Consider the following 115,343-nt stretch of genomic DNA (forward strand, 5'->3'; position numbering starts at 1 on the left):
CGATTAAAGCGGTACGCGAGCTGGGTTTAAAACGTCGTGAGACAGTTTGGTCCCTATCTGCCGTGGGCGTAGGACACTTGAGAGGAGCTGCCCATAGTACGAGAGGACCTGGGTGGACGTACCTCTGGTGTTCCGGTTGTCCTGCCAAGGGCATAGCCGGGTAGCCATGTACGGAACGGATAACCGCTGAAAGCATCTAAGCGGGAAGCCGGCCTCAAGACTAGGTGTCCCGGGCCGAAAGGCCCCTAAAGACCCCTCGTAGACCACGAGGTTGATAGGCCGGGTGTGGAAGCCGAGCAATCGGCGGAGCTAACCGGTACTAATAGGTCGTGCGGCTTGACCATACTCCATGGAACGTGACGAGCCTCGTGCCCGGTGCTCGGGTGTGAGCAGCGCGTCGCAGCGTGCGAGAGACGCTTCAGAAGAGAGCCTGCATGGCGGACGTCATGCGGGCTTTTCTGCTTTTGTCTTCGCCTCGCGGGGCTGGGCCTCGCTGGGCCGGCCGGCCGGGGCGCCCGAGGGGGCCTCGTTCTTCGCGCCGCGAGGGAGGCCCTCGGTGGGCTGACCGGCCCGAGGAGACCGTGTTCGCTGCCCGACGAGACGGGGCTTCCCCGGCCCGGGGGACGGGGGCCCGGGTCCGATGCGGGCCACGGCGCCGAACGCGGCCGCCCACCGCTTCGTGCTGCGCGGGGCAAGTTTTCCACGCCGGTTCCGGATGTACGGCGCGCTGCGGGTGCGACTATGGTCGGCGCATGCGACCTCTGAGGCAGTGGCCCACGCAGACGGCGCAACGCGTCGATCTGCAAAGGGAACCCGAGCGCCGCGAGCCTTCCGACGGCGCTCGCCTCGGCGACGCGAACCCTCCGGCGGAAGCAGGGCTTCCGGCCGGAACCATGTAGTCGAGGGCGCGAAGCACGATGACGACGCACGTAGAAACCACGCTGCCGGAGGAGCAGCGAGCTGAACCGTCCGCGGATGCATCGGCAGGGCAGGGGTCGGCGGAGGACGCCGCGGAGCGCTCTCCGTCGCTGCCACGTGAGGCGGTGCGCAGGCTCGCCTCGGTCTGCTTCTGGATCACGATGGCGCTCTGCCTCGCGCTGCTGGCGTGCAAGACGGTGGTGCGCTTCGACCTGACGACGCTCTGGGACGACGCGTACATGTTCCAGCGGTACGCGCGCAACATCATCACCGACCACAGCATCGCGTGGAACCCGAAGGGGCCGCCGTCCTACGGGCTCACCTCGCTCGCCTTCATCGTCGCCGCGGTGCCGTTCCACCTCATCGCCGGCGGCAACACGAGCCTCGCGGCGATGCTCCAGAGCCTCGTCTGGGGGCCAGTCCTGCTCGTCCTGCTCGCCCTGCTCGTGCTGCGGGCGGCCGGCGACGGCAAGGTCGCGCGCCTGTCCTGCTTCGCCCTCGTCGCGTTCTGCGCCGCACGGTCCACGCTGACCGACCACTTCGTGAGCGGCATGGACACGTCGTTCGGCCTCTGCTTCCTCACCGCGTACCTGCTCCTCACGCTGCGGCTGCTCGGCCCGGCCCGGCTCGCCGGCGGGGTGGCGCTCGGCGCGTTCGGCGGGCTCGCCTTCTCGGTGCGGCCAGAACTCACGGCCTTCGCCGTCCTCGTCCCGCTCGCGCTCGTCGCGCTCGAGCGGGATCGCGACCGCCGGCGCTTCGGGCTCGCCGCCCTCGCCACGACGGCGGGCGTCCTCGCCCTCCACCTCGCGGCCGCCAAGCTGTACTTCGGCTCGCCCCTCCCGCTCCCGTTCTATGCCAAGTCGACGAACCTCTACGGATCAGGGATCCTCCGGGCCTACCGCGGCCGGCCGACCATCGATCTCGTCGACTGGCTCGAGTTCTTCTGGCCGCTCGTCACCGTCATCGCGCTCGACGTGCTCGTGGGCCTCGGCGCGCGGCAGGCGAGAACCGGCACGCCGGCAGGCGAGGGGCGGAGGGGCGGCCCCAGGGCCTTCTGGGCGGAGTCCTCGGCGTTCGACAAAGGGGTCCTCGCCGCGACGCTCCTGTGCCTCGCGTACTCGTGGATGTTCGTCGTGCCGATCATGGGGTTCTCGCAGCGGTTCTATTACGCGCCGCTGCCGGGCCTCATCTACCTCGCTTGCCGGAGCGCCGCCCGGCTCGCGCGGACGCTCTCCGACGCGATCGGCCAGCCCGCGACGGCCGCCCTGCCCCTGGCCGGCGTGGCCGCGCTGGCGATCCTCTGGCTCGAGCTGTCGACTCCCCTCGCCGCGGCAGGCAGGGACCTCGCCGGCGCCGTCGCGGCGAAGCGGCTCGGACATTTCAACATCGTCAAGCACGGCAGCACCTCGGGACCGCAGAAATACTGGTTCGCGATCGATCGCGTCTCGAAGCTCCCCGACGACCTCGTCATCGCCACGACCGAGGTCGGGATGCTCGGCGCGATGAACCTCAACAAGACGATCATCGACATGGCCGGCCTCAACGACACGCGCTTCGCGCTCGAGCCGTTCTCCGCGGACAGGTTCTTCGAGGCCTACAAGCCCGATCTCATCTATATGCCACACCCTCATTACGTGCAGATGACCGAGGATCTGACGGCCCACCGCGAGATGTCCGGCTATGTCGTCTACTCGAAGTCGAAGCTCGGGACATCCCAGTTCGGGATCGCCGTCCGGCGCGACAGCCCCTACTTCGATCGGTTGCAGCAGATCGTCAAAGAGAAGATGGCCTCGAAGTGACGTCGCGCGCCGCGCGGTGCGCGCGGTGGGGGACAGCCCGCCCGCCGGCTGGCGACCGCGCATGCTGCCGACCGCCTCCGGCGAGGCGATCGACGCTCTTCCCGCGATCCGGGGCGTCTGATACCATCGCTCCCGACAGCGGCGGACGCCGCACTGGAGCATGACGTGAACTGTCCGAAATGCACGGCCTCGATGGATATCGTCACCTTCGGCGGGATCGATGTCGACCGGTGTACGGCGTGCGGCGGGATCTGGTTCGACAGCCGCGAGAAGGAGTCCCTCAAGGCCATGGACGGCTCCCAGCAGATCGACACCGGCGACCCTTCGGTCGGGCGGAAGAACAACCAGATCCGGCGGGTGCCGTGCCCCCGCTGCTCGACGCCGATGGTGCGCATGGTCGACCCGCAGCAGTCGCACATCTGGTACGAGAACTGCAGCGTCTGCGGCGGCGTTTACTTCGATGCCGGCGAGTTCCGCGATTACAAGGAGCACACGCTGAGCGACTTCTTCCGGGACCTGTTCGCGCGCCCGCGCAGCTAGAGCGGCGGTCACCCGCTTCGGATACGGGCCCATCTCGTCGTTTTCGGTGCTCAGCGCACAGGAGTGCGCTTCCGCGCCGAAAACGCCGATCTGGACCCGTCTCCTGTGCGGGAGACCGCCGCTCTGCGGCGCGTGCACCAGAGGCGGGGGCGGGAACCGCTCTAAGGAGCCCGTCCGAGACCGCCGCTCTGCGGCGCGTGCACCAGGGGCGGGGGCGGGAACCGCTCTAAGGAGCTCGTCCGTCCGCTCCCGGGAGCGTGCTCGGCCCGGGGAGCTCGGGGCCGGAGCCCTCGCGGGCCTCGGGGAACGTCGCCAGGAGCTCGCCGGCGCGGAAGACCCACAGCGTACCGGGCGTCGCCTTGCGCCAGAGCTCGTCGCGCGTGAGCGGCTCCGTGGCCACGACCGCCATCCGCGCGTCGGGGCCGACGCCGTGGAGGTCGTTGAAATTCACCTTGAGATCCGCGTCCACGAGCGTGGCCTCGCCGAACGGGGCCTGGCGCAGGATGCAGGACAGGTGGTCGCCGCACCGGGCGAAGAGGTGCTCGCCGTCCGCGAACAGGAAGTTGAAGACGCCATCGGCGCCGAGCTCGTTCCCGAGCTCGTACAAAAGGCGCCCCAGCTCCCGCGCGTCGCCCGGGTACCTCTCGCCGAACGCGCTCCGGATCGCCTCGAGGAGGATGCAGAAGGCGTGCTCGCTGTCGGTGTCGCCGACCGGCGTCTCGACGTGGAGCTTCCGATCCCTGACCGTGGGCAAGGTGCCGTTGTGCGCGAACACGACGTGCCGGCGGTGGAGGACCCGCATGAAAGGGTGCGTGTTCTTCAGGGCCGCTCCCCCGCGCGTCATCTTGCGCACGTGCGCGATGGCGAGGGCCGTGTGGATCGGGTTCTCGCGGATGAACCGCGCGAGCGGGCTCGAGAAGGCCGGGTGATGCTCGAGGAACGTGCGCGCGAACAGCCCATCGTACAGCGAGACGCCCCAGCCGTCCGCGTGCGGCCCCGTCTGCCCGCCGCGGAGCGCGAGCCCCGTGAACGAGAACACGATGTCCGTCGGTACGTTCGAGACCATGCCAAGCAGCTCACACATGACGGGCACCCTCCCGCGGCGCGCGCGCGCCTTCGACGATCACGAGCCCCGTGACCCCGCCTCCGGCGGAGACGTTGCTGACCTCCGAGGCGGAGAGCCGGACCATGGCGCCCTCCATGCGCGTGGTGAAGGTGGGCAGCTGGCCCTCCACGCCGCGGGCGAAGACGAAGGGGCAAAGGTCGAAATAGACCTGCTCTTCCTCCAGGGCGCCGCCGCGGAACGTCGGCATGCGCGCGGTGCGCGGGCGGCGCCGCTCCTGCGCGATCCAGGGCTGATCCGCGGCGGCCCGGACTGCCTCTCTCCAGGCCGCCGGGGTCGCCGTCCACCCGAGCAGCACGCCTTTGCCGCCGTACTCGTCGTTCGGCTTCAGCACGAAGCTCTCCTGCTCTCCGAGGAGGAGCTCGACGAGATCCACCTCGCGGCCCCGCCACGCGGCGCGGCCGGCGGTCACGCGGCGCGTCCAGGGGACGTGCTCCGCGATGGCCGCGCGCTGCTCGGGCGAGAACAGGCCGGAGAACATGGGGTTGCTCAGCACGGCGAACGCCGCCTTCTTGTTGAGGGGCCTGATCCGGAACGAGTTCGCCACGTACGCCGCGCGATCGCAGTAGGCGCGGATCAGGGGGTGATTGAGGCCGCGCCGCGCGACGAGCTCCTGCGTGATCACGCGCCGGTAGACGAGATCGATCCGCTCCCCGCCCGCTCCGAGGCGGCGGCCGTCGTACGTGAGCTCGTCCGGATCGACGACCCTGGTCCGGTGCCCCTCGGCCGAGAACAGGTCGGCGAGCACCCTGAGCTCGGCCGAGGTGTCGACCGTGGCCCAGTCGACGATGGCTATCGCGGGCCGCGCCTCGCGCCCGCCCCACGCGGCGTAGCCCTCGCGCAGGGCGCCGAGGAGCGCCCGGTGCGGCGCCGGCGTGCGCAGGCCATGCGCGTCCCGGAGCGGCGCGAGGTGGGGGAGCGCCATCAGCGTCCGCTCGACGAGGATCTGGTCGGTGAGGCCGGCGGGGGAGTCGGCGTTGTACTCGATGAAGGAGAAGCCGCCGTCGGTGATCAGCATGTCGAGGCGCCCGACCGTGTGGAGCGGCCCCGGACCCGGCACGATCGCGGCGAGGGCGCGCTCGTCCGCGGAGAGCCCGACCTCCTCGGCCAGGAAGTCGTCCCGGATCGCGCGCTGCGCGACCCTCTCCAGCGCGGAGGCGATCTGCTCGGCCACGCGGGCGATCGCGGCGAGGTCCTGCTCGGCGATGAGGTAGGGCCGCAGATAGCGGCACAGCGGGCGCGCGCCGTGGACGAGCCCGAGCCGTCGCTGGGCCTCGAGGAACGCCTCGAACCGCGCGGCGTCCATCGCCCCGGGCGCGGCGAGCCGGGCGTCGAGCTGCTCCGCGAGGGATCTCGTGGCGTCCTGGCTCATCGGGGACCTCATGTCGCGCCCGCGCGCGGGGTCCCCCAGGCGTGCACGGGCGCGCCGGAGTCGACCTCGGCCATGTAGCGCTCCAGCATCTTCCTCAGCGCCTCCTCGCGTGACGCGGAGCCCGTCTCCAGCGCCGAGAGCGCGCGGAGCTGCCATGTGGCGCCGGTGATGCCCTTGGCGACCCGCGCCTCGAAGATCCGGAGATAATGGCGGGCCTCGTCCCCGTCGACCCCCGCGGTCACGAGCCCCTCCTCGACCCGCGGCAAGAGCGAGAGGAGGAGATCGCGCGCCCGGACGCACCTCGGCGCGGCCCCCGGTGCGGCCGGCCAGACGAGCTCGGCGTCGAGGCCGTAGTGCGCCGCATGGTAGAAGTTCCTCACGGCGAGCTCGAACGGGAACGACGGCAGGAGCTCTGCGATGGAGGGCGCGAGGGCGAGGATGCCTCCGAGCAGGAAGCTCCCGTTCGCGAGCATGTCATCGAGCGTGGGCCCGGACGGCAGGGCGCGAAGCTCGATCCGCAAGTGGCCGTCGCCGGCCGGATCGTACACCGGTCGATTCCAGTTCCAGACGGTGCCGTGGTGCAGGCGGAGCTCGTGGAGCTGCGGTATCCCCCCGGCCCGCGCGCAGCCCACGACGTCCTCGTCGCCGCACACGGGGAGGATGGGCTCGTGCAGCGCGACGCTCTCCATGAAGAGCTCCGCCGCGCCGTCGCGCACCCAGCCGGTCCCGAAGCCGATGCGGGCCGGCATCTTCCAGTCCGCGCCGGGCGCCGGCGGGCGATCGTCGCCTGCCTGCTTGAACACCGCCACCCGCGTCTCGTGCCACAGCCGGTGGCCGAGGAAGGTGGGCGAGTTGCACGAGGCCGCGAGCGCGGGCGCGGTCATCATCATGGCGGCGTTGAACAGCCGCGCGAAGGCGTCGGGCGTGGCCCGGAGGTGGATCTGAAAGGCGGTGTTCGCCGCCTCCATCGCGGGGTCGTCCGACGTGAGCTCCAGCGGCTCGGCGCCGTCGATCTGGATATGGAAGGGCGCCCTGCGCAGCCTGCAGAGCCCCGCGGCGAGCGCCCGGTACCGGGGCAGGTTCGTGATCGTCGCAGGGCTGAAGTCGCGCCGCTGGAAGGTCGGCAGGATGCTGACAGGGACCACGCGCGCGCCCAGCGCCGCCGCGCGCTCGCGGATCGCCTCGACGGTCGCGCGCATCTGCTCGCGCAGCGCCGAGAGCGGCCTGCCGGCGAGCGGCACCGGCTGCGTGCTGAGCTCGATGTCGAACGCGCCCATCTCCGGCGTGATCATCGGGCTCGCCGCGGCGCGCGCGATCTCCGCCCCGATCGGCACGGGGCGCGCCTCGCGATCGACGAGGAACATCTCGAGCTCGGCGCCGATCGTCGCTTCCCCGTGGCCGAACCCCGGTCGGGCGAGCACCATCTCCAGCGCCGCGAGGTTCTGCTGCAGCCGCGTCTTGAAGAGCCGATAATCGACGGTCTTGAAGTGGTCTTGCTGGATCTCGATGCCCAAGGGACCTCCCGCTGCGATCCCGGCGAGGGTCCGTCCTCCAGCACGGCGAGCGCCGTGGGCTCCAGGAGAGCTCGCCGCCGGGATCGCGATGTTCCGCCCTACGCGCCGCGCAATGCAAGCGCAGGGCCACGGACGGCGGTCTCGACATGAAGGAGGCCGGAGACCGCCCCCCGCTGGGGTAGAGCTCGATCGGTGTGGCGCGGATGCAGCCTGTGGCAAAACGCGCCGTGGGCGCTGGATGAAGGTATCCCCTGTGTTTCGCGTGGATGTCGGGGAGGTTTCATCCCGGGCGTCGGCTCATCGGTCGACGTGCGGGACGCGCTCGACAACACACGCGCCCGCCTTGCAGCGAGCGACCGAGTCCTCCTTCGGCGCCATGCACTTGGCGACCGGGCAGCTCTCGGCGGCGCAGCTCGCGGCGCGCCACTTCTGGAGCTCCGCGAGCGCGTCGCGGTGGAACGCCTGGTCGCACGGCGGGCACAGCTGGTCGCAGCACTGCCCGGCCCGCGCGCAGGACGCCACGCAGTCGGCGTCGGCCTCGCACCGAGCTTCCGACGCCGCGGCGCGCGGCTCGCCGCCGGCAGCCGGCGGGGGCTGCGCCGCAGGCGCGCCGTCGGCCCCCGGCGGGGTCTGTGACGCCGGCGGAGCCTCGACTCCCGGGGCCTGCGGCGCGGGTTCCTTGGTACAGCCGGCGAGGCAGGCGAGGCCAGCGAGCACGAGCGAGCGAGAGAGCAGCAATGTCTTCATGCCGGCCATAATGGCACGGGGAGAGCCCGCGGCGCGCGGGGAGATGGCCGATCCAACTGTTCTTTTGCGCCTTTGCGCCTTTGCGCCTTTGCGTTGAAATCTCCCTCCGGATCCCCGGCCGGACTCCCGCTAGCAGAACGAGAGCGGCTGCCCCGTGGCCTCCACGACGGCCATCCACAGGTCGTCCGTCGGGTCGACCTGCTTGCGCATGCGGACGGCCAGGGGCATCGGCACGTGCACGAAGCGACCGTGCCACCGGCCGATCAGCATCTCGGTGTTGCCCGCCATGGCCGCGTGGACCGCGTTCCGGGCCATGTTCCAGCAATACACGCTGTCCGACGGGGACGCGGGGACGCTGCGGATATGATAGCTCGGGTCCAGGTACTTCAGCGTCGCCTCGACGCCGCGCGCCCGGAAGTGCGCGTTGATGCGGTCGCGCAGGAAGAGGCCGATGTCCTTCAGCTTGAGGTTGCCGCTGAGGTCCGTCGCCATGGGCTCCGCGCTGGAGGTGCAGTGCTCTTGCATGGCGCCCTCGGCGACGACGATCACGGCGTTGCCGTGGCGGGCGAGCCGGCGCTCGAGGTGCGCGAGCAGCCCGCTCGGGCCGTCGAGCTCCGCGTGGACCTCGGGGATGAGGACCACGTCCACGTCCGCCGACGCGAGCGCCGCCGCGCACGCGATGAAGCCCGAGTGGCGGCCCATCAGCTTGACGAGCCCGATGCCGTTCTTCGCCCCCGAGGCCTCCACGTGCGCGCTGCGGATGACGTCGACGGCGGCGGCGAAGGCGCTCTCGAAGCCGAAGCTGCGGTCGATGAACTTGATGTCGTTGTCGATGGTCTTGGGCACGCCGACGACCCCGATCGACAGGCGGCGCTCCTCGATGGCCCGGACGAGCGACATCGCGCCGCGGATGGTGCCGTCGCCGCCGACGACGAAGAGGACGTTGATGCCGAGGGCCTCGAGCGTGTCCACCATCTGGTGCGGGTCCTGGTTGCCGCGGGAGGTGCCGAGCACGGTGCCGCCCATGCGGTGGATCTCCTCGACGCTCCGGGGATCCAGGCGCATCGGGGCGTGCCCGAAGCGGGCGACGAGCCCCTCGTAGCCGTAGCGGAAGCCGAAGATCTCCGGCACGCCGTAGCTCTGCGCCATCGTGAGCACGAGGCCGCGGATGACGTTGTTGACGCCGGGGCAGAGCCCGCCGCACGTCACGATGCCGGCGCGCACCTCCTTCGGATCCCAGAAGACGCGGTTGCGCGGCCCGGCCAGCTCGAACGCCGGCGGCCGCGCGCCGGAGGCGTCCGCGAGGACGGCGGACAGGCGATCGTTGAACAGCACCTTGTCGGCCTCGCCGACGTACACCGTGGCCTTCTCGCCGAGCTTCTCGGCGACGGGCGAGGGGTGCCGGCAAGGGCCGAGATCCTTGATGGCGAGGTCGGCAGGGGTCACCACGCGCAATGCCTCCAGGTGGGGAGAACAGCGCCCCTACGGCGAGCACCGCCGCGGGGACCCTGCCATGTTCGGACGGCGCGTGTTTCGGCCGCTTTTCAGGAGCGATAAGCTATCGTAACGCCGCGCGGTTCCGTTCCCACGCGAGGCGCAGCGCGCCACGCGCAGCTCCCGCTCCTCGTGAACCAGGCGCCCCCCTCGATGAGCTGAAGTCGATGGGCGTGAAGCTCCGCGTCGCCCACCGCTCCAGCGACAAGGCCGAGAGGGCGAAGACGGCGGGGCACGACGCCGTGATCCTCGACTTCGCGAAGCCGGAGACGCTGCGGCCGGCGCTCGACGGCGTCGACGCCGTGTTTCTGCTGGGGTCCGGCGGCGCCGGGCAGATCGAAGATGTGGCGGCGTCCGACGAGGCGGCGAAGGCCGGTATGGTCGCCGGCGGGATCCCCGAACTCTATGCCGATGCGATGATCGACCTCAACCGGCTCTACCGGAGCGGCGCCGGCGCCGGCGTGACCTCGGCGGTGAAGGACGTCACCGGGCGCGAGCCGATCGGCTTCGAGCGGTTCGCGCAGGACCACGCGGCCGCGCTTCGCTGAGGGGACGCGCGTCGCGCGGCAGGCCGGCTATCACAGGCGTCCAGGCGGGCGGGTCGCTGGCAGGAAAGGATTGCTGACAGGCCTCTTCCACGACATCGCCGACAGGCGCGGCCGGGGCGACGCTCGCCGCGGCTCGCACCGCGCGCAGCTCCCTGGCCGGGCGCGCCTCGTCGCCTGGCTCTCTCGAGCCACTCCGGGTCGTCCGCGCCTGCGCGTGTCCCATGCTGCGTCCTCCGCCGGCGGACATTGCGCCTCGCCGCCGCCGTGGCAAGGTCCTGCGCGGCGCTGACGATCTCGGACGACCGAGCAGGTCGCAGCTGGCGGAGGGCCGCGCTCGACGCGACGTGACGGCGCGGCGATCGAGCGGAGGCGCCCGCGGGAGGAGCCCACGATGGACAAGGCGAACCGACCGTTCCGAATCGGGATTTCAGGGTCCTACGGCGGCATGAACCTCGGCGACGAGGCCATCCTCGATGGCATCGTCACGCAGCTCCGGGAGTCGATGCCAGCGGAGATCACCGTGTTCTCGCTGTGCCCGGAGGACACGAAGATGCGCCATCAGGTGGAGCGCGTCGTCCCCGTTCGTGACCTCACACGAGTGGAATCGACCGCCGAGATCGAGCGCCTGGATCTCTTCGTCCTCGGCGGGGGAGGCATCCTGTACGATCGGGACGCGCCGGTCTATCTGAGAGAGGCGCTCATCGCGGAGGAGCGCGGCGTCCCCGTCGTGATCTACGCCGTGAGCGCCGGGCCGCTGTCGGACCCGAGCGCGAAGCAAGCCGTACGGGCGGCGCTGAACGCGGCGGACATCGTCACCGTACGAGACAAGCAGGGGCGTCGCCTGCTCGAGGAGGTGGGGGTGAATCGCGAGATCCGCCTCACGGCCGATCCGGCCCTGCTGCTGCGCGAGGAGGCGCTGCCCATCGAGGCCATCCGGGCCGAAGGGGTCGAGTTCGAGCGGCACCTCGTCGGCTTCTCCGTCAGGGAGCCGGGCCCGGCGGCGCCCGACATCGACCCTGACGAGTACTATGGCCTGCTCGCCAACGCCGCCGACTTCGTCGTCGAGCGCCTCGACGCGGACGTCGTGTTCGTGTCCATGGAACGGACGGACGTGCAGCACAGCCACGCGGTCGTCGCCCACATGAAGAACGCCGAGCGGGCAGAGGTCTTGAGGCGCCGGTACACGCCGCAGCAGATCCTCAGCCTCGTCGGGCACCTCGAGTTCGTGGTGGGCATGCGCCTCCACTTCCTGATCTTCTCGGCGCTCCGCGAGACCCCGTTCGTCGCGCTGCCCTACGCGTCCAAGGTCGCGGGGTTCATCGAGGACCTCGAGATGGAGACCCCGCCCCTCGGGAGCATCAGCTCCGGGCAGCTCATCGCCAGGCTCGATCGCTCGTGGGACACGCGTCACGAGATCCGCGCGAAGATCCGCCGGCTGCTCCCCGGCCTGAAGGCCAGGGCGAGGGAGACCAACCAGCTCGTCACCGAGCTCCTCGCGCGGCGAGCTCCGGCGGCGCAGCCCGTGCGGAAGAGCGCGTGAGCGCGGGGAGCTTGTGATGGACGTGATCCGGACCGACGTCGCCGTCATCGGCGGAGAGCTCGGCGGCTGCGCGGCTGCGCTCGCGGCGGCGCGGACGGGCCGCCGCGTCGTCCTGACGGAGGCGACTCGCTGGCTCGGGGGCCAGCTGACGAACCAGGCGGTCCCTCCGGACGAGCACCCATGGATCGAGGACATGGGGGCGACCCGGAGCTACCGCGCGCTGCGCCAGGGGATCCGGGAGTATTACCGCAGGCATCTGCCGCTCACCGCGTCGGCCAGGGCGCTCCGCGAGCTCAACCCCGGCAACGGCTGGGTCAGCCGCCTGTGCCACGATCCGCGGATCGCGGTGGCGGTCCTGCACGAGATGATCGCGCCGTATCGGCTCAACGGGCGCCTCCTCGCGCTCCATGCTCACCGGCCCATCTCGGCGTCGACGCACGGTGATCGGGTGACCGGCGTCGTGGTCCGAGGGCTGGAATCGGGGCGCGATGTGCTCCTCGTGGCCGACCTCTTCATCGATGCAACGCCTCACGGCGAGCTCCTCTCGCTCGCGGGCGTGGAGCACGCGCTCGGGGCGGAGTCTCGCGCGGAGACCAGCGAGCCGCACGCCCCCGAGCGCGCCGATCCGGGGGCCCAGCAGGCGATCACCGTCTGCTTCGCGATCGAGCACCACCCTGGAGAGGACCATACGATCGACAGGCCCTCTCAGTACGAGCGCTGGCGCTCCCTCGAGCCGCCCGGCTGGCCGGGCCGACTGCTGGACTGGACGGCGGTTCGACCCGATACACTCGAGCCCCTGACGCGAGGTCTGTTCGCCGCGGAAGACAGGCATCCCTGGTGGAGCTTCCGGCGGATCCTCGACAGGACGGTGTTCGAAGCGGGGTTCGCGCCGAGCGACATCACCATCGTGAACTGGCCACAGAACGACTACTGGTTCGGGCCCGTCTGCGGCGTCGACGAGGCGGAGGCCGCGCGGAACCTGGACGCAGCGCGGAACCTCAGCCTGAGCCTTCTGTACTGGATGCAGACCGAGGCGCCTCGTCCAGACGGCGGGGTCGGATATCCAGGCTTGCGCCTCCGCGGGGACGTGGTCGGCGGTACGGCCGACGGCCTCGCGCCAGCGCCCTACATCCGCGAGTCCCGCCGGATCCGGGCCGAGCTCACGGTGCTCGAGCAGCACATCGCGTATCCGCTCCGGCCCGACGGCCCCGCGACGTTCGAGGAGAGCGTCGGGATCGGGTGTTATCGCATCGATCTGCACCCGCGCGTCGGGGGCGCCGGGTACATCGATCTCGGCTGCTGGCCGTTCCAGATACCGCTGGGGGCGCTCATCCCGGTGCGGGTGGAGAACCTGTTGCCGGGCGGGAAGAACCTTGGCGTCACGCACATCACGAACGGCGCCTACCGGGTCCACCCCGTGGAGTGGAGCGTCGGCGAGGCGGCGGGGCTGCTCGCGACGTTCTGCCTGGAGCGCCGCGTGCTGCCGCGGCAGGTGCGCGCCCGGAGCGCGCTCCGCGAAGAGCTCCAGGCGCTCCTGGTCCGCGAGGGCATCGAGCTGGCCTGGCCGGCGCTGAGGCCGGTCTGAGCCAGCGCCGCGCCAGGGCGGGTGTCGGCGAAACAACCGCGCTACGACGAACGGGGGAGCTTGACACGGAACGTGGTGCCCTCCTCCAGCGTGCTCGTGACCTGGATGGAGCCTGCGTGCGCGTCGACGATCGATTTGACGATGAAGAGCCCGAGCCCGAGCCCTTTCGAGCGTTGCACGACCCGCTGGCTCTGCTCGCCGCGGCGAAACGGATCGAAGAGGACGGGCAGCAGCTCGGGCGGGATCGGGGTCCCGCGGTTCATCACCTCGATCACGACGCCATTCTTGTGCCCGCGCAGCTCCACCTGCACCGGCTCCTCCGGCGGGCTGTAGTCGACGGCGTTGCCGATCAGGTTCGACAGGAGCTGGCCCATCCGGCCTGGATCCCACGTGCCCCGCCCGTCGCCGTGGGCCGTGAAGCGGATGGTGTGCTCCGGGTGGGCGAGCTCGAGCTCCTCGACCACGCGCTGGCAAATCGCGCGGAGGTCGACGGGCTCCGGTTCCACCGGGAGACCCTGGTGGGAGCGGATGCGCGTCAGGTCGAGCAGCTCCTCGACCATCCGCACCGCCCTGTCCGTGCTCGCGGCGATGCGCTGGGCGAGCCTCGCCACGGCGGTCGTGACGTCCTCGCGCTTGAGCAGGGCGGCGGTGGCGAACCGGATGGCCGAGAGCGGGTTGCGCAGGTCATGCCCGAGGACCGCGATGAACAGCTCGTGGAGCGCGACGTCACGGCGGAGATCAGCCGAGCTCGTGCGCTCGTATTCGACTGCCGCGGTGATCATCACCTCGTCGAGCGCCGAGTGCACGAGCTGGGCCTCCTCGCCGCCAAGCACCACCCCTTCGCGCGCGCACAGGTCCACGATCACGGCGCGAAGGAGGCCGAGCTCGCGCAGCTCCTCCGCGAGGGAGTAGCCCTCGGCGATGCGATGCGAGACGTGCACCTTGGCGGCCTCCGAGCTGCCGATCTCCGGGCCGCTGGCTCCGTCCGGCGCGCCCGGCTGTGCGAGCTGCGCGAGTGAGTCGATGAGGTCGTCGAGGAGCTTCGGCGTGTAATCTCTCAAGTTCTCATCGGTGAGCTCGCGGGTCCGTGGGATCTTCGGTTCACTCCGCAGGTGCTCTATCCACCGGCGTACGATCTCCTCGCTTCGCTCACGGAGCAGGATCGTGATGCGCGACAACGTGTGGCTCACGTGCGTTCTCCCCACATCGACGTCGATGCGCCTCGTCATCCGGCGCGGCGCAGCTGGCCATTGTCATGGATCCCGCAAGGCCCCCCAGGAGAAACACGAGCCGGACGGGGCCAGGTAGCCGAAATGGGAGTCGTCGGCGAACGACGGCCTCGGCGGCGCTGGGGCTGCCCGCGTCGGTGGGCTCGAAGGCAGGAAGATTCCAGGCAAGGAGGCAGAGGACGCTGCGTCGGTCCTGGCCGCGCGCTCCGCCCTGGCACGCGCGGCGCGCGTGCCCGATACTCCGCGCATGCGCCCCGGGGACCTGTTCGCAGGTCGCTTCGAGCTCGATCGCGCCGCGGGATCCGGGGGAATGGGCGCGGTCTATCGGGCCATCGACCGCGAGACCGGGGAGCCGGTCGCCCTCAAGGTGGGGCTGCACGCGGAACATGCGGAAGCCGATCAGGCCGAGCGGTTCCGCCGGGAGGCGCGGGTCCTCGCTGGGCTCTACCACCCCGCCATCGCGCGGCACGTCGCCCACGGCGTCACCGCCGAGGGCCGGCAGTACCTGGCCATGGAGTGGCTCGACGGCGAGGATCTCGCGGCGCGGCTCCGGCGGGGGCCGCTGGGCCTCGACGAGAGCCTCGCGCTCGCCGCGCGCGCCGCCGAGGCGCTCGGCGCCGTGCACCTGCGCGGGGTGGTCCACCGGGACGTCAAGCCGGCGAACCTCTTCCTGCCGGGCGGCGACGTCGCGGCGGTGAAGATCCTCGACTTCGGGATCGCGCGGGCCCCCGACGTCACGCACACGCTGACCAACCCCGACGCCCCCGTGGGGACGCCCGCCTACATGGCGCCGGAGCAGGTCCGCGGCGAGCCCGACATCGACGCGCGCGCCGACCTGTACGCGCTCGGGTGCGTGCTGTTCGAGTGCCTCACCGGGCGGCCGCCGTTCGGGGGGGTGCACGTCGTCGCGCTGCTCACCAAGGTGCTCTTCGAGCAGGCGCCCCGCCTCCGCGACCTGTGGCCCGGCGCGCCCCCGGCGCTCGACGCGCTGCTCTCGCGCCTCCTGGGCAAGGATCGGCGGCTGCGGCCCGGGGACGCGCTCGCGGTCGCGGCGGAGCTGCGCGCACCGGAGATCCGCGAGGCGAGCGCGGCGCCCCTCGCGCCGTCGGTCGGCCTCACGACCGCCGAGCGGCGGCTGGTCAGCGTGGTGCTGGCGGCGCACCGGGCCGAGCCGGCGCGCCCGCCGCAGCCGGCGCAGGCCGTGTCCAGCGAGGCGAGCACGGCGCCGGCGCGCGGCCTGACCCGTCCGTGCCGCTGGCCGCTCGCCCTCCTCCAGGAGATCCGGAGGACCGTCGACCTGCACGGCGCGCGCGTGGAGCTGCTCCGGGACGGATCGATCGCGGCCCTGCTCACGGGGGCCGAGGCGCCCACGGATCTCGCGGCGAGCGCGGCCCGGTGCGCCCTCTCGCTCAAGGCGCTGCTGCAGGGCGCCGACGTGGCGCTCGCGACGGGCTGGGAGGTCGTGGACGGGACCCAGCCGCTCGGGCCCGTGATCGACCGCGCCGTCGCGAACCTCACGGCCGCGGAGCGGGGCGCGGAGGACGCGCTCCGGCCGATCGCGATCGACGCGATGACCGCGTCCCTCCTCGGTCCGCGCTTCGAGGTGGCGCGCGGCGAGCGCGGGGCGGCGCTGCTCGGCGAGCAGGAGCCGCTGGAGGAGGCGCGCGCGCTGCTCGGCAAGCCGACGCCGTTCGTGGGGCGGAGCAGCGAGCTGCGCTGGCTCGAGCTCCTCGTCGACCAGTGCGCCTCGGAGCCGTGCGCCCAGGCGGCGCTCGTGATCGGCGCGGCCGGCGTGGGCAAGTCGCGGCTCCGCATCGAGCTCGCGCGCAGGATGCGCGGCCGCGAGGCGCCGCCCCAGATCTGGACGGCGCAGGGCGACGCGGTGCGGGCCGGGGCGCCGCTCGGGCTGCTCGCCCAGGTGGTGCGGCGCGCGGCCCAGATCGCGGAGGGCGAGCCCCGGGAGCGCGGCCGGGAGAAGCTCGCCGCGCGCGTCGCGCGATCCGTGGAGCCCGCGGAGCAGGCGCGGGTGGCGGAGTTTCTGGGCGAGGTGATCGGCGCGCCGTTCCCGGACGCGGATCGGTGCGAGCTGCGCGCCGCGCGGCAGAACCCGATGCTCATGGCCGACCAGGTGCGGCGCGCCTGGCTCACCTTCGTTGAGGCGGAGTGCCGGGCGGGGCCGGTGCTCCTGGTGCTCGAGGACCTGCACTGGGGCGACCTGCCGACCGTGCAGCTCGTGGACGCGGCGCTCGGGCAGCTCCGGTCGAGCCCGCTGCTGGTGCTGGGGCTCGGGCGGCCCGACGTGGACGAGGTGTTCCCGGGGCTGTGGGCCGAGCGGGGCGCGACCGCGATGCGGCTCGGGGCGCTGCCGGCCCTCGCCTGCGAGCGGCTGGTGCGCGCGGCGCTCGGGGAGCAGGCGCCCGCGGAGCAGGTGGATCGGCTCGTCCGGCGCGCGGCGGGGCACGCGTTCCTGCTGGAGGAGATGCTGCGCGCGGCGGTCGAGGGCGCCGAGGGCGCCGAGGGCCGCGACGCGGGCGAGGCGCCCGAGACCGCGCTCGCGATGGTGCAGGCGCGCCTCGAGGGGCTCGATCTGGAGGCGCGCCGGGCGCTGCGCGCCGGGAGCGTGCTGGGCGAGGTGTTCTGGTGGGGCGCGCTCGCCCGGCTGCTCGGGGTGGACCGGGACGACGCCGCATTCGCGGGCTGCCTCCTCGCGCTGGAGCAGCAGGAGTGGATCGCGCGGCGGCCCGCGTCCCGGTTCCCGGGCGAGGCGGAGTACGCGTTCCGGCACGGGCTCGTGCGCGACGCGGCGTACAGGATGCTCACCGAGGCGGATCAGCGGCTCGGGCACAGGCTCGCCGCCGCGTGGCTGGAGCACGCCGGGGAGCGGGACGCGCTGGTCCTGGCCGGGCACTGCGAGCGCGGCGGCGAGCCCGAGCGGGCCGTGCGGTGGCTCTGCGCCGCGGCGGAGGAGGCGATCCGCGGCAACGACCTCGCGGCCGCGCTCGCGCGCGCGGAGCGGGGCGTGGCCTCCGGGGCCAGCGGGAGGGATCTCGGCGCGCTCCGCCTGGTCCAGGCCGAGGCGCACCTGTGGCGCGGCGAGCTGTCGGCCACCGAGGCGCGCGCGACGGAGGCGGTCGCGCTGCTCGATCCGGGGTCGAGCGCATGGTACCGCGCGCTCACCGCGGCCCTGATCGGCGCGAGCAAGCTGGGCGCCGTCGAGCGCGCCGGGGCGTGGGCCGCGCGGCTCGCGGCGACGGCGCCCGACGAGGGGGCGCTGAGCGCGGTGGTGCTCTGCCTCTCCTGGTGCGCGGCGGAGCTCATGCTCGCCAACCAGCACGCGACCGCCGACGCGCTGCTCGAGCAGAGCCTGCGCCTCGCGGGGGATCCTCCGGCCGTCGACGACGCGGCGGTCGGCGGGCTGCACCAGACCGTCGCGTTCCGCGCCGCCCTCGCGGGCGATCAAGCCGCCGCGGTGGACGCCCTGGAGGTGGCGGTCGGGGCGTTCGGGCGCGCCGGCGACCGCCGGCAGGCCTGCTCTGTCCAGCTGAACATGGGCTTCATGCTCACCGAGCTCGGCGCGCTCGAGCGCGCCGAGCAGCTGCTGCGCGCGGCCGTCGTCCAGGCGACGCGGATGGACCTGCACGAGGTGCTCGCGACCGCGCGGCAGAACCTGGGGAACGCCCTCCTCCAGGCGGGCCAGATCGACGAGGCCCGCGCGCTGCTCGAGCAGGCCATCGACGCGTCGCGCCGGCAGGGCAACCGGCGCATGGAGGGGCTCTCGCGCGCGTACCTCGCCCGGGCGGCGCTGCTCTCGGGCGACGGCGAGGCCGCCGCGCGCGAGGCCGCCGCGGCGGCGGCGCTGCTCGACGTGGCGCCGCTCCTGCGCGCGGTGGCGCTGGCCGTCCTCGCGCGCGCCCGGATGGAAAGGGGGCCCGAGGGGGCGGCCGAGGCGCTCATCCACGCGCAGGAGGCGTTCCGCCTCATCGAGGACGCGGGGATGGCCGAGGAGGGAGAGTCGCTGATCCGCCTGACCTACGCCGAGGCCCTGCGCGCCGCCGGCGAGCGCGAGCGCGCCGCGCAGATCATCGAGGCGGCGCGCTCGCGGCTCCTCGAGCGCGCCGCGAAGATCGGCAGGCCGGCGCTGCGACGGAGCTTCCTGGAGGGCATCCCCGAGAACGCCCGGGCGCTCGCGCTCGCCGAGGCGTGGGCTCTGGAGCGCCAGGGGGCTGTCGCCTGATCTCGGGGACGCTCATGCGCTGGTGGGGCGGCTAAGCGAGCTCCGAGAGCTCGACCTGGCGCACCGCGGGCGCCGCCGTCCTGGAGGTCTCTTCCCTGCGGCGCGGGCTCATCAGGGCGTCGAGCTGCTCGATGAAGCAGGTGTTCTCCGCCGGAAGGCCGACCGTCACGCGGAAGTAGTCGTCGTATCGCTCGTCGCCGAACGGCTCGAAGGCCTTCACCTTCACGCCTCGGGCGAGCAGCGCGTCGTGGATCTTCGCCCCGGACCACGCCCCGCGCGCGCGGCAAAGGATGAAATTGGTCTGTGATGGATAGGCCTCCAGCGCGCGATGAGCTCCGATGGCCGCCATCAGCCTGGCTCGCTCCCTCGCTGTCTGATGCCGGACGAATCCGAGGTGTCCGCTGTCCTGGAGCGACGCCATCGCGAGCTCTGCGGCCAGCTGCCCGACGCGGTGCGGCGTCATCTTGGCCTCCATCTGCGCCACCACCTTCGCGTCCCCCATGGCGTACCCCACGCGCACCGACGCGAGCCCGTAGGCGAAGGAGAAGCTACGGAGCACCATCAGGTTGGGATGGCGCAGCACCAGGTCTGCCATCCGGGTGTTCGGGCTCTCCTCGAGGTAGTGCACGTACGCTTCGTCGATGAAGAAGAGGGAGCCCGGGAACCGGGTGAGCAGCGGACCGAGCTCCTGCCGCGTGATGAGGACGTTGCCCGTGGGGTTGTTGGGGTTGCAGAGGTAAACCAGGCCGTCCTGCCGCGAGAGGCGCGACTCGAGCCTCTCCACGTCGAGCGCGAAGCCGTTCTCCGGATGGAGCGGGAGCAGCTCGCACCGCAGCCCCACGCGGACGCCGGACGCAGGCACCTTGGAGTAGGTGAGCCGGGTGGTGATGATGGGATATGCCGTGCGCTTCAGCAGATAGCGCAGGGTCCGCATCGCCGAACGCCTGATCTCGCGCTCGATCAGGAACGGGATGCAGGTCTTGAGCAGCGGGCCGCTCCCGTTGGCGACCAGCACGTTCTCCGGCCTGACACCCGCGTCGGCGGCGAGCGCGCGCCGGAGATCTCCGTTGTCTCCGGCCGGATAGCTCCGCAGGGAGATGGTGCCGGCGTGGCGCCGCAGGACGTCGGCGCACCGCTCGGAGCAGTAGGTGCCGTGGTTCAGCGCCATGTCGATGGGCGGCGCGCCGGACCGGCGATTCGGGGCGTCGAGTGCTTCGCTCGCTGCCGTTCGAGGCTGCATGGAGTGCTCCTCCCGTGGTGTTCAACCAGCATCGACCAGGCTATTCGTGCCCAGGATTCAGGAGGCCACCTTCGCTGGCCAGATGCAAGAAGGAAGAGCGAGCGGCGCCGCCCCAGAACCTGTGTGCGAAGGCGTGCGACCAGGGTGAGGATGGGCCGCGGTGCGAGCTCGGCTTACGGAGCGGTCGTCGCCGCCCCGACCGTCCCGTTACCGACCGTCCCGGTCGTCCCCTTGACGCCCGGGTTTTGCCGCACGTGCTTCCAGTGGCAATAACACAGGTACGGCGGGTTGATGCGGCACTCGAAGCTGTCGATGCAGTACTGAGAGAGCCCCCAGCAGTCTGACGACAGCGTTCCACCCTCGCACGTGCAGCTTCCGTCGTCGCTGCACCACCAGCTGAGCGAACCAGGGCGCCCACCGTTGTTCACGAGCGCCTCTGTCACGGCGGTCGTCTCCTCCGGAGCGGTCGTCTCCTCCGGAGCGGTCGTTTCATCGGGGGCCACGATGCAGCCGGCCAGGAGGCCGGAGGCAAGCGACAGGACGGCGAGCGCGGCGCGAATGGTGTTCTTCATCTGAGCAGCTCCTTGTAAGGGTTCGCTGTTCCCTCAGAGCAAGGCAGGTGCCCGCGCATCAAACCCCCCGTTTCTTCGGGCTATTCCTTGGAGGCGTGCGTGGGCATGTTGAGCGAAACCTCGCTCACTCGTGCGCGTGGTTGAGCGAAACCTCGCGCACTTGCGCGCGTAGTTGCGCATCGCGGGCGGCGTCCTGAGGAGGCCGCCGGCGCTCCGCCGGTCCCGGGCTGCGGTCGCGAGCTCGGGCCCCGTCACGTTCGCTATCCGCCGGTGAACTGATCGATGGCACGCTCGAAGTCGATGCTGACCTGCATCGCCTCCTTGGCGCGGGGTAGATCTCCCAGTTGCTCATAAACAAGCCCCAGGTTCCTGCTCGCTACCGCCTCCTGTCCCCGATTTCCTGCCTGGCGAGCGATGACGACCGCTTGCTCGTAACACTCGATTGCCTTTGATAGCTCTCCCAGGCGGGCATGGATTAGACCGAGATTGCCGAGGGTCTCGCCTTCATCTTTCTGGCTTCCGCTCTCGCGCGCTATCGCGAGGATCTGCTCGTAGTAATCGATGGTTTGCTGTTCCTTGCCCACGCGAGGATAGAGATGGGTCAGGCTTCCGAGCGCTTCCCGTTCGTCTTGGCCATGGCCGAGCTGCCGAGCGATCTTGAGCCTTCGCTCAAAGAGCTCTATCGCTTTTTGCCAGTCGTCGAGCGCGGCGTAGGCGTTGCCTAGCTCCGCCAGGAGCCGGCCCTCTTCAGGGCGTCTACTCAGCTTCTGTGCCGCGGCGAGCCCAGCCTCGTACCATGGGATCTGCTCGAGCACTGGCTTTTGGGTGCGGAGCGAATACGGGATCAGCAGCAGAAGGTCACAACAGACATCCGCCGCGGTGTCATCGTGCTCCGCGTTCGCGGAAGCCCAGCTGAGCGTCGTGCTGATGTTGCCCCATTCGCGGTCCAGCAGAGCGAGCACCTCGAGAAACGTTGTTTCGCCCTGCTGGTGAGAGTGATCCGCAGCCCGCACGACTTCGAGGAAGTACTCTGCGTGTCGCCGCTCGGCGGCGAACCGTTCTTTGTGGTCCAGGTGCGAACGCGCGTAGTCGCGAGCGAGGTCGTGGAACCGGTAGCGCTCGGACGCTCCGTCCCACTCCACCAGGCTCCGTTGGACGAGCTCGCCGAGGGCGTCGGCGGCTACGTCGTGCGTCGTATCAGCAACCGCAGCGGCGCCCTCCACGTCGAAGTCGCCCTGGAAGATGCCTGCATGGAACCAAAATGTGCGAATGCTGGCATCCAGCAGGTGGAGGCTCTCCGACAGCACGGCATCCACGAGTTCCCGCCGGTTTTGAACAGAACGGAGCCGCTCGATATACCGAGGGGGTCTGAGATCCACGCGTTCAGCCAGCGCGCTCGCGGTGGTTCGGATGGCTAGCGGCAGGTAGCCGCAGAGCCTCGCCAACTCGGCAGCCGCGGCTTCGTCGAGGCGAGGAGCGATGCTGCGGACCAGCTCAATGGACTCACCCGGATCCAGCGTGCCGAGACGCCGGGCGTAGAGTCCGGGCAGGGTGAAGTGTTGCCTGGACGTGACGAGCAGGAGGCTTCCGGGCGGTGGAATCAGAGGCTCGACCTGGGCGCGGTCACGCGCGTTGTCCAGCAGGAGGAGCACGCGCTTGCCGTGGAGCACAGAGCGATACACTCGTCCGAGTGCCTCCGGGTCATCGGGCAGCTCCGCCGTGGGATCGAAAGCGTGGATCACTTCTGCCATCACCTGGGCGGGCGTGAGGGGGGCGGAACGAGCACCGCGTAGGTCGATGTCGATCTGAGCGTCGGGGTAGCGAACCTGGAGATCGTGCGCGAGCTTCAGGACGAGCGCCGTCTTTCCCACGCCGCCCTGGCCTGTGACTCCTGCGACGATGGCGCCGCCCGGGCCGAGCTTCGCGCGCAGGTCGGCGAGTTCCTTTTCGCGCCCGGTAAAATCTGCCGGTGGCGAACGAAGCTGGTGCAAGGCTGAGCCGGGATTGGGCAGAGCTGGGGCTTGTGCAATGGAATGCGCGAGAGGCGCCTGGGGGCGGATCGCTGCAGTGGCCGTCACGTCGCCCACGAGCCTGCATGCGGCCCGGATCCCATCCACGATGTGGGCCCACGCTTCGTCGCGGTCAGGCCAGCTCGCCACCGCTCGCCCGCCGACGGGGAGCACCGCCAGCCGAGACCATGGGGCGCCCCGCCAGGAGCATGCCCGCGCGATGAGCGGGATGACGTGCGCCACTCCCGCCGCGTGCCGCGCGAGCGCCCGCTCGGCCTCGGTACGGCAGACGTCGCACGCGAGGTAGTCTGCGCTCACGAAGAGCAGGATCAGCCCAGCCCCCGCGAGCCGGGACGCAGCCTCCCGTTCCAGCTCCTCGCCGGCGGTGACCCGCCCGCGGTGCCATGGCGAGACGTCGGGCCCAAGGGCCGAGAGCTGCGCCTCGAGCGCTTGGAGTAGCTCCTGATCGGCACGCGCTGGCGCACAGGAGATGAAGATGTCGAGGCGTGCGGGCGCGGTGGCCACGGGCGGAGGGTACCAGGACGGCGCGCTTCTGGACCATCGACGGTTCGCTACGTCCGGGCACCGCGAAATCGATCCGATGGTGAGAGCTGGTTCGCCTTGCTCTCGAGAGCGCCCTCGGTTCCGTCGCGGCCTCGCGCGACCGCTCAGCTCGCGCGGAGCGGCGGCGCCCGCAGCGGGGGGCTCTCTCGCTCGAGCGCGAGCGCGGCGCGCAGCACCAGCGCTTCCTCGAAGTGGCGCCCCACGATCTGCAGCCCGAGCGGCAGGCCGGCGCTGGTGAGGCCCATCGGCACGCTGATCGCCGGCTGGCGCGTCAGGCTGAACGGCGCGGCGAAGGAGGCCGGGAGCGCGCCGCCGTCGATCAGGGGCGCGGACCCGGCCGACGTCGGCGTCACCAGCAGATCGAAGCGGCGGTGGAACACGGCCATGGCCAGCGCCAGCTCCGCGCGCTGCCGCTCCGCCTCGAGGTACGCCACCGCGCTCAGCGCCTCTCCCTGGGCTGCCGCGCTCTGGACCGCCGGATCGAGCAGCGCGCGCTGCGCCGGCCCGAGCTCCCGCACCGTGTGCGCGGCGCGCGCCGCGAACAGCGTCCGCAGCACGCCCCCCGGGTCCGCGAACGGCGGCGCCACCTCCTCCACCTCGGCGCCGAGCCGCTGGAGGAGCGCGACCGCCGCATCGAAGCAAGCCCGCGTCTCACCCGGCAGATCGACGTACCCCAGCGTGGCGCTCACGCCGACCCGCACGCGGCGGAGGAAACGTACGTCGGACGGGTCGAGCGCGCCGGACTTGTCGTGCGTGTCGGACGCGTCGATCGCGACGAGCGCGCCCAGGTGCAGCGCGTCCTCGCGCGGCGGCGGGGCCCGGAACGGATCGCGGTCGTCAGGACCGGAGAGGACCGAGAGGAGCACCGCCGCGTCGCCGACCGTGCGCGCGATCGGCCCGACGTGCGGGGGCACCCCCACCACGCTCGCGGGGTGCGCGGGGACCCGACCGAAGGTCGGCTTGCACCCCACCACCCCGGAGAAGGCGCTCGGCACGCGGATCGAGCCGCCGCCATCCGTTCCGACGGCGAGCGGCCCGAAGCCGGCCGCGACCGCCGTGACGGCGCCGGCGCTGCTGCCGCCCGGCGTGTGCCGCGGGTCCCACGCGTTGCGCGTGATCCCGGTCAGCGGGCTGTCGCCGAGGCCCTTCAGGCCGAACTCGGACGTCGTCGTCTTCCCGAAGAGCACCGCCCCGTGCTCCCGCAGCCGGGCGACGGCCGGCGCGTCCTCCGTCCAGGGGCCGGCCGCGTCCACGGTGCGCGAGCCCCGCCGGGTCGGCCAGCCGCGCGTGAGCAGGAGGTCCTTCACCGAGACAGGCACCCCGTCCAGGCGCCCCACCGGCTCGCCTCGAGCCCAGCGCGCCTCGGACGCCCGCGCGGCCTCCAGGGCCCGCTCCTCGTCGAGGAGCGCAAACGCGTTGAGCGGGGCTCCGTGGCGCTCCACATGGGCGAGGACGGCGCGGAGCGCCTCGACGGGGGAAGCGCTGCGGGAGCGATAGAGCGCGAGGAGCTCGACGGTGGTGGCTTGCACGAGCGAGGCGGGCGGCATGTGTCCATTATAGCGGATGACGTGTCCTTTGCAACGGATGTGGCGGATGCGGCGGAAGTGCGCGTTCTCCTCGGTGTCCCCGCCATGATCGTTGTCGTGTGGATGGGCCGTGCATCACAGCCGACTGCGACGCCGGGCACAGCTCGAGCTCAGCCGCGACTACGCGGTCGCATCCACGGAAGCATAAAGGCTTGCGCTCCGGGGGTCGGCGAGGCCGTGCTCGCCAAGGGGGCACCGGGAACATGGGCGCGTTCGTGGGCTTTTCCCTCTCGAGCGCTGGCGCGCTGTTCATGATCGCCTGCGTTCTCGAATCCATCGGCTCGGGGCAGGCCCCACGCGCGCATAGGTGTCCCGAGCTCGCGCGAAATCCGTTTTGACCGACTTCCCCTGGACGCTCGCGCCCATCGAGGTACTCGCTTTGCGGCGTTGTCCCCCGACGAGCTCGCTTCTTTTAGTAACCCGCCCAGCCCGGATCGTCGCCAGGCGGACGCAGCGTCAATTCAGGGACGAGCTTCGGGAATGATGCTGTACCAGGATGGGTCGACGCCGACGCGACGAGGTGGTAGACGTGCGATCTCCAGGAGTGCAACATGACGCCGACACGTACGCGAAAAGTGAGCCTCTGCGGCAAGGAGCTGCACGGCCTGAAGCACATCTGCGCGTTCTTCGATTCGCGCAAGGAAATGTACGACGTCCTCAATCCGTACTTCCAGGAAGGAATCGATGTCGGCGACGAGGTGGTGACCATCCTCGAGTCGAGCGTGCATGACGACCATGTGAATCGGATGCAAAAGGGCGGCGTGCCCGTGCAGGATGCGATGGAGCGTGGCCAGCTCAAGGTCGTGCCTTCCGAGCAGACGTACATCCAGGACAACGTGTTCGTCGCGGACCGCATGTTCTCGACCCTCGAGGGCGTGCTCAAGGGCGCGGCCGAAGGCGAGTTCAAGTCCGTTCGCACCTGCGGCGACATGGAATGGGCGCTGAAGAACCTGCCGGGCACCGAGGACCTGATGGTCTACGAAGCAAAGCTGAACACGCTGGCGCCCAAGCACGACTGCACGCTTCTTTGCTGCTACGACGTCAATCGCTTCAGCGGCCGGGTGATCGCCGATGTGCTCGCCACGCACTCGCACGTGGTCATCGGCGGCCACGTGCACGAGAATCCGTACTACCTCGACCCGGTGACGTTCCTGAGGAAGCTCGCGCTGCGGCGGGCGCCTGTGTCTCTCGCGAACGCGGGCTGAGCCTCTTTCGCCGCTCGCTCCGCGTGGTATACCGCCGGGCGTGGGACGCTTCGATCATCTCGCCACCACGCCCGCGCGCGGCCCGGCCGACGTCCTCAAGTGGAAGCTCGGCGCCCGCGAGAAGGCCGTCGCCGACGGCTTCGTCACGCCGCACCGCACGTACGACCGCTCGCTCGTCGAGAGCGGCCGCGCCTCGCTCACGTGGATCGGCCACGCGTCGTTCCTGCTGGTGCTGGGCGGCCTGCGCATCCTGATCGATCCCATCCTCGCGACAGGCCTCGGCACCACGAAGCGGCTCGCCCCGGCGGGCATCCCGATCGAGGACCTCACCGAGATCGATCTGGTGCTGATCACGCACAACCACCGCGATCACCTCGACGCGCCCACGCTGTCGCGCATCCTCGCGGCGCACGCCGTGCACCCGGGCAAGCTCGGCAAGAAGAACGCCTCGCTCCGGCCCCGCTTCGTGGTGCCGCAGGGCAACGGCGCGCTCCTCGCGAAGCTGGGCGCGGGCGCGATCGACGAGCTCGCGTGGTGGCAGTCCGTCCACGTCGGTCAGGTCGAGATCACGCTGGTGCCCGCGCGGCACTGGTCGATGCGCATGCCCTGGGACAGGAACGAGGCGCTCTGGGGCGGCTTCGTGATCCGCGGCCCCGAGGGCACCGCGTACCACTCGGGCGACACCGGCTTCTTCGACGCCTTCGCCGAGATCGGCGCGCGCAGCGGCGGCTCCATCGACTGGGCCATGTTGCCCATCGGCGCCTACGCCCCGCGCTGGTTCATGGAGCCGCAGCACATGGGCCCGGAAGAGGCCGTGCAGGCCGCAGAGCTGCTCGGCGCGCGCACCTTCGTCGCGATGCACTGGGGCACGTACAAGCTCACCGACGAGCCGATCGGCGAGCCGCCGGTCCGCGCGCGCGAGGCCTTCCTGAAGGGCCGCGGCGACATGGAGCGCCTCTGGATCCTCGACGTCGGCGAGACCCGTGGGCTCTGAGCTCACGCGCCTCCTGATGATGCTCCGAAGGCGAAGGCGCCCGCCCTCCGCCTAGGACGCCGATCACGTTGATCGAGCAAGAAATTAGCCGCCAAGGCGCCAAGGACGCCAAGAACAAAACAGAATCTTGGCGTCCTTGGCGCGCTTGGCGGTTCAAATTCCTGTTCTTTTCCGGGGTTTCAACCCGTTTGTCGCTCTAGCTCCTGGCGAGCTTCGAGCCTGCCAAGAGCGCCTGATCCAGGCGCGTTTGATCCAAGGTGGCCTTCCACGTCTCGGCCGAGTAGAGGTTCGCGCCACGAAGATCGGCATGGCTCAGATCGGCGCTCTCGAAATCGGCCTCCATGAAGTTCGCCCTGACCGCATGCGCCCGGGAGATCCTGGCGTGCCGGAAACGAGCGCCCTTGGCCGTCACCCGGTGGAACACGGCATGATCGAGCTCGCTGTACGAGAAGATCCCTGCGCTCAGATCCGCTTCCGTGAAGTTCGCCGACCGGAGCTCGGCGGCCTGAAACGAGCACCCGGACGCCCTGACGCGCTGAAATGAGCCCTTCGACAGCTTCGCGTCATCCGCCCTGAACCGGACCATGGACGCGTCGTCGAAGCTCGACTCCTCCGCTGAACAATCATACATCTGCGCGTCGTCGAGGACCGCGCGCCGAAACGTCGCGAGGCGCAGCGCCGCGCCCGAGAACGTCGCGCCGGCGGCGCTGGCCCCGTCGAAGGCGGCGCCGTTCAGCGTCGCGTCGGCCAGGTTGGCTCGCGCGAGCTCCGCGCCGTCGAACGCTGCCCCGGAAGCGCTGGCATCGGCGAGCGTCGCATCGGTGAGCGTCGCACCAGAGAAGATCGCATTCGTCAGGTTCGCTGCGGAGAGGTTCGCACCGGTGAGGTTCGCGCCCTTGAAGCTCGCGCGCGCCGCCGAGACGCGGTCGAGATCAGCACCCGCGAGAACCGCGCTGTCGAAGAGCGCCCCCTCGAGCCTGGCACCGCTGAAACGCGCGCCCGTGAGGTCCTTGCCGCGAAAGTCCATGTCGGTGAGGTCGCAATGAAAGAAGCTCACGCCCGACAGGACGGCCCCGGATGCCACGAGCGCCGCTGCCTCCTCCCTCGGCATCGCGGGCGGTAGCTTTACCGGCCCCGCCAGGAACCCGTCCTCGGCGCTGCCGACAGGCGGCGGGGCCTCGGGGCCCGGCGCGTTCGAGACCCGAGGAGCCGTCTCGCCCTCGATCCGGGCAAGGAATCGCTGCTGTACGGTCTCGATCGCCGTCTTGGCATGAACGTCATCCATGCAAGCATAGAGCAGCGCTATCTCGGGCGCGTCCTCACGCGTGACATGGAGGATGCCACGCCACACCAGACAGACCTTCAGCGCGTCCGCGTCGAACCACACCGTGTCCAGGTTCAGCGGGATCTCCCGGAGCTTGCCGCCCGCCTCGCGGGACGGCTGCGCGAAGGCCCGGGGCGCGAGGCCAGGGAGCTTGCCGTTGATGACCGAGAGCCTGGGGTGCACGCCCGCCAGATAGAAGTCCTCGTCGCCGCGCGGATAGGCGATCTGCTGCTCGGGCGGCGCCGCGTTGAAGTACCTCCAGTCGAAGTCCCGCGGGAAATACGGCCATCGCTCCTTGAGCCAGGCGCTGTCGTACGTGCCCAGCCGCGAGGCCCGGAGCGCCCAGGTGGCGGGGACCGGCGCGAAGCACACGGGGGCCGGGCGATCCAGCTCGCCGCGAAGCAGCTTGTCCCCCCGCTCCAGGTTCGGCAGCCAGGGTCCGGCGACCCCCTGGATGACACCCCTGCCCACGGGATTCTCCTCGTACCCCGGCCCGCCGAAGGCCCGCTCGTAGCGGAGCGGGATGCGATCGAACGGGCTCGGCGCCGACGGCCCGCTCGTCTGCCACCTCCGATCGCCGATCGCCGCCAGCGAGAGCCGCAACGCCTGGCCGAAGGCGAGCTGCACGTTCGTGACGCCGGATCGCTGCGGCTGCGCGTACGCGTGCCCCACCATCAAGATATCGGCGCTCGGCTTGAAAGGCGCATGGTCGGACGCGTACCTGACAGTCCCTTGTGGATCCTCGTCGAAGTACACGTCCCCGGTCGGGGGCTCCTGATCGCCCGGCGGGAGCGGCTCGGCCAGCCCCTCCGGGACGATCGTCATCGAGCTCTTCACCACCACCACGAGCGCGTCCTGCGGCGGCTGGAGCTGCCACGGGCGGACGGCCGCGGCGATGGATCCATCGGTGACGACGGGCACCGTCTCCCTGCGGCGAAGCGGCAGATCGAGCATGGCTCAGGGCGCGACCAGGACCTTGGCCTGGCTCGGAGAGTCGTGGAGCCCCGCCGGCATGTTGGCGCTGGCGCCGTTATGCGCCGTCTGCGCCGTGAGGTACACGGCGCCCTTCCCCTCGATCTTGACCTTCGAGCTGCCGCGCTTGAACACCACCTTCTGCGCCACCGTCCCGGAGACGACACCCCCCGCGGTCCCCGCCTGATCGCCGGTGCTGGCCGGTATCTCGGACATCTCGACGACAGCGTGCTTGTTCTCGATCATCACCTTCGTCGAGGTCGCCGTGGCGTTGCTCACCATGGCCATGTTGGGAAACGGTATCGGGATGGGCGGGGCCGGCGGCGCCGGAACCTTGCACACGTCGGGCATGCCCATGCACGTGCCCCCACCCTTCGATCCCGCTGGCATCATCGCGCTCTCTCCTGCTTTTCCTGCCGCTAGCCGAGCAGCACGCGCTCGCCGTCGATGCGCGTGTCTTTCTCCGACGTGATCGTCGTCCGGCGCCCGAGCAGCTCGAGGGTGCTCGACACCAGCGTGCGAAGGCGCCCGGCGCGCGTCTCGAGGAGCCCTTCCACGTCGTGAAACACGTCCATGGCGCGCTCGATGACGCGGCCGGCGCGCAGCTCCCACTGGCCCACCGCCCAGTCCGCCTTGACGGCATCGACCGCGAGCGCTCCCGCGGAGACGCGCGCCTTCTCGCTCGCCAGCGCGATCGACTCCTGCGTCAGCTCGATCTTGCTCCCGTCCACGCCTGCCGAGAGGATCACGCGTCCGGCCGGCGCCGAGAGCTGGAGATCGGACGTCGCGGAGATCCTCAGCTCGCCCGTGGCACCATCCAGGCTCGCGACCAGCGCGCCTCCGGGATCGAAGAGCGCGAGCACCTGCCCATCGACGGTCGCCCTCGCCCCGGAAGGCGCCACGAGCTGGGATGGCTGCGCGGCGTGCACGACGCCCGTCACGTAGACGGTGCCCGAGTCCGCCTCCTGAACGAGCACGCGATCGCCCGTCGTAGGGCGATAACCCGGCACCGCGATGCGGGCAGTCCACTCGGTCTCCGAGCGCGAAACGCCGCGCAGTCGGACGCGCCCCTCCTCCACGCCCAGCACGAGCGCCTCGACCACGGGCTGGACGGACACTCCTCCTCGCTGCGCTGCCCCATGTCCTGTCTTCATGACGTCACCCGTTGGTAGAGAAATCTTCCGCCGCCGCCCGGTCTGGATCGGTCCCGCGAAGGCCATTTCTGCTCGCGCCCGAGAGCCGGGCCTGGCTCATGTTCGCGCGATGCGTGTTCGCGAAATCGAGAATGGCATGGTCCAGCGTGGCGTGGCTCAGGTCCGCGTGGGAAAGGTCTGCCCACGAAAGCGAGGCGCCCTCCAGCGAGGCGCCGCGCAGATCGGCGTTGCCGAGCCTGGCCTGACCCAGCTTTGCGCCTCGGAGCTGCACCCCCGGCGCCCTGACGCGGACGAGCTCGGCGTCCTCGAGGAGGGCCTGCGAGAGATCGGCCCCATCGAGCCTCGCCTCGGTGAAGTCCGCGCGCTTGCCCTGGAGGCCCATGAGCTTGGCTCGCCGCAGATCGGCCCGCGCGAAGCAGCTCTGGCCCGCCTTGACCCCGCGCAGATCGGCTCCCTCGAGCCTGGCGTCGGACAGATTGGCATCCTCGAGGCTCGCGCCACGGAAGCTCACACCCGAGCCCTCGACTCGCTCGAGCAGGCACTGGCGGAGCTCGGTGCGCTCGTCCAGCTTGCACGTCGTGAGGTCAGCGCCGCTGAAGTCCGCCAGAAAGAAGCGTGCTCCCCGAAGATCGGCCGCGCCGAGCGCGGAGCTCCCCACACGGCACGTCATGAGATCCAGACCGGCGAGCGACGCGCCCGCGAGCGTGACGTCCGAGAGGTCCGTGCGGAGGAAGCGCGCCTCGCGCAGATCGGCCCCGGTCAGATCGGCTCCCTCCAGGTTGGCCTCCACGAGGAGCGCCTGCGCGAGGTTTGCGCCGAGGAGCCGGGCATCGGCCAGGTCGGCGCCGGTGAAGTCGGCCCCGGCGAGCTCGACCCCCGAGAACTGCGCGCCGGTGAGCCGCGACCCGGCGAGCTTGGCCCCCGCGAGCGACACGCTCACCCACTGCGTTCGCTGGAGGTCCATCTCGCGCAGATCGACGCCGGCGAGGTCCAGCGCCTCGACGCGCACACCCCGCGCCCTGCCCTGAGCGCAGAGCTCCATCAGATGAGCGCGGTTCGTGACGACGGTGGCTGCGGTCATCGAGGCTCCTTGGCGCCGGCCCGGCGCACGCACCATCCTACCGGAGGCGCCGGGCGCCCAGGGGGAAAAGTGCCCTTCTCCGCGTCACGCGCCGTCGTCTTCTTCCTTGGGACGCTTGATCCCGTAGAGCTGCCCGTCGCCGGCGTCGAGCAGCTTGAAGCGCGGCTGTCGCATCTGCGGCGGGATATGCGCCTCCACGAAGCGGTTCCAGTTCGACGCCATCACGCAGAGCGCCTGGAAATACGTCTCGGGGTCGAGCCGCAGCGAGGAGACCACACGCGCGCGCTCCGCTCCGGCGCGCCCATCGAGCGCGTTGCGGCCCGGGAACGGCGCGTGCTCGGTGAACACGACGGCGAACTGGCGCGGCGAGTGCAGGACCTGCACGCCGTTCGCCGCGGCGGGCGTCGCCTCCGTGGACCAGTCGATCGGCATCGCGCCCGGCTCGGCAGGGGTCGCGGCGCCGCTCGCCTTCATGGCCTCTTGCATCGCTTTGATCGCGCTCTCGGCGTCTTCGGGGCTACCCATCCGGGCCGTATAGCAGAAGGCTGCGCTTAGCACTACTGCGGGAAGTTGCCCCGGATCGGCAGAAAAACCGCCAAGGCGCCAAGGCCGCCAAGGGGAGAGAGAACGTGCCGTCCCGGCATTTTCCCTCTCTTTCCCCTGGTTTCTTGGCGCCCTTGGCGCCTTGGCGGTTCGCTCCCCCCTCCGACTTCCCGCAGTAGCGTTAGGGGTATGGGCCGGGGCCGTCTTCCGGCATAGTGGTCGCCGCCATGACGTCGACCCAGCCGACCGCCGACCCCACCAGCAGCTCGGGCTCATTGACCTTCTCCGCCGCCGCGCTGCGCTTCGGGCCCGTGCCCGCAGGGGCGGCCGACGTGAGCGTGGTCGTGGTGCAGAACGGCACGGACGAGGCGGTGAGCCTCGCGCTCGATCCCGGCACCGTCGAGTTCAGCGTCCTGAGCGACACGACGACCGTCGACGCCGGGCGAGAGGCCGAGTTGTTCCTGCAATACCAGTCGGCGGCCGAAGGCACGCACAGGGCGACCCTGACGGCGACAGGCCAGTCGGGCGAGCTCGGGCGCTGCGCGCTCTCCGGCACGAGCATCCCGAGCCTGGCGATCGAGCCCAGCGCGATCGCCTTCGGCGACGTGCCGGTCGGGCAGACCCGCGTGGAGGTGCTCTTCGTCACGAACGCGACCGGCAGCGACGTCGAGCTCGTGCTGGGCCCGGAGAGCGGGGGCACGTTCACGATCTCGCCCGCGAAGGTGCCGAGCACGTCGGTGCCGACGGTGATCGCGGTCACCTACGTGCCGGATGCGATCGGCCCCGCCCAGGCCACGCTCCGCCTCTCGGGCTCGCCGCTCTCCGCATCGCTCTCGGGAGCCGGTGTCGACCCCGGCGACATCGAGTTCGTGGACACGAACGCACAGCGCTTCAAGGTCGAGGTGCCGTTCGACCACGCGCGCCTCTTCCTCGGGGCCGGCGTCCCCAGCAGCCCGGCGGGCACCTTCTCGAACGTCGACGGCTGCGGCCTCGACGCCGACTCGAACATCTACCTCAGCGCGCGCAACGGGCGTATCTTCGCGCATGCGGGCGGAGACGTCTTTCTCCAGGCCGACGGCGGCGAAGCTGGAGACGGCTTCGCGCAGCTGCACCAGCAAGGATCGAGCGGGAAAGCGATCCTCAGCTCGAACGGCACGGCGTACGTGGCGGGAAAGGGCGGCGTCACCATCAGCGCCGGCCTCAAGGTCAAGCGGGACGACGGTGCAACGTTCGACAGCACGCCGGACACCGGGGCGATTGACGCCCTTGCAATCACCTTCACCGTGTTCGACATGCTCGTCGCTAGCAAGCTCGCCTACGACGCGGTGCAGAGCTACCGGGAAGATCGCGCCGAGACGCCGCGCAGGAAGCAGTTCCTGGAGATCGCCGGCGCGGCCGTGGCCTGTAGCGCCGTCGCCTTCGGCGCGTTGGGCGCCGCCGCCGTGGTCCCGGGCGTCACGCTCTTCGGGGCGGGCGGCATCTCGATCTTCAGCCCCGCGTATACCGTCGTCCACGGCGTGGCGGGGCTCGCCCTCGTTTCCACGTACCCGGCGATCTTCGGCCTGATCGACGCGACGATCTGGGCGGGGGACGACGTCGGCATCACGGCCGCGACGGGCTCCGTGAAGGTGTTCGGTAGCAAGTCGGTGAACGTGCACTCCGCGGAAAAGATCTCGATCGAGGCGTCGACCGACAAGCACCAGGCCGGTGGCACGATCGAGCTCAAGGGGGATACGATCGCGATCGGCAGGCGCGAGCGTTCAGCGCAGGAGCCGCGCACGAGTCAAATCTTCCTCGAAGCGGCAGAGGTGCTCCGGATCGACGTCGGCGCTACGGAGGCTGAGGGCATCATCGAGCTCAACGTGGGCGACAACCAGCTCCGCATCACTCATGGCGGCATCGAGATCCATGCCAAGAAGTTCTCCGTCTTTGCCGGAAAATCTTATCTGGAGCTCTCCGACAACGACTTGACGCTCAACTTCGAGGACGGCGGCCAGCTGGTCCTGAACCAGGAGAGCGCCGCTCTGGAGCGAGGCGGCGCCGGCGCGGTGATTCTCTCGCAGGGTAAAGCCGTGCTGCAACACACCAAGGACAATCGGCTCCGCTTGGCCGCCGATGGCCTGAATTTCAAAGGTAAAAAGCACAACCTCGGCGGTTGATCCCGGTCCTCCGGCGGGGGGCGTCGCTCTTCCCGAGGATGTAGGCGCCGAGCGCTGGACTCCGCGTCGTGCTCAGACGTAATCGTCGAGCTCGACGACGATGCCCGAGACGGTCCTGATCTGGTTGACGTGCGCGTTCGAGGCCGTGACCGGGGATGGCGCCGACTCGTTGGGGATGGCGCCGACGATGATCGGCCTGTCAGGATCGCCGTCGATGAACCCGAGCAGCACCTCCGTCCCCGGCTTGACAGGGAAATGCATGCCGTAGCCCGGTCCTGCGTGCGGCTGCGCCATGCGCACCGGACGCGACGCCCTGGCGCCGCCGCCCGCCGCCGTGTCGAAATGGAACTGGACGGTGTACCTGCCCTTCGGATCGATCCGCGCGTGCCGCCCCACGGCGTTCGACTCCACGACCCCGCTGAGCAGCCCGTGGATCCGCGGCCTCGGCGTGATCCTGGGCGGCCTGTACGCACGGCTCGCGGGGATCGCGCGAAACGAGTTCCTGTAGGAAGGCGCGCTCTCGACGCCGCCGTGCCCCCCCACGACCTGGTTCGCCTCGTGCTCGACCTCGACGAGCAGGAGGCCGCTCTCCTCCACGTGGCGGTGTCCCTCCAGCGTGAACCGGAGGCCGGCGCCGAAGGCGGGAATATCGCTCTCCCCGACATAGACATCGCGCGTGGACTGGCGCTCTTCGGCGCGGACCCGGGCGAAGAATTTCCCTTCTTCCGGCGTCTTGAAGTGCGTGCCGTACTCCACGACGCCTCCCGCGTACGCCGCGGGGAGCTCGTGATGCGCCGTCAGGTCGATGCGCGGATGTCGATAGTTGTAGTCCTGTACGACGTACCCGGCCGGGATGAGGCGTGTCTTCACCTCCAGCGAGAAGACGTCGCGCCGCTCGCCCCTGGGCCGGAAGGCCACGTCGCCGCCGTCGCCCACGGCGCCGAACCCCGCCATGTGATCGGTGAACACCAGCACCTCGCGCTCCTCGCCGTGCTCGAAGAAGAAGCTGATCCCGAGGTGCTCCGCGATGCGCGAGATGAACGCGAGGTCGCTCTCCCTGTACTGCACGACGAACTCGCGCGGCGGATAGGCCTCGAGGAGCCGCTGCTGGACATCCGACGCGATGCCCACGAGCTCGATCTTCTGCTGGATCATCTGTGGAATGGTGAGATCCATCAAGATCTCCTGCGTCTCGACCAGCGTGAGGCGCCACGCGCGCGGGACGAGGAGCAGATCGTAGCTCCGGTGTTCCGCCTCGACCTCCAGGCGGTCCACGAGCTCGGCGATCATGCCGTGAACACGCCTGAGCACGACGCCGTCCCGCTCCATGACGATCGTCACCTCGGCGCCCACGACCTCATCCCTCGGCAGCCCCTCGGGATCGAGGCAAACGATCGAGAGCTGGAATGAGAAGAGCTGCGAGATGACCTCACGGCCGCGGAGCGTGCGGACCCGCACGTGATCGCAGCGGAACGCCGCGGATTCCAGGCGGATCGTGAGCGGGTGTTTTGCCGACATGGATATCAAGAAACCGCGGAATGCCGACCACGTCAAGCGATACGGCGATTCTCGCCCGATGTTCCGCTGCGATGGCCGTCACCGGGTGAAGCGGCCGTAGAGCACGCGCTTCACGTCCACCGAACGAACGGGAGCCTCCGGCGCTCGCGGCGGTGGCTGCAGCGCCGGCGGCGGAGGCTCACCCTCGGAGGAGGCCTGCGGCTCCGCCGCGTAAACCCTCCTGGGCGCGGCCCCGGCGGCTCGCGGCGCCGCGGGGCTCGGGGGCACCGCCGAACCCGCCGGCGACGCGTCGAGCCCCGGCGCCGCTCGCGGCGGGCTATCCGGCGGCGGAGGCTCCGCGGCCGGCGAAGCAGCGCCGTCGCGTTCGACGGCAGGCGCGCGGTGCGCTGGTTCTTCGATCTCGGCGGGAGATGCGCCGCGAACGGGGTGCGGCGCGCTGTCCGACGGACGATTCGTCACGAACGGCAGCGTGCCGCGCTCCAGCCTCTGCGATACCATTCCCGTGGCGGTCGGGAACGGTCGCGTGGTGAGGAGATCTTCGCGTCCTCGGCGCCGAGGTTGAGGCGCCGGCGCCGGTGGAAGCGCTGGCGGCAGGTCCGGACGGAACGGCAGCGTGGCGGCCTTCGGGCGCGGCGCCCCCTCGGGCTCATCCTCCAGCGGAACGGTGTGGAGCAGGCGCGCCCTCGAAGGCGTGGCGCCGTGCCGCGCGGCGCCGGCGGTGACCCCGGCCTCCGACTTGCCGGAGACCGTGGGGATCGGCGCCGGCTGCGCCCTCCCAGCCGGCGTCGAGCTCTCTGGCCATGACAGCGGCTCTCCCTCGACCTCCACGGACGCGACCGCCCGCATGGACGCGAGCGCCGAGCGGCTGGGCAGCGCGAGTTGCCCGCGCCACACGAGCGTGCACCGCTCCTCGTCGGCGTCGATACGGAGCGTGTCCGCGGTGAGCACGAGCGTCCCATCCGAGATGCCGTGTTCGGTCAATCCGGAGACGCTCGCGAGGCCGCGCGCGCGCGGCACCCTCGTGGCGAGGCGCGGCACGCCGGGGCGCACCCCGTGGAGCACGATCCACTCACCGCCGCGCAGGCGGTCGAGCCGCTGATCGGGCGGCGCTGCCTGGAAGTATTCCCACGCAAAATCATCGGGGATCTCCGCGAACGGAGCCTCGATGCTCGTCCTCTCGCACGCGCCGAGGAGCTTGCGCCGGGAGGGCCATGTCCCGCCGATCGGGCCGAGACACGCGGGCCTGCGCGGCTCGGCCGGCGCGACGAGGTTGGGCTGCCCGTCACCGGGGAGCGCCCCCAGACCGACGGGGTTGTCGACATGCCCCGCCCCGCCGAACGCCCGCTCGTACACGAGGGGAACTCGCTGGAATGGCGCGGTGTGGCGGACGAGGAGCGACTTCTGCAGGAGCGTGCGCCCGTCGTCAGTCACCGCCAAGCCCACCTGCACCGACTGCGCCGGCGCTTCGATGGGCGAATAGGCGTGTCCCGTCAGGACGACATCGACCTTGGTCAGATGAGGTGCCAGATCGCGGGTGATCCGGGCGCTGCTGCTCGGGTCGTCGTGGTGCGGAACGTCGTGCTCGACGATGCGCTCGGGCTCGACCCGTCGCATGGTGCCGTCGGGCACGAGGCAAAATGTCGCCTTGACCACGATCGTCGCATGGATACGGCCCCGATGGCGCCAAGCGATGGCCGCGGCGGCGCAGCCCGGTGCGGTCGTGATCGCGTCATTCGAGAACAGCCCGCCGCTCATTTCCTCTCCTCTCGTCGTCTCTCCAGGCGCCTCACCCGCGAGGCGCCTGGGTGACCCGGATCCACCTTGACACCACGTTCCGTAGAAGGAAATGGTGAACCTTCGGCGTGATGCGGCCGTTGTCGCGCAGGTGCGCGATGGTCTCGACGCCGCTGCCGGTCAGGTCGATGTAGGCCACGGTCCGCGGGTCGAGCACGCGGAAGGTGTCGTGCCCCTTCGGCGACAGGTTGACGTGCGCGCCGCTGCCCGAGGGGGCGGAGGCCACGAAGAAGAGGCGCTGCTCGGCCAGGAAGCCGATGAGGTCGTCGTCCAGCTCGGAGAAGGCTCGTCCCATGGGTCCTCGTGGGCGGCGGGTACGCGCCGGGACGCTTCAGGGCACTGTGCTGCGCGAGACGGCGCAGCGCCACCGCGCGCTGCCGCGTCGCGCGGCGTACCTTTCGTCGAGGAATGCACCCACCGGGCGCGCGCCTTCACTCCACAGCCTGCGGGGCTCGGTCACGGGATCGGGAACCCGCGGAGCGGCGCGGCACTGCCGTTGTCGCGCCGCGATCGGCCGCCAGCTAAGTGATGAGCGGACCTCGACACCAGTCAGCGCGGCCGACAGACGTGACGTTCATGCCGATCGCCCGGGCGATGCTGACATAAACGTCGTTGTGATTGCGCCCACCGGCGTCGAGCATGCGCCCGGTCTTCCAAGCACCTCCACAGCTGCCGGCGACCACGAAAGGTGCGTGTTGGGGCGGGTGGTCGGTCTCGGCGAAGTTCTGGCCGGAGCCCAACTGGCTGCTGCCGTTCTGGGTGCAAAGAACCGCTGCGGTGTTGTCGAGCACCGAGAACTCGCCGTCGGAGAGGCCTTTCAGCTTTTCGATGAAATAGCGGAACTCTCCCGCGAAATAGGCCTGGAGCCGAGTGATTTGTTGTCCAGGAGCGCCGTCCGGATCGCCGTGTGAGATGGAGTGCCAGGCTGAGATATCGATGTCACCGAACTTGACGGCTTCGTTGTTTTCGCCGCCGCCCCACATCATGGTCGCCACGCGAGTGATGTTGCAGGCGAAAGCCATCGCCATGACGTCGAGGTACAGCCGGCTGTGCTCCGGCATGTCGTTCATCATGGTGTCCTTGCTGAGCAGCGTCGACCCGATCTGCTTGCACGAGTTCTCTGTGGGGATGCTGCCGCCGACATCGCGTTCGAGCGTGCGCAGCGACTCGAGGTAGAAGTCCATCTTGGCGGCCTCCTCCGGCCCGAGCCGCCCGCGGAAGGACCGGACATCGTCCTTGATGAAGTCGAGCACGCTCTGACGGCGGAGCAGTGCCTGCTCGGCGGCGCTCGGCGTGTTCATGGACATGCCGCCCCCGCTGATGCGGTCGGCGATGCGCTGATACGCAGCCAGCGGGTTTTTGACGCTGGGGATGAACCTGCCATCGACCTGAGACAGTCCGGGGATGACGCCGCCGTCGCCGGACGTCTGACCGACCGCGATCTCCAGCGATGCCAGGGGGGTCGTGTCCTTGAGGAACCTGGCGAACTCCTGGTCGATGCTGGTCCGCGCGCCGAGGCCGAACACCGAAAACGACGCCGAGCGGTGCGCGTTACCGCCGTCGCGTTTGAGCGTCAGGTTCTTGAACACCAGGATGTCGTCGCGCACCGCTTCGAGCGGCGCCATGTGCGGCTTGAGCACGAAATTTCTTTCGCCTCCGGTCGGCTCCGATTGATACTGAGAGCCATTTGCGTAGCCGAACATGGCGACGCGCGTGATTCGCGGAACGGTTTGGGCGTAGAGGTTGTCGGCCAGCCCAGAACAGAAGAGCGTTCCGTAACCGAGGCCACGAAGCATCGTACGCCGGGAAAATTTCACGTTGCGCATGGCGAACTCCTAGTTCCTCCGGTCGATGAAGCTGGGCGACGCGATCACGCTCAGCACCAATTGATCAATCCCGTGCTGTGAGCGCGCAAATTCGTCCACGAGGCGCTCCTTCTCACAGGCGTCGAGCTCCGGCAAGTCGTATCCTGAAGCGTAGGCGGCGAACTGCTGGGCGAAGCAGCCGTAGACATCCGGCTTTTGCGCCAACTCGTCCACGAGCTCCACGAAATTGGAAAACGCGATTCCGGGAAGCGCATTCTCCTCGCTCGGCAGCGGCAGGCTGCCGCTTGCATCGATCGGCTGCTCGTGATCCGTCGTTCTGTAGCGACCGATAGCATCGTAGTTCTCGAGCGCAAACCCGATTCCATCGAACAGATCGTGACAGACGGCGCAGCCCGGACTCGCATGAATGCCGAGTCTTTGCCGACCCGTGGCGTTCGGCTCGGCAAAACGGCCGGGATTCGGAATACCGCCGGGCGGCAGCGGCACGCGGTGGCATAGGACCTCTGCGCGGACGTAGGAGCCGCGCCCGACGAGGCCCGTATCTTGGCTGTGCGCGTGGCCCCAGAGAAACGGTAGCGAGGTGAAGATGCCTCGGCGTTCCGTCGGATTGAGCTCGCGACGCACCATGGCGTCGCCGGTCACCCCGCTCAAACCGTAGAGCGGAGCGGTGCGCTCGTTCACGAACGCGTAGGTGCCCGTGAACAGCGAGTCGAAGCGACGATCCGCTCCCTCGTCGAAGAGTACGCTGTTCGTGAACAGGCGCAACTCCTCTTTCAAATCGGCGGTCAGCTCGGGCGTCACCATCGGAAAGACGCTGGCCTCTTTCACCGAATTCGAGAGATTCTCGAGCTCCAGCCACTGCTCGAAGAAGTGGTTCATGGCCGGCGCCGCCTTGTCGCGCGCATCGAAAAGGCGCTTGGCCTGGGCCAAGAGCACTGTACGGTCGCGCAGCTCCCCTTGATCTGCGAGCGCGGTGAGCTCAGCATCCGGCGCGCTATCCCAGAGCAGGTACGAGAGCGCCGAAGCGATCTCGTGGTCCGTCAGCGTCGTCACCGCTCCGGTATCCTTCACCGTGCCGAGCTCCGTGCGGTGCAGGCTGTTCGGCGACATGAACAGCGCCTCCACGACGCTCTTGACGCCTCCGGCAGGACCTTCGCCCTGCGCAGCGGTCTTGGCGAAGAGCGCGCTGAAGGAGGTGACTTCAGTCGTCGAGAGCGGGCGGCGCCAGAGCTTTCGCCCCGTTTCGGTGACGAAACCGTCCAGGCAAGGGCCAGGAGCCAAGCTGTCGACGTCGCAAGCGATCCCAAACTTGTCGGGGTTCTGCAGCGCGTGCGCCCCGAGCTCTTCACCGACGGCGAAATATACGTCGGCGAGGAGCGGCGCGATTCGCAGGTCTGAGGCCTGGTTGGCGAAGCCGTCGAGCCTGGCCTCGCTCGGCAAGTTCGCGAGCGCTGCCGGCTGGATGTCGAACTCGTCGCGCAAGGTGTTGGCAAGCTGGGTGTTGGTCAACCGCCAGATGCGCGGTTTGGCCAGCGCAGGGGTGGCGCCACACTCGGCCGCCGGCGGCGTCTCGGTCGCCGGGGCCGTCTCGCCCTCGACTCCCAAGACGCCCGTGCACCCGCTGGCAACGACGATCGCGAGCGGCGCCGCAAGGCCAAACGAGCGGCTCATGAGTGAACGTAGTACACCGATTCGTTTTGCGATTGGCATGGAACGCTCTTGCTAGGATGAAATGTTAGAGGAAGCTGGGTGAGGCTAGGAAATCCAAACGCGATCCGAACATCGAGCTCCTTGTGGTTGCGTCTCCGTTTATCGTTACAATGGAGCCATCGAGTTCCTGCTTGGCCGCGCCATCGCCATGTCGTTCCCAGAACCCCGGGGGGCGAGGAGGACTCCCATGAAGAACTGCAAGGCGCTCCACATCACGAACGCCGCGCCGCTCGGCGTGAACGTGGTCGTCCCACCGCTGGTCGTTCCATGGGCGCCGTCGCTCCCCGCTCTTGCCCGAGACGGGGTGCTCCACCTTCCCGGGGCCGGCTCTGGATCCGACGAGCCGCATCCCACCAGGCTCAATCCAGCGAGAGCGACGATTTGTCGCTGCGTATGAAGGCACGGCAGCCTCGACGATGTTGGTTATGTACGGCTGAAAGCTGAGTGAACCGGTGCGTGTGCGGATCGCAGGTGAGGCCTCGCGCTCAGAGCGCGGCATGGCGCGAGCGATGCCCCCGCGAACGCGCCGCTGCACGCGCGCTCGACGACCGAACGAACGTACCCGGTGCCGAGATCGATCCCGATCCCGGGGACGAAGGGCCGGCGCGCACGACGGCCTGTCCAGGGCAAAGCAAAAGCACACCCCGAGAAGGCATTGTGAGCGTTCACATTGCCGGTGTCAACCAGAAGTGGAGCGGCGCGCGGGCATCCTCGATCCCGAGGGTGGGCAGCGGCGCCCGTGTGAGCTCTCCGATGCGCTCGGCTCGTACCACGGCCCGGCGAGACGGCGAGATGGCGGGCCTGCCCGTGCGATACGTCGGCCTGCCTCGGGCTCAAGAAAGCGAGCAGAGAGAGGCGCCTCAGAAGGCGGCGTCGCGGAGCTTCGCCTTGTACTCCGCCTTGTACAGATCGTGGCAGGCCTTGCAGCTCGCCTTGGCGCCGTCGATATCGCCCTTCTTGGCCTTTTCCGCGCCATCCTTCGAGATCGCGACCCACTTGGGCATCCCGGGCGGCGGCTTCGACGCCACGTATTCCAGCGCAGACGCGATCTTTGCGCCGTCGCCGCTCGTGGTCGCCGACTGCATCACCGTCTTCATCCAGCCCTGCATCGGACAGGCCTTCTGTCCTTTTGCACCGCAGCCAAAATCCTTCCCCTCGGCAACAGAACCGGGGACGTCCGCGGTCCCGTTCGCGGCCCATGCTGCGCCCGCAAAACCAATGCCGACGCTCATCAACACCGCACTCATCAGCTTCATGCTCATCGACATCCGACTTCTCCTGCCATGTAAGAAGCGACCTCAGCCAGGTTATCGCAGCTCGGAGAATCAGATTGTGAACGTTCACATGTCTGGCGTCAACCAGGTTCGGCCGACGCGCGGCTATCCTCGATCCCGATGGGCGCGCAGCGGCGGCCGGCCGCGGCGCCCGAGCTCGGAGAGGTCCGGCGAGCGCAGGAGCAGCGGGCGAGCTCGCGCTGGACCGCGCGTTCGAGTTACCGCGCACAAGATCGCGGCGCACGAGAGGCGGCGCCCAGGCACCGGCGGGCTCGAAGCGTCGAGCGCCAACCGGCGATGCGCTGCTCGGCTTCGAGCGCGTCGGGCGGGCCGGCGATCAACGCGGTCCGGCCTCCGCCCATGTTGACGCGGCGCGCTGGAGGACCCCCGGCAGCCTTGCCCTCCCTCGGGCTCGGGGGTATCCCCGCGGGCCCGTCAATTGGCGTTGACACCGGCCATGTGATCGTTCACATTCCCCTCGACAGGGTTCCTTTTGCTTCGTTTCGGGTGGGTTGTCATGCGCACCGAGACCTTCGTCATCTGATCGGTTTTGGCACCGATCTCGTTCGGTCGGCCATCACGGAAGCGATCGCCGAGCGATGGTGCTTGGCGTTTTGTCAATTCCAATGCACTGGAGACCACGGCGAGCCTCGGTTCGGCTGTCGTGAGATCTATTGTCCACCGGAATTCTCCGAGATCCGAAGGCGGCCGGACGGCAGCTTTGGGTGCGGCGTGACCTATGTTGCGGCGGGCTCTGGTCAGCCCCTCCTCGGGTGCACGGTGTCATCACATCGGCCCGTCCGGGATCAGGTGCTCCAGGTTCCGTCACACTGCGGGACCTGCTCTGGGTTGACAGACAAATTTTCTATACGACCCCCCTGGAAAAGCGACGCTGTGCCAGCAACTTGTCCATGCATCGAAGGGGCCGCCTTCACTCCACAGCCTGCGGGAGCTCGTCCAGGTCCCCTGTAGGCTGACGCGCGTGCAAGCCCCGGTTGACGTCTCTGCCGCTAGCGAGAGGCCCGTGCGCAAACCCATTAGAACTACAACGCTGTTCCTTTCCATGAGCCTCTGCGGGCGGATCCTGCTCGGGCTGTCCGCCGCGACCGCCGCGACGTTCGCGCTCGCGCCCGCCACGCTCGCCGCCCCCAAGGCGTCGAAGTCGATCGCGGTGCGCATCGAAGGCCCCAACGCGGATGACATCCGCGAGGACATCCTCGCCATCGTGCCGGAGACGCTGGGGGTCGTGGACCCTGACGCGTTCTCGACGTCGCTGAAAGGCGCCGGCCAGACCAAGCCCGTCGGGGAGACGCTCGTGTCGAAGGCTCAGCGGAAGAAGGCCATCGACCGCATCCGCAAGGCAGGCAAGGCTGCGAAGGCAGAAGGGGTGATCTACGGCGTCTCGCGCACCAACAAGAAGAAGAAAGAGGTCCACCTCGTCTACGTCGACGAGAACGCCGGCGACCTCGCCGTGGACAGCGCGGTGCCGCTGAGCGGCTCGCGGGACGACCGCAAGAGGGCGCTGGAAGAGCTGCTCGGCCCGACGCTGGCGCAGATCGCGCCGCCGCCCGCCGAGGAGGACGAGGCGAAGGGCGACCGGGAAGGCGAAGGCGCGGCTGGGAACGGGGGGGACGAGGAGAAGGACGAAGGCGGCGAGAAGAGGGACGCCGACGAGGGCGGGAAGGGCGGCGAGCGCAAGCCGCACGAGGCCGGCTCGGCGCTCTTCTCGATCGAGCTCGGCGTCGAGTTCGTCGGCCGCTGGTTCGACTACTCCGATCCGCGCACGCGGAACCTCCCGCCCTACAGCGTCTTCGGACAGCCCGCGCTGTCGGTCTCGGGCGAGCTGTACCCGCTCGCGTCGACGGACATCGCGGTGCTCAAGGGCCTCGGGGTCACCGCGGGGTATGCGCGGGCGCTCGGCCTCGACTCGGCGGTGGGCAGCGGAGACCCGATCAGCACCACCTACGAGCGCATCAACCTGGGGCTCCGGGAGCGGCTGTCGCTCGGCGAGGCGTCCGTGCTCGGGATCTCCGCCGGGCTGCGGTTCCTGACCTTCGAGATCGACGCGCCGGCGGACCTCGCCAGGACGGTGCCGAACGTCTCGTACACCCTGTTCCGGGCGGGCCTCGACGGGCGCTTCCCGGTCGGCCCGATCGCGCTGGCGCTGGGCGCCGAGTACATCCTGCCGCTCTCGTCAGGCCCGGTCTACGAGCGGTTCACCGGGGCGAGCGTGCAGGGCGTCGGCGCGCTGGCCGGGGTGATGATGCCGGTCGCGACCGGCATCGAGGCGCGCCTGCTCGTCGAGTACGCCCGGTTCTTCTCGTCGTTCCAGCCAGAGCAGGGCGACGCGTACATCGCAGGCGGGGCCATCGACCAATACCTGGGACTGCGGCTCGCCGGAGCCTACGTCTATTGAGAGAGGTAGCACGTGACGTTCATGACTTCCTTTTACGGGCGCGCCGCGCTCACCGCGGCCGCCCTGCTGACCGGCGGCGCGCTCCTCCCGAACTGCGCTGGGACCTTGGACGAGGACGAATTCCCCCTGGACGACCAGGGGGCCGGTGGCGGCTCCGCCGCGGTGACCGGCAGCGGCGGCGCCACGACGGGCGGGGGGTCGACCGGATGCTCCGAAGCGCCGGCGCTGGTCGCGATGAAGTGCGCCACCGCCGGCTGCCATGACGAGAACACCAAGCTGGCGGGCCTCTCGCTGGCCGCCGGGTGGGAGAACACGCTCCGGGGCCAGGCGTCCGTGTGCGGCAACGGCAGCTCGGTGCTCGTCCCGGGCGACCCGGACGCCAGCGCGATCTACACGAAGGTCACGCCGGACCCGCCGTGCAACGAACGGATGCCGTTCGGCGGCGCGGCGCTCAGCGACACCGAGATCGCGTGCATCCGCGACTTCATCACCGCGCTCCCGCCCTGAGGAAGCGAACGAGCGTCTGGCCGCCACGGCGGCGCGGGAGATCTGACGGATCGCGACGGTTCGCTGCCGCGATTTCGTCCTTGGCCGACATCGTACTGGCCTTGCTCGCGTGGATCCGTCCGATCCCGTGGCCCCGTATCGACCGCCCCTCGGGCGCGCCCGCGCCGAGGGCCTCGCGCTGCCGGCCACATCGCCCTCTGCGGTTTCGCGAGCGGAGCACCGGACGCGCTCGATCTCCGGCGCTCGATGGCGAAGTCGGTCAGCGTGAGCGGCGAGAACGTCGCTGGGTGTGTGAGGACGCGCGAAGAGCTCTCGCGCCGGGCGAGCGCGGTCTTCGACGCCCACCGCGAAGGCACCCTCGTGCCGCGGATCGAGCGCGTCCTGCCGCTCGCGCGGGCGGCCGAAGCACACGAGCTCCTCGAGAGCCGCGCCACGGCCGGCAAGGTGCTGCTCGAGATCTGAGCCGAGCTCAGGCCGTCGGGCTCGCCGCCAGGCCACGCGCCCGAGGCGCCTTCCTGGCGCGGCGCGGATCCGGTAGTCCTCGCCCCGCCTCCGGCTCGCGCATGCCCCCGTCGATCACGCCTCCCTCCGTCGCCCAGCGCCTCGCGCGCGCCCTCGAGGTGCTCGTGCCGGCGCTCGACATCGTCGAGGCCCGCGTCGACGAGGGACCGCCGCCGGCCTGGTGCGAGGCGCGGGGCTGGACGGGCTTCCTCCTGTCGCTCTCCGACGCCGAGCTGGCCCGCTGCGAGGCCGAGGGGCTCGCGGCGTGCATCGACGGCCTCGAGGGCGCGCCCCCGGGCCTCGTGGCCCTGGCGCGGGCCGCGGACGAGGCGGCCAGGCTGCCGCGGCGACCGGTCCAGCCGCTCCCGCCGGCGTCGCTGGACGAGCTGCGGGCGGTGCCGGCGCGCAAGCGGCTCCAGCTGGAGGCCCTGCTCGGCGCGGTGGCGCCGATGGCCGCCCGCGCCCGCCGCCTCGTCGACGTGGGGGCGGGGCACGGCCACTTCACCCGCCTCGCCGCCGCGCGCTTCGACCGCGATGCCGTCGGCCTGGAGCGCGAGCCCGACCGCGTGGCCACGGCCTCCGCGCTGGCTGCAGGGGGGCGGGCGCGCTTCGTGGCGTTCGACGCCTTCGAGCAGGCGCTGGCGTTCGCTCCGGACGACCTGGCGGTCGGCCTGCACGCCTGCGGCGAGCTCGGGGACCGCACGGTGACGGCGGCGGCCGAGGCGCCCTGCGACCTCGCGCTCGTCTCGTGCTGCCTGCAGAAGATCGGCGCGCCGGCCCGCGCCCCGCTCTCGGCCGCGGCCAGGGCGGCGGGGCTCGTCCTGAAGCGCGAGGCGCTGGGGCTCACCAACCTGACGGCGCGCCCGGCGGGGGTCGAGGCCAGCCTGGACGAGGAGCTTCTGGCCCGCGAGCGGCGGCACGCGCTGCTGTCGCTGCTCCGCGGCCGCGGGCTCGACGTCGCGTTGGGCGAGGAGATGCGCGGGATCAACCGGCGGCGCGCGCACGGCGGGCTGCGCGAGCTCGCGGCGAGGGCGCTCGCGCTGCGGGGCCTCGACCCGGCGACCGAGGCCGAGCTCCGCGAGCGCGAGGTCGCGGCGCGCGCGGCGTTCGGCCAGATGCGCCGGCTCACGCTGCCGCGCGCGCTCCTGGCCCGGCTCACGGAGGTCGCGGTCGCGCTGGATCGCGCGATGGCCCTCGGCGAGCGAGGGCACGAGGTCGAGGCGGCCATCGTGTTCGAGCCCGAGGTGACGCCGAGGAACGTCGCGATCTTCGCGAGCGCCCGGCCGGGAGGGCTCGGCGGCTGACGCGGCGCCGCGTGGGCCGCGTGGGCCGCTCGCCAGCAGCCCTGCGGATCGGGTGCTTCCCTGGCAACAGCGCCGCCTGGCAGACCCTTGATTCCAAGCATTTCATCGAATGGCACGCACGGTGCATATCACGGCGCCATGCAAAGACGTCAGTTCTTGGGAGGCGCCGCAGCAGCGGTGTCGGCAGCGCTTCTGGCAGGCAGGGCCCGGGCCGCCGGGCCCAGCGTGATCCGCGTCGGGGTGCCCGGTGTCGGCGTGGGCAATCGCCCCGTCACCGGAGGAAGCTTCTTTTCCCTCTTGCACCTCCAGGGGACCCTGGCCGAGGAGTTCAAGAAGGACGGCATCGAGGTGAAGTGGAACTTCTTCCGCGGCGCCGGCCCCGCCGTGAACGAGGCGGTCGCGAACAACCTGCTCGACATCTGGACCCACGGTCACCTGCCTTCCGTCGTCGGTCGGGCGAGCGGCCTCAAGACGCGGCTCCTGGCCAGCGCCAGCCGGCGCGGACACGCCTACCTCGTGGTGCCCGCCGACTCGCCGATCACCGGCGTCAAGGATCTGCGCGGCAAGAAGGTGGCCTTCCAGAAGGGCACGGCCTCGCAGCTTTCCGCGAACCGGATCCTCGAGGGCCACGGGCTGAGCGAGAAGGACATCCGGTCCATCAGCATGGATGCCTCCACCGCGAAGGCGGCGATCGCCACGAAGGACATCGACGCGGTGTTCGGCGGCACCGACTACCTCTCGCTGCGCGACCAGGGGATCGGGAAGGTCGTCTACACGACGAAGGGGGATTCCCCGACCTACCCGAGCAATTCAGGCATCATCGCGCGGGAGGACTTCATCAACGAATACCCCGACGTCGTGCAGAAGATCATCACGCTCGCGGTGAAGTCCGCGTCGTGGCTCGCGGACGAGAAGAACCGCACGCAAGCATTCCAGCTGTGGTCGAAGTCGGGCACGCCCTTCGCGAACTACAAGGAAGCGCAGCAGGGCGAGGACATGAAGCAGAACGCCAGCCCGTTGCTCGACGAGTACGCCATCGCCCGGTACAAGTCGGCGGTCGCCGACTCGAAGAAGTACGGCCTGATCAGGAGCACGTTCGAGGTCGAGCCCTGGACCGATCGGCGCTTCCTCAACCGGGCGCTGAAGGACACCGGACTCGAGTGCTTCTGGGCCGAGTGGGACGCGAACGGCAAGCCGAAGGGCTGACGGCCCGGGGGCGCGGGCCGCGTGGCGCGGCCCGCCCGCCGGCGCCGGCGACTCGCTGGATCCCACAACGCTGCAAGGAATGACCTGATGGAGAAGAGGCGGATTGGATCGCTCGAGGTGTCCGTCGTGGGCCTCGGCTGCAACAACTTCGGCGGCCGGATCGACGAGCAGAGGACGGCGGCGGTCGTCGGCGCGGCGCTCGACGCCGGCATCGCGCGACGTCGCCGGAGCAGGTGCACGCGAACGCCGCCGCCGTGGGCTTCCGGCTGACCGGGGCCGATCTGTGAAGAGATCGATCGACTGGCGCCGCTCCCGGCCCGCTGAGCGAAGAGGAATCCATGGCTGTTTCGACATCCACGTTGCGTGTTCAGGCTGCCGTCGAGCAGCTCCAGTCTGGCGGAATGGTGATCCTCGTCGACGACGAGGCGCGCGAGGACGAGGGAGATCTCATCGTCCTGGCGGAGCACGCGACGCCGGCCACCATCAATTTCATGGCGACCCACGGCCGTGGGCTGATCTGCCTCGCCCTCACCGAAGCTCAGGTGGACCGCCTCGGGCTGCCGCTCATGGCGACCCGGCCCGGCGCGCGCCGGTCGACGGCGTTCACGGTGAGCATCGAGGCGCGCGAGGGCGTCACGACCGGCATCAGCGCCCGCGACCGGGCGCGCACCGTCGCGGCCGCGATCGCGCGGGACGCGTCGCCGCGAGATGTCGTGTCGCCAGGGCACGTGTTCCCGCTGCGGGCGCGCCGAGACGGGGTGTTCGAGCGCGAGGGGCACACCGAGGGCGCGGTCGACCTGGCGCGGCTCGCCGGGGCGCTGCCGGCGGCCGTCATCTGCGAGATCCTGAATGACGACGGGACGATGGCGCGGCGCCGGGACCTCGCGCGCTTCGCGGCGCGGCAGGGGCTGCCGCTCGTCTCTATCGACGACCTCATCCGCCACCGGGTGCGGAGCGAGGACGTCGCCACGCGCGTCCGGAGCGCCCCGTTCCGGCCCGCAGGCCTGAGCGGCGAGTGGCGGGCGCACACGTACACGCTACGTCGCGAGAGGCAGCTGCTCCTCCTGACGCACGGCGCGCCGGCGCACGCCGGCGACACTGCCATCGTGTACACCCACCGCGCCGCGCTCGTCTCGGACCTCCTCGGCGACGCTCATCTGTTCGACGCCCTGCGAGACATCGAGGCTGCCGGCGCCGGCGCGGTCGTCTATGTGCCCCCGCCGGCCGAGTCGACCACCGCGGGAGCCGACGTCACCATGGGACTCGAGCTCGCCGTGGCCGCGCGCGAGCTCGTGGCGCTCGGGGTTCGCCGGGCGACGCTCCTCGACTCGAGGGCGCCCCGGCCCGACGGGCCGAAGAAGGAGATCGACCTCGAGACGGGCGAGCCTGTGACGCAGGTGGGGGGCCACGGCGCGCCGCCGCCGCGGCGCGGGCGGGCAGGGATTTCGGGGCATGGCGGCACCTCGTCGGTGATCCAACCCAGCGTGGATGTCTCCGTGGTGAGCTAGAGCGAAAAACGGGTTGAAACCACGAGAAAAAGCAGGAATTTCACAGGGAGGCGAGGAGGCGGGGAGCGAGAGACGGCAAGAGGGAGAAATTCATTTCTTTTTCTTCCTCCCCGCCTCCCCGCCTCCCTGTGAAAATTCTCCGGGTTTCAACGTGCTCGGTGTTCTAGTACTACAGCCGCACCTCGACATCGATCAGGTTGGACCCAGGATCCGCCTTTGGATCCGGGGGCGAGCGAGCTGCCAGCCGCGTTGGCGTGGGACGCAAAGGCACGAAGTCCGTCGTATGGAAGTTCTCGATGTAGTCGCCGATTGACGCGATGACGGCCGCTCGCGTGGGGTAGCGCTCCTCCTCGACCAGTTCCACCTTCAGCGTCGCGAAAAAGCTTTCGGCCACGGCGTTGTCCCAGCAGTCGCCAGCGCGGCTCATGCTCGGGATGAGCCCATGCGACCCGAGCACTCCGCGGTAGTCGTCGCTGGCGTAGGGGCTACCGCTCGCTCAGGGCGAGGGGCGGCCCCGAGGGGCCGGCGCGGCCTTCAGCCAGAGCGCGGCCGCCGCGGCGATGGTGTCGCGCTCCCCGTCGAGGTCGATCGCGAGCGGCCGCCCCGCGGCCGCGGCCATCCCGTGCCCGACGACGTAGCGCGCCAACGGGTAGTCGTGGGTGAGCATGCCCGCGACCTTGGGGAGGGCCGGCGCGCCGATGCGCTCCAGCAGGGTCACCGCGGCGACCACCTGCTCGTGCGGGTGGCCGCGCGCGATCGTGGCCTCGAGGGCGTTCACCTGGAGGTCGGGCCCGTAGAGCGCCCGCAGCGCCTCCGCGCGGTAGCGCTTGCCCCACCACCGCTCCATGTCGCCGATCAGGCTCGCGACGCTCCGGTCCGCGTGGCACAGCGCGCACTCGATCGGTCGGTCGCCCTCGACGCGCGCGCGATCGGTCGGCGAGCCGACGCGGTGGTAGCGCGTGAGCTCGTAGGCGAGGCCGAGGTTCTTGCGGGGCATGTGGCACGCGAGGCACGCGCTGCCGGCGCTGTCCGGCGGGTGGTGCGTGTGCGCCTGCAGCGCCGCCCCGCCCTGGTAGGCGGCGTGGCAGCGAACGCAGGTCGCGTTGCCCGCCACGGTCCCCATCCGCTGGAGCGCGCCGCGGTCGTCCTCGGCGTGCGGGTCGTGGCAGTCCACGCAGCTCATCGCGTTCGCGCAGCCGCCCAGCAGGAAATCGCGCGCCTCGCCCGAGTTGATCGAGCTCCCCCCGGCATCTCCGCTGCGGCGGCCGCCCTCCCAGGTGTACGGGTACACCGAGAGGAGCACGCTGTGGCAGCGTGCGCAGGCGCGGTTCAGCGCGGCCGCGCGCGTCGATGCCCGGCCCTCGGGCTCCCGCACGGCGAGGAGCTGGCTCTGTACCTCGAAGCTCGGCCGGCGGGTCTGGTCGCGGGCGTGCTCGGCGCAGCCGTTGTGGCACGACTCGCACCCGATCCCGATCTCGATCAGATCGCCCTCGTCCACGTGCCGCAGCGACGCCTTGCGCGCCGCCTCGATGAGCGCGGGCAGCGGCTCGTCGTCCGGGGTGCCGCGCCGCGGGGCCGCGCCCTGGACGTGCCCGATCTCGTCCTCCAGCGCCCTCCGCAGCCCGTCCGGATCGGTCACGTCGAGCGTCCACCGGCGCGAGGCCGGCAGGAGCCGGTCCGGCACCGCCCCCTGGTAGGGCGCGCGCCGGTCGAGGAGGTCGTCGTAGAGGCTGGCGAGGTACGGCGCGGTGTTGTGGCAGTAGATGCACGTCTGCCGCCACGATGTGCCCGGCCGGAGCTCGCCCCGCTCCGGGACCATGACGGAGTAGCCCTTGTACCGCCACGTCTTCTCGGAGATCAGCCACGACACCGGCATGACCGGCTCGGCGCGCGGATCGCCCGCGGGGCGATCGTGAGGGCCCACGCCGGTCACCTCGACGCCGACGTAATCCTCCCGGTAGCGCCCGCCGATGACCTTGGTGATGCGAAAGATCTGCTCCCCGCGCGACGCCCTGGCGAGCCGGATGTACCGCTGGCCGCCGTGCGTCTCCATGGTGGCCGTGTCGCCCTTGAACGAGAAGGTCGCGCCGTCGAAGGGCGCCTGGATTTCCTGCGGGCCCGCGCTCCGCGTCATCCGGTGCATCGGCGACCGGCGCCACGCCTCGTGGATCTCCGCGTGGCATGCCGCGCACGCCGCGGAGCCTGCGTAGTCTTGCCGCAGCAGGTTGCTCGCCTGCGCCGAGGGCGGGGGCGACGCCGAGGGCGGAGGCGACGGCGAGCGCTGAGGGCCGGGCGAGAGCGCGGCCGCGCACCCGGCGAGCGAAAGCGCGCCGGCGAGCGCCCACGTCCAGCGGCCGGCGGAGAGGTCGAGATCCACGGTGCCAGTCCAGTACTACAGCCGCACGTCGGCGCCCACCGAACGAGCTGGGCGCCACCGGTGTGCGGACGAGCCAGGCGTCAGCATCGTCCGCCCGCGCATCGAAATCCGCGGAGGTTTCGCGATGTGCGGCTGTAGTACTAGGCTCTGCCCGATGAACCGCCGCTCCGCTCGATCCATCGGTCGATCTCGAGGGGAAGGACGATGAGCGGGCAGAAGCTCATACCGGAGCTCGACGTGGCGGATCTCGGCGCCTCGCTCCGTTTTTACGTTGGTGTCATCGGCTGCACGCTGCGGTACGAGAGGCCCGAGGAGAGATTTGCCTTCATCGACCTCGAGGGCGCGCAGCTCATGCTGCAGGAGGCGGCGGGGCCGGGCCGCAGGTTCCGCACCGCGCCGCTGGAGCATCCTTACGGACGCGGCGTCAATTTTCAGATCGAGGTCGCCGACGTCACGCCGCTGTACGAGCGCGTGCGCGCAGGCGGCTTCCCGATCGTGATCCCCTTCGAGGAGAGGTGGTACCGCGAGGGCGACATGGAGCTCGGCAACCGCCAGTTCGTCGTCGCCGACCCCGACGGCTATCTCCTGCGGTTCTTCACGGACCTGGGCCGGCGCCCTCTGCGCTCTTGATCGCTCTCGCGCGGGCGAAGAGAGATTTCAACGCAAAGACGCAAGGGCGCAAAGACGGAAAAATACAAAGAATCTGCTCTTTTTTGCGACTTTGCGTCTTTGCGTCTTTGCGTTCCATTCTCTCTCCGGATCCCTGGCCGGACCTCCAGCGGCGAACCTAGGGATAGCTGACGGTGATCTCGGCGAGGAAGGTCCTGCCGTTCTGCCGGCTCGTGGCCGAGAGGTAGCTCTCCGCGGCCGGGTAGTCGTACCGCGTGTCCATCGCGTTGTAGATGCCGATCACATAGCGGCTGTGGAAGCGCTGGAGCTCCCCGGACACCGTGAGGTCCGCGACGATCGCGCCCGCTGTCTCGTCGGCCGAGCTGCGGCCGATGCGCCGGGGCGCCTCCACGTTGATCCGGAGCCCCGCGGCGGCGAGCCGCTCCACCACCGGGACGACGCCGCGAAACGAAGCGAGGTGCTCCGGCGCGTTGATCAGCCGCTCGCCGCGCCTGAGCTCGCCGCGCTGGTAGCCGTACGTCGCCGCGAGCATCCAGCCCTGGCGCCACTCGCGGCGGAGCTCGACGTCACCCCCCGCCACGAAGGCGTCTCGACGGCTGTTCACGTAGCGCACAACGCCGGGCACGCCGGGCCTGTCCTCGGCGGAGGTGATCCGGTCCGACAGCTTGCTCGCGTGAACGGCGCCGAGCGCCGTCCAGTCGTCGCCGAGGCGCTGCGAGTACTCGATCTCGGCGGAAGCGATGGACTCCGGCTTGAGCACGAGGCCCCGGTCGGGGTCGACGGCGGGCACCTGCGTCTTGCCGTCGGTGTAGAACTGCTCGGAGATGCTCGGGGCGCGGAAGGCGCGCCCGCCCATGATCTTCAGGACCCCTCCCGGCGCGGGCCGGAGGATGACCGCGGCGCGCGGCACGACGATCGGCGCGAACGTGCTGTAGACGTCGAGGCGCGCGCCCCACGAGAGGCGGACCCACGGGGCGGGCGAGCTGTCGAGGATGAGGTAGCCGGCGCCGAAGCGGTACGGCACGGGCTTCGTGCGCGCGCGGCCGTCCGCGAACACGCTGCTCAGCGTCGCCTCGGGGTGCGCCTGCACCTCGCCGCCGCCGGTGACCCTCAGCCAGGGGAGCGGCGTCCACGCCGCCCTGAGCTCGCCGCCCAGCCAGGTGCCGTGCTGCTGCTCGAAGATCGTCCCCTCGTCGAACGCGTAGGCGCCGTGCCAGACGAAGCGGTTCACGTGGGCGCGCGCCATGAGCTGCAGGTCGGGCGTGAGCCGCGGCTCGAAGCGCACCTCGGCCATCATGTGCGCGTCCTCGTAGCTCGTCCCGAGGTCGTTGAGCCGCGTGCCCACGTAGCCGATCGGGACGAGCTGCTCGCGCGCGTGGTACATCCACTGCGCCGTGAACGGCCCGTACCAGGCGCGCCCGGACGTGCCGCCGGCCCGGAAGGTCTCGGCGCGCTCGGCGATCTGCACGCGCGGGCCCTCGCCCGGGTCCCGCAGCGCCACCGGGACGTCGAACCCGTCGGAGCGCGCCCCGGAGACGCTCGCCTGCACGCCCGCGTCCCTGCGGGCGTTGTAGTGGAACCCGGCGCGCGCGTGGCCCACGCCGTCGTAGTAGGTGCCGGCCGCCGCGTGCGCGCTCGTGGGCTCGTCGCGCCCGCGCGGGACGAGGTTGACGATGCCCGAGAGCGCGCCCGTGCCGTAGAGCAGCGAGCCAGGGCCGCGGACGACCTCGATGTGATCCACGTCGTGGAGGTCGTCGCGCGCGTCGGAGCCCACGAACGAGGCGTTCAGCACGTTGTCGTTCGTCGAGTGGCCGTCGGAGAGGACGAGGAGCCGGTTGCCGTAGTCGAGCGGCTCGCCGAGCCCGCGGATCCCGGCCGAGTAGACGACGTGATCGTTCGAGAGATAGATGCCGCGCGTGCCGCGCAGCGCCTCGGCGATGGTCGGGTACCCGAAGGCGCGCAGCTCGTGCTGCTCGATGACGCTGATCGATGCGGGCGCGTCCTCCAGGCGCTCGAGGACGCGCGAGGCCGACGACACCTCCCGGAGCGGCGCCAGCGTGACGTCGCGCAGCTCCGCCTGCTGGCCGGCGGTCACCTCGATCGTCCGCTCGACGGGCGTGAAGCCCCGCAGGCTGACGCGGACGCGGCGCCGGCCCACGGGGACGCCCTGGATCACCGACGGCGTGAAGCCCATGGGGCGGCCGTCGATCTCGACGAGGGCGTCGGGCTCGTCGGCGCGCACGAGGATCGAGCCGGTGAGCGGGCTGAGCGTCGCCGTGATCGGCACCGTCTCGTGCGCGGCGACGGTCAGCGGCTGCGGCGCCGCCTCGAAGCCCGGGCGCGAGAAATGGAGCACGTGGCGGCCCGGCGGCAGATCGAGATCGCACGGGGCGGTGCAGGCGGGCGGCGCGCCCTCGTGATCGACGTGCACCGTGGCCTCGCTCGCGCCGCGCACGTCCACCCGCACGGTGCCGACGATGCGGCGGAGCACGATGAGGACCTCCTTGCTCTGCCCCAGCTTCACCGGGACGTCGTCCACGGCCACGGGCTCGTAGCCCGCGAGCTCGACGAGGATCCGGTAGCGCCCCTCGGACATGGCGAGCCGGCGCGGCGCGGTGCCGCGCGCGCCGAGGTCCTTGCGATCGACGTAGATCCTGGCCCCCGGCGGCGACGTGACGATCTGGAGCACGGCCACGCGCGGCGCGATCCGCTGGAGCGCGGCCTGGAGCTCGGCGACGACCTCCGGGTCGGCCTCGCCCTCGAGCGCGTCGTCGTAGTACCTGTGCGCGTCCGCGAAGCGGCCCAGCTCCTCGTAGGTGAGCGCGATGTTGAAGACGACGTTGCGGTTCGGCACGAGCCGGTTCGACGCGAGGAAGTGCTCGAGGGCCGTCTGGAACTGCCCCTGCTTGTAGAGGTCGCGGCCCAGGTCGAAGTGGAGGTCGGCCTCGTCGGCCTGGCCCTCGCCGTCGGCGCGGGCGGCGGGGGCCTGGAGCAGGGCGCCTGCGAGGAGGGGCACCGCGGCGAGCCTCCACCGGCGAGCGCGCGTGCTCGAGGGCGCTCGACGCATGCCGCTAGCGGTGCTCGCGCAGGCGCGTCGCCTTGGTCGGCGCCGGCTCGCTGCTGGCCGGGTACGGCGACGACGGCGCGAGCACCGCGCGCGGGCGGCCCGCCCTCGCCGAGCCGAGCGGCGCGAGCGCGGCGCCGGCCGTGGCGAACCCGCTCCCCGCGGCGGCCGCCGCGGCCGTGGGCGGCGAGGTGGCCTCCGACGGCGGGAGGGACGAAGGCCCGGGATCCTCGCGCGAGGGCGCAGGAGGCTCGCCCTGCGCCGGCACGACCTGCGAGGCCGCCTCGCCGGCGGGCGGCGCGCCCGCGGCCGGCGCCGCGCCGCGCCCGAGCCACGCTGTCGCCGCCATGCCCCCGAGGAGCGCGACGAGCGCCGCCGCCGCGAGGGGCGCGATCAGGCTTCGCCGGCGCCGCCCCTGTGGATCCCCCGCGGCGCCGCGCTCGCCCCGTCTGGACGGCGCCGCCGTCGGCGCCAGCGATTCATCCGGTGGCAACGTGTGCACGGACGGAGGTCCGGCCTCCGGCGGCTGCGCGGGCGGCACCGACGGCGAGGCCGCGGCGGTGAGCGTGAGAGGAACGGCGGACACCCGCGCGGGCGGCACCGACGGCGAGGCCGTGGCGGTGAGCGTGAGAGGCGCGACGGACACCCGCGCAGGCGGCATCGATGGCGAGGCCGCCGTCGCGAGGCCGGGTGGAGCGATGGACGCCCGCGTGGGCGGCATCGAGGGCGCGCGCTCCTTCGGCTGCCCGCTCAAGCTGTGCCGGGACCCACGCGTTGGGCCGATCGGCCCGGTCAGGGTCTCGGCTTCCTCGTCGGTGGCCCGCGGGCGATCCGGCGGCGGCGGCGCGTCGACGGCCTCGTTCCCCATCGCCCTGCGCAGGATGCGCGCCACCGTCTGGCGCGCGGACTCCGACGCGAGCGGCTCGAGCAGCGTGGCCAGCTCGGCGATCGTCTGGGGACGGCGCGCTGGATCCTTCTCGAGGCACATCAGGATGATCCACTCGAGCGCGAGCGGGATCTCCGGCCGGTGGCTGCGCGGGGGCACGGGCACGTCGGTCACGATGCTCACGAACAGCGCCGAGACGGACTCGGTCTCGAACGGCAGCCGTCCCGTCAGGAGCTGATAGAGCGTCATGCCGAGCGCCCAGATGTCGCTGCGGGCGTCCACCGTCCGGGTGCTGCGGATGTGCTCCGGGGACATGTAGCGGGGAGAGCCGAGCACCACGGCGGATGCGGTCAGCTGGGCGTTCAAGCCGAGCACGCCCTCCTCGGACGCCTTCGAGATGCCGAAGTCGAGCACCTTGATCAGGGTCGAGCCGTCCTTGCGGCTCGCGAGGAAGAGGTTGCCCGGCTTGAGGTCGCGGTGGACGATCCCGAGCGAGTGCGCCTCGGCGAGCGCCTCGCAGGCCTCGATCACGTAGCTGACCGCCTGCTCCACGGGCAGCGGGCCCCGCGATTCGAGCAGCGCCTCCAGATCGATGCCATTCAGGTACTCCATCACGAAATAGGGCAGATCGTCGTCGGTCTGCCCCACATCGATGACGCGGGCGATGTGCTCGCTGGCGATCGCCGCCGCGGCCTGCGCCTCCCGGAAGAAGCGCTCCGTGGCGCCGGGCGTGGTGCGCCCCTCGGGCAGCAGGAACTTCAGCGCGACGCGGTGGCGCAGCGAGATGTGGTGCGCCGCGACGACGATCCCCATGCCGCCGCGGCCGAGCACGCGCTCGACGCGGTACTTGCCGCCGACGACATCCCCGACGCGCGGAATCCTGCGCCATGAAGCCGGTTCCGCCGCGTCCGAGCCTGCGTGGGCCATCGGCCGTCAGTATACACCAGCACCTCTGGGACCCGGCACAATCTCGGCCGTCCGCCGGCGCCGTGTGTGATACGCCCGCTCCCAGCCCCACCCGCGCTGTCGGGCGGCGATCCAGGCGGGGTGTGGCGCCGCGCGCTCGCAGCAGCGGTGGCGCGGCGAGCGGTGGCGGACGCGGCAGGGGGCGCGCGAGCCGGCGGGGCCGGCCGAAATACGCCGAGCGGGCTCCGGCATTGCGCACCGCGTGGTGGTTCGTCTTCCGTGGATGACGCGCATTGCTATGCTGGCCACCGGTCTCTCAGCGAGGTCACATCGTGAATGAATTCACCGTGATAGGCCCCCTCCTCGGCGGCGCCCTCATCGGCCTGGGCGCGTCTCTCCTCCTGCTCTTCAACGGGAGGGTCGCTGGCATCAGCGGAATCGTCGGAGGGCTGCTCTTCCGGAAGCCAGGAGATACCGCCTGGCGCGCGGCGTTCGTCGCGGGCCTCCTCCTCGGCGGCCTCGCGCTCGTCGCCGCGCATCCGGTCGCCTTCCCCTCGGCGGGGGGCGGCGGCTCGCTCGGCCTCGTGATCGTGGCGGGGTTGCTCGTCGGCTGGGGCGCGCGGCTCGGCAACGGGTGCACGAGCGGCCATGGAGTCTGCGGCCTCAGCCGTCTGTCGGTCCGATCGCTCGTCGCCACGCTGACGTTCATCGCGACCGCGGCCATCAAGGTGTACGTCAGCCGGCACCTGCTCGGGGGGGCGCGATGAAGCAGGGCGCGGTCGCATTCCTCGCCGGCTTGCTGTTCGCCGTGGGCCTCGGCGTCTCCGGCATGACCCAGCCGTCCAGGGTCATCGGCTTCCTCGACGTGGCCGGCAGCTGGGACCCGAGCCTCGCGTTCGTGATGGCCGGCGCGATCTCCGTGCACTTCCTGGCTTACCGCGTCCTTCGCTGGCGGCGGCGCGGGGGCGGCGCCGACGCGGCCGGCCTTGCCCACGCGCCGCGGTTTCCCCTCCTGGCCGACCGCGCGCACATCCCGACCCGCGCCGACATCGACGCGCGCCTCGTGGCTGGCGCCGCGCTGTTCGGCGTCGGCTGGGGTCTCGCCGGGTACTGCCCTGGGCCGGCGCTCGTCTCGCTGGCGACCGGATCGAGCGCCGTGCTCGCGTTCGTCGCGGCGATGGCCGCCGGCATGGCGATCGAGCGTTTCGCCTCGACCAGGGCGAGGGTGGTGGAGACGAGCGAGCGGCCGATGGAGTGAACGGCAAATGAAACAACGCGTGTGACGCGCGGAACGGCGCACAACGCGTGTCGCGCCGGACGGAACATCGTGTGTCGCGCCGGGCGCCGAGCGTCACGGGTGCGCCGCGAGCCGATCGGGATCTGCAGGCCAGAGAAGGCGGCGCGCGTTGTCGCGGTAGATCTTCTGCAGCACGGGCGCGGGCAGGTGCATACCGTAGATCCTCCAGAACCCCTGGCGGCCGTTCGCGGCCTCGGTGCCGAAGTAGTCGTCCTCGGTCTCGAGGAAGCGCGCATAGACGTCGTAGCCCGCGGCATTGGCGCTCTTGAGGTCGGTGCCGAAGAGCACGCGGTCCTGGTAGCGCACGAAGAAGCGGTGCGCCGCGTGGGGCTGCCGGCCCAGCTCGCTGATGCTGGCCGACATGTCGACCTGCAGATTGGGGAAGCGATCGAGCCAGCCCGCGAGCTGCTTCAGGTCTTCGGACGAGCTGCCCATGTGCGCGCCAATGAAGGTGACGTCGGGGTGGCGTTCGATCACGCGGTTGCGCTCCTCGAAGAGCCGCGCGCGGGTTGGAAAGCGCGTCCGGTCTGCGAACGACCAGCTCGGGAACTCGCGCAGCTCGTGCCAGCGCTCGTTCTTCGCGTCCAGCGGGACGAAGAACGCCGCCGGGTCGGCCACGTGCCAGAGCACGGGCCGGCGGTAGCGCGCGCACGTGCGCCAGACCGGCTCGAGCTCCGGGCTGTCGAGCGCGACGCGCCGGCCCTCGGGCGTGCGCACCGTGAGCCCGAGCTCCTTGAAGATCTTCAGTCCCTTGGCCCCGGCCTCGAAGTCGGTCGCGAGCTGAGCGGCCACACGCTCGCCCCAGCCCGGCGCGCCCACGAGCGTGAGGTCGAGGTTGGCATAGGTCAGAAAGCGCCCTGGATAGGCGCGGTCGAAGCGCTCGAGCTCGCGCACCAGGCGCTTGCCCGAGAAGCCGTCGAGGTTGACGATCGTCTCGACGTGGAACGCGTCCATGCGCGCGACCTCGGCCGCCACGTCCACGACCCGGTGCAGGTGCGTGTGGACATCGATGGCGGGCACGGCCAGGTGGGTAATCGCGGTGCGCTCGAGCGCCAAGAGCGGTATGGGCTGCCAGTCCGCGAGCCGCAGCGCCGCGATGTCGGCGGGCTGCGACGGTGCGGCGCATGGCGCTGCCGGGCCGTGAGCGCACGCGGCTGGCAGGAGGAGAACGAGCAGGAGCGATGCGATGTCCGCGCGGGACATGAGGCGACCTCTGGACGCGAGCATGAGGGAGCATAGCGCTCAGGAGGCTGCTCTCGGCGAGGATCGCCTCGGCGCAGAGCAGCGAATTGGCATGATATGCTGCGGGGCGCAGGCGGAACGGAAGGAGGCAATGTGATTCGACTCCACGTGGCTCTTGGTTGCGCGGTCTTCATGGTCGCAGCGTGCGGCAACGATGTGCACGAGGCGGGCGCGACGGATGGTGCTGCCGGCAATGGCTCTGGCGCCACCGGTGGCGGCAGCGGTGCCGGCGGATCCGTCGCGAACAGCGGCGAGGGCGGCGCCGTCGGCTCGGCGGGAACGGCCGGTGCCGGTGGCGACCAGGGCGGCGCCGGGGGCAGCGTCGCGGGCGGGGGCGTGGACCACGCGGCCGACCCGTGTGGGGGAGCGTTACCGATCACGTGTGGCGATCGTTTGAATCACAGCACGACGAGCCAGGGGCGCGCGAACGTGTGGACGGGATACGGCCGGACCGCTCGTGCCGAGTCGGGGCGTGAGACGGTCTATGCCTTCTCCTCGACGACCGAGTGCATGATGGTCGCAAAGCTCGAGAACCTCGCGACGGACCTGGATCTCCTGCTGCTGTCCGCCTGCGACCCCATCCGGTCGAACGAGATGGCTTCCTCGACCCCGCTGGATCTCCAGACCGTCGAGACCGTGAGCTGGACGAGCGCGCCAGGCCAGACATCCTACCTGGTGGTGGACGGCTACGCCGGGGCCGAAGGCAGCTACACGATCTCGGTCGACTGCGCGTGTCGGTGATATGACCGCTCCCATCGCGCCGGTCCTGCCCGTCGCGCGGCGGTCAGCGAAGCGCTCCTCGGCTAGCGGGAGGGCGCTCCCCCGGCTGCCGCGTCGGCACGCGCCGGCGCGAGCTGCCTCTCCGCGCTCATCTTGCGGATGCAATGGCCGAGGGCAGCCCGAAGGTTCTGCTGGGTGGTGATCTGCGAGAGGTCGAGCCCCAGCGCGACCATCGTCTGGGCGACGTTCGGCTTGATGCCCGCCACGATGCCCTCTGCGCCGAGCAGCCGGATCGCAGTGACGAGCTCGATGAGGTGGCTCGCGACCTGCGTGTCCACCATCTCGACGCCGGTGAGATCCAGGATGGCGAAGCGCGCCTGCTTCTCGACGATGCGCCCGAGCAGGCTCTCCATGATATCGGCCGTCCGCACGCTGTCCATGATGCCCACCATCGGGAGCGTGAGCACGCCGCTCCACACCTCGATGATGGGCATCGACAGGGTGCGGATCACCTGCCGCTGGTTCTCGATCTGCTGGAGCTGCGACCGGAGCTCTGCCTCGGCGTTCTTCGCCTCCGTCACGTTGAGCGAGATCCCGAGCACCCCCTCGATCTCGCCGGCGTCCCCTCGGAACGGCACGACCCAGCTCTCCCAGTGATAGCCGTGCACCTCCTCGTAGGAGTGAGTCTGTTCTCCGACGAGCGAACGCCGCACGCTGTCGGTGATCGGGTAGCCTTTGTACAGCTCGAAGACGCTCATCCCGACGAACTGGTTCGGCTCGATGTTGCACTGCCTGAGGCCCTTGCCCTCGCTGAACAGCAGGACGCCCTCCCGGTCGGTCGTCCAGATGCCGATGGACACGTGCTCGGCGAGGTGGTCCAGGACGCGCGCCTTGAGGTTGCTGCGCGGGCTCGCCTCCGGGGTGCGGGTGAGGACGCCGCGGAGCGAGCCGTACACCGCGTCGCCCGACGGCGATCGGGTCGCGCTGCACGCGAGCGTCCTGCGGCCGCCGTGCGCGTCGCGGAAGCACACGGCCAGCTGCACGGGATCGCCGGACGCCCGCAGCCGGCCCCAGGCGGCCTCGAACGAGCTGGCATCGGCCTCATCGTCGACGAGCGACGCGAGCGTCGCCCCCCGCGCGGCGACCGGCCCCAGGGCGCGCTCCAGGGCGTCGCTGGTCCGCCGGAGCCGGCCATCCAGCTCTGCCACGAACAGCATGTCGGGACAGGACGAGAAGAACGCCTGGAGCGAGTCTACAGGAGATTCCGGGTCTGCCACATGACCTCCCGCCCTATGGCCGGCAACATCCCATGGTACTTATCAGAGGCCCATCGCTCATGTGAAGCGCGTTCGAGCGAGCATGCCGCGAGCCCGCCTGCCCCTGTCGGCTGGGGCACCGTGGGCTTGTCGCACCATGGAGGCTTCCCCCTGCCTGCGCCTCACGGCGCTCCTCGCAGGCGCCTGCGGAGGTGGCGAGGCCCATCGATCGGGCCCCGCCATCCCTGCCGTGGCCAGCGCCAGGGCCGACGCCCCCCGATCCTGGCCGCCCCGCGTACCCGGCCATCCGCGCGATCCGGTGCAGTATGCCGTCCATCGAGTCGAGAACATGAACCCGGGGAACGGAAACGGGCCGCGCTTTCATTCTCGTGCGCCTTTCGGTAGCAAGCCGAGCAACTTGAGAAGATCGATGCTGTTCGCAGAAGTAGATGATGGCGTCGGCGGCTTCCCGGTGAGTCGTTCTTCCACGCGGGCAAAGACCGCGGCCAGAATGGATGACCGCGTTCAGCCTCTCCTCTTCCAGGAGCTTGCGCACGTGCTCCGCGAGATCGTCTCGTTCCTCCAGAACAGCAAACTGATCTCTGCCGTACATGAGGCGACTGTCGGCGCACCCGGTCGGGGCATCGGGTGCATCAGCGAGGCCGGCTGGGACCTCCCTGGCCCACGCCCGCGAGCCGCCGTCCCTTCCGGCGCAGCCACCAACTCTTCGGAACTCCTCGTTATTGTATCCCCGAGTGTGCCTTGTTCTCCCCTGGCGGAAAGGCGACCTCAACGCGCTGCATCCACGCCCAGGCGCGGACGTGAACGCCGCGGCGCGCCTGCGTCGTGCGTCGATCCACGCTCATTACAGCGGCAGGAGCGCCGATCCCGGTGTCACGTGACCGATACAATGAAGTGGTTGACAGCGACCGAGCTCTTCTGATTTAGGACACCGGGGGGATCATCTACACAGGGAGGGCGGGACGTGCTGTTGAAAATTGACACGGCGCTGCGGACGGACGCCGGCGCGGTGGCCGCCGATGACGGCTATGATGCCGTGATCGTGGGCTCCGGGATCGCCGGCGCGATCGTGGCCAACGAGCTAAGCCGAGCAGGCAAGCGGGTGCTGCTGCTGGAGGCGGGGGCGGGGACCAACCGGTCGATCTCCGGCTATGAGTCCTACCTCGCCAACTTCTTCGCGGCGTCGTCGAAGGACAACCAGGCGCCGTTCCCCGAGAACCCCAACGCGCGGATGCCGCGCAGCCCGGAGCTCCGCAAGCTCCAGCCCGGCGAGACCGACCCGGCTCCCTACGTCGTGCAATCAGGCCCCTACGTCACCGACACCAACTACACGCGCGTGTTCGGCGGGACGACCATGCACTGGGAGGCGAAGACCCCCCGCATGCTGCCGGACGACTTCAAGGTCCGCACGCTGTTCGGACAGGGCATCGACTGGCCGCTGAGCTACGAGGACATCGAGCCCGACTACCAGGTCGCCGAGCGCGAGGTCGGCGTCTCCGCCGACGTCGCGGAGCAGACGTACCTGGGGCTCCGCTTCCCCGAAGGCTACGTGTACCCGATGAAGGGCCTGCCGCTGTCCTACCTCGATCAGCGGGTCGGCAAGGGCATCGACGGCACCGAGGTCAAGCTGCACGACCAGGCGTATTCCATCCGGATCCGCGCGTACCCGCAGGCCCGCAACGGAGTTCCCAACCCCGCCTACGACGGCGGCAAGGGCTACGCGCCGGTGGGCGCCGTCAACACCCATCAGGTGGAGGAGGGGGAGCGCTGCCAGGGCAACACCAACTGCGTGCCGCTCTGCCCGGTGCAGGCGCGGTATCACTCCGGCAAGACGCTGGCGAAGGCGCTCGAGACAGGGCGGGTCGACCTGATGGTCCAGGCGGTCGCCTCGAAGGTGGTGATCGATCCCGAGAGCGGGCGTGTCACGGCGCTGGAGGTCAAGGTCTACAAGGACCCGCAGTCGTCAGAGCACGAGACGGTGACCGTCAAGGGCAAGATCTTCGTGCTCGCCGCCGGCGCCATCGAGACCCCGCGGCTCCTGCTGGCCTCCGGCGTCCGGAGCAGCAGCGGGCTGATGGGCCGCAACCTGATGGACCACTCCTACCTGCTGAGCTGGGGGCTGATGCCCGAGGTCTGCGGGACCACGCGCGGCACGAGCTGCACCGGCGGCATCATCGACCTGCGCACGGGGCCATTCCGGCGGAGCCAGGCGGCCTTCAGCGTGGACATCCACAACGACGGCTGGGGGTGGGCGACGGGCTCGCCCTTCACGGATCTGGCCGAGCTCGTGGACCAGCACAACCACTTCGGGGACGAGCTGCGCCGCGGGCTCGTCGACCGCATCTCGCGCCAGCTCCTGTTCGCGTTCATGCTCGAGGTGCTGCCCAGCGAGAGCAACCGCGTCACCGTCGATCCGCGCTACACCGACCGCCTCGGCAACATGCGCCCGGTGGTCTCCTTCACGGTGCCGGAGTACACGATGCGCGGCGCCGCCTATGCGCGTCAGTTCGCCAGGACCATGTTCGCGCGCCTGGGCGTCGTGGATTTCTCCCGGTACGACCCCGGCGACTATGGCTATGTCGCCTACGAGGGCGAGGGCTACGCCATCCGGGGGGGCAACCACCTGGCCGGCACACACATCATGGGATCGGACAAGCGCACGTCGGTCGTCGACACCGACCAGCGCTCCTGGGATCATGAGAACCTCTATCTGGTCGGCTCCGGCAGCATGCCTTCGGTCGGCACCGCCAACGTGACCCTCACCCTCGCCGCGCTCTGCTACCGGAGCACGCGCGCGATGCTCAAGCAGCTCCACTGACGCGAGGTGCGCCCATGATCAACTCCAGACGATCCGAACCTCCCGCGCCGCGCAACAAGATCGAGACCCTCACCGAGCTGCACCATTACCTGCAGCACGCGCTCCAGCTGGAGCACGCCACGATACCGCCGTACCTCGCGGCGCTCTACTCGATCAAGCCGGGGACCAACCCGGATGCCGTCCACATCCTGCGCGTGGTGGCGGTGGAGGAGATGCTCCACCTGACCCTCGCGGCGAACCTGCTGAACGCCGTCAAGGGCACGCCCGATCTGACGGTCAAGGGCTTCGTGCCCAGCTACCCCGCCTACCTGCCGGACGGCGAGACCGACTTCCAGGTCCACATCGCCCCCTTCGGCATCGAGGCGATCGAGACCTTCAAGAAGATCGAGCGGCCCAAGAAGGCAGGCGGGCGGCTCGTCCGCCGCGCCGCCCCGGCCGGCGCCACGGTGCTTGGCGCGCACCCCGAAGACTCCGAGATGCAGTACTACAGCATCGGCGAGTTCTACGCCGCCATCGAGGACGGCCTCGTGCGCCTGGAGGCGGAGGCGCAGGCCCGGGGCGAGACGATCTTCGTCGGCGATCGCGGGCGGCAGATCACCCCGGAGTACTACTATTCCGGCGGCGGCGAGCTGCTGCCCGTGATCGATCTGGCCAGCGCGCGCCGGGCCATCACCCTGATCATGGAGCAGGGCGAGGGCACCGAGTCCAGCATCTACGACCGGGAAAAGGAGCTGTCGCACTATTACCGCTTCGAACAGCTCACCCAGGGTCGCTACTACCAGCCGGGTGACCAGCCGGGCCAGCCGACCGGGCCGGCGTTCACCGTCGACTGGAAGGGCGCGTATCCCATCAAGACGGACGTCAAGCTGGCCGAGCTGCCGGCCGGCTCCGAGCTGTACGACATGGCGGTGGCCTTCAACCGCGCCTACGCGAAGTTCCTCGAGACCCTGACGCGGGCTTACAACGGCGAGCCTGCGCTGCTGATGAGCGCCGTGCCGCAGATGTTCGAGTTCCGCAACCTGATCACCCAGCTGATCCGCAACCCGCTTCCAAACAGCGAGTTCACCGCCGCGCCGACCTTCGAGCTCTACCCGGCCGAGGACGCCCCTGCCGCGGTCGCCGGCGCGAGCGCGGCGTCGAGCCGCCTCGATCGATTCCTCGCCTTCTCGGCGGAGGTGACCGCCTTTGCCGTGTTCGATCTGCATGGGACCGGGCAGGCCGAGGCGTATCTGAAGTCCGCCGATGAGGTCGTCGGCGCCGCCGTTGTGGACGAGCTGCTCGCGATCCACGGCGGGGCGGGGCAGGGGAGCGACCGCCAGGCGCGTGAGGCCTTCCTGCGCCGGGAGATCTTCGGCCACGAGAAGCTCGGGCCGATCGCCCGCAACATCATCAAGATGTGGTATTCCGGCGTCTGGTACGAGCTGCCCACGGCCTGGACCGAGGCCTACGGCCCCGCGCCGAAGGACGTGACGTTCGTTGTCTCGCCGTCCTCGTACGTGGAGGGGCTGCTGTGGACGGCGATCGGCGGTCACCCCGCCGGAGCCAAGCCGCAGGGGTTCGGGTCGTGGGCCGATCCGCCGCGCATCCCGTCCTCCGAGGACACACCGGCGCGCCGGTCGCTGCCCGTCGTCGGCGAGCGATAACGCGCCGCGGGAGAGATCGGCCGATGGCGAGGCCGATCGAGGGCCCCCGGCGAACTCGGGGGTTGCGTCGAGCCGGTTCGGTAAGCGATAGAAATCCCGGAGGTGGAGCGCATGGTCGGGATGGGGAGGGAGATCTGCGGCGACCTGAGGATCGCCGAAGAGCGCGAGTGGCTCGTCACCAACGGCATCGGCGGCTATGGCTCCGGGACGGTGGCCGGCTCGATCACGCGGGGCTACCACGGGCTGCTCGTCGCCGCCCTCCGGCCGCCCGTCGATCGACGGCTGATGCTCGTCAAGCTCGACGAGACCGTCAGCTACCGCGGCGCGGCCTGGGATCTCGCGACCAACCGCTGGGCGAGCGGCGCCGTCGCGCCGGGCGGCTTCGTCAACATCGAGCACTTCGCGCTCGAGGGCTCGATCCCTTGCTGGCGCTACGCCTGCGCCGACGCGCTGCTCGAAAAGCGCGTCTGGATGGAGCACGGCCAGAACACCACCTACGTCGCTTACACCGTGCTCCAGGCCCGCGAGCCGTTGCGCCTCACCGCGCGCGCCATCGCAAACAACCGCGTCTTCCACAACACAGGCACCGTCGCGTGGCCGGCCGAGGTCAGCGCCGCTTCGGGCGGCGTCCGCGTCGTCACGGCCGGCGACGCGCTGCCGCTGTTCCTCAAGCTGGAAGGCGGCGCGGCCACCCCCGCGACGGAGCTCTACCGCGGCTTCGCGCTCCCGGCCGAGACGGCGCGCGGGCTCCTCGACCGCGACGACCACCTCCACGTCGCGACCTTCGAGGCGACCCTCCTGCCCGGCGAGACGGTTGTGTTCCTCGCCGCCGCCGGAGACGGCACCACCACGGTCGATCCGGAGGCCCTTTCGCGCCGCCGCGCGCGCGATCGGGCCCTCCTCTCGGCGTGGAGCGGGGCGAGGCCGTCGGGCGCGGCCGCCGCCCCCGGCTGGGTCTCGCAGCTCGTCCTCGCCGCCGACCAGTTCGTCGTGGACCGCGCGCTGACCCCCGGCGGCACCCCCGGCAAGAGCGTCATCGCCGGTTATCCCTGGTTCGAGGACTGGGGTCGCGACACGATGATCAGCCTCCCCGGCCTCGCGCTCTCGACGGGACAGGCGAGCATCGCGGCGCCGATCCTCCGCACGTTCGCCGCCTTCGTGGATCAAGGGATGTTGCCCAACCGGTTCCCCGACGGCGCCGCGCACCCCGAATACAACACGATGGACGCCACGCTCTGGTACTTCCAGGCCATCCGCGCCTGTCACGAGGCGACCGGCGACGACGGGCTCCTGCGCGACCTGTTCCCGGTGCTGCGGGACATCATCGACTGGCATATCAAGGGCACGCGGTATGGGATCCAGGTTGACCCGGGCGACGGCCTGCTCCGCGGCGGGCAGGCCGGCGTCCAGCTCACCTGGATGGATGCCAAGGTCGGCGACCGCGTGATCACGCCGCGCATCGGCAAGCCGGTCGAGATCAACGCCCTCTGGTACAACGCGCTGCGGGTGATGGTCGCCTTCGCCGCTCGCCTCGGCGAGCCCGCCGAGCCATATCAGGCGATGGCGGCGAGGGCCCTCGCGTCCTTCGAGCGCTTCTGGAACGCCGCCGCGGGCTATTGCTACGACGTCCTCGACGGGCCCGCCGGCGCCGAGGCGGCGCTCCGGCCGAACCAGATCTTCGCCGTGTCGCTCCCGGAGAGCCCGCTCTCCCCCGAGCGGCAGAGCGCCGTTGTCGACGCGTGCGCGCGGGCGCTCCTGACCTCGTATGGGCTGCGCTCGCTCGCCCCGTCGGATCCGGCGTATCAGGGGTTCTACGGTGGCGATCAGGAGCGCCGCGACGCCGCTTACCACCAGGGCATGGTGTGGGCCTGGCTCATCGGCCCGTTCATCGAGGCGCACCTCCGCGTTCATGGCGATCCCGACGCAGCGCGCCGGCTGCTCGCGCCGATGGGAGACCACATCAACACCGCCGGCCTCGGCTCGATCAGCGAGATCTTCGATGGTGACGCTCCCTTCGCGCCGCGCGGCTGCATCGCCCAGGCGTGGAGCGTCGCCGAGGTGCTCCGCGCCTTCACGCTCCTCGACCAGGCGGCGCCGCCCGTCCGGGAGCCCGCTTGACCCGACGATGCGACGAGGAGATCCCGAGGTGATCCAGGGAGGGAAGCAGAACACGAGACCGAGCTGAGTCAGAGCCGGACGAGCAGGGCTGTTGCGCCCCTTCAGTCGTCGTTCGCTCCTCCGCGCTGATCGGACCCGTGCTCCGGCGCTGGCCGCCCCTCGCGGAGCTCTTCCAGCACGTCGGCGAGGCTCGACGCGATGTCGGCGAGCGCCGCGTTCACCCGGTCCGCGTGTGTCCTGAAGCTCAGGATGCACATCCGCAGCAGGAACCTCCCCCCGGCCACCACCCCCGTGAGCAGCACCCGCTGCTTCGCGTTCACCCGCGCGATGAGGCGCCGGTTCAGCGCGTCGAGCGCCGGCCCGTCGTCGACGCCGGGCGGGCGCGCCCTGAAGGCGAGGAGCGACAGCTCGGGCTCCGCCACGACCTCGATGTGCGCCATCTGCCGGAGCGCGTCGGCCGCGCCGCGCGCGAGCGTGAGCTTCTCGTCGAGCTCGGCCCGGAAGACGGAGGCCCCATGCATCTTCAGCGGCAGCCACACCCGCAGCCCGCGCGCGTCGCGCGACAGCTCGGGGCTGATCGCGCAGAAGTCCACGAGATCGTCCTCTGCCTGCATCGGCGGCATGTACGAGGCGGAAAGGGCGTGCGCGCGTCGCAGCGCCTCGCGATCGCGCACCGCGAGGCAGCCCGTCCCGTACGGCAAGAAGAGGCTCTTGTGCGGGTCCAGCGTCACCGAATCGGCGCGCTCGATCCCCCGCATCGCCGCGCGCCCTCGCTCGGTGAGCGCGAAGAAGCCGCCGTACGCCGCGTCGACGTGCAGCCAGAGGCGCTCGGCCCCGGCGAGGCCGGCGAGGGCGGGCAGATCGTCGATCGCGCCGGTGCCCGTCGTGCCCGCGGAGGCGACGAGGAGGAAAGGCGAGAGGCCGCGCGCCCGGTCGCGCGCGACCGCCTCCGCCGCCGCGTCGGTCCGCATGCGAAAGCGCCCGTCCACCGGGATCTCGCGCACGGCCTCCGGAGGAAAGCCGGCGAGGAGCGCGGCCTTCGTCACCGAGTGGTGCGCTTCCTCCGAGGCATAGAGGGTCCCCCGCAGGAAGTCCGGCGGGAGGCGCTCGCGGCGCGCGGTGATCACCGCGACGAGGTTCGCGAGCGAGCCGCCCGTCGTGAGGATCCCCCCGGAGCCATCGGGCAGGCCGAGCATGGCGCAGAACCAGGCGATGACGTTCGCCTCGATCTGCACGAGCAGGGGGGCGGCCTGGAAGACGCCCACATACCGGTTCACCGCGTCCGCGATCAGATCGGCCACGGCCGCGTGAAAGAGGCCGCCGCCCGGGATGTACCCCATGTAGCCGGGGGACGCCGTGTTCAGGCTCATCGGGATGAGCTTGCCGAAGAGCTTCCGGAGGAGCTTTTCATAAGGCACGCCGCGCTCCGGCAGCGGCTCGCGGAGCGAGCGCGCGACCCGCTTGCCTCCCCGCGTCGCGTGCATCGGCTGCTCCGGCAGGCTCTCGATGTGCTGGACGATGCGGTCCATCGCGAGCTCGACCATCTCGCGCATGGCGTCGCCCGGCAGCTCGAGCGGGTGGGGGCCTGACGGCGGGCGTTTCGGGCGGGCCAACGCGCGCCATCCTACGTCATCGCGCGCTCCACGGCGGGCGGCGTTCGGGGCGAAGACGTCGCGAAAACGTCCAGCGAGACGAGCCGCCTCGTCCGGGGTGGGCGCCGGCCTGCGATCGGCGCACGAGCCGGGTCCTCCGCGAGCTCGCGGAGCGTCACGCGCGTCCGTACCCTCGTTGCCCGTGCACCACCACGGCGCGCATCTCGCGCTCGGCGTCTTGCTCCTTGATGGTCTCGCGCTTGTCGTGGCTCTTCTTCCCCCTCGCCAGCGCGATCTCGACCTTGGCAAGACCGCTCTTGAAGTAGAGCCGGGTCGCGACGGCGGTCATCCCCTCGCGGGCGATCGAGAGGTCGATGCGCTCGATCTCGCGCCGGTGGAGGAGCAGCTTGCGCGCGCCCTTCGGCACGTGGCCGAAGGCGGCGCTGGCCATCGCGGCGATGCTCACGCCCTGCAGGAACACCTCGCCCCGGAGGACCGTGCAGAACGAGTCGGTCAAGTCGGCCTTGCCGGCGCGAAGCATCTTCACCTCGCTCCCCTTGAGGACGATCCCCGCCTCGAACCGGTCGCCGAGGTCGTAATTGAAGCCTGCGCGCTTGTTGCGCGCGATGAGCGTCTCGCCAGGCCTGGCCTTTTCCTTCGGCACGACGGCATCTTAGCACGACGCCGCCCGCGCCCCGGCGACCACGGTTCCCGCCGGCCTCTGTCAATCGCAGCGGCAGTAGAGGCACCCAGGGTGGTGGGGACCGGTTCCGCAATATCCAGCCCACCCGGTATTGCTGCACGTGCAGGGGTCATGAGGGCGGAGACAGTTGTCCAGCTTGCACGACTGGTCTGGCGTTTCGAACGGCGAATCGACGCTCGGGGTGTCCGCCGATGCGCCGTCCGCCGGAGCTTCGGCGGATGCCAGATTGTCCGTCGCAGGCTCCTCCACGTGTGCTGCGCGGCCCGCGGCGCCCATCCCTGTCGAGGAGAGAAGCGCCACAATCGAGATGATCCATCGCGTGTTCATGGTCAGATCTCCTGCGTACGGCGTTTGTCGCTCATCGGTGCGCGCGATGGGAAACGTTGATAAACGCCGCGTTTCAGCGACGAGCGCGCCTCATCGACGCTTAACAACTTGAGCGATGGCTCCCTGGTCGCAAGTGGCCGCGCGAGCGCGGAGGGCGTCCGAGGGCGGATCGAGAGGGCAAAAGGGCTCCGCCGGGAAGACAGGGAGGATCCACGCGGACGATTGGTCGCGAATTGGCGATGCCACAGCGCAGCCGGGCCTGTTCACTCACCCTTCGATCCCCAGCGCGGCGAAGCGCCGGGCGAACCAGAGGCCCGACGGGAGCAGCGGGCGGGCCTCGGCGAAGGCCGCGCGCGCATCGGCCTCCCGGCCGGCGCGGCGGGCGGCGCGCGCCAGGAAGTAGAGCGCCTCGAGCCGCTCGATCGGGAGCAGGGCGCGCGACCGCGCGAGCGTCTCCTCCCAGCTCGCGCCTCGCGGTGGAGGGCGACGAACGCGCTGGCGTCGACCGGGTCGCAGGAGGCGCAGCAGCGCGGCGGCGCGAGGACGCAATCGCCCGGCGCCGCGCATGCATCCATGTCCGTGGTGGTGCCCTGACAGGTCTCCAGGCACGCCGCGAGCGACTCGAAGCGGTTCTCGTTGCGCTCGCAACCACCATAGGTGAAAGGAACATACTCTCCAGGTGCGGCGCGCCCCTCTCCGGAGCGCCGCCTACGTGGAGGTGCCCTGTCCCACCCGTCGACCGATCCGCCGGCCGGAGGGCCCGCTCGCGGTGAGCCAGAGATCGCTTCCCTCTGCTGCTCACTTCCTCGGCGCGACGGCGATGATGCCCTTGATCATCCCCATGCCGCACTCGAACTGGAGCTCCCCTGCCTTCAGCTCGGGGAGGTCGATCGTCACCGGCTGTCCGGTCGGCAGCTCTTTGCGGATACCGAGGCTCCGGAAGACGACCTCCTTGGTGCAGCCGCCGCTGTCGTGGCGGACGAGCCTGAGCTGCAGCCGCTCCCCCTCGACCGCGGCGATCTTGTCCGGCGCGAAGGCGCCGTGGACCATGATCTCGACCACACGAGGGGCCTTCTGTGGCTCGGCGCTCGCGGGCTGCGAGCAGCCGAGCGCGGAGGCGACCGAGGTGATGCCGAGCGCGATCGAGAAGATGGCGTGCGTGATCTTCATGAAAAGCTCCTTTCAGGTGCCGCGGGAAGACGCGCCGGTCTCCGTCGCATTACAGTCGAGCGTGGGAGCTCGGCTCGCCTGCCGGGACGGGCGGCGCGCGCCCCCGCCGGGCCCTCGTCGGGGAGATTGACTTTCGGATCGCGTTTGGATTTCTTAGCCCCATAGCCGGGCGACACTGTCCCGACCAGGGGGAGGCGACGTCTTGCCGTACCGCGACAAGCTGGATGCTGCTTCGGGCACGGGGAAGCTGATCACGGTCCGCCGCTACCTCGATCCGGTCGCGGCCCAGATGGACCGCACGCTGCTCTCGGCCAACGGCATCGAGTCCCACGTGTTCGAGGCGGCGAGCTACAACCCGATGCTGAGCGGCGCCGCCGGGGGCACGCAGCTGCAGGTGCGCGAGGGCGATCTCCGGCGCGTGGAGGGGCTCCTCGAGGTCCACCCCGGGGAGGCGGCCAGCAACGACGACGAGGAAGCTGCCGGGGTCCGCTGCCCGCGCTGCGAGCTCCCCTACTGCTTCCACGAGCGCCTGCGCCTCGAGGGCTCGAGCGCCGCCACCGGGCTCGCGATCCTCGCCGCGCCGCTCATGCTGTTCCTGCCGAGGCGCTGGCACTGCCACAAGTGCGGCCATGTCTGGGACGATCCGAAGGAGGGGCCCGCCGCGATGACGAAGCTCGAGGAGGGCGATCCGCGGCCGGTCTTCCGCCTGCGGCGCGCGCACTCGGGCATGGGCCTGTTCCTCGGCCTGCTCGCGGGCTTCTGCGGGGCGATCCTGGTCGCGGCCGCCCTGCCGCGCGGCGCCGATGGGGGGCTCGCCTTCGCCGTGCTCGTCGGGGCGCCCTTCGTCGGCTGGGCCGTCGGTCACTGGTGGCAGTACGATCTCTGCTCCGAGCCGGGCTGCCGCACGCCGCTGGCGTCCGGTCGGAGCGAGTGCCCGCGCTGCGGCGGCGCCATCGCCGGCGTCGTCCGGTCGGCTGACGAGCACCACGCGGCGGCCGGGGATTTCCGGCGCGAGCTCGGCGCGCTGCGGGCGGCGGACCGGGCGCGCGAGGGCGAGAAGAAGAAGAGAAGGAAGAATCGGCCAGCCGGCGCCGCCGGTTGAGGACGAATGGCCCTTGCCCCTTGAACACCTTGGCCGCTTGGAGGACGTCGCCCGCATGCCTGACAGCGCTCTCACAGCCGTAGTCGATGACAGGATCTGGACCCTGGACCGCCCCGTGTGGTTCAGCGGGGTACGGATGCGCGCCCGCACAACGGTCGTACGCCTCGACGACGGCGGTTTGCTCCTGCACACCCCGGCCCCTCCCAACGATGCATTGACAGAGCAGCTACGAGCCCTGGGCCCCGTGCGCTGGCTGGTGGTCCCCAACTGCTGGCATCATCTCGGGACACCCGCGGCGGCTGCCCATTTCCCCGAGGCGCGGGTGGTGGGACCGGCGTCGGCGCTGAGCAGGAACAAGGCGTTGAGACTCCACATGGATATCCACGACGCCCAGTTCGGCGAGCAGGTCCCCGAGCTCGAGGCCTTGCCGCTTCGGGGCGTGCCGTTCTGGGACGAGACGGTGCTCTACCATCGGCCGACGCAAACCCTGCTGGGCGCAGACATCGTCCTTTGCGCCTGCGCCAAGGACCACTGGACCTTGCGTTACGCCGCGCGCCTTACTGGCTTCTACGAGCGGGTGCGCGTGCCCCCCGACGCCAGAAAGAAGATTCCGGACAAGACGGCTGCCGCGCGCTCCATCCGCGCCATGCTGGAGCGACCGGCCCAGCGTCTCATCGTGGGGCATGCCGAGGTCATCGAAGAAGGTTGGCGCGACGGCCTCGCACAAGCCTGGCGACTGGAGGGCGTGGAGGTGTAGGTCGACAGCGCCGCTTCCCGGCGGCTCTCGCCGAGCGCCGGCCCCGGCCAGCCCCGTCGCTCGCGCGCCCGCCCTCAGGCGCTGGGTGAGGCGCTCGGGCCCCGGCGAGCGGATCTCGACGCTGGCGACCGTCTCGCCGCCACGAGTGACAAGGCTCCGTCAGCGAGCTCACGCGCGGGCGATTGGCGCCCGAGGCGGCTCGGTCATCCCTTGACAAGGTGCCGTTCGATCACGCCCACTGGGGTAACGTCCGCGCCGTCGTGGGGGTGTTGCGGGGACGTGAGGCGCATGGTCACCGGTCTCGACCTTCATACAACGCTGCATCGCATCGTGACGGACGCCGTGGGCGCCGTGCCGTCCGCGCAGCGAGCGAGCCTCCTGGCCCGGGACGGGGAGCAGCTGGTCTACAAGGCCTCTGTCGGCCTCGCTGGCGTGCTGGCGAACCCGCAGGAGGTCGCCGGCGGCGGGGTGCCGGCCACCGTGATCTCGACGCTCTCGACGCTCTCGACGCTCTCGACGCTCTCGACGCTCTCGACGCTCTCGACGCTCTCGACGTCAGATTCCGCGGACAGCCCTCGGATCATGGCGGCTTCCGACTGGTACCGCGAGCACCTGCCGGGCGCGTCGGCGCTGCACCTCGTGCCCGCGGGCGCGGTCGTGATCCTCACCCCGGTGGACGTGCAGGGACAGACGATCGGCGTGCTCGCCGTCGAGCAGCCGGGCGGACAGGCGCCTTCCGGCGAGGGCTTGGCGCGGCTCCGCGCGCTGGCCGCGAGCGCCGGCGCCGCGCTGGAGCGGCGAGAGCTCTACAACGACAAGGCGCGGTCGGCCCAGGAGGTGCGCGTGCTCGAGGGGGTGCTGAACGCGGTGGCCGCGCGGACCAGCACGCATGAGCTCGTCGAGATGATCTCGAAAGGCATCAAGAGCGTGCAGCTCGGGCCGCAATGGCGCTCCGTGCACCTCGTCCTGCTGAGCGACGCGCCCTCCGGGGGCGCGCGCGGCGACGCCGCGGCCCGCGAGATCCGCGTCTACCACGTCCCGCACCGATCGCCGCTCGCGTTCTGGAACAACGTGCGTGACGGCGCCCTCATCGCTGGGCGGAGCGTCGGCATCCACGTGGACGTCCGCAACGCCCCCGGCCACAGCGCCGTCGAGCAGCGCGGGATCCTCGAGGACGCCATCGACCGGGGCGTGCACGGCATCGCCGTGGCGCCGATCACCCCGGAGGTCCTCGAGCCCGCGATCCGCCGGGCGGCGCGGGCCGGGGTCCCGGTGGTCACGATCGACACGCCGCCCGCCGAGGGCAGCTGCGCTCAGGCCTATATCGGCACCGACAACGTGGCGGCAGGGCGGCTCGCCGCGGAGATGATGGCCCGGCTGCTCCCGGGCGGAGGCAAGATCGGCGCGCTGACGTTCTGGCTCAGCGCCATGAACAGCCGCGAGCGCATCGAGGCGTTCCGTGCGGCGGTCTCGGGCACGCGCGCGCGCTTCGACCTGCAGCCGCCGGCCGAGGACCGGTTCGACATCGAGCGCGGGATGCGGATCGCCCGGGAGATCGTGGAGACCGGAGAGATCGCCGGCGCCTTCGGCGTCTGCGCCGCGAACGGCGTGTCGTGGGGTGCGGCCGCGAGGGCGCTGGGGCGGGCAGGGGAGCTCAAGATCGTCGCCTTCGATCTGCTCACGGACACGCTCGAGATGCTCCGGGAAGGGACCATCCACGCGGTCCTGGTCCAGCGCGAGCACGAGATGGGCTACCGCGCGGTGCGGGTGCTCCACGACATGGTATCGAAGGGCGTCGACGCGGCCCTGGCCGGGCTGCCGACGCGCGCCGGCGCCGGGGGAGGGCCCGCGCTGCGCTTCATCGACACCGGCATCGACGTCGTGACCATCGAGCGCACGCCCTGGTCGCTCGCCCTCTCCGACTACCTGCCTCTGGACGCGAACCGCAAGGCGGCGAAGCGGAGGGAGCAGCTCCCCTGCGAGAGCCGCTCGAAGGAGCTCCTCCTCGTCACCGTGGACGCGGGGAGCGAGGGGTACGGCGAGGAGCGAACCCCCCTCGACGCGAGGTCGATGGTCGGGCGGGTGCTGAGCACCGCCCGGCCGATCCTCGTCGACACGCACTCGAGCGAGCTCCACGACGCGCCCGATGTCGTCGAGGCGCGCGGGAGGGGGGCGCATACGCTGGTCGGCGTCCCGCTGCTCGCCGGCGGGTCCGCCTTCGGCGCCCTGGTCCTGGAAAGCGGGCGCCGGGCAGCGTGCTCGCTCGACGATCTCACGACGATCGAGCGCATCGTCGACACGATGGCCGTGGCGATCGAGAACACGCGGCTCGTCCACCGGATCACCGAGCGGACCCATGAGCTCGAGCGCGCGAACCGGCATCAGGAGTCGCTGCTCGACACGATCCGCGAGCTCTCGAGCCCGGTCGTGCCCATCGCGCGGGACATCCTCGTGATGCCGATCATCGGGACGATGGACGCGGAGCGGTCCGGCCGCTTCATCGAGTCGATGCTGCAAGACATCACCGAGCACCACGCGCGCGTGGTGCTGGTCGACGTCACGGGGATGGCGGTCGTCGACGCCGCGTCGGTGGAGCACCTCCTGCGTGCGGCGCGGGCGGCGCGGCTGCTCGGCGCCGAGGTCGTGCTCGTCGGCGTCACGCCGGCGGCGGCGCGGCTGATCGTGGAGCAGGGCGTGGACCTCGGGAGCGTCATCACCCGCTCGACCCTGGAGCTAGGGTTCGCTCACGCGCTGTCGAAGACCGGCGGTCAGATCGTCTATCGCCGCGCGCCGCACCCTCAGCCCTTCTGAGCCGAGCCGATACGGGGCGGCCAGGCGTCGGACCGCCGGGGGACCGGGCTACTTCTTCATCTCGGCGAGCGCGGCCTTGAACTCCGCGACGTTCTCCTTGTTGATCACGTCGACCCCGGTGTCGATCACCTTGCTCGGGGGGATGGCGGCGATGGCCGCGTCGCCCTCGGTCGCGAGGCGGTGGAGCCACTTGCTCCCCAGGTAACCGAACTGGAACGGCTTCTGCACGACGGTGCAGGCGACAGTGCCGTTCTCGATGCCGGCGAGCGTCGCGTCCTCCTCATCGAACACGGCCGGCTTGACCTTGCCCTTCTTCCCGAGCGCCTCGACGGCGGCGACGATGGCCGGCCCGTTGTACGACCAGAGGCCGGTCGCGACGTCGAGGTCCGGGTGGGCGTTGATGATGTCCTCCACGTTCGTGCGCGCCTTGGCGAGGTCGGTGTTGTCCTCGCGCTTGTCGACGAGCTGGATGTTGTGGGGAGTGACCACGTCCTGAATGCCCTTGAGGCGCTGGGCCGCGTTGTCGACCGCGAACATGCCGACGAAGGCGGCCATCTTCCCGCCGTTCGGCAGGAGCTTCACGATCTCGTTGCCGAGCACCTTGCCGGCCTCGTAGTTGTTCGTGCCGATGTAGAGCAGCCGGTTCGATCTCGGGGCGTCGGAGTCGAACGTGATCAGCTTGACCTTCTCCGCGACCTTGTTCAGCACGGTCACCTGATCGTCCGGCGCCAGGACGCTCACGCCGACGGCGTCGTAGCCCTGGCTGGCGAGGCTCTCGAGGATCTGGTTCTGCTCCGTGGGCGTGCTGTTCTGCGGCACCTTGAGGTCGACTTGAATCTTGGCCTCTTGCTCGTACTTGCGCACGCCGGCGAACGCGATCTTCCAGAAGTCGCTCGAACCGTTCGTCACGAACGCGACCTTGATGACCTTGGCCGTGGCTTCTTTGCCGTTGCCTTTGCCGCTGACCTCGCCCCCACCTCCCTGATCGCAGCCTGCGATCAACGCCATCGACAGCATGGTGAACGCCGCACATGCGAGCTCCCAGAGACCCTTCTGATGGTTCACGGCGGTTCTCCTCCGTTCGTCCGCGCGAAGCGTGCGTCGAGACGACGTCGCTGCTCCGCGACAGCGGTGATGCCCCAGAGCGATGCTAGCGACTCACCTCGCCGATGTCGCGCCTCGCGTGAACGACCCGGTCGGATCACCGAGGTGACGCGCAGTTCATCTGTTCCGGCAGCGGACGAGCGTGTGCGAGCCCACCCGATCTGGATAACAAGTGAGGCGAGGCACATGGGATGTGCGGTGTGAATCTCATGACTGCGGGGTTGCTGCTGAGGATGTGTCCGCAAGGCGGCGACGTGGTGCGCGGGAGGCGCACTGACGGCCAGCTCGGGAGCGCGCGGAGCGGCGGTGGAGAGCTGGTGTCCGAGCCCGGACTCGGCTGCTCGGTCTGCCCGTCCGCCGGCGACCCCTATCTGTTCTTTTTTGCGGCTTTGCGACTTTGCGGCTTTGCGTTGAAATCTCTCGCCAGATCGCTGGCTGGACTTCTGGCGGGCGGAGCTAGCCGGAGCGCCGGAACAGGCCCAGCAACCGCCTGAGCAGCCCCGGCTTCGGGGTCGGCGCGTCTGCCGCCGGCGCCGGCGCCGCCTGGTCGCGGCGTGCTGACCTTGGCGCCGCGTCGCGGGGCTTCGCCACGGCGGTGTCCCGGGGCTTTGCTGCCGCGGGAGGCGCTCCGGGCTCCTCACGGGCGGCCTGCGCGCCCTGGTCCGCGGTGGGCTCGGCCGCGCGGCTCGGTGCCTGCTTCGCTGCCTTCTTTTCGGCCCGCGCCTGGACTCTGGCCTTCATTGCCTCCTTGGCGGTGAGCGCGGGCTTCTTCTTCCGCGGGAATGCGGCGCTCGGCGGAGGCACCCACACGGCGTCCCGGCGCGGCTCGGGGGTCGTCTCCGGCGCCGGAGCCGGCGCCACGCCGCGCGTCTCGGCGGGCAGCGGCTGCCGCGACGCCTTGGAGGCGTTCGCCTCTCCCGCGGCGGGCGCGCGCTTCGCCTCGGCGGGCGCGCGCTTCGCCTCGGCGAGCGCTGCGTTGCGCTCCGCCTCGCTCTGCGCGGGGTCCGCGCGCTGCTCTCGTGTGGCGGCGCCCGGCGCTGGATGGGCCGCGGGCGCGCGGGTCTGGGCGGCGGCCCCGGGGCCTGTCCGGCCGCGCGGCGTCGCCCCGTCCCGCGCCCACCTGCCCTTGTCCGGCGAGCGGCGCTCGGCCGCGTTGCCGCCGTGCGGCCCGCGCTCGGCCGAACCGCTGTCGCGTCCTGCGCGCTCCGCCGGCCCGCGCTCGCGCGCTCCACGGTCGGCAGGTCCACGCTCCGCTGGCCGCGCCGGGCGCCGCGGCGGCGGCTCCTGCGCGGGCGCTGGCGTGCGCGGCCGGCGCATGTCGATGACCCGCGGCGGCCGCGATCGAGCCGGCGCGGCGGCGGCGGGCGAATCGGCGGCGGGCGAATCGGCGGCGGGCGAATCGGCGGCGGGCGAATCGGCGGCCGGCGCCACCACGGCGTCTGCAGCGCTCGCTGCGCCCACCGTCGTGGTCGTCGTGCCGCCGGAAGAGGCCTCCGCGCCCGCCTCCGCCGGCTCTCCGGCGGCTTCCGTCGCGCGCTCCTCGACGGGCCCCGCGCTCTCCGGTTGCCCCTCCCCGTTTTCCGCTGTGTTTTGCTCGACCATGGGGCTCCTCCATAGCGTTGTCGGGCGCTCCGCGAAACCGGATCTCTCCGCCCCCCGCGCGCGGCCCGCGCGGTGCGTATCGTTCGAAGAGGGAAAAGAGGGATGAGGCGGCCGCGCCGGGCGGAGCTGCGCCCCGCGCGCCATTGCGGCAAGCCGGCCCGGTGCGCTCGGCCCCGGCCGGCTTGCCCAGCGGCCCGGCTACTCGCCCAGGTAGGGGACGAGGTTGACGGTCTCGCGATCGAGCTGGTGAATCCCGAAGCGGCGGGCGGCGAACAGGACCTCCTCGCCGCTGGTCACGAACCTCTCGGGCCAGCCCCAGAGCGGGAAGAACGCCTGTGCCTTCGGCGCCTCGGGCTCCTCGAGGGAGATCGCCAGGGCGCCCCCGGGCACCTCGAAGAGCGCCCGCATGTCGGCCGTGTGGCGCAGCGACGCCCACGAGGCGAGTCGGACGGTGGAGAGCACGTCGAACTCGGGGATCGCGGGGTCCTCGTTCTCGTTCTCCGGCGCGGGCGGCGGCGCCTCACCCGCCGGCGAGAGCGTTGTCAGCTTCTGGTTGGGATCCCAGCCGGCGTACCACCCGCTGCTCGGGCGCCAGATCAGGCTGTGGGACAGGACGGGCAGCCCGCGGCCGTCGATGGAGATCGCGTTGACCTGGCGGTCCGGGAACTTCTGGTACTCCTGCAGGTACGCGAGCCCCTCGTGCACCTCGAGCCGCGCGATCGCCGTCTCGATGAACTGCCGGCCCCACACCCTGTCCCTCGCGAAGATCGACGCGCCCTGGATCGCGAGCACCTCGCCGGGCACGTTGATCCCCGGATCGAGCGCCGGCTGCGACGGGTTGGTCAGGTCGAGGTGCGTGAGGAAGTACTGCGTGCGCGGGCGCGGATCGTCCGGCGCGCGCCCGCTGATCGAGCGCTTGATGTTGAAGTAGAGCTCCCCGTCGTCGTTGAGGACGTTCACGGTCTCGTTGTCGTCCGGCAGCGCGACGGCGGGCGCCACGGCCGGGTGGTCCGGGTCGGAGAGGTCGACAACGTGGACCTCCACTTGTGCCCAGCTGCGGCGCGGGACGTACTCATAACAATACGTCGACGTGATCCCCACGATGTCGTTCCGGTCGACCTCGACCGGGGTGCAGCTCGTGTCCGCGCCGGGGTGGTCCGTGCACTCGGCGAACCCGCCGTTGCAGTACTCCTCGCCGCCGATGTTGCGGCACGTCCGCTCACCGGCCATGTACGTGCAGCCTTCCTGCCCGAAGCAGCCCGGATCCTCGACCGAGCTGGTCCGGCACGCCCAGCCGACCCCGAGGTCCTCGGTGTGGCCGATGACGCGCAGGAAGGCGAGGGCGTCGCGCGCGGGGTGCACGGTCGAGAACGAGCTCGCCCCGCCGTGGTAGCCGCCCGTGGCGGGGAGATCGCTCGTGTCGAGCGTGCCCGCCCGCCGCGGCGCGGTCGGATCGGACAGGTCGATCACCTCGAGGTGGGTCACCTTACCCACCCAGTTCTCGAAGGTGGTGGTCAGCGACACGAGCAGATCGCCCACCTGATGGAGCTCCGCGTCGGCCGGCAGATCGAAGGTGGCGATCGGCTGCGCGAGCTGGGTGAGCCCGGCGCTCGGCACGACCTCCGCCTTGACCTTCCGGTTCTCGGCGGGGGTCCAGTAGAGATCGTAAGGCATCTTCACGCGGACGCGGTGCTCGCCGAACGCGAAGACCTTCACATAATCCGGGGCGAGATCGAGGTGTCCGAGCTTCTCGGGCGTGTCGAGCTTGTCCTGCGCGTAGAGGGTGAGCTCCTCATCCGAGACGTTCGCGGTGGCGATGTCCTCGGCGCGGAACGTGCGGCGCGCGGGGGTCCCATGCTCCATCACGCCGCGGCGGGTCAGCGTGGTGTCCGAGAAGGTGAAGATCTGCACGCCGGAGAACGGCCGCCGGGTGTTGTCCACGACCCTGCTCGCGGAGAACGGGAGCAGCACGAGGCCCGTCTCGGGCTCTCCGGTCGCCGCCACGGCGTCCACCGCGTCGTCGAGCACGGTGAACGCGCGGTGATCCCAGTCGGCCTCGGACCAGCTCCAGCCCTGGGCGCCGCCGTCGATCTCGGCGCGCGCCACCAGGGGATCCTGGCTCGTCAGATCGGTGATGTCGTAGAGGCTGGCCGCGAGCTGCCGGCCGTTCTGATCGTTCACGCCGATGCCGATCAGGCGGGTCGCGCCGAAGACGGGGCGGAAGAAGTTGTTCCACCCGGACACGATGAACTCGCTCTCCTCGGTGACGTTCCCGCTCGGATCGATGGAGAAGGCGTGGAAGGGATCCTGGCGCCGGTAGGTGACCGCGAACGCCCTGTCGTCCAGGAAGATGGCGCCGTAGAGCGACTGTTCGGCGCCGAACTCCTCGCTGTCGATCGGCACGATGTTGTCGGGATCGGCCGCGTTCCACGTCTCGAGGTAGCTGGGCGTCCCGTCGGCCCACTGCGGACCGGAGAAGACCCGCAGCATGTTGTCGCGGAAGTCCATGTGGAACTGGGAGCGCACGTAGCCGGCCGTGCTCACGCTGTCGCGCAGCACCATGGACCCGTCGCGGTTCGAGATGTCGATGATCGAGATCTCGCTGGGATCCTGCGACCAGCTGCCGCCGTTGCGCGCCACGAGGAGCACGTCCGCCTCGGCGTGGATGGCGGTCACGGCGTCGCCGAGCTCGATCTCGCCGCGCTCGATGAGCGCGTCGGCGCCGACATCGAAGCTCCGGACGAGGGTCTTGTTGACCCACTGGAACTGCCCGGGGTTGATCTCCTCGAGCTCCGAGCCGTTCGAGGCGATGTAGAGCGAGCTCGCGCTGTCGCCGCGCGCGAGGCGGCTCGTCATGATGGAGCCGGTGACCGGGTATTGCGACAGGAGCTTCGGCGCGGCGCGGTCGGCGATGTCGATGAACAGCACGGTCCCGCCGGTCCGCCGCTCCACGGTCAGGCCGTCGGCCTTGAGCTGGTAGCCGGCCCAGTCGTTCAGGAGCACGACCGCGCGGTCGCCGACGACGTACATCTCGACCGGGGTGCCGGCGATCTGCATCTGGCCCAGGAACTTCGGGTCTGACGGGTCCTGGATGTCGATGACCTGAAGGCCGCGGAAGGTGTTGAGGTTGAGGAGCTGCCCGTCGCCGAGGACGCGGTAGATGTCGCCTTCCTCGAGCTCGCGGCTCTCTTCTTCTTCCTCCTCTTCTTCCTCTTCTTCTTCCTCCTCGCCGAGGTACCCCTCGGTGAAAGGATCATCGGCCGACACGAAGTCGGTGGGCCCCTCCGGGGTCTCGGGCTCCTCGGGCTCTTCGGGCTCTTCCTTGGGAGGATCGGGCTCCTCCTCCTCGGGCGGAGGGTTCTCGTTCTCTTGTTCGGGTGGGGTCTGCTCCTGGGGTTCGGGCTTGTTGTCGTCGCTCCCGCATCCCTGTCCGAACAGCAAGAGGAGCGCGGCCATCACGCTGGCCTGCGCTGACAGCACACCTCTGAATCGTGTTCTTCTCTTCGCCACAGCTACTCCTCCCTGGCACCTCGCATGAGGTGCGGAGACTGCGCACATCGATGGGTCCTACACGGTTCAACGTGGTCGGAACGTCGCGGCCCGAGGGCGGCGGTGCGGCGAGTCCCCGGCGAGCGATCGAGGGCGCGTCCGGCACGGCGCATCCCGCGATCGAGCCGGTCTTCGCGGCTTCGCACTACCGCGGACCGTGAGCTTGCATCCAGCCGAGTATCCACCTTCTGGAGGAGCCGCTCAACGTGGAATGCCGTGACGGAACGGAGGCAGAGCGGATGGGTCCGCATGACGCAGGACGGCATCTGGGGCGGAGTGGAGCATCGAACGCTCACAGCTGGCGGTGTCTGCCCACAGGGGGGCTTCCGGGCTTGCCGCCTCACCTCGTTGAGCGCCGGGAGCGCCTCGTCCTGCTCCCCGGGCTTGTGCCCCTCGTGCGCACGGGCGCAGGCGTGAGCCTGAAGCACAACGCGCGGGAGATCCACGCGCCGTATGGGGCGCGGGCGCTCCGGCAGGACGGCGGAGACGCAGCGCGCGCCGATCCGACAGCGCGCAGCGAGAGGGGATCGAGCCAGCGCAGGCAGCCATCGCCGCCGGGGTGAAGTGTGCTCTACGTCCCGCGACCAGGTCCGTGCTATGCTCCCGGGTGAGAGCGGCAGATGCGGTGTGCGGTGGGCTGCCAGCTTGCGGACGACCAGCCCGGAGAGCACGAATGGACCAGCAGACCCTGTGCCGCGCTCAGCGTCGATCGGGCTACGCGCAAGACGAGGATATGCTTCATGGTGAAAGAGATCGTCGTCTTCGGAACACCTGTCACATTGCAGTCAAAGAACGCGCAGAGGCGGGAAAGCTGGAAGAGCAAGGTGGCGCAGGCTGCGAGAGACGTCGTGCTCGAGGACGAACTGGTCGTCGGCGCCGAAGTCTCTGCTGTGATAATCTATTTCTATTTCGATGATACAGACATTGATCTGGACAATATCGCGAAGCCGATCCTGGACGCGTTGCCATCGATTGTTTACGGGGACGATAGCCAGATCGCGCAGCTCCTCCTCCGCAGGACGGATCTGCGTGGTCGAGAAGTCCAGGATCCTTCTCCACGGTTGCTGGGCGCCCTGGCGCAGGCCATAGACGAGCTGAGGGATTTTGTGTACATTCGCGTCACGGACGAGGCCGTTGCCCACGAGAGGTTGCCATGAAGTCGAGCGCCGCAGAGCAGCGTCATCATGAGGTCGTCGTCGCCGTTGCCAAGGAGTACGAAGGGAAGGGGTACGATGTCACAGTGGAGCCCCTCCCCGATCATCTCCCGGGGTTTTTGAGGCCTTACCGGCCCGACATCCTCGTGCGCAAGGGGGAGGAGAACTACGTGATCGAGGTGGCTCTGCCGGGCGCACACAGGGGTGATAGACATCTATGGCCCGCGCTCGCCGAGAAGGTATCGAGGGAGCCCGGGTGGCACTTGAAGGTCGTTGTTGCAGATGTGGAGGCGGGTGAGGCGCCGAGGTTGCACGCGCTGCCAACCGCAGACGACGTTCGAGCGCAGCTGAAGGTGGCGCAGTCCCTCCTCGAGCAAGGTAGCGTAGCGGCCTCCCTGCTGTTCGCTTGGTCGCTGTTCGAGGCTGCGGCGCGGTTGCGCATGCTCGGTGATGGGCGTGACCCCGCAAAGCCCGCAACGCCAGCGTCGCTGATTACGAGCCTCGTCTACTTTGGTCACATCGAGCAGCACGAGGCCGATTCGTTGCGAGATGTGATGAGAGTGCGCAACGGCGTGGCGCATGGCTACCTCGGTATCGGTGCGCCCGTCCCGGAGGACAAGGTCCGGCTGCTGCTCGACGTCGTGCGTCGACTTCTCTCCGATGAGAGCGGAGATGATAGCTCGGCCTCGCCGTTGGCGTGAGACGCCGGACGCGGAGCGGTCGGTCGCGGACGGCGATCCCGAGCGACGGAAGCGAGAGGAGATGCATCAACACACGACCTCCAGCGCTACCCGGCGCTGTTCCAAGACGAGGATGGCCGGGCGTGGCTCGTGAAGCCGTTGTCGAGGGGGGCACCGGCTCCGAGCGCTCTTCACCAACCCGCGCTCCCCCGCGCCCCCGTCACGCGGCCTCTTCCTTCTCCTCCGCCCGCGCCACCGGCAGCGCCACGAAGAACGTCGATCCCTTCGAGACCACGCTCTCCACCCAGATCCGCCCGCCATGGCCCTCGACGATCCGCTGCGCGATCGCCAGCCCGAGGCCCGTCGAGCGCTCCCCCCCGGTGCTGACCGTCCTCGCCCGCCCGAACGGCCGGAAGAGCTTCCCGAGGTCCTCCGCCGCGATCCCGGGCCCCTCGTCCTTTACCGACAGGATCACCTCGGACCCCCCGCCGGCGTCCTCCCCCCGGCCGCCGTGGACCTGGACGCGGATGGTCGTGCCCGGAGGCGAGTAGTGGATGGCGTTGCTGATGAGGTTGTTGAGCACCTGCTCCAGCTTGTGGACGTCGACCTCGACCCGCGGGACGCCCTCGTCGCTCTCGACGACGAGCTTCATGTTCTTCTGCCCCGCCAGCACCAGGTTGAGCGCCACGTTGGACTCGACGAGCTGGACGATATCGGTGCTCTTCCTGTCGAGGTTCAGCTTGCCGAGCTCGATCATCGACACGTCGAGCAGATCGTTGATGAGCGAGAGCATGAATTTGCTCGAGCTCCTGATCATGTTGACGATCTCGACGCCGCCCTCCTTGAGCAGCGACGACGGCTCCCCGCGCCGGTGGCTCATCAGCATGAAATCGCTGTAGCCCAGGATGACGCCGAGCGGGTTCCTGAGGTCGTGGGCCGCCATGCCGACGAAGCGGTTCTTCTCCTCGTTCAGCCGGACCAGCTCCGCGTTCTTCGCCGCGAGCTCCTCGTGCATCTGGACGAGCTGCCGGTTGCTCTCCTCCAGCGTGTCGGCGTACTGCTTGAGCTTGAGCTGGCTCCGCTTGTGCTCGATGGCGTAGCGCATCGTGCGCTCGAGGATCTGCGCGTCGAACCTCCCCTTCACCAGGTAATCCGCGACGCCCGCGGTCATCGCGGCCATGTCGATCTCCTCGTCGCCGACCCCCGTCAGCATGATGATGGGGATCGCGCAGCCGAGGTGGTTGGCCTCACGCACGACGTCGAGGCCCGTCCGGGCGTCGAGCCGGAAGTCGAGGAGGCAGACGTCGTAGCCGCCGGCGCGCAGCGCCCGGATCGCCTCGTCCGAGCTGCTCAGCCACGTCACGTCGTACCGGGTGCGGGGCGCGTCGCGGAGGAGCCTCCGCGTGACGAGGTGGTCGACCTCGTCGTCATCCACAAGCAGGACCTTCATCACGCTGTCGTTCATCGGGAGCCTCGACCACGCCGGACATCGGCGCTCTCCCGCCGGCAAGCTTCGCGCCACGCCGCCTGCTCCACCCCCGCCGCGGCGGAGGCCAGGGTCTTCGCCCCGCCCCTCATGGCCGGCGTTTCTGCTCTTCGGCGACGCCCACGAGCGCGCGGGCCAGGGTGATGAGCTGCCCCGCGTCGAACGGCTTGACGAGGAACGCCGACGCGCCGAGGCGCGACAGGCACTGCCAGTCGGCCGCGCCCCCGGTCCCGGTCGCCACGATGATCGGGAAATCCCCCTGTGGGAGCTTGCGCACCGCCGCCGTGAGCGCGATGCCGTCCAGCCCGGGCATGTCGAGGTCGAACACGCCGAGCGACGGGCGGTTCGCCTCGATGGCTTCCAGCGCCGCGGCGCCGTCGGGCGCGGTCTCGATGGCCGCGCCGGGCAGCGCCTCCGCGAGGACGCTGGCGAGGAAGCTGCGGAACGACGGGCTGTCGTCGGCGACCACGACGCGCGTCGTGCGCGCGTACGCCGGCAGGGCGCCGCGCGCGTCGAGCAGCGCCTCGCGCAGCGCCTCCGCGCTCGCCGTGCGCTGCTCGGGCTCCTTGGCCAGCGCCGCGAGCACCGGCGCGTCGAACGACGGCGGCAGATCAGCGCAGATCTCGCTCGGCGGGATCGGGGGCTGATACGCGTGCTGCATGACGAGATCCACCGTGCTCGTGCTCTGGAACGGCAGGCGGCCGGCGAGCAGGTAGTACGCGACCACCCCGAGGGCGTAGACGTCGATGCGCGGCAGCAGCGCGGGATCGAGCTGCCGGCCCAGCGCCACCTCCGGCGCCAGGTACGCCGGGGTGCCGGAGAAGGCGAGCTCGATCCGATCGCCGCGGGGGATCCGCTTCGCGAGCCCGAGATCGGCCACCACGACGCGGAGGGCCTGGCCGACGAGGATGTTGCTCGGCTTCACGTCGCGGTGGGCGATGCCCGAGGCGTGGATCGCCGAGACGCCGAGGCAAACCTGGTCGAGGACGCTCAGCGCCTCGTCGAGGCCGAGCTGTCCCCCCTTGCTGTGGATATGGGTGTCGAGCGTGACCCCCGGCACGTACTGCATGACGAAATACGGCGCGTTCTCGTACTCGCCGAACGCATAGATCTCGACGACGTTCGGGTGGTGGACGCGCGCCATCGCCCGCGCCTCCGCCAGCAGGCGGGCCTGCATCTGCGCGTTGTCGAGCTGCTCGGGCCGGAGCAGCTTGATGGCGACGTCCCGCTGGAGCTGCTCGTCGCGGGCCAGGAGGATGACGCCCATCGCCCCCTCTCCGAGGCGACCGACGACGCGGTAGACCCCGCCGAGCAACGTGCCCTCGGGCGGCACCTGCACCGGGCTGCCTCCGTCGTGCAGGCTCGAGCGCGCCGCGGCCTGCCAGAGGTCCTCGTCGCTCAGCGTCGAGCCGTCGCCGTTCCGCTCGGCCGGCGGCTCCGCCCGCGTGGGGGGACGGTCCCGCACCACGGTGTCGACGCCCTGCAGCGTATCCGCGGCGTCGGGCGCGAGCGGCGCGGGGGGATCGCCGCCGTTCGCGCTTCCAGAGCTGAAGCTGGGCGAGCCGTCCGCCGCGTCTGCCATGGTGCGCATGATACGTGCCCTGCTCATGCCTATCAACGGAGAGCGACATGCGCTCCAGCTGCGAAGCGCGGTGCACGGGGCGGTCTGACGGCGTGTCGCGGGCGCGTCACGGTCAGGCGGGATGTCGCTGCTGTGGCAGGATGCCACGCTGCGCGGCGAGCGTGGCTTTGCGCCGCGCTCGCCGGCCGGCCAGGCCGCCGCGCGCTCGGAGGACGCCGATGCCGATGGTGCGCCTTCGCGTGCCCGGGGCCTCGGGAGCCCGTCCCCGGCGCGCGGAAGCGCCGCGCGGGGGGCCGGGCGGGCGGCTGGCTCACGCTGCTCGTGGCAGGCCGAAGAAGCGATGGCCTTGACGCGTGTCGCCGGCCTCGATTGTTTCAGCCGTCCAGCAGCTATCCCTCTCGTCAATCCATGGCGAGCTTCGCCTTTTCCCCGCCGAGCATGGCGACGGGCGAGCCAGCACGGCGGCAGGGTCGTCACGATCACCTCGGTCGTGGGCTTGCAGGAAGAGCCAGGCCGCATGCCCGCCGTCGGACCTGCCTGTCCGCGGAAAGGCGGTTGCCGAGGGAGTAACCGTCCGGCGATGAGGGGTTTTCTGAAGGCCGACGTGAATCGGAATGGCTATACTCGAATGGCCATGAGGATGCTCCCGGTCGAGTCCGTCTGTGCCGGCGCGCCAGGAGCGAGGAACGGCTGTACAGTACAGTGAAGTACAGTATAGAAAATGAGTGTTGATGGCCAACGGCTAGCGGATCGATATTGAAGAGAGCTCGACGGAGTCATCGGGCTCCCGCGCTGAGTGAACCGAAAGGTGGCCTGAGCCCTATCGGTCACTCTGGGGGCCATGGAGATCGAGGTGACGATGAATATTCTCGTTGCGGAAGATGACGACGATCTGCGCGAGCTCGTGGCAATGACGCTCTCGGTGGAGGGATTCCATGTGCAGACAGCGCGGCACGGACAAGAGGCTCTGGAGAGGATAGGTGAACACATGCCCGACCTCATCCTGCTCGACATGAAGATGCCGGTCATGGACGGCCGGACGTTCGCGCGGGAGTTCCAGATCCGATACGGCCGGTCGGTGCCCATCATGGTCCTGACCGCGGCCGAGCACGCCGCCCTTCGAGCCCAGGAGATCGGCGCCGCAGGGTGGATCGCGAAGCCCTTTCACTGCGACCAGCTGGTCAGGATGGTACGGTCGCACCTTCGCACGTGAGGGGCAGGCGGAGGTGAAACGTGCTGCCACGGCCTTCCTCACTCTCGAACCACAGCTCTCCTCCGTGGCGCACCACGATCGCGCGCGACAGGTACAGCCCCGTCCCCATCCCTCCGTAATCGTGGGGCGTATCGGTGTGGGCGCGATGGAAGCGCTCGAAGATCCGCGCCCGCTTCTCCACGGGGATCCCCACCCCCTGATCGCGCACGGACACCAGGGCGTCGAGCGCGTCCGCCATCCGCACGTCCAGCTCCACCTTGCCGCCGTCCGGTGAGTACCGCAGGGCGTTGTCGAGCAGGTGCGCCACGACCCGCTCCAAGAGCTCGCGGTCCCCTTGGAGCACAACGGGCTCGGCGCACGTGACCCGGATGCGGCGCGACCGCGCCCCCTGCTCCAGGCGCGCCGCCATGCGTTCGGCCAGCTCCCCGAGATCCACGCGCTCGAGCACCAGATCCAGCCGGCCGAGCTGGACTTGCGAGAGGAACAGCAGATCGGCCACGATCCGCTCGATCCGGTCGGCGCCCCGCAGCAGCCCGTCCAGGATCCGGCGCTGACCCGGCGGCAGCTCCGTCGCCGTGCGCAAGAGCATCTCGGCATAGCCCATGATCACCGTCACGGGCGTCTTGAGCTCGTGCGCGGCCACGCGGAGAAACTGGTCCTTGAGCCGGTCGAGCTCCACGAGCTCGGTGACGTCCCGCACGACCGCCACCGCGCCCACCACCTGCCCCCCCGCATCGCGCATGGGCGAAGCGCTCGTGTGCACGTAGCGGGTCCGCTCCGCGCCGGGGAGCGAGATCGTCCCCTCATCCAGGGCCACCGTCTCGCCGCCGAGCGCGCGCATGAGCGGCGTTTGCTCCGCTTCGTAGGGCGTCCCGTTCGGGCGGTCGAAGCGGAGCCGCCGCACCAGCTCCGCGATGGGCCCGCGCGCCTCGTCCGGGCTCGCGAGCCCTGCGAGGCGCGCCGCCGCATGGTTGGCCAGGGTGACGCGCCCGTTCCGGTCGACGACGAAGACGCTGTCGACCATGTTGTCGAGCACCGCCTTGATCTCCATCTGGCTCCGCTCGAGGTCGGCGTAGAGCATGGCATTGTCGAGCGAGATGGCCGTCTGGGCGCCGAGCAGCTCGAGCACCCGGATCGCGCCGGCCGTGAACGCCCCCGTCGCGACGTTGTTCTCCAGGTAGACAAGGCCGCTCAGGCGCGCCTGCCGTACGATGGGGAGGCACAGCAGCGAGTGCGGCCGTCTCCGGGTGAGGTGCTCGTCCGAAGCGAACCGCGTCGCCGCGGCGGCCTCGTCCAGGATGACGGGCTCACGCGTCCGCGCGACGTAGTGGAGGATCGACATCGGGAACGCCGCCGCCGAGGCCGGGACGCCCTTGTGGCGCGCGACGCGGATCTCCGTCCCGTCGGTCGTGGCCTCGGCGTAGACGGCGAGCTCGCCGTCGCGGACCAGGATCAGCGCCCCTCTCTGCCCGCCCGCCTGCTGGAGCACGATCTGCAGCAGCGTCTCGCTGAGCTTCGGCAAGAGGATCTCGGACGAGATGCTCTGCAAGGCTTTGACCACCGAGAACAGGTCGAGCTGCTCGGGCGCGGCCACGAACGTGGCGGTGAGCGCGACCGATGGTCGCTCGACGAGCTCGGGGTAGCATCGGTCGAGGCTCTGGACTTTGCCGTCGGCGCCCCAGCGGACATAGCAGGAGCGGGCCTCGCGCAAGTAGGTGTCGGCGAAGCGCACGAACCCTCGCGCCCGGTAAAACCGAGATGCGAGCTCGAAGGCAAGCGCTTCGACGTGGACGAAGCCGCTGTCGCGCGCCGAGTGGACGGCCTCTTCATAGAAGCGCATGGCGTCGAGGTCCCGCCCCTCGGTGCGGGCGACCTCGGCTGATACAAGGGCGTAGCGGGTCCGGAAGTTGTCGGGGCAGTTGTCGGCCCAGAGCGCCAGCTTCTGCAATTGCTCCTCGAGCGTCTGCGCGAACTGCCGCTGCTGCTCGGCAGGGGCCTGCGCATAGAGCGCCGTCAGCGTGAGCGCGTGGTAGAAGTGATGCATCGCCTCGATCGCCATCGATGCCACCTGGTGCAGCATCGACGTGGCGCTGGTCGCGGACTCGAGCGCTTCGGCGTAGCGTTCATGGGTAAATGTCGCGATCTGCTTCATGACGTGGTAGTATGTAACTCCAAGGCCGAAGCCCGCCTTCTCGAGGGTCGCGATACAGCTCTCCTCGTCGAAGGTGCCGTCGCTGAAGCTCGTGGGCGCCTGCGTCGCTCCCTTCAGGCTCGCTGCAAACTGCTCTTCGAGCCGGAGGACATGGTACACCACGTCATTGTGGGTCTGCCGGGCGAACGCGATCTGCTTCCGCGCGACATCGATGACATGAGCGAGCGGCTCTCCGCTCTCCAGGACGAGCCATGTCATGTTGTAGGTCAAGTAGCCGGCAAAGACGAGATCTCCGATCTCGAGGCAAGCGAGAAAGGCCTGCTCCATGAGCGGGAGGCTCGCTGCGAAGCGCCTGCACCAGACTCTGATGACGCTCGCGTTCTGGAAGAGCAGCTTCCCTTTCAGTTTCGCCGTGGCACCCTTGAATTTTTCATTCAGCCTGAGCGCCATCTCGGAGAACTGAAGCGCGCGCGGGATGTCGCGGTAGAACGAGATCAGCACCATGCTGTAATTGCTATAGATGAAAGAGGACTCTTCGGCGTGCCCGCGCTGCAGGGAAGCGCTCACCCCCTTGGCGGTGAGCAGGACCCAGAGCGCCGGTCGTGAGGTGTATACGATGGGGAACGATTCGGCGATCAGGCCGATGAGCGCGCGCGCGCCCTCGTCGGTGGCTACAGGCGCATCGACGAGGTCGGCGATGGGGCGCCCCTGCAGGTTGATCGAGACCTGCCGGATCTCGGCCTCCGCGGCCATCTGGATCTCCTCGTCGGACTCCGGGAGCATCACCCCGTAGAGCTGCAGGGCCTGGATCATGACCGCCACGGCGTCGCGGTGCCGTCCGGCGATCTGGTAGAGCCGCAGGCGCGATCGGTACGCCCTGGATCGGTCGGGCTTGGAGCGGGCGTTCTGGAGAATCAGGTCGAACAGCTCGTCGGCCTGCTGGAAGCGGCCGACGAGGTACTCGCATTCGGCGAGCTCCAGGTGGAGCGTGAACGCATCCTCGTACCGTGCGCGCCAGGCGTCCGGTGGCAGGAGGGATGTCGCCTGGGCCAGGTAGCTGCGAGCCGACGCGTAGGCCACCGAGGCTTTTGCCTTGGTCCCCGCCAGGAGGTTGAGCCGGCAGAGCGCCTCCTTCTCGCGCGGGTCGGTGAGGAGGTGGGCGCCGTGATTGAGCTGGTTTGCGACATCGAAGACCCGCTCTGCGATCCCCTGCTCTGGCAACCGAGACAAGAGGAGCCGGCCGAGCTGAAGGTGCATCTCGGCGCGCAGCTCCGCCGGGATGAGCGAATAGGCCGCTTCCTGGATGCGGTCGTGGAGGAACTTGTATGTGCTGTCCACGCGGATGACGAGGCCCGCGCGGACGGCCTCCCAGAGGTCCGCGTGCACGTCGTGCTCCACGCTGCCGCGAACCATCGCCAGGAGGGCGACCTCGGCGGTATTTCCGAGACAAGCGAGCTGCTTCAGCGCTTCCTGGGTCTTCGCGGGCAGCCGCCTGAGCTTGCCGACCATCAGGTCGACCACGTTGTCGGTGTAGCCCTTTTCGCGGATCTTCGCGACGTCCCACCGGAAGGCTTCGGTGCGCTCGTCGAACTCGATCAGGCGCTCTTCATGGAGCGAGAGGAGGAACTGAATGGCGAAGAATGGATTGCCGGCCGTCTTCTCGTAGGCGAGATCGGAGAGCGGCGCGCCGTCTTCGAGGCCGCAGCGAAGCGCCTCGCCGACGAACGCGGCGAGGTGCTCGTGCGGTATCGGGCCGAGCACGATGTTCGAGACGCGCGCGCCGTCTCTCCGCACCTCGTCCAACGTCACCAGGAGCGGGTGGGTGGGGGATACCTCGTTGTCGCGGTAGGCGCCGATGACGAGGAGATAGCGCATCTCAGGGTGGGCCAAGAGGTCCTTGAGCAGCCCGAGGCTGGCCGCGTCGACCCACTGGAGATCGTCGAGAAAGAGCGCGAGGGGGTGCTCCTTCTGGGCGAACACCCCGATGAAGTGCCGGAGCACCATGCGGAAGCGGTTCTGCGCCTCGGTCGGCGGCAGTTCGGGGACCGGCGGTTGCCGTCCGATGATCAGCTCGACCTGGGGGATCACCTCCACGATGAGCTGGGCGTTGACCCCGAGGACGTCGAGCAGCTGCCGTCTCCACGCCGCGATCCGCTCCTCGCTCTCGGCGAGGAGCTCGATCGCGAGCTCCTGGAAGGCCTGGACGAGCGTGGCGTAGGGGATGTCGCGCTTGTATTGATCGAACTTGCCCGAGAGAAAGAAGGCCCGCTCCCGAATGATCGGCTTATGCAGCTCATGGACGAGCGCGCTCTTGCCGATCCCGGAGTATCCGGAGATGAGCAGGAGCTCCGGCGTCCCCGTGGCGACCACGCGGCCGAAGGCCTGCAGCAAGGTGGCGACCTCCGCCTCTCTGCCATAGAGCTTCTGCGGGATCTGGAGCCGGCCTGTCGTGTCTCGCTCGCCCAGCGCAAACGGCTCCACCCGCCCGCTGGCGCTCCACTCTGCGAGGCACCTCTCCAGGTCGCGCTGGAGGCCGCGAGCGCTCTGGTAGCGATCCTCGGGCATCTTGGAGAGGAGCTTCAGGGTGATGCGCGAGATCGTCTCGGGCACCTCGGGGACGAGCTCCGACGGCGAGGTGGGGACGCGGGCAACGTGGCAATGGACCCATTCGACCGGGTCGCGCGCCTCGAAGGGGAGCCTGCCGGTGAGCATTTGATTGAACGTCACGCCGAGCGAGTAGAGGTCGGTGCGGTTGTCGATGGCCCTGCTCGTCCGACCTGTCTGCTCCGGCGATAGATAGGGCAAGGAGCCCTCGATGAGCCTGGGGGGCTGCGCGCGCTGCTGCTCGCGGGGGAGGCGGGACGCGAACCCGAAGTCGGCGATCCTGACCTCGCCGGAGGCGGGGTTGACGAGGATGTTGCCGGGTTTCAGGTCCTTGTGGATGACGTCCTGCTGGTGGACGTCCGCGACCGCCGCCGCGATGCGGATCGCGAGGGGGAGGAAGCGCTCGATCCCCATGGGCGTCCCGAGCAGGTGATCGAGGGACTGGCCGCCGAAGTCCTCCAGGATGAGGGCCGGCATGCCCTGGTACGTCTCGAGGGCGAGCGGCTTGATGACGGCCCGGGCGTCGAGCAGCTGTCCGAGCTCATACTCGTGCTTCAGCCGCTCGCGGTCCTTCGGGCGGCTGCGCCGCGGATCGAGCACCTTGAGGATGACCGGGCAGCGATCGGCGCTCCTGACCGCACGATAGACGACGGCTCTGCCATCGAGGGAGAGAGGCATGGTGATCGTGTACGGGGAGGCGAGGGGCATGGAGAGGGTTCCTGATGCGCGACACGCTCGGCGAGGGCGATGAGGCCGCGCGCGCGGTGCTCGACGGGGCTCGGGCATCGTCGGTCGGGCCGCCGAGCCGGACCGAGGACGTGATTGAGCGCATCACGCGGGCTCGAATCCATACCAGCCGGGCTCAGCGCCCCGTGCCGGCAGGACCCTGTGAAGACGCGACGGACCGTGATGCCATGCGCTGTCGACATGAGCGTGGATCTTGTGCCTCACGTCGCGGGCGTCATGAGTCTGCGTTCCAGAAAAGGAAATGCAGCCAACCAGGCAAGGCGGGGCCGGCTGCGCTTGCCGTCTGGTCGTACGCGTCCACGAGCAGGGTGAACGAGCGCGCCCGCCTGTCCGCGGCCTCGCTCGGGCCCGGGGCGGCGCCGTGCTCCCTCACGCCGAGGGCGGCGAGGAGCTCAGGCCCGAACTCGCCGGCGCGCCTCACCTCTGCCTCGGTCGCGGCGGTCTTCCCCGCGATCTCGGGCCAGCTGCCGCTGAACAGCGCCGAGAGCGCCACGAGCACGGAGGAGCGATGGAGATCAAGACCGCGCAGTCTCCGCGCCTCCCCAGGACGGTGCAGGCGTCGGGGGTGGCGGCGCGCGGCGGCCGGGATCAGGGGTTGTAGCGGCGGCCGCTGCGGTAGCTCGCGATGGCCAGCTCCACCGGGCGGAACAGCGGGGTGGGCAGCGCGTCGAGCGGGTACCAGCCCCAGCCGGCGATCTTGTGGGGCTCGCGCTCCTCGGGCTCGCCGTCGAACTCCTCCGCGAGGAGCTGGATGTCCACGTAGTGCTTGCCGTAGGCGAGGATGTTGCTGAGGCACAGGAAGGAGAGCTTCCTGACGATGAGGCCGCTCTCCTCGCGCACCTCGCGGATGGCGCAGTCCTCGAACGACTCACCGAGCTCCAGGTGACCGCCGCACCACGAGTAGCTGCCGTCGCCGTGGCTCCCGCGGCGCCGCGCGAGCAGCACGCGCCCGTCGCGCACCAGCATGACGCCCACGCCCACCAGCGGTCGCTCCGCGGCGTTCCCTCCGACGATCGCCTCTCCCAAGGACACCTCCCGCACGCGACGCCGCCGTGCGTGGAGCGCGCTCTAGCACGGCGCGCTCCACGCACGGCGCGCAGCGGCGCCGCTCGGAACGCGGCGGGTCGACCCGCCGCTCCCGCTGCGCCGGCCCGGGCGGCGCACGGAGCCACCTCGCGCACGTGCAAGCGCCGGTACCGATTGACTTTTCAGTGAACACGCGTACCGTGCCAGACACCATGGATGCGTCCTTGCCCTGGGAGCTGAACCCCGTCCTCCAGCAAAGCCGGCTCGTCCTCCTGGCGCAGACGGCGGTCGATGTCCGCAACAAGGCGTTCAGCGAGGCGAACCGCGAGGAGGGCGATACCAGCTGGGGCATCGGCTGCAAGGCGCACGAGCGGTTCGGTCATTCCCTCTGCAAGCTGGCAGAGAGCGGAAAACATCCGTGGCTGTCCGTCCATCGAGACGGGCTGTACTTCATGCCGCACATCGAGGGCGTCGCCGTGCGCGTGTACCGCGGTCCGGCCGACAAACCCTCGCAGCGGCACCTCGAGGCCGCGCGCAGCGAGCACGGTCGCCGCGCGGATACGCGACAGATGGCCTTCTCGTTCATGGGGGAAGAAACCGAGCCGGATGGCCCGTGGTTCTGGATGATGGCCGTGGAGACGGACGTCGAGGGGAGGGCGCTCCGCGCCGTGTTCTTCCAGGCCAACGAGGCCGGCGGGACCCGGCACGCATGGGAGGCCCCGGTCGAGTGCGTGTCCGGCGAGCCTGCGCCTGCGCCTGCGCCCGAGCCCGGAGACAAGCCGGCGCGCCCGGCGCGACCGCGCGCGGCACAGGGCCAGCAAGCGAAGGATGCGCTCCTGTCGCGCGACGGACGGCCGCTGGTCCGCGCGCAGACGATGACCCTTCCGCTCGTGTCACAGCCGAGCTGACGGCCGGCGAACGAGGCGGAGCCGCTGGAACAAGGGCTGTCCTGGCGCGGAGTGCAGATTCGTGCGCTCCGCGACAAGGCGGTGAGCCCCCGCCGACACACCGGCGCAGGAGCCCGGGTTATACCGGCATTCCCATCGTCCGGCGGAGCGCGTCGAACTCCTCGGTGAAGCGCCCGTTCCCGCCCCGCAACACGAGCGGCGGCTCGTCATGGCACGACGCCACGGCCTCGGCGCGGCGCAGGGCATAGACCGCGAACAACGCCGCCCTGCCCTCCTTGGGCACGACGTCGCGCCACGCCTCGAGCGCGAGCCCGGCCGCGGCCGCCGCCGCCTCGACGCGAGGCCGCTGCCGCGCCCCGGCGCAGGCCACGAACGGCGCGCCGGGGGCGAGCAGCCGCGCGGCCGCGAGGCAGTAGTCCTCCACGCCGCCGCGGTGCTCGAAGCGGCACGGCCCGCACTGGACCCGATAGGACTCGATGCCGCTGCCGACCGGCAGGTACGGCGGCGTCCCCGTCACGAGCTCCGCCGGCGCGAGCCCGTCGAGCACCGCCGGATCGCGCAGGTCCCCCCACCGGACCTCGCCGCGCGCGTCGACGCCGTTCCAAGCGACCGACCGCCGCGCCATCGAGGCGCTCACCTCCTGCGCCTCCACGCCCACGCAGCGCGCGTCCGGGAAGCGCCACGCGGTGAACAGGAGCACCGTGCCGATGCCGCAGCCGAGGTCGACCGTGCGGCGCGGGGGCGTGCTCGCGACCCGCTCGGCCGCGAACCAGGCGGTCACGAGGTCGTCGGCCGACCAGCGGTGCCCGTCGAGCCGCTGCAGGATCCGGAAATCGCCCGAGAGATAGCAGAGGTCCTCGCCCGGGGCGGGCCAGACGTCCGGGCGATCCGGCGTCGCCGGCCGCGGCCCAGGGACGACCCACCCGGGCGGCCGGCGCGCAGGGCGCACGACCCCGCCGCTCGGCGCGAGAGAGGGCTGGACATCAGGAGGAGCGAGCATCGACCCCGTGTACCACGCCCCTGCGGCGTCGGGGGCGCGCGCAATGCCGCTGGAGCGCGGCGGTCTCGCGGCGTCAGTCGTCCGGGGGCGGGGTCACGCAACCGTCCTCGAGTGAGGGATCATCGCAAAAGAGGCAGGGGGTGGCCTTGCAATCCATCGCAGGGCACGACGCGGGGCAGGCCGGGTCATTCGGGTCGCAGTGGATAAGCTGCCATGTGAGCGAGCTCATGTCCTCCGGGTCCGTCGGGCAACGGCACTCGTTGAAGGCGTGCGACGCAGTCACGGTGAGCGTGTGGCACTCCTTATCCGGCGTCACCCCGTCTGTCGGGAGCGTGAAGTTGTCGAAGTCCAATTCGATCGTGAAGGCGCGCTGTCCGCCTTCGATGGTCCCGGCCGCGATCAACCTCGGGGACACCTCCCCTCTCCGGTACGGCCTCCCGAAGCGGCTGCGCCTCCCGTAATCGATGTACTGGGCAGTCTGCACGGGGTCGCCGTTGTCCTCGGACAGAACCGTCACGCTGAAATTCAGGATACCTTCGCGCCCCGGGATGATGTGGATAGGGAGGTGGGGAGGAGGGAAGACCGCAGAGAGCACCGGCGCGGTCGGCTCGGGATGCTCGTACGTCGGCGGCTCGAGCACGAGGCAGCCCGTGGTCGAGGTGACGAGCGCTGCCGCCGCGAACGAGCGGACGAGCGCGGCGGAGCAGCGCGGGAGCGCAGCGAGGACAGGGGCACGGCGAAGGGAAGGGCGGGACGGGGCGATCATGGTGGCGCTGGGCAGGGGCCGATCGGGTCGGGGGCCGTGCTGGATGCTGGGACTTTACCCGCTGGGGCGGCGCACGGTCGATCTAGCTGGAATCTGGCGGCCGCCGCCCGCGGCGGCGCGCCCGTGGCCCCTCCACGCGCGCCGCGGCGTCACTTGCGCGGGCTCGCAGGCGCGCTCTCCAGCGCGTAGACGACCTTCACCTGCGTGCCGAACGGGACCTCGCCGGACGACACGGGCGTCCCCATGTCCGCGGAGTACCCGCCGGAGGCGAGCGCGGCGCGGGGGGCGTAGATGGGGCCGTGCTCGACGACCTCGCTGATCGAGACGACGCGGCCGAGCGAGACGCCCTGGAGCCTGGCGAGCGCCTCGGCGCGAGCCCGCGCGTCCGCGATCGCCTTCTCCCGCGCGCGCGCCTCGAGCGGGTCGGTCTCGTCGAGGCCGAACGAGACGCCCCAGACGTTGTTCGCGCCGGCGGCCACGGCGGCGTCGAGCACCGCCCCGACCTGATCGAGCTTGCGGATGACGACCATCACGGTGTTGCTCACCTGATAGACGTGCGACGGCGGAGGCGGCGCTGCCGGCGCCAGGTCGGCGGGCGGCGGCTTCGGCGCGGGCGGCTGAGGCGCCTTCGGTCCGCGCCCCGCGGGAGCCGCGGGCGCCGCGGCCGGGGCCGCCGGCGCCGGCGCGACGGGGGCGGGCACCGGCGCGGGCTGCGCGTAGCCCATGGCCATCCAGGGCGGCACGTCGGCCTGCCGCACGAGCTGGATGGAGTAGTTGCTGGTCTGGATGTCCTTCTCGGCCAGGCCGGCGTTCTTGAGCGCGGCGAGGATCTCGGTCATGCGCGCCGCGGCGAGCTTCGTCGCCTCGTGCACCGTCGGCGCCATCACCTCGATGCCCATCTGGGCCCGGGCGACGTCAGGCCTCGCGCTGACGTCGCCGCGGCCGACGACCGTGATGGTGTTGACCTCCGGGGAGGCGGCCACGGGCGGCGTCGCCTGCGCCGCGCACGCGGCGAGCAGCGGTGTGACCGAAAGCATGAGCCCGGCGAGGTACGCGCGGGACAGGGAGCGCTGGTTCTTCATGCCCGTGCAACGCGCGCCGCCCAGGCCGGCTTACAGGGGGCGCGCGCTTCTGCGCCCGCGCGCCCGCGCGCTCGCCGCCGCGAGCAGACCGACGGGCCGCTCGCCGAGCCGCTCCGGCGGCGCGCCGGCGATGCCCGAGGCGGCGGCGTGGCTCCCCCTCGGCAAGTTGTTCCACGCCGCGCCGGGTGCGCTATGGTCGTTCACGTGCTCACAATACCCAGCGATGAAGAGGCCCTCGGAGGTCTGCAGGGTGCCACGATCGCCAGCGACCTCTCGCCAAGCATCGGCTACCGGATCGTGTCGCGCGCCGGGGCCGGGACGATGTTCGTCTCGTTCTACGCGGTCCGCACCGCGCCCGAAGGCGAGACGCCCGTGGTCGTCAAGATCCTCCGGCCGTCGCTCTTCAGGCAGATGGGTCCGTCGGCGGCCGTCATCGTGAAGAAAGAGGCGGTGTCCCTCGGCCGCCTCAACGAGCAGGTCCCTCCGACCCCCTTCGTGGTCCGGCTCATCGACACCGGCACGTTCGAGGTCCGCCGCGGCACGAAGGCGCTCAACCTCCCCTGGATCACCATCGAGTACGTGCACGGCGGCGTGCAGGGCGTGACGCTCCGGCAGCGGGTGCAGGGGACCATCCAGGCCACGGGCCACGCGTTCGATCCGGCGCGCGCGACGCGCGCCATCGAGTGCATCACGAGCGGGCTGTCGGCCGTGCACGACGTCGGCGTCGTCCACCGGCAGCTCACGCCGGAGAGCATCCTCTGCTGCGGCTCAGGCGACGACGAGCTGTTCAAGATCAGCGACTTCGGCATGGCGCGGCCACGCGGCATCCGCGAGACGATCATGGCCGGCGTCGTCGGCAACGCCGGGGTCGCGCCGCCGGAGATGCTGTCCGCCGATCCGAGCACGATCGGCCCGTGGACCGACATCTTCAACCTCGCGTCCGTCATCTTCTTCCTGCTGACGGGCGAGGAGTACATCATCGCGGAGTCGCAGGCGCAGGCGCTCATGGCCGCCATGGCGCGCACGCGCCGGAGCATCGTCGAGACGCGGTGGCTCCACCCCGCGCTGCGCGGCAACGACCAGGCGTGCAAGTCGATCGACTTCGCGCTCCGCTGGGCGTCCACCGGCGAGGCGCAGGAGCGCCTCCAGGAGGCGGTGGCCGTGGCCGCGATGCTCTCGCCGTACCTCCGCCCCGCCTCGCCGATCTCCGCGCTGGAGCAGCGGATCGTGGCGAGCGCGGGGGAGCAGCGCGTGCGCGTCGCGGAGGAGGTCGGTCCGATGACCGTCCCGTCCACGCACCTGAAGGCGCCGGTGCAGCTCAAGGGGGAGCTCGGCCAGACGCTGCTGTCGCCGCGAAGCGCCAAGGCCGCCGAGCGCCCGGGCCAGGACCGCCCGATCGAGGCCGAGATCATCAGCGCGCCCCCGCGCGCCTCGCGGGAGCCCGCGCCGCGCCTGTCGGCGGTCGTCGAGCGCTGGACGTGGAGCGTGCTCCACCACCCGAGCCTCGATTCGGTCATCCGGAGCGTGGCCTGGGACGGCTACGGCCGGTGCCTCGCGGCGGCCACGGGGGGGCTGCTCTTCTGGAACGGGACGAGCTGGAGCGAGGCGTCGTCCGGCGGCCTCCCGAGCCCGCAGGGCGTGCGCTTCGTGCACCGGATCGGACCCGGCCGGTGGCTCATCGGCGGCGACGCCTCGACGCTGGCCGTGTACACGACGGGCGGCGTGACGGGCGTCTTCCAGCTGCCGGGAGAGCCGCAGAGCCACGTCGCGCTGAGCGGCGACCTCGAGGACATGGGCATCCTCGTCTCGACGACGCCGAACGATCCGCGGCCGCTCCTCCACGCGTTCATCGCCAAGCGCTGGCTGCGGCCGATGCCGGCCGACGGCGTCGCGCTCCTCGCCGCGGTCGCGCGCGTCGAGGACGAGCGGTGGCTCGTCGTCGGCCGGTCGACCAAGGGCGAGGGGCTGGTCGCGCTCTACGCGCCGCTCGACTGGCACCTGGAGCGCATCCCGGCGCCGCCGGCGCGGGCGTTCGTCGCGTGCGCCGGGCGGCCCGATCTCGGCGTGGGCATCGCCGTCGGCGCGGAGGGGAGCGTCGTCTGGCGCTACGGGCAGAGCGTCTTCACGGAGATCATCGAGCCGCGGCGCGCCCTGTCGGCCGCGACGATCGACGCGGAGGGGCGCGCCTGGGCGGGCAGCGCGGGGCGCATCTGGGTGCGGCGCGGCGGCATCCCGCCGATGGCGGGGGTGTGGGAGTGCGTCTGGGAGAACGACGCCTGGGTCGGCCCTGTCGTGTCGCTGTTCGTCGACGGCGAGGTGGTCGTCGCCATCACCGCGGACGGCGGGATCATCGAGGGCCGCGTCACGGGCTGACGAGCCCGGTGAGCCGCCATCACCGCGGCGCGCGGTACCTGCCCACGACGATCGTGATGTCGTCGTCCGGGCTCGGGCACCAGCCGTCGACCTCCCGCAGGATCCGGTCGCGGATGTCGTCGACCGGCGCGTCCTGGGCGGCTTCGACGGTGGCGCAGAGCCGCGGGAGCCCGAACTGCTCCCGGTGCGCGTTGCGCGCCTCCGTCACCCCGTCGCTGTAGAGCACGAGCAGGTCGCCGTCCTCGAGGAGGAGCTCGGCGTCCGTCGTCATCGCGTCGATGGACGGCAGGACGCCGACCCACACGCCGGAGCTCGGGATGCACTCGCTCCTCCCCGTCCTCGCGCGGCACACGATGATGTCGTCGTGCGCGCCCGCGAACGTCACCCGCCCGCCGCGCTCGTAGCGCAGCAGCAGCAGGGTCGCGTGCTCGTCGCGCTTCAGCCGGTCGCGGATGTTGTCGTAGATCGCCCGGTTGAGCGCCGAGACGACCTCGCCCGGGCGGGCGCGCGGATCCCTGCGCGTCATGGCCGCGACCATGCTCTGGATCATCAGCATGACGAGGCCCGCCACCAGCCCGTGCCCCGCGACGTCGCCGATCCCGAGCCACCCGCCGTCCCGCGTGGGGAGCACGTCGTAGTAGTCGCCGCCGACCTCCGCGGCCGGCCGCATCATCGCGGAGAGCTCGAGCCCCTCCACGTGCAGGTGCGTCGGGACGAGCGTGGTCTGGATGTGCTTCGCGACCAGGGTCTCCTGGTGGACCCTCTCCTGCTCCAGCCGCTCGCGCACCTCCACGTGCCGGACGATCTCCCGGTGCATCGACACCGCCTTCATCGCGGAGCCGATCTGGAGGCGCGCCGCGTCGTAGACCATCTCGTTCGCGCCGCTGTTGACGAGCGCGACGCCGTAGTTCTCCGTCTCGCCGAACGTGAGCGGCATCGCGACGACGCTCCAGCGCTCCGACGAGCTCAGGAATCCGGGCGGCGCGAGGCACGAGGACGCGAAGCTCGCGGGCGGCGGCTCCACCTCGCGGCTGTTCTCCATCAGAAAGAGCGACTGCAGGGTGGCGCGCCGGGGATCGTCGAAGAGCGATATGGCGACGTGCGTGAGATCCAGCTTCGGCAGCTCCGCCGCGAGCGTGCGCCGGAGGGTGGGCATGCCGAGGCAGGTCGAGAAGAACATGCCGGTCCAGCTGAGGTTGACCGACGCGCGCTCCAGGTACAGCCGCTTCTCGCCCTCGGCGCGGACGGAGGCGTGGTTGATCAGGACGCGGCACGTGTGCCAGAGCCGCTCGAGGCGGTCCTCGGAGGCGCCGCCGGGCGCCCGGCCGATCCTCGAGCGGAGCAGCGTGATCGCGCCCTGGAACTGATCGAGGGCGACGCCCTCGCGCCCCGCCGCGTCGAGGAGGTCCTGGAGCGCCGTCAGGAAGCGGCCCTCCCGCCCGCTCAGCTCCTCCTCGAGCGCGGAGAGCAGCTCCCGGGGCCAGGCCTCACGGGACGCCGCCGGGACGGTCACGCACCGCGCGAGCGCGCGCTCCAGCGGCTCCCGCTGCGCGGTGATGGAGAGCGGCTCGCGGCGCGGAGGCGCCCCGCTCGCGCGCGGGAGGGCAGCGTAGTAGCCGCAGCCGCACGACTCGCGCCGCGTGAGCTCGACGGGAAGGAGGCTGCACTCCGGCACACGCTCGCCGCGGAGCTGGCGCACGACCGTCTCGACGGCGAGCGCCCCGAGCTCCTTGATCGGATGGCGGACGGTCGTCAACGACGGCCTGGTGACACGCGAGACGGCGACGTCATCGAACCCGCACACGAGGACGTCGCGAGGGATGTCGATGCCGTGCGTCTTCAGCGTGTCCATCGCGCCGAGGGCCATGTTGTCGTTGCCGGCGACGACGGCATCGAACCCGACCCCGCGCCCGAGGAGCTCGCGCATCGCGCGTCGGCCGCCGTCGATCAGGAAATCGCCGTACACGAAGAGGCGCTCGTCATAGGGGAGCGCGCGCGCCTCGAGGGCCCTCCGGTACGCCACGGCGCGCAGCTTCGCCTCCTCGTTGTTCGCCGGCCCGCTGATGTAGGCGACGCGCTTGCACGCGTGGTCGTCGAGCACGTGCGCGACCGCCGCCTCGCCCCCGACCGCGTTGTCGACGATGACGCTCGGGATGCCGTCCAGCGCGAGCCCCACGCTGCACACGGGCAAGGGCGCGAGCGATCGGAAGAACTCGCGCGCTCCCTCGGGGCCGACGTGGTTCGTCAGCGCCGACGACATGATCACCGCCCCATCGACCGTCGTCGCGCCGATGAGCGAATAGATCCCGCCCCGGGCGTCCAGCGCGTAGCCCTGGCGTGCGCGCGTCTCGCCGAAGGCCACGATGAGGTTGACGTCGTGCGCCTCGGCCGCGCGCTCGACCCCGAAGCGCGCCTCGGACTGGTACTCGCCGCACAGGTAGTCGGTCAGGAGGGCGATCGTGTGGCGCTTCGCCGCCATGATCTATCGCTCCCGGTTCACTTATCGTGGATGGAGACGAGGCCGGGGGACATGCGCTCCAGGGCCGCCAGGCTCCTCCGCTGCCACCCGAGCCTCGCGTCGGTGACGAACCGGATCTTGCACTTGGCGCCCTGGCCGGTGACGCCGGAGATGAAGGCGATGAACGCCTTCAGGCAGCTCGAGTTCAGGAAGTACAGGGCGCTTATGTCGAACTCGACGGCTGCGAGCGAGAGGCGCCGGACCTCGTGCTGGACCTCCTTGCAATAGGCGCCGAGCGGCGCGGCCGCCGCCATGTCGCCCGTCCCGGTGAGCTTGATACTCAGGCGATCGCCGAGCAGCGCCGGCTCGATGCCGAAGCTGTCCGTGGTGATGCGATCAACCCTTAGGCTGTCCATTCATCCTCCACCGCTCGAGCGGCGCGTGCGCGATGATCGTGAGCTCGTTGCCCTCGATCTTGTAGTCGACGTCGAGCCCTCCCTCGGCGCGGACGCGCGCGAGGCCCAGGCCGGAGACGCCCTCGACCATCGCTGTCTCCGTGATGAGGTCGTCGTAGTGCTTCAGCGGGTCGCTCGCGGTCTTCAGGTCGAGCAGCCGCTTCTCGACCTCTCGCAGCCGCTCCGGCGACGCCTCGTTGCGCGCGCGGATCTTCATGATGTGCGACCGCTCGTCCTCCTCCAGCGCGAGCTCGAGGCTGACGCGAGGGCCGGTGGAGTATTTGGTGATGTTCTCGGCGAGCTCGTGCGCGGCCATGTAGAACCGCGAGCTCACATTCGCGTCGTCCAGCACCGCGCCGCAGAAGCTGGACACCAGCCGCAGCACCGCCGTCGCCAGACGCTCGCTCGGAAAGAAGGTGATGCAGAGGAATAGCGAGGCGCTCTGCGTCGGTTCGGGGGATGACACAATCTGTTATGTTACGCCGCCCTCGCGCAGGATCCAACCACTAGTTCCGCCTCGTGAGCGCGGGCGAGCGCTGAACAGAGAGCGCACCCGGAGCGAACTCCGCCATCGCGCTTCCGATGTGATGCGGTTCTCACCTCTGAATGTGATGCGCTTCGCAGTTCGCGCGACGGCGCGCTTTCCTCCAGGGCATAACGCGACGCGTTGCCCGCGGCGGAGTGGCATGCTCGTTGATGACGAACGTGGCGTCCATCGGTGCCCAGGTGTGTCCATGGATCCGGTGCGGCCACCGCGCGGCTGGCGCACATACGCCTTCACCTGAGGGAAACATCCGGCCGGGCGACCCAGCAAGGAGGGTATTGCTGTATGGAACAACGATGCTTCTCGCTCGGGCCGCCCTGGCCACTCGGGCCGTCGCGCCACCGCCCACATCGCTTGGCGGCGATGACGGGCGTCCCTTTTTTCGTGATGCGCGGCGTCCTGGCCGGCGCCGCCGCGGCGGCGGCGATCGGCTGCAGCACCGCGCCCGGGACGGAGGGCGAGCCCGGGCGCCCCTCCGGCGCGATTCCCGGCGTCGGAGAGGGGGATTCGGCGGCGCTCGGAGCGGCCTCGGCGGCGCTGTCGAGCGATGGTGCGGTGTGCGTCACCATCCAGCGTGGAACGCTCGGCACGGTGAGAGATGCGACATTGTGGCAAAACGCTCCGGGGTGGAACGACTCCGCGTCTCCTAACCTGTCGACGGGGTGGGCCGCGGGCGCCGGCCGTCGCAGGTCTGTCGTGCACTTCGGGCTCTCTCCCGTGCCCGTCGGCGCGACGGTCCTCTCTGCCTCTCTGGTCTTCCATCAGACGTACGCGGTGGAGAGCAGCGCCGTGAGCGTATACCGCGTCACGGTGCCGTGGGACGAGCGCACCGTCACCTGGTGGAGCATCGGGGACAGCGGCTTTGAACGCGAGAGCGCGGCGACCCTCGCGGCCGAGGCCGGCGTCGGAGCTCGCGCGACGGACGTGTCAGCGCTCGTGCAGTCGTGGGCGCTCGGGACGGCGCGGAACGACGGCGTGCTGCTCGACGAGGAGCGCGCGCACACGACCTACCTGAGGAGCAGCGAGATCGGCAGCACGCAGGAGCGCCCGAGGCTCGACGTCTGTTACGTGACCTGCTCGGACGGGGTGATGAACGGCCTCGAGGTGGGCCTCGACTGCGGAGGTCCGCGCTGCGCTCCCTGCGTGGGCGCGGCGGCGGCCACGTCGAGCGCCGCCGCGTCGAGCGCCGCCACGTCGAGCGCCGCCGCGTCGAGCGCGACCGGCGCGTCGAGCGCGGCGGACGAGGATCCGTGCGCCGACGGGGCCGCGCTGCCGCCCGATCCGCTGCCGCCCGCGCGGCTCTCCGAGACCGGGCTCTACGCCGACATCACGACGCGATCGCGGGCAGCGGGCACGCGCGAGTTTCGTCCTGCGTACGAGCTCTGGTCGGACGGGGCGGCGAAGCGGCGCTTCGTGTACCTGCCGCCCTGCTCCACCGTCGACACGAGCGACATGGATCACTGGTCGCTGCCGGTGGGCGCGCGCTTCTGGAAGGAGTTCCGCGCGGAGGGCGTGGCCGTGGAGACGCGGTTCATCCACCGGTTCGGGCCGGGCATCGACGACTGGCTGTTCGCCGCGTACGCGTGGGATCCGGCGAGGAACGACGCGTTCCTCGTCGAGGCGGGCGTCGAGGACGCGCGCGGGACCGCGCACGACATCCCGCGGACCGCGGACTGCTGGGAGTGCCACGGAAAGCTCCCGGAGCGCGTCCTCGGCTTCAGCGCGCTGCAGCTGAGCCACGATGGACCGGGCGAGACGATGGCGTCCCTGAGCGACGCCGGGTGGCTCACCGTCCCGAGGCGGGGAGGGGTGCGCCCGCCGGGAGACGCCCGGGCGGCCGCCGCGCTCGGCTATCTCCATGCGAACTGCGGCAATTGCCACAACAGCACCGGCGTCGCGACCCTGCGGACACGCCTCCTCGCGGCGAACACCACGGTGGAGAGCACCGATACGTACACGACCGGCGTGGGCGTGACACCCAGCTTCTGGGAGCCCGGCGCGCTCTACCGGATCACGCCGGGAGATCCCGAGTCGAGCGCCGTCGTGCGGCGGATGGAGCACCGCGGCTCCAGGGCGCAGATGCCCCCGATCGCGTCGGACACCGCCGACGCGGCGGGCCTCGCGGCTGTCCGCTCCTGGATCGAGGGCCTCGGGCCGCCGCACGAGGCAGGGAGCGGCGGTGGCAGCGCAGGCAACGCGGCAGGCGCGAGCGTTGGCGCCGGCAGCACGAGCGCGAGCTCCGGCAGCGGTACCAGCGGCAGCGACGGCTCCGGCGCAGGCAGTGACGGCTCCGGCTCCGGCAGCGACGGCTCCGGCGCAGGCAGCGTCGGCTCCGGCGCCGCGTGCGCCGGGGTGCCGCGCCTGAAGCTCACGCAGGTCGCGGCCGGCCTGGCGACACCCGTCTTCCTCGCGAGCCCGCCGGGCGACCGATCGAGGATGTTCGTCCTCGAAAAGGACGGTGTCGTCCGCCTGATCAAGGACGGTGTCCTCCGGTCCACCCCGTTCCTCGAGCTCCGCGGCGGGACATCGTGCCCACCCTCGCGGCCGGCGAGCGCGAACCCGCTCGTGTGCGCGCCCAGCCCGACCGCGGAGGGCGGGCTGCTCGGGATGGCGTTTCACCCGCGCTACGCGGAGAGCGGCAGGTTCTGGCTCTTCTACACCGCCGCGCCCAGGGGCAACGTCACGATCGCCGAGTTCCGCCGCTCGGCCTCGAACCCCGATGTCGCCGACACGTCGGCGGGGAGCGTGCCTGTCCGGACGCTCCTTGACGCGAGGCACGGCGGCTGGAACCACGTGGGCGGCACGCTCGCGTTCGGCCCCGACGGCCACCTCTATGCGTCCGTCGGCGATTCGGCGGTCACGCCGTATTCGGCCTCTCCGGCCAGGGATCTCTCGTCGCCGCTCGGCAAGATCCTGCGGATCGACGTGGACAGCGGGCTCGGCCCGCCAGGCAACCTCTCCGGCGCGGGCGTGAACCCGCTCGTCTGGGACTATGGCCTGCGCAATCCATGGCGCATCAGCTTCGACCGGAGCACGGGGGATCTCTACATCGCCGACGTGGGACAGAACGCCTGGGAAGAGCTCGACATCGAGCCCGCGCGCGCCGGGCGGCGCGATTACGGGTGGCCGGCGATGGAGGGCGACCACTGCGTCGCCGCCGGGTGCTCCCGCGTCGGCGTCGCGCCCGCCGTGGAGCACAGCCACTCGAGCGGAGAGGGCGGCTCGATCACGGGCGGCTACGTCTATCGCGGCTCGGCGATCCCGTGCCTCCGGGGAAGGTACGTTTACGGCGACTACGGGACGCACCGCTTCTGGACGCTGCGGTGGGACGGCTCGAGGGTGCGGGATCACGTCGAGATCACGGCGGACCTCGAGTCGCGCCTGCCCGCGGCCTCGTTCGGCGAGGACGCCGCGGGCGAGCTTTACGTGGTCATGCTGACCGGCGAGGTGTTCCGCGTCGATCCGAGGTGAGAGGGCGGCGGCGATGGCGCGCGACCCGTGGGGCGCTGTCGTACCGGAGGGTACCGGCATTCGGATGCCGGATGGACTATGCAGAGGCGGCGCCAGCCTCGACGACGGTCGTCTCCCTGCTCCCACAGCCGCGGTAGATGAGCGCGCTCGCGGGAATTCGTCTTCCTTCACACGCATTGGCCGAGTTATCGTATCGATGCTTCGCTCGCCCGGGCCAAGCTCGGCCAAGCCTGCCTTCGCAAAGGGCTCCTCATGCATCGCACCTTCACCGTCGCTGTGTTGTTCCTCTGGTTATTGGCCCACGTGCTCGGCTGCGACGGCACCGAACACCCCGGCGGGACAATCGGAGGGGACGGCGGAATGGGTGGCTCGCCGGCGACGAGCACCTCCTCCTCCGGCGGGAGCGGAGGCGGCGGGAGCGGAGGCGGCGGGAGCGGGGGCGGTGAGGGCAGAGGCGGCGGCCCGGCCGCGTGCGTCGCTGTCGACGACGGCAACCCGTGCACCGACGAACTCTGCGACGACGGCCAGCCGGTCCACAGGCCGACACGGGTCGGCGTCGCCTGCTCTACGGGTGGAACCCGGTGCGACGGCCGGGGGCGCTGCGTCGAATGCCTCGCCCGCACGGACTGCGCCGGCGCGGACGATCCGTGCCGGCCGCGCAGCTGCGTGGAGGGGAGGTGCGCGGTCGGTGTGGCCCCTGAAGGCGCCGCGTGCAACGACGGCGACGCATGCACGCTGAACGACACCTGCCGCGCTGGCGCCTGCGTCAGCGGGGCTCCCCTCGCCTGCAGCGGCAGCGCGAGCTGCGCTGCAGGAGCGTGCGTCGCGCCCGCCTGCGCCGGGACGCTCGGGCTCCCTGGGCCGCAGGCGCTGCCGAACCCGCCCGTGGGGCAGCAGCCCGTCTCCATGGCAGCGGCGGATCTCAACGGCGACGGCGCGCTCGACGTCGCCACGGCCAATGCGGGCGGAAGCAGCGTGAGCGTGCTGCTCAACCTGGGCAACGGAGCCTTCGCCGCCGCGGTCGACTATCCCGTCGGCGCGAGCGCCCATTCGCTCGTGATCACGGATCTGGACGGCGACGGCGCGCCCGACCTCGCCGTCGCGACGGCGAACACCGGCGGCACTGTTCGCGTGCTGCTCAACCGCGGTGACGGCACCTTCGCCGCCCCGGTGAGCTACGCCCCGGTGCTGTCCACGGAGAGCGCGGACGCCGGGTCGATCGCGGCGTCGGACCTGGACGGCGACGGCATCACCGACCTCGCGGTCTCGTATAGCAACCACATGCGCCTGCTGTTCAACCGGGGCGACGGCACCTTCACGGTCACGCTGGTCGACGAGCTTTCGTCGCTCTACTTCCCATGGTTCACGTCGATCACGACAGCGGACGTGGACGGCGACGGCAGCCCCGACCTCCTCATCGCGGACGATGACAGAGACGTCGTGCAGGTGCGGCTCAACCACGGCGACGGTACCTTCGCCGCCCCGGTGGAATATGCCGCTGGCTTCGGTCCCATCACGATCGCCGCCATCGACCTGAACGGTGACGGCCATGTCGACCTCGCTGTCACGGTGCGTTCCCGCGGCGTGAGCGTGCTGCTCAACCACGGTGACGGTACCTTCGCCGCTCCGGAGACGTACACGACGCTCGACACCAGCAACTCTCTCGTGGCGTCGGACATGAACGGGGACGGCATGGTCGATCTCGTCTGCGCAGGCCGCGACGGCGTGGGCGTGCTGCTCAACCACGGTGACGGCACCTTCTCCGCTCCGGTCAGCTACGCCGCGGAGGCGGGATTCATTTTCGCCGTGGCTGCGGATCTGAACGGCGACGGCATTCATGATCTTGCCGTCGCGAGCTCGCTCAACAGCGATGTCACCGTGCTCCTGAACCAGGGAGACGGCACCTTCGCCGCCCCGATCGACTACTATGCAGGCATCCAGCCCGGGTCGGTCACGGCAGCGGATCTGAACGGCGACGGCAGACCGGACCTCGCCGTCGTGCCTCGCGACAGCCGCGAGGTTGCGGTGCTGCTCAACCACGGCGACGGTACCTTCGCGGACGTCGCCTTCCACGGGGTGGGTGAGCGGCCCTATGCCGTGACGGCGGCGGATCTGAACGGCGACGGCAAGCTCGATCTCGCGGTCGCGAAAGCCGCCGACGTGAGCGTGCTGCTCAACCACGGCGACGGCACCTTCGCCGACGTCATCAATTACGGGCACGACGACTTCATGAGCTCGGGCAGCGATCTGGTGATCGCGGCGGACGTGAACGGCGATGGCAGCCCCGACCTCGTGACACACGGCGGAGGCGTGCGCGTGCGGATCAACCAGGGCGACGGCACCTTCTTCGCCCCGGCTGTCCGCTATGCCAGCGGCGCGAAGACGCGCTCGGTGGTCGCGGCGGATCTGGACGGCGACGGCAGCCTCGATCTCGCCTTCGGGAAGGCGGACAGCCCCGAGGTGGGTGTGCTGCTCAACCAGGTCGACGGCACCTTCGCTGGTGCCGTCGACTACCCCGCGGGCACGAGCCCCCGCTCGATGGTCACAGCAGACCTGAACGACGACGGGGCGACCGACATCGTCGTCGTGGGGAGCAGCGACGTGAGCGTGCTGTTCAACCAGGGCGACGGCGTCTTGGCCGCGCCGGTCAGCTACGCCGCCGGGGCGAGCCCCACATCGGTCGCGGTGAGCGATTTGAACGGCGACGGCAGACCCGATCTCGCCGTCGCGAACAACGCGCGCGTCCGTGCAGAGGATGAAGGCGCGGGTGAGGTGAGCGTATTGTTCAACCAGGGCGACGGCACCTTCGCCGCCCCGGTCCGCTTCAGCGCAGGCATGAGCCCCGCGTCGATCGCAGCGGCAGACCTGAACGGCGACGGCAGGCCCGATCTTGCGGTCGCCAACATACACGAATCCATGGTCAGCGTGCTCATCAACAGGTGCCTGCCCTAGGCCATGTCTGCAAAACGTGGCGAGCGCTTGCGGCCAGGGTGCGCGACACGGGAAGACAGGAGCATTTCGAGAGCGCTCCGTTGTCGCGGGGAGCGCAGCAGGTTGGTAGGCACGCCCGAGCGGCGCGGCGCCTTGAGCCCCAGGGACATACCGATGAAAAGCAACGCGTCAGAGAAAGAATCAACCGTGATGGTGAAACGCATGATGGCGTCGTGGACGGTTGTGCTGCTGATCGCGGCCGCTGGCGGTTGGCTGCTTTCGGGGTGCGCTGGAACGGATCCCCCGGCGGGCAGCGGGAGCGCTGGTGGTGGAGGGGGATCGGGGACAGCGGGCGACGGAGGGACGCAGGGCGACGGGGGGACGCAGGGCGACGGGGGGACGCAGGGCGACGGCGGGATGCAGGGCGACGGCGGGATGCAGGGCGACGGAGGAGCATCGAGCTGTGCGCCCGATACGACCCGGTGCGGCGACGCGTGCGTCGATACGGCGACGGACCGCGCGCATTGCGGGCGATGCGGGCAGGCGTGCGCGGCCGAGCTCTCCTGCTCCGCGGGTGCGTGCGTCGCGCCCGCGTGCACCGGCCTGCTCGGGCTCCCGGGGCTGCCTCGACAACGGGCAGGCAGCGTTCCGGGCGCCGTGGCGGTGGGCGAGCTGAACGGCGACGGCAAGCTCGATCTCGCCGTCGTGAACGGCGGCGGCGCCAGCGTGAGCGTGCTGCTCGGTCTGGGCAACGGCACCTTCGCCGCCGAGGCCAACTACGCCGTGGGCCTCAGTCCCTCGGCGATCTCGGCGGCGGATCTGAACGGCGATGGCACGCTCGATCTCGCTGTCACGGCCATCGACGGCGTGCACGTGCTGCTCAACCGGGGCGACGGCACCTTCGCCCCCGCGGGCATCTATCCTGCGGGCGGCGTGGTCACCCCGGACCTGAACGGCGACGGTGCGCCCGACCTCGTCGCCGTGGCCCGCAATGAGCACAACAGCGACGAGGTGCGGGTGCTGTTCAATCACGGCGACGGCACCTTCGCCACGCCGGTCGTCGCTGCCGTGCTCTTCCCGTGGTTCAGCTCGATCACGGCGGCGGACCTGAACGGCGACGGCGCGACCGATCTCGCGATCGTGGACAACGGCCAGGTCATCGCGGCGCTCAACCACGGCGACGGCACCTTCGCTGCCCCGGCGAGCTACGCGGCTGGCCCGTATTCCTCGTTCATCGCGGCAGCGGACCTGAACGGCGACGGCAGGATCGACCTGGTGACGACGAACAGGGGCGAGGGCGACAGCGGCGCCGTGAGCGTGCTGCTCAACCGGGGCGACGGCTCCTTCGCCACCGCGGTGAACTACCACGCTGGGGCCCGGTTTCCTCGCTGGGTTGTCGCGGCGGACCTGAGCGGCGACGGCAGCCCCGACCTCGTCGTCGCGCAGGGCGACACGATGAGCGTGTTGCTGAACCAGGGCAATGGCACCTTCGCTGCCCCGGTCGACCATACCGGGGACTGGGCCGATGCGGGCGCGATAGGGGACCTGAACGGCGACGGCCGGCTCGATGTCGTGGTCTCGAGCGGCTACCACAATGGCGTGAGCGTGCTGCTCAACCGGGGCGATGGGGCTCTCACGGCCCCGGTCCGCTACGAATCGAGCCCTGCCGCTGTCTCGGTCGCAGCGGCGGACCTGAACGGCGACGGCAAGCCCGACCTCGCCGTGGCGAGCGAGATCTACGCGGGCGTGAGCGTGCTGGACGTGTTGCTCAACCGGGGGGATGGCACCCTCGCCCCCCTGGTCACCTACGACACGAACGTTGGCACGTTCTCGGTCGTCGCAGCGGACCTGAACGGCGATGGCAAGACCGACCTTGCGGCCCTCAATCGAGGGGACGACACGCGCGACATCACGCCCAGCATGAGCGTGCTGCTCAACCGTGGCGACGGCACGTTCGCCGCTCCGGTTAGATACAACGCCTACGCAGGTGGCTCGTTCGTCGCGGCAGACGTCGACGACGACGGAAGAGTCGACCTGATCGTCGATGACGGCCAACTGAAGGTGCTGCTCAACCGGGGTGACGCCACCTTCACCGCCCCCGCCGTCTACGGAGGCGGGGGCGGGGAGGTCAAGGCAGCGGATCTCGACGGCGACGGCAAGCTCGATCTCGCGGTGGCGCGGTCCAGCAGCAACGATGTGAGCGTGCTGCTCAATCGTGGCGACGGTACGTTCACCGATGCGCTCCGCTACCCTGCGGGCGGGCGCCCCCAGTCGCTCGCTGCGGCGGACCTGAACGGCGACGGCGCGACCGACCTCGCCGTCGCCAACACCGGCAGCGGCGGCAACGTGAGCGTGCTGCTCAACCGGGGAGACGGCACCTTCGCTGCCCCGATCTACTATGCTGCCAGCTCGCCTCGCTCGCTCGCGGCGGTGGACCTGAACGGCGACGGCGCGACCGATCTCGCCGTCGCGAGCCACGACATCAACGCGGTGAGCGTGCTGCTCAACCGTGGCGACGGCACCTTTGCGGCGGCCGCCGCCTATGCCGCGGGCGCCGTACAGTCGACCGCGGGCGACCTCTACAGAGGTCCCGAGTCGATCGCGGCGGCGGATCTGAACGGCGATGGCCGGCTCGATCTGACCGTCGCGAACGGCCACAGCAACAGCGTGAGCGTGCTGTTCAACGCCTGCCTCTAGGGGCTCTTGCGCAGCCCGCTCTCCGCCCCGCGCCCCGGCGGCGCTATCCCGCGAGCTGCCCGTCGCCCGCCCGGAGCTTCGCGAAGCGCGGGCGCCAGGCCCGGCTCTGGGCGAGCAGCGGCGCGGTGCGCGCGAGGAGCAGCGCCAGATCCTCCGGGCGGCCGGCGTCGAGCAGGGCGCGCGCCCGCCAGTAGAGCAGCTCGACCCGCTGATCGGCGCTGAGGCCGCCGCCCAGCTCGCCGGGCGGCTCCCCCTCCTCGCGCCCCGCCGCCCGCGTGCGCGTGCTCTCCATGCCGGACCTCGGGTCCTTCACGGCGAGCTGCATGACGCCGAGGAGGGCCTGGGCGTACGGCGGCAGATCCGCGACCGCCCCCTGCGCCCTGAGCCACCGGAGCTGCCGGCTCGCGTCCGCGTGCTCGTCGCGCATCGCGTGGATCCGCGCGAGCAGGAGCGCGCTCCTGTATGCCGGCCTGTCCTTGAGCTGCTCGTCGAGCGAGCGCGCCTGCCGCACCAGGGGCAGCGCCTCGTCCTCGTGCCCCCAGAGGTAGAGCAGCTCCGCGAGCTTGATCGTCGCGTCGCGCTCCGCCAGGGCGCTGGCCTCCTCGCGGGCGAGCTGGACCGCGCGCCGGAGGTCCGCCATCGCGCGATCCGGGGCGTCGAGCGCCGGCCAGAGCTCCGCGCGGCGGACGAGCGCCGCGCAGAGGTGGGC

79 protein-coding genes, 1 rRNA gene and 5 pseudogenes (2 of these 85 running past the window's edge) are annotated in these 115,343 nt (G+C 70.6%); 36 read left to right on the forward strand and 49 right to left on the reverse strand.

Annotation, left to right across the window (positions count from 1 at the left end):
* From WMF45_RS12940 to WMF45_RS12950, 3 genes are all read left to right on the forward strand, one after another.
* Nucleotides 1–344, forward strand: a 23S ribosomal RNA gene (locus WMF45_RS12940) (it extends 2,695 nt beyond the left edge of the window).
* A 573-nt stretch (nt 345–917) separates the two neighbouring features.
* Nucleotides 918–2,717, forward strand: coding sequence for a hypothetical protein (locus tag WMF45_RS12945; protein WP_437717213.1), 1,800 nt, complete (start codon nt 918–920; stop codon nt 2,715–2,717).
* A gap of 165 nt (nt 2,718–2,882) precedes the next feature.
* Complete coding sequence (locus WMF45_RS12950) at nt 2,883–3,257, forward strand: zf-TFIIB domain-containing protein (protein WP_437717214.1); 375 nt, start codon at nt 2,883–2,885, stop codon at nt 3,255–3,257.
* Between the two features lie 226 nt (nt 3,258–3,483).
* On the opposite strand, the gene WMF45_RS12955 is transcribed toward WMF45_RS12950, so the two are convergent.
* The 5 genes from WMF45_RS12955 to WMF45_RS12975 form a co-directional block, all read right to left on the reverse strand.
* Entirely contained in the window at nt 3,484–4,341 is an 858-nt protein-coding gene (locus tag WMF45_RS12955; protein WP_437717215.1) for a class II glutamine amidotransferase, read from the reverse strand.
* A complete protein-coding gene (locus WMF45_RS12960; RefSeq protein WP_437717216.1) occupies nt 4,334–5,752 on the reverse strand; it encodes a hypothetical protein in 1,419 nt (472 codons plus the stop codon). The genes WMF45_RS12955 and WMF45_RS12960 overlap by 8 nt, the downstream gene beginning before the upstream one ends.
* Before the next feature lie 8 nt (nt 5,753–5,760).
* On the reverse strand, nt 5,761–7,266 hold the full coding sequence (locus WMF45_RS12965) for a hypothetical protein (RefSeq protein ID WP_437717217.1): 1,506 nt from the start codon (nt 7,264–7,266) through the stop codon (nt 5,761–5,763).
* Between the two features lie 297 nt (nt 7,267–7,563).
* Entirely contained in the window at nt 7,564–8,013 is a 450-nt protein-coding gene (locus tag WMF45_RS12970) for a hypothetical protein (protein WP_437717218.1), read from the reverse strand.
* Nucleotides 8,014–8,142: 129 nt separating this feature from the next.
* Nucleotides 8,143–9,462, reverse strand: coding sequence for an ATP-dependent 6-phosphofructokinase (locus WMF45_RS12975; RefSeq protein WP_437717219.1), 1,320 nt, complete (start codon nt 9,460–9,462; stop codon nt 8,143–8,145).
* Between the two features lie 212 nt (nt 9,463–9,674).
* On the opposite strand from WMF45_RS12975, the gene WMF45_RS12980 reads away from it, so the two are divergent.
* The 3 genes from WMF45_RS12980 to WMF45_RS12990 all read left to right on the forward strand — a co-directional run bounded on the left by WMF45_RS12980 (nt 9,675) and on the right by WMF45_RS12990 (nt 13,180).
* Nucleotides 9,675–10,055 (forward strand): hypothetical protein, encoded by a 381-nt coding sequence (locus WMF45_RS12980; protein WP_437717220.1) that lies wholly within the window; start codon nt 9,675–9,677, stop codon nt 10,053–10,055.
* A 391-nt stretch (nt 10,056–10,446) separates the two neighbouring features.
* Nucleotides 10,447–11,595, forward strand: coding sequence for a polysaccharide pyruvyl transferase family protein (locus WMF45_RS12985; protein ID WP_437717221.1), 1,149 nt, complete (start codon nt 10,447–10,449; stop codon nt 11,593–11,595).
* Nucleotides 11,596–11,611: 16 nt separating this feature from the next.
* On the forward strand, nt 11,612–13,180 hold the full coding sequence (locus WMF45_RS12990) for an FAD-dependent oxidoreductase (RefSeq protein ID WP_437717222.1): 1,569 nt from the start codon (nt 11,612–11,614) through the stop codon (nt 13,178–13,180).
* A 41-nt stretch (nt 13,181–13,221) separates the two neighbouring features.
* Here the strand turns inward: WMF45_RS12990 and WMF45_RS12995 are convergent, their stop codons facing one another.
* Complete coding sequence (locus WMF45_RS12995; RefSeq protein ID WP_437717223.1) at nt 13,222–14,370, reverse strand: ATP-binding protein; 1,149 nt, start codon at nt 14,368–14,370, stop codon at nt 13,222–13,224.
* A gap of 286 nt (nt 14,371–14,656) precedes the next feature.
* Between WMF45_RS12995 and WMF45_RS13000 the strand changes: the two genes are divergently transcribed.
* The gene (locus tag WMF45_RS13000) at nt 14,657–18,643 is read left to right on the forward strand and encodes a serine/threonine-protein kinase (RefSeq protein WP_437717224.1); all 3,987 of its coding nucleotides are present in this window, start codon (nt 14,657–14,659) and stop codon (nt 18,641–18,643) included.
* A gap of 31 nt (nt 18,644–18,674) precedes the next feature.
* On the opposite strand, the gene WMF45_RS13005 is transcribed toward WMF45_RS13000, so the two are convergent.
* The 4 genes from WMF45_RS13005 to WMF45_RS13020 form a co-directional block, all read right to left on the reverse strand.
* The gene (locus WMF45_RS13005) at nt 18,675–19,883 is read right to left on the reverse strand and encodes a pyridoxal phosphate-dependent aminotransferase (protein ID WP_437717225.1); all 1,209 of its coding nucleotides are present in this window, start codon (nt 19,881–19,883) and stop codon (nt 18,675–18,677) included.
* Nucleotides 19,884–20,056: 173 nt separating this feature from the next.
* Nucleotides 20,057–20,455, reverse strand: coding sequence for a hypothetical protein (locus WMF45_RS13010; protein WP_437717226.1), 399 nt, complete (start codon nt 20,453–20,455; stop codon nt 20,057–20,059).
* A 260-nt stretch (nt 20,456–20,715) separates the two neighbouring features.
* Nucleotides 20,716–22,989, reverse strand: coding sequence for an ATP-binding protein (locus WMF45_RS13015; RefSeq protein WP_437717227.1), 2,274 nt, complete (start codon nt 22,987–22,989; stop codon nt 20,716–20,718).
* Nucleotides 22,990–23,132: 143 nt separating this feature from the next.
* Nucleotides 23,133–24,575, reverse strand: a complete 1,443-nt coding sequence (locus tag WMF45_RS13020) for an amidase (RefSeq protein WP_437717228.1) — start codon at nt 24,573–24,575, stop codon at nt 23,133–23,135.
* A 590-nt stretch (nt 24,576–25,165) separates the two neighbouring features.
* On the opposite strand from WMF45_RS13020, the gene WMF45_RS13025 reads away from it, so the two are divergent.
* Nucleotides 25,166–25,819: an MEDS domain-containing protein gene (locus tag WMF45_RS13025; RefSeq protein ID WP_437717229.1), complete on the forward strand. Its 654-nt coding sequence runs from the start codon at nt 25,166–25,168 to the stop codon at nt 25,817–25,819.
* 40 nt (nt 25,820–25,859) lie between these two features.
* Complete coding sequence (locus tag WMF45_RS13030; protein ID WP_437717230.1) at nt 25,860–26,813, forward strand: MBL fold metallo-hydrolase; 954 nt, start codon at nt 25,860–25,862, stop codon at nt 26,811–26,813.
* A gap of 196 nt (nt 26,814–27,009) precedes the next feature.
* Here the strand turns inward: WMF45_RS13030 and WMF45_RS13035 are convergent, their stop codons facing one another.
* The 5 genes from WMF45_RS13035 to WMF45_RS13055 all read right to left on the reverse strand — a co-directional run bounded on the left by WMF45_RS13035 (nt 27,010) and on the right by WMF45_RS13055 (nt 31,869).
* A complete protein-coding gene (locus tag WMF45_RS13035) occupies nt 27,010–29,091 on the reverse strand; it encodes a DUF2169 family type VI secretion system accessory protein (protein ID WP_437717231.1) in 2,082 nt (693 codons plus the stop codon).
* A gap of 3 nt (nt 29,092–29,094) precedes the next feature.
* Entirely contained in the window at nt 29,095–29,502 is a 408-nt protein-coding gene (locus tag WMF45_RS13040) for a PAAR-like domain-containing protein (RefSeq protein WP_437717232.1), read from the reverse strand.
* Between the two features lie 26 nt (nt 29,503–29,528).
* Nucleotides 29,529–30,263 carry a DUF3540 domain-containing protein gene (locus WMF45_RS13045; RefSeq protein ID WP_437717233.1) on the reverse strand — a complete coding sequence of 245 codons (735 nt, stop codon included), beginning with the start codon at nt 30,261–30,263 and terminating at the stop codon, nt 29,529–29,531.
* Between the two features lie 4 nt (nt 30,264–30,267).
* On the reverse strand, nt 30,268–31,344 hold the full coding sequence (locus WMF45_RS13050) for a pentapeptide repeat-containing protein (protein WP_437717234.1): 1,077 nt from the start codon (nt 31,342–31,344) through the stop codon (nt 30,268–30,270).
* Between the two features lie 84 nt (nt 31,345–31,428).
* On the reverse strand, nt 31,429–31,869 hold the full coding sequence (locus WMF45_RS13055) for a hypothetical protein (RefSeq protein WP_437717235.1): 441 nt from the start codon (nt 31,867–31,869) through the stop codon (nt 31,429–31,431).
* 245 nt (nt 31,870–32,114) lie between these two features.
* Between WMF45_RS13055 and WMF45_RS13060 the strand changes: the two genes are divergently transcribed.
* Nucleotides 32,115–34,046, forward strand: coding sequence for a hypothetical protein (locus tag WMF45_RS13060; RefSeq protein WP_437717236.1), 1,932 nt, complete (start codon nt 32,115–32,117; stop codon nt 34,044–34,046).
* Between the two features lie 72 nt (nt 34,047–34,118).
* Here the strand turns inward: WMF45_RS13060 and WMF45_RS13065 are convergent, their stop codons facing one another.
* The 7 genes and pseudogenes from WMF45_RS13065 to WMF45_RS13095 form a co-directional block, all read right to left on the reverse strand.
* Nucleotides 34,119–35,564: a type VI secretion system Vgr family protein gene (locus WMF45_RS13065; RefSeq protein WP_437717237.1), complete on the reverse strand. Its 1,446-nt coding sequence runs from the start codon at nt 35,562–35,564 to the stop codon at nt 34,119–34,121.
* Nucleotides 35,565–35,642: 78 nt separating this feature from the next.
* Entirely contained in the window at nt 35,643–37,319 is a 1,677-nt protein-coding gene (locus tag WMF45_RS13070; RefSeq protein WP_437717238.1) for a DUF2169 family type VI secretion system accessory protein, read from the reverse strand.
* 106 nt (nt 37,320–37,425) lie between these two features.
* A pseudogene (locus WMF45_RS13075) lies at nt 37,426–37,653 on the reverse strand (pyridoxamine 5'-phosphate oxidase family protein); the annotation flags it as partial.
* A 226-nt stretch (nt 37,654–37,879) separates the two neighbouring features.
* Nucleotides 37,880–39,184 carry a DUF1552 domain-containing protein gene (locus tag WMF45_RS13080; protein ID WP_437717239.1) on the reverse strand — a complete coding sequence of 435 codons (1,305 nt, stop codon included), beginning with the start codon at nt 39,182–39,184 and terminating at the stop codon, nt 37,880–37,882.
* Between the two features lie 9 nt (nt 39,185–39,193).
* Nucleotides 39,194–40,855: a DUF1592 domain-containing protein gene (locus tag WMF45_RS13085; protein ID WP_437717240.1), complete on the reverse strand. Its 1,662-nt coding sequence runs from the start codon at nt 40,853–40,855 to the stop codon at nt 39,194–39,196.
* Nucleotides 40,856–41,754: 899 nt separating this feature from the next.
* The gene (locus WMF45_RS13090) at nt 41,755–42,156 is read right to left on the reverse strand and encodes a hypothetical protein (RefSeq protein WP_231864794.1); all 402 of its coding nucleotides are present in this window, start codon (nt 42,154–42,156) and stop codon (nt 41,755–41,757) included.
* A 447-nt stretch (nt 42,157–42,603) separates the two neighbouring features.
* Nucleotides 42,604–42,810, reverse strand: a complete 207-nt coding sequence (locus WMF45_RS13095; protein WP_437717241.1) for a hypothetical protein — start codon at nt 42,808–42,810, stop codon at nt 42,604–42,606.
* A gap of 382 nt (nt 42,811–43,192) precedes the next feature.
* Between WMF45_RS13095 and WMF45_RS13100 the strand changes: the two genes are divergently transcribed.
* The 7 genes and pseudogenes from WMF45_RS13100 to ribB all read left to right on the forward strand — a co-directional run bounded on the left by WMF45_RS13100 (nt 43,193) and on the right by ribB (nt 49,610).
* The gene (locus tag WMF45_RS13100) at nt 43,193–44,584 is read left to right on the forward strand and encodes a hypothetical protein (protein ID WP_437717242.1); all 1,392 of its coding nucleotides are present in this window, start codon (nt 43,193–43,195) and stop codon (nt 44,582–44,584) included.
* Between the two features lie 12 nt (nt 44,585–44,596).
* Nucleotides 44,597–45,091, forward strand: coding sequence for a hypothetical protein (locus WMF45_RS13105; RefSeq protein WP_437717243.1), 495 nt, complete (start codon nt 44,597–44,599; stop codon nt 45,089–45,091).
* Between the two features lie 246 nt (nt 45,092–45,337).
* On the forward strand, nt 45,338–45,553 hold the full coding sequence (locus WMF45_RS13110) for a zinc-binding dehydrogenase (RefSeq protein ID WP_437717244.1): 216 nt from the start codon (nt 45,338–45,340) through the stop codon (nt 45,551–45,553).
* A 101-nt stretch (nt 45,554–45,654) separates the two neighbouring features.
* Nucleotides 45,655–46,896 carry a methyltransferase gene (locus WMF45_RS13115; protein WP_437717245.1) on the forward strand — a complete coding sequence of 414 codons (1,242 nt, stop codon included), beginning with the start codon at nt 45,655–45,657 and terminating at the stop codon, nt 46,894–46,896.
* A 138-nt stretch (nt 46,897–47,034) separates the two neighbouring features.
* A complete protein-coding gene (locus WMF45_RS13120; RefSeq protein ID WP_437717246.1) occupies nt 47,035–48,102 on the forward strand; it encodes an ABC transporter substrate-binding protein in 1,068 nt (355 codons plus the stop codon).
* Between the two features lie 87 nt (nt 48,103–48,189).
* Nucleotides 48,190–48,315 (forward strand): annotated as a pseudogene (locus tag WMF45_RS13125) (aldo/keto reductase); the annotation flags it as partial.
* Nucleotides 48,316–48,440: 125 nt separating this feature from the next.
* The gene (gene ribB / locus WMF45_RS13130) at nt 48,441–49,610 is read left to right on the forward strand and encodes a 3,4-dihydroxy-2-butanone-4-phosphate synthase (protein WP_437717247.1); all 1,170 of its coding nucleotides are present in this window, start codon (nt 48,441–48,443) and stop codon (nt 49,608–49,610) included.
* Nucleotides 49,611–49,893: 283 nt separating this feature from the next.
* On the opposite strand, the pseudogene WMF45_RS13135 reads toward ribB, so the two are convergent.
* Both WMF45_RS13135 and WMF45_RS13140 read right to left on the reverse strand, forming a co-directional pair.
* Nucleotides 49,894–50,100: pseudogene (locus WMF45_RS13135) on the reverse strand (integrase core domain-containing protein); the annotation flags it as partial.
* A 6-nt stretch (nt 50,101–50,106) separates the two neighbouring features.
* Complete coding sequence (locus tag WMF45_RS13140) at nt 50,107–51,987, reverse strand: cytochrome c3 family protein (protein WP_437717248.1); 1,881 nt, start codon at nt 51,985–51,987, stop codon at nt 50,107–50,109.
* 204 nt (nt 51,988–52,191) lie between these two features.
* On the opposite strand from WMF45_RS13140, the gene WMF45_RS13145 reads away from it, so the two are divergent.
* Nucleotides 52,192–52,617 (forward strand): bleomycin resistance protein, encoded by a 426-nt coding sequence (locus tag WMF45_RS13145; protein ID WP_437717249.1) that lies wholly within the window; start codon nt 52,192–52,194, stop codon nt 52,615–52,617.
* A 157-nt stretch (nt 52,618–52,774) separates the two neighbouring features.
* Here the strand turns inward: WMF45_RS13145 and WMF45_RS13150 are convergent, their stop codons facing one another.
* On the reverse strand, nt 52,775–55,633 hold the full coding sequence (locus tag WMF45_RS13150) for a TonB-dependent receptor domain-containing protein (protein WP_437717250.1): 2,859 nt from the start codon (nt 55,631–55,633) through the stop codon (nt 52,775–52,777).
* Nucleotides 55,634–55,688: 55 nt separating this feature from the next.
* On the reverse strand, nt 55,689–57,494 hold the full coding sequence (locus tag WMF45_RS13155; protein ID WP_437717251.1) for a protein kinase domain-containing protein: 1,806 nt from the start codon (nt 57,492–57,494) through the stop codon (nt 55,689–55,691).
* A 311-nt stretch (nt 57,495–57,805) separates the two neighbouring features.
* On the opposite strand from WMF45_RS13155, the gene WMF45_RS13160 reads away from it, so the two are divergent.
* Together WMF45_RS13160 and WMF45_RS13165 are read left to right on the forward strand one after the other, a co-directional pair.
* On the forward strand, nt 57,806–58,240 hold the full coding sequence (locus WMF45_RS13160; protein WP_437717252.1) for a YeeE/YedE family protein: 435 nt from the start codon (nt 57,806–57,808) through the stop codon (nt 58,238–58,240).
* Nucleotides 58,237–58,731, forward strand: coding sequence for a DUF6691 family protein (locus tag WMF45_RS13165; protein ID WP_437717253.1), 495 nt, complete (start codon nt 58,237–58,239; stop codon nt 58,729–58,731). The genes WMF45_RS13160 and WMF45_RS13165 overlap by 4 nt, the downstream gene beginning before the upstream one ends.
* Before the next feature lie 93 nt (nt 58,732–58,824).
* Here WMF45_RS13165 and WMF45_RS13170 read toward each other — a convergent pair whose 3' ends face one another.
* Nucleotides 58,825–59,973: an amidohydrolase family protein gene (locus tag WMF45_RS13170; RefSeq protein WP_437717254.1), complete on the reverse strand. Its 1,149-nt coding sequence runs from the start codon at nt 59,971–59,973 to the stop codon at nt 58,825–58,827.
* Between the two features lie 132 nt (nt 59,974–60,105).
* Between WMF45_RS13170 and WMF45_RS13175 the strand changes: the two genes are divergently transcribed.
* The gene (locus WMF45_RS13175) at nt 60,106–60,753 is read left to right on the forward strand and encodes a hypothetical protein (RefSeq protein WP_437717255.1); all 648 of its coding nucleotides are present in this window, start codon (nt 60,106–60,108) and stop codon (nt 60,751–60,753) included.
* 62 nt (nt 60,754–60,815) lie between these two features.
* Here the strand turns inward: WMF45_RS13175 and WMF45_RS13180 are convergent, their stop codons facing one another.
* Entirely contained in the window at nt 60,816–62,009 is a 1,194-nt protein-coding gene (locus WMF45_RS13180) for a PAS domain-containing protein (protein ID WP_437717256.1), read from the reverse strand.
* Nucleotides 62,010–62,973: 964 nt separating this feature from the next.
* On the opposite strand from WMF45_RS13180, the gene WMF45_RS13185 reads away from it, so the two are divergent.
* The 3 genes and pseudogenes from WMF45_RS13185 to WMF45_RS13195 all read left to right on the forward strand — a co-directional run bounded on the left by WMF45_RS13185 (nt 62,974) and on the right by WMF45_RS13195 (nt 68,588).
* On the forward strand, nt 62,974–64,827 hold the full coding sequence (locus WMF45_RS13185) for a GMC family oxidoreductase (RefSeq protein WP_437717257.1): 1,854 nt from the start codon (nt 62,974–62,976) through the stop codon (nt 64,825–64,827).
* Nucleotides 64,828–64,841: 14 nt separating this feature from the next.
* Nucleotides 64,842–65,951, forward strand: a pseudogene (locus tag WMF45_RS13190) (ferritin-like domain-containing protein); the annotation flags it as partial.
* Between the two features lie 630 nt (nt 65,952–66,581).
* Nucleotides 66,582–68,588, forward strand: a complete 2,007-nt coding sequence (locus WMF45_RS13195) for an amylo-alpha-1,6-glucosidase (RefSeq protein WP_437717258.1) — start codon at nt 66,582–66,584, stop codon at nt 68,586–68,588.
* A 101-nt stretch (nt 68,589–68,689) separates the two neighbouring features.
* On the opposite strand, the gene WMF45_RS13200 is transcribed toward WMF45_RS13195, so the two are convergent.
* From WMF45_RS13200 to WMF45_RS13220, 5 genes and pseudogenes are all read right to left on the reverse strand, one after another.
* On the reverse strand, nt 68,690–70,201 hold the full coding sequence (locus tag WMF45_RS13200) for a pyridoxal phosphate-dependent decarboxylase family protein (protein WP_437717259.1): 1,512 nt from the start codon (nt 70,199–70,201) through the stop codon (nt 68,690–68,692).
* A 154-nt stretch (nt 70,202–70,355) separates the two neighbouring features.
* Entirely contained in the window at nt 70,356–70,844 is a 489-nt protein-coding gene (smpB, locus tag WMF45_RS13205; protein ID WP_437552108.1) for an SsrA-binding protein SmpB, read from the reverse strand.
* A 633-nt stretch (nt 70,845–71,477) separates the two neighbouring features.
* Nucleotides 71,478–71,777, reverse strand: coding sequence for a hypothetical protein (locus WMF45_RS13210; RefSeq protein ID WP_437717260.1), 300 nt, complete (start codon nt 71,775–71,777; stop codon nt 71,478–71,480).
* 56 nt (nt 71,778–71,833) lie between these two features.
* A pseudogene (locus WMF45_RS13215) lies at nt 71,834–71,992 on the reverse strand (hypothetical protein); the annotation flags it as partial.
* A 16-nt stretch (nt 71,993–72,008) separates the two neighbouring features.
* Nucleotides 72,009–72,380, reverse strand: a complete 372-nt coding sequence (locus WMF45_RS13220; RefSeq protein ID WP_437717261.1) for a cupredoxin domain-containing protein — start codon at nt 72,378–72,380, stop codon at nt 72,009–72,011.
* Nucleotides 72,381–72,582: 202 nt separating this feature from the next.
* Here WMF45_RS13220 and WMF45_RS13225 point away from each other — a divergent pair, with 202 nt between their 5' ends.
* The 3 genes from WMF45_RS13225 to WMF45_RS13235 all read left to right on the forward strand — a co-directional run bounded on the left by WMF45_RS13225 (nt 72,583) and on the right by WMF45_RS13235 (nt 77,050).
* A complete protein-coding gene (locus WMF45_RS13225; RefSeq protein ID WP_437717262.1) occupies nt 72,583–73,482 on the forward strand; it encodes a hypothetical protein in 900 nt (299 codons plus the stop codon).
* A gap of 55 nt (nt 73,483–73,537) precedes the next feature.
* Nucleotides 73,538–74,239, forward strand: coding sequence for a DUF4336 domain-containing protein (locus tag WMF45_RS13230; protein ID WP_437717263.1), 702 nt, complete (start codon nt 73,538–73,540; stop codon nt 74,237–74,239).
* A gap of 288 nt (nt 74,240–74,527) precedes the next feature.
* On the forward strand, nt 74,528–77,050 hold the full coding sequence (locus tag WMF45_RS13235; protein ID WP_437717264.1) for a substrate-binding domain-containing protein: 2,523 nt from the start codon (nt 74,528–74,530) through the stop codon (nt 77,048–77,050).
* Between the two features lie 48 nt (nt 77,051–77,098).
* On the opposite strand, the gene WMF45_RS13240 is transcribed toward WMF45_RS13235, so the two are convergent.
* The 3 genes from WMF45_RS13240 to WMF45_RS13250 all read right to left on the reverse strand — a co-directional run bounded on the left by WMF45_RS13240 (nt 77,099) and on the right by WMF45_RS13250 (nt 83,236).
* On the reverse strand, nt 77,099–78,115 hold the full coding sequence (locus WMF45_RS13240) for a sugar-binding protein (RefSeq protein ID WP_437717265.1): 1,017 nt from the start codon (nt 78,113–78,115) through the stop codon (nt 77,099–77,101).
* A 495-nt stretch (nt 78,116–78,610) separates the two neighbouring features.
* Nucleotides 78,611–79,756, reverse strand: coding sequence for a hypothetical protein (locus tag WMF45_RS13245; RefSeq protein ID WP_437717266.1), 1,146 nt, complete (start codon nt 79,754–79,756; stop codon nt 78,611–78,613).
* Between the two features lie 198 nt (nt 79,757–79,954).
* The gene (locus tag WMF45_RS13250) at nt 79,955–83,236 is read right to left on the reverse strand and encodes a beta-propeller domain-containing protein (protein WP_437717267.1); all 3,282 of its coding nucleotides are present in this window, start codon (nt 83,234–83,236) and stop codon (nt 79,955–79,957) included.
* A 401-nt stretch (nt 83,237–83,637) separates the two neighbouring features.
* Between WMF45_RS13250 and WMF45_RS13255 the strand changes: the two genes are divergently transcribed.
* From WMF45_RS13255 to WMF45_RS13265, 3 genes are all read left to right on the forward strand, one after another.
* On the forward strand, nt 83,638–83,868 hold the full coding sequence (locus WMF45_RS13255) for a hypothetical protein (protein WP_437717268.1): 231 nt from the start codon (nt 83,638–83,640) through the stop codon (nt 83,866–83,868).
* A 177-nt stretch (nt 83,869–84,045) separates the two neighbouring features.
* On the forward strand, nt 84,046–84,462 hold the full coding sequence (locus WMF45_RS13260) for a RusA family crossover junction endodeoxyribonuclease (protein ID WP_437717269.1): 417 nt from the start codon (nt 84,046–84,048) through the stop codon (nt 84,460–84,462).
* On the forward strand, nt 84,459–85,160 hold the full coding sequence (locus WMF45_RS13265; protein ID WP_437717270.1) for a hypothetical protein: 702 nt from the start codon (nt 84,459–84,461) through the stop codon (nt 85,158–85,160). Before WMF45_RS13260 ends, WMF45_RS13265 begins: the two co-directional genes overlap by 4 nt.
* Nucleotides 85,161–85,359: 199 nt before the next feature.
* Here WMF45_RS13265 and WMF45_RS13270 read toward each other — a convergent pair whose 3' ends face one another.
* Both WMF45_RS13270 and WMF45_RS13275 read right to left on the reverse strand, forming a co-directional pair.
* Complete coding sequence (locus tag WMF45_RS13270; protein WP_437717271.1) at nt 85,360–86,604, reverse strand: ATP-binding protein; 1,245 nt, start codon at nt 86,602–86,604, stop codon at nt 85,360–85,362.
* A 109-nt stretch (nt 86,605–86,713) separates the two neighbouring features.
* Nucleotides 86,714–88,207, reverse strand: coding sequence for a protein kinase domain-containing protein (locus tag WMF45_RS13275; RefSeq protein ID WP_437717272.1), 1,494 nt, complete (start codon nt 88,205–88,207; stop codon nt 86,714–86,716).
* Between the two features lie 841 nt (nt 88,208–89,048).
* Between WMF45_RS13275 and WMF45_RS13280 the strand changes: the two genes are divergently transcribed.
* A complete protein-coding gene (locus tag WMF45_RS13280) occupies nt 89,049–89,420 on the forward strand; it encodes a response regulator (protein WP_437552123.1) in 372 nt (123 codons plus the stop codon).
* Here WMF45_RS13280 and WMF45_RS13285 read toward each other — a convergent pair.
* From WMF45_RS13285 to WMF45_RS13295, 3 genes are all read right to left on the reverse strand, one after another.
* Nucleotides 89,389–94,854 (reverse strand): AAA family ATPase, encoded by a 5,466-nt coding sequence (locus tag WMF45_RS13285; RefSeq protein ID WP_437717273.1) that lies wholly within the window; start codon nt 94,852–94,854, stop codon nt 89,389–89,391. The two genes, WMF45_RS13280 and WMF45_RS13285, sit on opposite strands and share 32 nt — an antisense overlap.
* Before the next feature lie 283 nt (nt 94,855–95,137).
* Nucleotides 95,138–95,416, reverse strand: a complete 279-nt coding sequence (locus WMF45_RS13290; RefSeq protein ID WP_437717274.1) for a hypothetical protein — start codon at nt 95,414–95,416, stop codon at nt 95,138–95,140.
* A 95-nt stretch (nt 95,417–95,511) separates the two neighbouring features.
* Nucleotides 95,512–95,949 (reverse strand): nucleotide triphosphate diphosphatase NUDT15, encoded by a 438-nt coding sequence (locus WMF45_RS13295; RefSeq protein ID WP_437717275.1) that lies wholly within the window; start codon nt 95,947–95,949, stop codon nt 95,512–95,514.
* Nucleotides 95,950–96,161: 212 nt separating this feature from the next.
* On the opposite strand from WMF45_RS13295, the gene WMF45_RS13300 reads away from it, so the two are divergent.
* Nucleotides 96,162–96,857, forward strand: coding sequence for a hypothetical protein (locus tag WMF45_RS13300; RefSeq protein WP_437717276.1), 696 nt, complete (start codon nt 96,162–96,164; stop codon nt 96,855–96,857).
* A gap of 118 nt (nt 96,858–96,975) precedes the next feature.
* Here WMF45_RS13300 and WMF45_RS13305 read toward each other — a convergent pair whose 3' ends face one another.
* From WMF45_RS13305 to WMF45_RS13320, 4 genes are all read right to left on the reverse strand, one after another.
* The gene (locus WMF45_RS13305; protein ID WP_437717277.1) at nt 96,976–97,857 is read right to left on the reverse strand and encodes a tRNA1(Val) (adenine(37)-N6)-methyltransferase; all 882 of its coding nucleotides are present in this window, start codon (nt 97,855–97,857) and stop codon (nt 96,976–96,978) included.
* Between the two features lie 73 nt (nt 97,858–97,930).
* On the reverse strand, nt 97,931–98,623 hold the full coding sequence (locus tag WMF45_RS13310) for a hypothetical protein (protein WP_437717278.1): 693 nt from the start codon (nt 98,621–98,623) through the stop codon (nt 97,931–97,933).
* A 149-nt stretch (nt 98,624–98,772) separates the two neighbouring features.
* Nucleotides 98,773–99,705, reverse strand: coding sequence for an SIMPL domain-containing protein (locus WMF45_RS13315; RefSeq protein ID WP_437717279.1), 933 nt, complete (start codon nt 99,703–99,705; stop codon nt 98,773–98,775).
* 30 nt (nt 99,706–99,735) lie between these two features.
* Nucleotides 99,736–99,909 carry a hypothetical protein gene (locus WMF45_RS13320; RefSeq protein ID WP_437717280.1) on the reverse strand — a complete coding sequence of 58 codons (174 nt, stop codon included), beginning with the start codon at nt 99,907–99,909 and terminating at the stop codon, nt 99,736–99,738.
* Here WMF45_RS13320 and WMF45_RS13325 point away from each other — a divergent pair, their 5' ends adjacent.
* The gene (locus tag WMF45_RS13325; protein WP_437717281.1) at nt 99,910–102,078 is read left to right on the forward strand and encodes a serine/threonine protein kinase; all 2,169 of its coding nucleotides are present in this window, start codon (nt 99,910–99,912) and stop codon (nt 102,076–102,078) included.
* Between the two features lie 19 nt (nt 102,079–102,097).
* Here WMF45_RS13325 and WMF45_RS13330 read toward each other — a convergent pair whose 3' ends face one another.
* The 3 genes from WMF45_RS13330 to WMF45_RS13340 are packed head-to-tail and all read right to left on the reverse strand — an operon-like array spanning nt 102,098 to nt 105,457.
* Nucleotides 102,098–104,557 carry a SpoIIE family protein phosphatase gene (locus WMF45_RS13330; protein WP_437717282.1) on the reverse strand — a complete coding sequence of 820 codons (2,460 nt, stop codon included), beginning with the start codon at nt 104,555–104,557 and terminating at the stop codon, nt 102,098–102,100.
* 17 nt (nt 104,558–104,574) lie between these two features.
* On the reverse strand, nt 104,575–104,952 hold the full coding sequence (locus tag WMF45_RS13335; protein ID WP_437717283.1) for a hypothetical protein: 378 nt from the start codon (nt 104,950–104,952) through the stop codon (nt 104,575–104,577).
* Nucleotides 104,933–105,457, reverse strand: coding sequence for a hypothetical protein (locus WMF45_RS13340; RefSeq protein ID WP_044964684.1), 525 nt, complete (start codon nt 105,455–105,457; stop codon nt 104,933–104,935). The genes WMF45_RS13335 and WMF45_RS13340 overlap by 20 nt, the downstream gene beginning before the upstream one ends.
* Before the next feature lie 441 nt (nt 105,458–105,898).
* On the opposite strand from WMF45_RS13340, the gene WMF45_RS13345 reads away from it, so the two are divergent.
* The 3 genes from WMF45_RS13345 to WMF45_RS13355 all read left to right on the forward strand — a co-directional run bounded on the left by WMF45_RS13345 (nt 105,899) and on the right by WMF45_RS13355 (nt 114,634).
* On the forward strand, nt 105,899–109,006 hold the full coding sequence (locus WMF45_RS13345; RefSeq protein ID WP_437717284.1) for a PQQ-dependent sugar dehydrogenase: 3,108 nt from the start codon (nt 105,899–105,901) through the stop codon (nt 109,004–109,006).
* A 252-nt stretch (nt 109,007–109,258) separates the two neighbouring features.
* A complete protein-coding gene (locus WMF45_RS13350) occupies nt 109,259–111,958 on the forward strand; it encodes an FG-GAP repeat domain-containing protein (protein ID WP_437717285.1) in 2,700 nt (899 codons plus the stop codon).
* A gap of 189 nt (nt 111,959–112,147) precedes the next feature.
* Entirely contained in the window at nt 112,148–114,634 is a 2,487-nt protein-coding gene (locus WMF45_RS13355; RefSeq protein WP_437717286.1) for an FG-GAP-like repeat-containing protein, read from the forward strand.
* Between the two features lie 43 nt (nt 114,635–114,677).
* Here WMF45_RS13355 and WMF45_RS13360 read toward each other — a convergent pair whose 3' ends face one another.
* Nucleotides 114,678–115,343 carry the 3' end of a serine/threonine-protein kinase gene (locus WMF45_RS13360; RefSeq protein WP_437717287.1) on the reverse strand. It continues 3,372 nt past the right edge of the window, so 666 of the gene's 4,038 nt are visible here — the last part of the coding sequence; its start codon lies off the right edge, out of view — the gene reads right to left on this strand; the stop codon is at nt 114,678–114,680.

It is taken from the genome of Sorangium sp. So ce448 (genome assembly GCF_051520915.1).
GTDB classification, from domain to species: Bacteria; Myxococcota_A; Polyangia; order Polyangiales; family Polyangiaceae; genus Sorangium; species Sorangium cellulosum_B.

Excerpts from the sequence above, each read along its gene's own strand:
- WMF45_RS12945 (WP_437717213.1), top strand. The coding sequence starts at position 918 with ATGACGACGCACGTAGAAACCACGCTGCCGGAGGAGCAGCGAGCTGAA.
- WMF45_RS12955 (WP_437717215.1), bottom strand. The coding sequence starts at position 4,341 with ATGTGTGAGCTGCTTGGCATGGTCTCGAACGTACCGACGGACATCGTG.
- WMF45_RS12960 (WP_437717216.1), bottom strand. The coding sequence starts at position 5,752 with ATGAGCCAGGACGCCACGAGATCCCTCGCGGAGCAGCTCGACGCCCGG.
- WMF45_RS12970 (WP_437717218.1), bottom strand. The coding sequence starts at position 8,013 with ATGAAGACATTGCTGCTCTCTCGCTCGCTCGTGCTCGCTGGCCTCGCC.
- WMF45_RS12980 (WP_437717220.1), top strand. The coding sequence starts at position 9,675 with ATGGGCGTGAAGCTCCGCGTCGCCCACCGCTCCAGCGACAAGGCCGAG.
- WMF45_RS12985 (WP_437717221.1), top strand. The coding sequence starts at position 10,447 with ATGGACAAGGCGAACCGACCGTTCCGAATCGGGATTTCAGGGTCCTAC.
- WMF45_RS12990 (WP_437717222.1), top strand. The coding sequence starts at position 11,612 with ATGGACGTGATCCGGACCGACGTCGCCGTCATCGGCGGAGAGCTCGGC.
- WMF45_RS13000 (WP_437717224.1), top strand. The coding sequence starts at position 14,657 with ATGCGCCCCGGGGACCTGTTCGCAGGTCGCTTCGAGCTCGATCGCGCC.
- WMF45_RS13005 (WP_437717225.1), bottom strand. The coding sequence starts at position 19,883 with ATGCAGCCTCGAACGGCAGCGAGCGAAGCACTCGACGCCCCGAATCGC.
- WMF45_RS13010 (WP_437717226.1), bottom strand. The coding sequence starts at position 20,455 with ATGAAGAACACCATTCGCGCCGCGCTCGCCGTCCTGTCGCTTGCCTCC.
- WMF45_RS13020 (WP_437717228.1), bottom strand. The coding sequence starts at position 24,575 with ATGCCGCCCGCCTCGCTCGTGCAAGCCACCACCGTCGAGCTCCTCGCG.
- WMF45_RS13025 (WP_437717229.1), top strand. The coding sequence starts at position 25,166 with ATGACGCCGACACGTACGCGAAAAGTGAGCCTCTGCGGCAAGGAGCTG.
- WMF45_RS13035 (WP_437717231.1), bottom strand. The coding sequence starts at position 29,091 with ATGCTCGATCTGCCGCTTCGCCGCAGGGAGACGGTGCCCGTCGTCACC.
- WMF45_RS13040 (WP_437717232.1), bottom strand. The coding sequence starts at position 29,502 with ATGATGCCAGCGGGATCGAAGGGTGGGGGCACGTGCATGGGCATGCCC.
- WMF45_RS13045 (WP_437717233.1), bottom strand. The coding sequence starts at position 30,263 with ATGAAGACAGGACATGGGGCAGCGCAGCGAGGAGGAGTGTCCGTCCAG.
- WMF45_RS13050 (WP_437717234.1), bottom strand. The coding sequence starts at position 31,344 with ATGACCGCAGCCACCGTCGTCACGAACCGCGCTCATCTGATGGAGCTC.
- WMF45_RS13055 (WP_437717235.1), bottom strand. The coding sequence starts at position 31,869 with ATGGGTAGCCCCGAAGACGCCGAGAGCGCGATCAAAGCGATGCAAGAG.
- WMF45_RS13060 (WP_437717236.1), top strand. The coding sequence starts at position 32,115 with ATGACGTCGACCCAGCCGACCGCCGACCCCACCAGCAGCTCGGGCTCA.
- WMF45_RS13065 (WP_437717237.1), bottom strand. The coding sequence starts at position 35,564 with ATGTCGGCAAAACACCCGCTCACGATCCGCCTGGAATCCGCGGCGTTC.
- WMF45_RS13070 (WP_437717238.1), bottom strand. The coding sequence starts at position 37,319 with ATGAGCGGCGGGCTGTTCTCGAATGACGCGATCACGACCGCACCGGGC.
- WMF45_RS13080 (WP_437717239.1), bottom strand. The coding sequence starts at position 39,184 with ATGCGCAACGTGAAATTTTCCCGGCGTACGATGCTTCGTGGCCTCGGT.
- WMF45_RS13085 (WP_437717240.1), bottom strand. The coding sequence starts at position 40,855 with ATGAGCCGCTCGTTTGGCCTTGCGGCGCCGCTCGCGATCGTCGTTGCC.
- WMF45_RS13090 (WP_231864794.1), bottom strand. The coding sequence starts at position 42,156 with ATGAGCATGAAGCTGATGAGTGCGGTGTTGATGAGCGTCGGCATTGGT.
- WMF45_RS13110 (WP_437717244.1), top strand. The coding sequence starts at position 45,338 with ATGGCGAAGTCGGTCAGCGTGAGCGGCGAGAACGTCGCTGGGTGTGTG.
- WMF45_RS13115 (WP_437717245.1), top strand. The coding sequence starts at position 45,655 with ATGCCCCCGTCGATCACGCCTCCCTCCGTCGCCCAGCGCCTCGCGCGC.
- WMF45_RS13120 (WP_437717246.1), top strand. The coding sequence starts at position 47,035 with ATGCAAAGACGTCAGTTCTTGGGAGGCGCCGCAGCAGCGGTGTCGGCA.
- ribB (WP_437717247.1), top strand. The coding sequence starts at position 48,441 with ATGGCTGTTTCGACATCCACGTTGCGTGTTCAGGCTGCCGTCGAGCAG.
- WMF45_RS13145 (WP_437717249.1), top strand. The coding sequence starts at position 52,192 with ATGAGCGGGCAGAAGCTCATACCGGAGCTCGACGTGGCGGATCTCGGC.
- WMF45_RS13155 (WP_437717251.1), bottom strand. The coding sequence starts at position 57,494 with ATGGCCCACGCAGGCTCGGACGCGGCGGAACCGGCTTCATGGCGCAGG.
- WMF45_RS13165 (WP_437717253.1), top strand. The coding sequence starts at position 58,237 with ATGAAGCAGGGCGCGGTCGCATTCCTCGCCGGCTTGCTGTTCGCCGTG.
- WMF45_RS13170 (WP_437717254.1), bottom strand. The coding sequence starts at position 59,973 with ATGTCCCGCGCGGACATCGCATCGCTCCTGCTCGTTCTCCTCCTGCCA.
- WMF45_RS13195 (WP_437717258.1), top strand. The coding sequence starts at position 66,582 with ATGGTCGGGATGGGGAGGGAGATCTGCGGCGACCTGAGGATCGCCGAA.
- WMF45_RS13210 (WP_437717260.1), bottom strand. The coding sequence starts at position 71,777 with ATGCGCGGCGCCGGGCGATTGCGTCCTCGCGCCGCCGCGCTGCTGCGC.
- WMF45_RS13220 (WP_437717261.1), bottom strand. The coding sequence starts at position 72,380 with ATGAAGATCACGCACGCCATCTTCTCGATCGCGCTCGGCATCACCTCG.
- WMF45_RS13230 (WP_437717263.1), top strand. The coding sequence starts at position 73,538 with ATGCCTGACAGCGCTCTCACAGCCGTAGTCGATGACAGGATCTGGACC.
- WMF45_RS13235 (WP_437717264.1), top strand. The coding sequence starts at position 74,528 with ATGGTCACCGGTCTCGACCTTCATACAACGCTGCATCGCATCGTGACG.
- WMF45_RS13245 (WP_437717266.1), bottom strand. The coding sequence starts at position 79,756 with ATGGTCGAGCAAAACACAGCGGAAAACGGGGAGGGGCAACCGGAGAGC.
- WMF45_RS13260 (WP_437717269.1), top strand. The coding sequence starts at position 84,046 with ATGGTGAAAGAGATCGTCGTCTTCGGAACACCTGTCACATTGCAGTCA.
- WMF45_RS13265 (WP_437717270.1), top strand. The coding sequence starts at position 84,459 with ATGAAGTCGAGCGCCGCAGAGCAGCGTCATCATGAGGTCGTCGTCGCC.
- WMF45_RS13270 (WP_437717271.1), bottom strand. The coding sequence starts at position 86,604 with ATGAACGACAGCGTGATGAAGGTCCTGCTTGTGGATGACGACGAGGTC.
- WMF45_RS13275 (WP_437717272.1), bottom strand. The coding sequence starts at position 88,207 with ATGGCAGACGCGGCGGACGGCTCGCCCAGCTTCAGCTCTGGAAGCGCG.
- WMF45_RS13280 (WP_437552123.1), top strand. The coding sequence starts at position 89,049 with ATGGAGATCGAGGTGACGATGAATATTCTCGTTGCGGAAGATGACGAC.
- WMF45_RS13285 (WP_437717273.1), bottom strand. The coding sequence starts at position 94,854 with ATGCCTCTCTCCCTCGATGGCAGAGCCGTCGTCTATCGTGCGGTCAGG.
- WMF45_RS13300 (WP_437717276.1), top strand. The coding sequence starts at position 96,162 with ATGGATGCGTCCTTGCCCTGGGAGCTGAACCCCGTCCTCCAGCAAAGC.
- WMF45_RS13305 (WP_437717277.1), bottom strand. The coding sequence starts at position 97,857 with ATGCTCGCTCCTCCTGATGTCCAGCCCTCTCTCGCGCCGAGCGGCGGG.
- WMF45_RS13310 (WP_437717278.1), bottom strand. The coding sequence starts at position 98,623 with ATGATCGCCCCGTCCCGCCCTTCCCTTCGCCGTGCCCCTGTCCTCGCT.
- WMF45_RS13315 (WP_437717279.1), bottom strand. The coding sequence starts at position 99,705 with ATGAAGAACCAGCGCTCCCTGTCCCGCGCGTACCTCGCCGGGCTCATG.
- WMF45_RS13330 (WP_437717282.1), bottom strand. The coding sequence starts at position 104,557 with ATGGCGGCGAAGCGCCACACGATCGCCCTCCTGACCGACTACCTGTGC.
- WMF45_RS13335 (WP_437717283.1), bottom strand. The coding sequence starts at position 104,952 with ATGGACAGCCTAAGGGTTGATCGCATCACCACGGACAGCTTCGGCATC.
- WMF45_RS13345 (WP_437717284.1), top strand. The coding sequence starts at position 105,899 with ATGACGGGCGTCCCTTTTTTCGTGATGCGCGGCGTCCTGGCCGGCGCC.
- WMF45_RS13350 (WP_437717285.1), top strand. The coding sequence starts at position 109,259 with ATGCATCGCACCTTCACCGTCGCTGTGTTGTTCCTCTGGTTATTGGCC.
- WMF45_RS13355 (WP_437717286.1), top strand. The coding sequence starts at position 112,148 with ATGGTGAAACGCATGATGGCGTCGTGGACGGTTGTGCTGCTGATCGCG.